General features: G+C 69.0%; 115 protein-coding genes (2 of these 115 running past the window's edge). 26 read left to right on the top strand and 89 right to left on the bottom strand.

The annotated features are described in order from the left end of the window. Nucleotides 1-257: the end of an oxygenase MpaB family protein gene (locus ACFPJ4_RS11420; RefSeq protein WP_386740550.1), read on the top strand. 502 nt of this gene lie to the left of the window's left edge; 257 of the gene's 759 nt are visible here — the last part of the coding sequence; its start codon lies off the left edge, out of view; its stop codon occupies nucleotides 255-257. Here ACFPJ4_RS11420 and ACFPJ4_RS11415 read toward each other — a convergent pair. Beyond that, nucleotides 254-898: a PadR family transcriptional regulator gene (locus tag ACFPJ4_RS11415; protein WP_386740549.1), complete on the bottom strand. Its 645-nt coding sequence runs from the start codon at nucleotides 896-898 to the stop codon at nucleotides 254-256. The genes ACFPJ4_RS11420 and ACFPJ4_RS11415 overlap by 4 nt on opposite strands. Before the next feature lie 138 nt (nucleotides 899-1036). Here ACFPJ4_RS11415 and ACFPJ4_RS11410 point away from each other — a divergent pair, with 138 nt between their 5' ends. Beyond that, the gene (locus ACFPJ4_RS11410) at nucleotides 1037-2296 is read left to right on the top strand and encodes an MFS transporter (RefSeq protein ID WP_386740548.1); all 1260 of its coding nucleotides are present in this window, start codon (nucleotides 1037-1039) and stop codon (nucleotides 2294-2296) included. Nucleotides 2297-2327: 31 nt separating this feature from the next. Here the strand turns inward: ACFPJ4_RS11410 and ACFPJ4_RS11405 are convergent, their stop codons facing one another. Further along, entirely contained in the window at nucleotides 2328-4739 is a 2412-nt protein-coding gene (locus tag ACFPJ4_RS11405; RefSeq protein ID WP_386740547.1) for an ATP-dependent helicase, read from the bottom strand. 239 nt (nucleotides 4740-4978) lie between these two features. On the opposite strand from ACFPJ4_RS11405, the gene ACFPJ4_RS11400 reads away from it, so the two are divergent. Then, nucleotides 4979-5848, top strand: a complete 870-nt coding sequence (locus ACFPJ4_RS11400) for an endonuclease domain-containing protein (RefSeq protein WP_386740546.1) — start codon at nucleotides 4979-4981, stop codon at nucleotides 5846-5848. A 180-nt stretch (nucleotides 5849-6028) separates the two neighbouring features. On the opposite strand, the gene ACFPJ4_RS11395 is transcribed toward ACFPJ4_RS11400, so the two are convergent. Continuing rightward, nucleotides 6029-7066: a glycerophosphodiester phosphodiesterase family protein gene (locus ACFPJ4_RS11395; protein WP_386740545.1), complete on the bottom strand. Its 1038-nt coding sequence runs from the start codon at nucleotides 7064-7066 to the stop codon at nucleotides 6029-6031. 25 nt (nucleotides 7067-7091) lie between these two features. On the opposite strand from ACFPJ4_RS11395, the gene ACFPJ4_RS11390 reads away from it, so the two are divergent. The 3 genes from ACFPJ4_RS11390 to ACFPJ4_RS11380 are packed head-to-tail and all read left to right on the top strand — an operon-like array spanning nucleotide 7092 to nucleotide 8820. Next, the gene (locus ACFPJ4_RS11390; RefSeq protein WP_386740544.1) at nucleotides 7092-7460 is read left to right on the top strand and encodes a DUF4190 domain-containing protein; all 369 of its coding nucleotides are present in this window, start codon (nucleotides 7092-7094) and stop codon (nucleotides 7458-7460) included. A gap of 11 nt (nucleotides 7461-7471) precedes the next feature. Then, nucleotides 7472-7960: a hypothetical protein gene (locus ACFPJ4_RS11385; protein WP_386740543.1), complete on the top strand. Its 489-nt coding sequence runs from the start codon at nucleotides 7472-7474 to the stop codon at nucleotides 7958-7960. Nucleotides 7961-7992: 32 nt separating this feature from the next. Continuing rightward, nucleotides 7993-8820 carry a Bax inhibitor-1/YccA family protein gene (locus ACFPJ4_RS11380; protein WP_386740542.1) on the top strand — a complete coding sequence of 276 codons (828 nt, stop codon included), beginning with the start codon at nucleotides 7993-7995 and terminating at the stop codon, nucleotides 8818-8820. Between the two features lie 291 nt (nucleotides 8821-9111). Here the strand turns inward: ACFPJ4_RS11380 and guaA are convergent, their stop codons facing one another. The 6 genes from guaA to ACFPJ4_RS11350 all read right to left on the bottom strand — a co-directional run bounded on the left by guaA (nucleotide 9112) and on the right by ACFPJ4_RS11350 (nucleotide 15210). After that, a complete protein-coding gene (gene guaA / locus ACFPJ4_RS11375; protein ID WP_386740541.1) occupies nucleotides 9112-10713 on the bottom strand; it encodes a glutamine-hydrolyzing GMP synthase in 1602 nt (533 codons plus the stop codon). After that, on the bottom strand, nucleotides 10710-11153 hold the full coding sequence (locus tag ACFPJ4_RS11370; RefSeq protein WP_386740540.1) for a DUF3817 domain-containing protein: 444 nt from the start codon (nucleotides 11151-11153) through the stop codon (nucleotides 10710-10712). Before ACFPJ4_RS11370 ends, guaA begins: the two co-directional genes overlap by 4 nt. A gap of 9 nt (nucleotides 11154-11162) precedes the next feature. Then, nucleotides 11163-11957 carry an SURF1 family cytochrome oxidase biogenesis protein gene (locus ACFPJ4_RS11365; RefSeq protein WP_386740539.1) on the bottom strand — a complete coding sequence of 265 codons (795 nt, stop codon included), beginning with the start codon at nucleotides 11955-11957 and terminating at the stop codon, nucleotides 11163-11165. After that, nucleotides 11957-13489, bottom strand: a complete 1533-nt coding sequence (locus ACFPJ4_RS11360) for a cation:proton antiporter (protein WP_386740538.1) — start codon at nucleotides 13487-13489, stop codon at nucleotides 11957-11959. Before ACFPJ4_RS11360 ends, ACFPJ4_RS11365 begins: the two co-directional genes overlap by 1 nt. A 3-nt stretch (nucleotides 13490-13492) precedes the next feature. Then, nucleotides 13493-14023, bottom strand: coding sequence for a cation:proton antiporter regulatory subunit (locus tag ACFPJ4_RS11355; protein WP_386740537.1), 531 nt, complete (start codon nucleotides 14021-14023; stop codon nucleotides 13493-13495). 62 nt (nucleotides 14024-14085) lie between these two features. Beyond that, nucleotides 14086-15210, bottom strand: a complete 1125-nt coding sequence (locus ACFPJ4_RS11350; protein WP_386740629.1) for a GuaB3 family IMP dehydrogenase-related protein — start codon at nucleotides 15208-15210, stop codon at nucleotides 14086-14088. An 83-nt stretch (nucleotides 15211-15293) separates the two neighbouring features. Between ACFPJ4_RS11350 and ACFPJ4_RS11345 the strand changes: the two genes are divergently transcribed. Continuing rightward, on the top strand, nucleotides 15294-16454 hold the full coding sequence (locus ACFPJ4_RS11345) for a MalY/PatB family protein (protein ID WP_386740536.1): 1161 nt from the start codon (nucleotides 15294-15296) through the stop codon (nucleotides 16452-16454). A 6-nt stretch (nucleotides 16455-16460) separates the two neighbouring features. Here ACFPJ4_RS11345 and guaB read toward each other — a convergent pair whose 3' ends face one another. Next, nucleotides 16461-17963, bottom strand: a complete 1503-nt coding sequence (guaB, locus tag ACFPJ4_RS11340) for an IMP dehydrogenase (RefSeq protein ID WP_386740535.1) — start codon at nucleotides 17961-17963, stop codon at nucleotides 16461-16463. Nucleotides 17964-18302: 339 nt separating this feature from the next. On the opposite strand from guaB, the gene ACFPJ4_RS11335 reads away from it, so the two are divergent. Genes ACFPJ4_RS11335 through ACFPJ4_RS11320 form a run of 4 tightly spaced genes read left to right on the top strand, consistent with a single transcriptional unit; the run spans nucleotide 18303 to nucleotide 22370 of the window. Continuing rightward, nucleotides 18303-19643, top strand: coding sequence for a branched-chain amino acid ABC transporter permease (locus ACFPJ4_RS11335; protein ID WP_386740534.1), 1341 nt, complete (start codon nucleotides 18303-18305; stop codon nucleotides 19641-19643). Nucleotides 19644-19661: 18 nt separating this feature from the next. Then, on the top strand, nucleotides 19662-20636 hold the full coding sequence (locus tag ACFPJ4_RS11330; protein ID WP_386740533.1) for a branched-chain amino acid ABC transporter permease: 975 nt from the start codon (nucleotides 19662-19664) through the stop codon (nucleotides 20634-20636). Further along, a complete protein-coding gene (locus ACFPJ4_RS11325) occupies nucleotides 20629-21570 on the top strand; it encodes an ABC transporter ATP-binding protein (RefSeq protein ID WP_386740532.1) in 942 nt (313 codons plus the stop codon). The genes ACFPJ4_RS11330 and ACFPJ4_RS11325 overlap by 8 nt, the downstream gene beginning before the upstream one ends. After that, complete coding sequence (locus tag ACFPJ4_RS11320; RefSeq protein ID WP_386740531.1) at nucleotides 21567-22370, top strand: ABC transporter ATP-binding protein; 804 nt, start codon at nucleotides 21567-21569, stop codon at nucleotides 22368-22370. The genes ACFPJ4_RS11325 and ACFPJ4_RS11320 overlap by 4 nt, the downstream gene beginning before the upstream one ends. 173 nt (nucleotides 22371-22543) lie before the next feature. Here ACFPJ4_RS11320 and ACFPJ4_RS11315 read toward each other — a convergent pair whose 3' ends face one another. The 4 genes from ACFPJ4_RS11315 to groES all read right to left on the bottom strand — a co-directional run bounded on the left by ACFPJ4_RS11315 (nucleotide 22544) and on the right by groES (nucleotide 26692). Beyond that, nucleotides 22544-23821 (bottom strand): ABC transporter substrate-binding protein, encoded by a 1278-nt coding sequence (locus tag ACFPJ4_RS11315; RefSeq protein WP_386740530.1) that lies wholly within the window; start codon nucleotides 23819-23821, stop codon nucleotides 22544-22546. Between the two features lie 158 nt (nucleotides 23822-23979). After that, nucleotides 23980-25230: an ABC transporter substrate-binding protein gene (locus ACFPJ4_RS11310; protein WP_386740529.1), complete on the bottom strand. Its 1251-nt coding sequence runs from the start codon at nucleotides 25228-25230 to the stop codon at nucleotides 23980-23982. 40 nt (nucleotides 25231-25270) lie between these two features. Continuing rightward, nucleotides 25271-26290, bottom strand: a complete 1020-nt coding sequence (rarD, locus tag ACFPJ4_RS11305) for an EamA family transporter RarD (protein WP_386740528.1) — start codon at nucleotides 26288-26290, stop codon at nucleotides 25271-25273. Between the two features lie 105 nt (nucleotides 26291-26395). After that, on the bottom strand, nucleotides 26396-26692 hold the full coding sequence (gene groES, locus ACFPJ4_RS11300) for a co-chaperone GroES (RefSeq protein ID WP_386740527.1): 297 nt from the start codon (nucleotides 26690-26692) through the stop codon (nucleotides 26396-26398). Between the two features lie 242 nt (nucleotides 26693-26934). Between groES and ACFPJ4_RS11295 the strand changes: the two genes are divergently transcribed. Continuing rightward, on the top strand, nucleotides 26935-28110 hold the full coding sequence (locus tag ACFPJ4_RS11295) for a THUMP-like domain-containing protein (protein ID WP_386740526.1): 1176 nt from the start codon (nucleotides 26935-26937) through the stop codon (nucleotides 28108-28110). A gap of 75 nt (nucleotides 28111-28185) precedes the next feature. On the opposite strand, the gene ACFPJ4_RS11290 is transcribed toward ACFPJ4_RS11295, so the two are convergent. The 8 genes from ACFPJ4_RS11290 to glmS all read right to left on the bottom strand — a co-directional run bounded on the left by ACFPJ4_RS11290 (nucleotide 28186) and on the right by glmS (nucleotide 35265). After that, nucleotides 28186-28557, bottom strand: coding sequence for a hypothetical protein (locus ACFPJ4_RS11290; protein ID WP_386740525.1), 372 nt, complete (start codon nucleotides 28555-28557; stop codon nucleotides 28186-28188). Nucleotides 28558-28657: 100 nt separating this feature from the next. Further along, entirely contained in the window at nucleotides 28658-29104 is a 447-nt protein-coding gene (locus ACFPJ4_RS11285) for a DUF4190 domain-containing protein (protein WP_386740524.1), read from the bottom strand. 74 nt (nucleotides 29105-29178) lie between these two features. Beyond that, nucleotides 29179-30702, bottom strand: coding sequence for a tRNA (adenosine(37)-N6)-threonylcarbamoyltransferase complex transferase subunit TsaD (gene tsaD / locus ACFPJ4_RS11280; RefSeq protein WP_386740523.1), 1524 nt, complete (start codon nucleotides 30700-30702; stop codon nucleotides 29179-29181). Continuing rightward, nucleotides 30699-31316: a tRNA (adenosine(37)-N6)-threonylcarbamoyltransferase complex dimerization subunit type 1 TsaB gene (tsaB, locus tag ACFPJ4_RS11275; RefSeq protein WP_386740522.1), complete on the bottom strand. Its 618-nt coding sequence runs from the start codon at nucleotides 31314-31316 to the stop codon at nucleotides 30699-30701. Before tsaB ends, tsaD begins: the two co-directional genes overlap by 4 nt. Nucleotides 31317-31386: 70 nt before the next feature. Further along, the gene (gene tsaE / locus ACFPJ4_RS11270; protein ID WP_386740521.1) at nucleotides 31387-31896 is read right to left on the bottom strand and encodes a tRNA (adenosine(37)-N6)-threonylcarbamoyltransferase complex ATPase subunit type 1 TsaE; all 510 of its coding nucleotides are present in this window, start codon (nucleotides 31894-31896) and stop codon (nucleotides 31387-31389) included. Continuing rightward, nucleotides 31893-33005 (bottom strand): alanine racemase, encoded by a 1113-nt coding sequence (gene alr, locus ACFPJ4_RS11265; RefSeq protein WP_386740520.1) that lies wholly within the window; start codon nucleotides 33003-33005, stop codon nucleotides 31893-31895. Before alr ends, tsaE begins: the two co-directional genes overlap by 4 nt. Further along, nucleotides 33002-33358 carry a holo-ACP synthase gene (locus tag ACFPJ4_RS11260; RefSeq protein ID WP_386740519.1) on the bottom strand — a complete coding sequence of 119 codons (357 nt, stop codon included), beginning with the start codon at nucleotides 33356-33358 and terminating at the stop codon, nucleotides 33002-33004. The genes alr and ACFPJ4_RS11260 overlap by 4 nt, the downstream gene beginning before the upstream one ends. Before the next feature lie 56 nt (nucleotides 33359-33414). Continuing rightward, nucleotides 33415-35265, bottom strand: coding sequence for a glutamine--fructose-6-phosphate transaminase (isomerizing) (glmS, locus tag ACFPJ4_RS11255; RefSeq protein ID WP_386740518.1), 1851 nt, complete (start codon nucleotides 35263-35265; stop codon nucleotides 33415-33417). A gap of 86 nt (nucleotides 35266-35351) precedes the next feature. Here glmS and coaA point away from each other — a divergent pair, with 86 nt between their 5' ends. After that, on the top strand, nucleotides 35352-36296 hold the full coding sequence (gene coaA / locus ACFPJ4_RS11250; RefSeq protein WP_386740517.1) for a type I pantothenate kinase: 945 nt from the start codon (nucleotides 35352-35354) through the stop codon (nucleotides 36294-36296). Here the strand turns inward: coaA and ACFPJ4_RS11245 are convergent. From ACFPJ4_RS11245 to ACFPJ4_RS11225, 5 genes are all read right to left on the bottom strand, one after another. Beyond that, on the bottom strand, nucleotides 36293-36745 hold the full coding sequence (locus ACFPJ4_RS11245) for a nitroreductase family deazaflavin-dependent oxidoreductase (protein ID WP_386740516.1): 453 nt from the start codon (nucleotides 36743-36745) through the stop codon (nucleotides 36293-36295). The genes coaA and ACFPJ4_RS11245 overlap by 4 nt on opposite strands. Before the next feature lies 1 nt (nucleotide 36746). Further along, entirely contained in the window at nucleotides 36747-38117 is a 1371-nt protein-coding gene (gene glmM, locus ACFPJ4_RS11240; RefSeq protein ID WP_386740515.1) for a phosphoglucosamine mutase, read from the bottom strand. A gap of 24 nt (nucleotides 38118-38141) precedes the next feature. Beyond that, nucleotides 38142-38630 carry a 30S ribosomal protein S9 gene (gene rpsI / locus ACFPJ4_RS11235; protein ID WP_386740514.1) on the bottom strand — a complete coding sequence of 163 codons (489 nt, stop codon included), beginning with the start codon at nucleotides 38628-38630 and terminating at the stop codon, nucleotides 38142-38144. Nucleotides 38631-38691: 61 nt separating this feature from the next. Next, nucleotides 38692-39138, bottom strand: a complete 447-nt coding sequence (gene rplM / locus ACFPJ4_RS11230; protein ID WP_386740513.1) for a 50S ribosomal protein L13 — start codon at nucleotides 39136-39138, stop codon at nucleotides 38692-38694. 126 nt (nucleotides 39139-39264) lie between these two features. After that, nucleotides 39265-40188, bottom strand: coding sequence for a tRNA pseudouridine synthase A (locus ACFPJ4_RS11225; protein WP_386740512.1), 924 nt, complete (start codon nucleotides 40186-40188; stop codon nucleotides 39265-39267). Between the two features lie 51 nt (nucleotides 40189-40239). Here ACFPJ4_RS11225 and ACFPJ4_RS11220 point away from each other — a divergent pair, with 51 nt between their 5' ends. Next, the gene (locus ACFPJ4_RS11220; protein WP_386740511.1) at nucleotides 40240-42210 is read left to right on the top strand and encodes an acyltransferase family protein; all 1971 of its coding nucleotides are present in this window, start codon (nucleotides 40240-40242) and stop codon (nucleotides 42208-42210) included. 13 nt (nucleotides 42211-42223) lie between these two features. Here the strand turns inward: ACFPJ4_RS11220 and ACFPJ4_RS11215 are convergent, their stop codons facing one another. From ACFPJ4_RS11215 to ACFPJ4_RS11060, 32 genes are all read right to left on the bottom strand, one after another. Then, nucleotides 42224-43240, bottom strand: a complete 1017-nt coding sequence (locus ACFPJ4_RS11215) for a GNAT family N-acetyltransferase (protein WP_386740510.1) — start codon at nucleotides 43238-43240, stop codon at nucleotides 42224-42226. A gap of 89 nt (nucleotides 43241-43329) precedes the next feature. Beyond that, nucleotides 43330-43923, bottom strand: coding sequence for a 50S ribosomal protein L17 (gene rplQ / locus ACFPJ4_RS11210; RefSeq protein WP_386740509.1), 594 nt, complete (start codon nucleotides 43921-43923; stop codon nucleotides 43330-43332). Between the two features lie 66 nt (nucleotides 43924-43989). After that, on the bottom strand, nucleotides 43990-44982 hold the full coding sequence (locus tag ACFPJ4_RS11205) for a DNA-directed RNA polymerase subunit alpha (protein WP_386740508.1): 993 nt from the start codon (nucleotides 44980-44982) through the stop codon (nucleotides 43990-43992). 189 nt (nucleotides 44983-45171) lie between these two features. Further along, nucleotides 45172-45573 carry a 30S ribosomal protein S11 gene (rpsK, locus tag ACFPJ4_RS11200; RefSeq protein WP_386740507.1) on the bottom strand — a complete coding sequence of 134 codons (402 nt, stop codon included), beginning with the start codon at nucleotides 45571-45573 and terminating at the stop codon, nucleotides 45172-45174. Continuing rightward, a complete protein-coding gene (gene rpsM / locus ACFPJ4_RS11195; protein ID WP_386740506.1) occupies nucleotides 45573-45953 on the bottom strand; it encodes a 30S ribosomal protein S13 in 381 nt (126 codons plus the stop codon). Before rpsM ends, rpsK begins: the two co-directional genes overlap by 1 nt. Nucleotides 45954-46149: 196 nt before the next feature. Next, nucleotides 46150-46266: a 50S ribosomal protein L36 gene (gene rpmJ / locus ACFPJ4_RS11190; RefSeq protein ID WP_055821300.1), complete on the bottom strand. Its 117-nt coding sequence runs from the start codon at nucleotides 46264-46266 to the stop codon at nucleotides 46150-46152. A gap of 77 nt (nucleotides 46267-46343) precedes the next feature. Further along, nucleotides 46344-46565 (bottom strand): translation initiation factor IF-1, encoded by a 222-nt coding sequence (infA, locus tag ACFPJ4_RS11185; protein ID WP_386740505.1) that lies wholly within the window; start codon nucleotides 46563-46565, stop codon nucleotides 46344-46346. A 210-nt stretch (nucleotides 46566-46775) separates the two neighbouring features. Then, nucleotides 46776-47384 carry an adenylate kinase gene (locus tag ACFPJ4_RS11180; protein WP_386740504.1) on the bottom strand — a complete coding sequence of 203 codons (609 nt, stop codon included), beginning with the start codon at nucleotides 47382-47384 and terminating at the stop codon, nucleotides 46776-46778. Next, the gene (secY, locus tag ACFPJ4_RS11175) at nucleotides 47381-48709 is read right to left on the bottom strand and encodes a preprotein translocase subunit SecY (RefSeq protein WP_386740503.1); all 1329 of its coding nucleotides are present in this window, start codon (nucleotides 48707-48709) and stop codon (nucleotides 47381-47383) included. The genes ACFPJ4_RS11180 and secY overlap by 4 nt, the downstream gene beginning before the upstream one ends. A gap of 107 nt (nucleotides 48710-48816) precedes the next feature. After that, nucleotides 48817-49599 carry a 50S ribosomal protein L15 gene (gene rplO / locus ACFPJ4_RS11170; protein WP_386740502.1) on the bottom strand — a complete coding sequence of 261 codons (783 nt, stop codon included), beginning with the start codon at nucleotides 49597-49599 and terminating at the stop codon, nucleotides 48817-48819. Further along, nucleotides 49599-49784, bottom strand: coding sequence for a 50S ribosomal protein L30 (gene rpmD / locus ACFPJ4_RS11165; protein WP_386740501.1), 186 nt, complete (start codon nucleotides 49782-49784; stop codon nucleotides 49599-49601). Before rpmD ends, rplO begins: the two co-directional genes overlap by 1 nt. Continuing rightward, a complete protein-coding gene (gene rpsE / locus ACFPJ4_RS11160; RefSeq protein ID WP_386740628.1) occupies nucleotides 49784-50485 on the bottom strand; it encodes a 30S ribosomal protein S5 in 702 nt (233 codons plus the stop codon). The genes rpmD and rpsE overlap by 1 nt, the downstream gene beginning before the upstream one ends. Before the next feature lie 38 nt (nucleotides 50486-50523). Then, complete coding sequence (rplR, locus tag ACFPJ4_RS11155) at nucleotides 50524-50898, bottom strand: 50S ribosomal protein L18 (protein WP_386740500.1); 375 nt, start codon at nucleotides 50896-50898, stop codon at nucleotides 50524-50526. Next, a complete protein-coding gene (gene rplF / locus ACFPJ4_RS11150; protein WP_386740499.1) occupies nucleotides 50898-51434 on the bottom strand; it encodes a 50S ribosomal protein L6 in 537 nt (178 codons plus the stop codon). Before rplF ends, rplR begins: the two co-directional genes overlap by 1 nt. Nucleotides 51435-51440: 6 nt before the next feature. Then, complete coding sequence (gene rpsH, locus ACFPJ4_RS11145; RefSeq protein ID WP_386740498.1) at nucleotides 51441-51839, bottom strand: 30S ribosomal protein S8; 399 nt, start codon at nucleotides 51837-51839, stop codon at nucleotides 51441-51443. A 69-nt stretch (nucleotides 51840-51908) separates the two neighbouring features. Continuing rightward, nucleotides 51909-52502 (bottom strand): 50S ribosomal protein L5, encoded by a 594-nt coding sequence (gene rplE, locus ACFPJ4_RS11140; protein ID WP_386740497.1) that lies wholly within the window; start codon nucleotides 52500-52502, stop codon nucleotides 51909-51911. Continuing rightward, the gene (gene rplX / locus ACFPJ4_RS11135; protein WP_386740496.1) at nucleotides 52503-52862 is read right to left on the bottom strand and encodes a 50S ribosomal protein L24; all 360 of its coding nucleotides are present in this window, start codon (nucleotides 52860-52862) and stop codon (nucleotides 52503-52505) included. It lies immediately after the preceding gene. Nucleotides 52863-52864: 2 nt separating this feature from the next. Beyond that, nucleotides 52865-53233, bottom strand: coding sequence for a 50S ribosomal protein L14 (gene rplN / locus ACFPJ4_RS11130; protein ID WP_386740495.1), 369 nt, complete (start codon nucleotides 53231-53233; stop codon nucleotides 52865-52867). A gap of 3 nt (nucleotides 53234-53236) precedes the next feature. Further along, nucleotides 53237-53560 (bottom strand): 30S ribosomal protein S17, encoded by a 324-nt coding sequence (gene rpsQ, locus ACFPJ4_RS11125; protein ID WP_386740494.1) that lies wholly within the window; start codon nucleotides 53558-53560, stop codon nucleotides 53237-53239. Next, a complete protein-coding gene (gene rpmC, locus ACFPJ4_RS11120; protein WP_386740493.1) occupies nucleotides 53560-53934 on the bottom strand; it encodes a 50S ribosomal protein L29 in 375 nt (124 codons plus the stop codon). Before rpmC ends, rpsQ begins: the two co-directional genes overlap by 1 nt. Continuing rightward, entirely contained in the window at nucleotides 53934-54353 is a 420-nt protein-coding gene (gene rplP, locus ACFPJ4_RS11115) for a 50S ribosomal protein L16 (protein WP_386740492.1), read from the bottom strand. The genes rpmC and rplP overlap by 1 nt, the downstream gene beginning before the upstream one ends. Before the next feature lie 2 nt (nucleotides 54354-54355). Further along, entirely contained in the window at nucleotides 54356-55105 is a 750-nt protein-coding gene (gene rpsC, locus ACFPJ4_RS11110; protein WP_386740491.1) for a 30S ribosomal protein S3, read from the bottom strand. Beyond that, entirely contained in the window at nucleotides 55105-55521 is a 417-nt protein-coding gene (gene rplV / locus ACFPJ4_RS11105; RefSeq protein WP_386740490.1) for a 50S ribosomal protein L22, read from the bottom strand. The genes rpsC and rplV overlap by 1 nt, the downstream gene beginning before the upstream one ends. A 27-nt stretch (nucleotides 55522-55548) precedes the next feature. Then, on the bottom strand, nucleotides 55549-55830 hold the full coding sequence (gene rpsS, locus ACFPJ4_RS11100) for a 30S ribosomal protein S19 (protein ID WP_386740489.1): 282 nt from the start codon (nucleotides 55828-55830) through the stop codon (nucleotides 55549-55551). A gap of 12 nt (nucleotides 55831-55842) precedes the next feature. After that, nucleotides 55843-56682, bottom strand: a complete 840-nt coding sequence (gene rplB, locus ACFPJ4_RS11095; RefSeq protein WP_386740488.1) for a 50S ribosomal protein L2 — start codon at nucleotides 56680-56682, stop codon at nucleotides 55843-55845. Between the two features lie 20 nt (nucleotides 56683-56702). After that, complete coding sequence (gene rplW / locus ACFPJ4_RS11090; RefSeq protein ID WP_386740487.1) at nucleotides 56703-57002, bottom strand: 50S ribosomal protein L23; 300 nt, start codon at nucleotides 57000-57002, stop codon at nucleotides 56703-56705. Beyond that, nucleotides 56999-57667, bottom strand: coding sequence for a 50S ribosomal protein L4 (rplD, locus tag ACFPJ4_RS11085; RefSeq protein WP_386740486.1), 669 nt, complete (start codon nucleotides 57665-57667; stop codon nucleotides 56999-57001). The genes rplW and rplD overlap by 4 nt, the downstream gene beginning before the upstream one ends. 2 nt (nucleotides 57668-57669) lie before the next feature. Further along, on the bottom strand, nucleotides 57670-58320 hold the full coding sequence (gene rplC, locus ACFPJ4_RS11080; RefSeq protein ID WP_386740485.1) for a 50S ribosomal protein L3: 651 nt from the start codon (nucleotides 58318-58320) through the stop codon (nucleotides 57670-57672). Between the two features lie 18 nt (nucleotides 58321-58338). Then, on the bottom strand, nucleotides 58339-58647 hold the full coding sequence (rpsJ, locus tag ACFPJ4_RS11075) for a 30S ribosomal protein S10 (RefSeq protein ID WP_386740484.1): 309 nt from the start codon (nucleotides 58645-58647) through the stop codon (nucleotides 58339-58341). Between the two features lie 396 nt (nucleotides 58648-59043). Continuing rightward, nucleotides 59044-60015 carry a carbohydrate ABC transporter permease gene (locus tag ACFPJ4_RS11070; RefSeq protein WP_386740483.1) on the bottom strand — a complete coding sequence of 324 codons (972 nt, stop codon included), beginning with the start codon at nucleotides 60013-60015 and terminating at the stop codon, nucleotides 59044-59046. Further along, a complete protein-coding gene (locus ACFPJ4_RS11065) occupies nucleotides 60015-61325 on the bottom strand; it encodes a carbohydrate ABC transporter permease (RefSeq protein WP_386740482.1) in 1311 nt (436 codons plus the stop codon). Before ACFPJ4_RS11065 ends, ACFPJ4_RS11070 begins: the two co-directional genes overlap by 1 nt. A gap of 114 nt (nucleotides 61326-61439) precedes the next feature. Next, on the bottom strand, nucleotides 61440-62765 hold the full coding sequence (locus tag ACFPJ4_RS11060; RefSeq protein WP_386740481.1) for an ABC transporter substrate-binding protein: 1326 nt from the start codon (nucleotides 62763-62765) through the stop codon (nucleotides 61440-61442). 281 nt (nucleotides 62766-63046) lie between these two features. Here ACFPJ4_RS11060 and ACFPJ4_RS11055 point away from each other — a divergent pair, with 281 nt between their 5' ends. Beyond that, on the top strand, nucleotides 63047-64105 hold the full coding sequence (locus tag ACFPJ4_RS11055; protein WP_386740480.1) for a LacI family DNA-binding transcriptional regulator: 1059 nt from the start codon (nucleotides 63047-63049) through the stop codon (nucleotides 64103-64105). Between the two features lie 53 nt (nucleotides 64106-64158). On the opposite strand, the gene ACFPJ4_RS11050 is transcribed toward ACFPJ4_RS11055, so the two are convergent. From ACFPJ4_RS11050 to ACFPJ4_RS10935, 24 genes are all read right to left on the bottom strand, one after another. Further along, nucleotides 64159-64398, bottom strand: coding sequence for a hypothetical protein (locus ACFPJ4_RS11050; RefSeq protein WP_386740479.1), 240 nt, complete (start codon nucleotides 64396-64398; stop codon nucleotides 64159-64161). Between the two features lie 91 nt (nucleotides 64399-64489). Beyond that, a complete protein-coding gene (locus ACFPJ4_RS11045) occupies nucleotides 64490-65434 on the bottom strand; it encodes a 1-phosphofructokinase family hexose kinase (RefSeq protein ID WP_386740478.1) in 945 nt (314 codons plus the stop codon). A 132-nt stretch (nucleotides 65435-65566) separates the two neighbouring features. Beyond that, a complete protein-coding gene (tuf, locus tag ACFPJ4_RS11040; protein ID WP_386740477.1) occupies nucleotides 65567-66760 on the bottom strand; it encodes an elongation factor Tu in 1194 nt (397 codons plus the stop codon). 117 nt (nucleotides 66761-66877) lie between these two features. Continuing rightward, nucleotides 66878-68992 carry an elongation factor G gene (gene fusA, locus ACFPJ4_RS11035; RefSeq protein WP_386740476.1) on the bottom strand — a complete coding sequence of 705 codons (2115 nt, stop codon included), beginning with the start codon at nucleotides 68990-68992 and terminating at the stop codon, nucleotides 66878-66880. An 86-nt stretch (nucleotides 68993-69078) separates the two neighbouring features. Continuing rightward, nucleotides 69079-69549, bottom strand: coding sequence for a 30S ribosomal protein S7 (gene rpsG, locus ACFPJ4_RS11030; protein WP_386740474.1), 471 nt, complete (start codon nucleotides 69547-69549; stop codon nucleotides 69079-69081). Continuing rightward, on the bottom strand, nucleotides 69549-69923 hold the full coding sequence (gene rpsL, locus ACFPJ4_RS11025; protein WP_386740472.1) for a 30S ribosomal protein S12: 375 nt from the start codon (nucleotides 69921-69923) through the stop codon (nucleotides 69549-69551). Before rpsL ends, rpsG begins: the two co-directional genes overlap by 1 nt. Nucleotides 69924-70228: 305 nt before the next feature. Then, complete coding sequence (locus tag ACFPJ4_RS11020; protein ID WP_386740470.1) at nucleotides 70229-71044, bottom strand: hypothetical protein; 816 nt, start codon at nucleotides 71042-71044, stop codon at nucleotides 70229-70231. Nucleotide 71045: 1 nt separating this feature from the next. Next, nucleotides 71046-71858 carry a hypothetical protein gene (locus tag ACFPJ4_RS11015; RefSeq protein WP_386740468.1) on the bottom strand — a complete coding sequence of 271 codons (813 nt, stop codon included), beginning with the start codon at nucleotides 71856-71858 and terminating at the stop codon, nucleotides 71046-71048. Then, nucleotides 71855-72904 carry a type IV pilus assembly protein PilM gene (pilM, locus tag ACFPJ4_RS11010; RefSeq protein WP_386740467.1) on the bottom strand — a complete coding sequence of 350 codons (1050 nt, stop codon included), beginning with the start codon at nucleotides 72902-72904 and terminating at the stop codon, nucleotides 71855-71857. Before pilM ends, ACFPJ4_RS11015 begins: the two co-directional genes overlap by 4 nt. Before the next feature lie 18 nt (nucleotides 72905-72922). Further along, entirely contained in the window at nucleotides 72923-73762 is an 840-nt protein-coding gene (locus ACFPJ4_RS11005; protein WP_386740465.1) for a prepilin peptidase, read from the bottom strand. Further along, entirely contained in the window at nucleotides 73759-75573 is a 1815-nt protein-coding gene (locus ACFPJ4_RS11000) for a hypothetical protein (protein WP_386740464.1), read from the bottom strand. Before ACFPJ4_RS11000 ends, ACFPJ4_RS11005 begins: the two co-directional genes overlap by 4 nt. Then, a complete protein-coding gene (locus ACFPJ4_RS10995) occupies nucleotides 75573-76259 on the bottom strand; it encodes a PilW family protein (protein ID WP_386740463.1) in 687 nt (228 codons plus the stop codon). Before ACFPJ4_RS10995 ends, ACFPJ4_RS11000 begins: the two co-directional genes overlap by 1 nt. Beyond that, entirely contained in the window at nucleotides 76256-77602 is a 1347-nt protein-coding gene (locus tag ACFPJ4_RS10990; RefSeq protein ID WP_386740462.1) for a hypothetical protein, read from the bottom strand. The genes ACFPJ4_RS10995 and ACFPJ4_RS10990 overlap by 4 nt, the downstream gene beginning before the upstream one ends. Before the next feature lie 123 nt (nucleotides 77603-77725). Next, the gene (locus ACFPJ4_RS10985; protein WP_386740460.1) at nucleotides 77726-78175 is read right to left on the bottom strand and encodes a type II secretion system protein; all 450 of its coding nucleotides are present in this window, start codon (nucleotides 78173-78175) and stop codon (nucleotides 77726-77728) included. A 237-nt stretch (nucleotides 78176-78412) separates the two neighbouring features. Beyond that, nucleotides 78413-79561, bottom strand: a complete 1149-nt coding sequence (locus ACFPJ4_RS10980; RefSeq protein ID WP_386740459.1) for a type II secretion system F family protein — start codon at nucleotides 79559-79561, stop codon at nucleotides 78413-78415. A 92-nt stretch (nucleotides 79562-79653) separates the two neighbouring features. Next, nucleotides 79654-81345 (bottom strand): type IV pilus twitching motility protein PilT, encoded by a 1692-nt coding sequence (locus ACFPJ4_RS10975; RefSeq protein ID WP_386740458.1) that lies wholly within the window; start codon nucleotides 81343-81345, stop codon nucleotides 79654-79656. A gap of 37 nt (nucleotides 81346-81382) precedes the next feature. Further along, nucleotides 81383-83053 carry a GspE/PulE family protein gene (locus ACFPJ4_RS10970; protein ID WP_386740457.1) on the bottom strand — a complete coding sequence of 557 codons (1671 nt, stop codon included), beginning with the start codon at nucleotides 83051-83053 and terminating at the stop codon, nucleotides 81383-81385. Between the two features lie 178 nt (nucleotides 83054-83231). Beyond that, nucleotides 83232-83621 (bottom strand): hypothetical protein, encoded by a 390-nt coding sequence (locus tag ACFPJ4_RS10965; RefSeq protein ID WP_386740456.1) that lies wholly within the window; start codon nucleotides 83619-83621, stop codon nucleotides 83232-83234. A gap of 49 nt (nucleotides 83622-83670) precedes the next feature. Beyond that, on the bottom strand, nucleotides 83671-84456 hold the full coding sequence (locus ACFPJ4_RS10960; protein WP_386740455.1) for a hypothetical protein: 786 nt from the start codon (nucleotides 84454-84456) through the stop codon (nucleotides 83671-83673). A gap of 263 nt (nucleotides 84457-84719) precedes the next feature. Further along, complete coding sequence (locus ACFPJ4_RS10955) at nucleotides 84720-88601, bottom strand: DNA-directed RNA polymerase subunit beta' (RefSeq protein WP_386740454.1); 3882 nt, start codon at nucleotides 88599-88601, stop codon at nucleotides 84720-84722. Nucleotides 88602-88651: 50 nt separating this feature from the next. Further along, complete coding sequence (gene rpoB / locus ACFPJ4_RS10950) at nucleotides 88652-92146, bottom strand: DNA-directed RNA polymerase subunit beta (RefSeq protein ID WP_386740453.1); 3495 nt, start codon at nucleotides 92144-92146, stop codon at nucleotides 88652-88654. Between the two features lie 334 nt (nucleotides 92147-92480). Further along, nucleotides 92481-93227 (bottom strand): response regulator transcription factor, encoded by a 747-nt coding sequence (locus ACFPJ4_RS10945; protein ID WP_386740452.1) that lies wholly within the window; start codon nucleotides 93225-93227, stop codon nucleotides 92481-92483. Next, complete coding sequence (locus ACFPJ4_RS10940) at nucleotides 93224-94390, bottom strand: sensor histidine kinase (RefSeq protein WP_386740451.1); 1167 nt, start codon at nucleotides 94388-94390, stop codon at nucleotides 93224-93226. Before ACFPJ4_RS10940 ends, ACFPJ4_RS10945 begins: the two co-directional genes overlap by 4 nt. 7 nt (nucleotides 94391-94397) lie before the next feature. Beyond that, nucleotides 94398-94970, bottom strand: a complete 573-nt coding sequence (locus tag ACFPJ4_RS10935) for a hypothetical protein (protein ID WP_386740450.1) — start codon at nucleotides 94968-94970, stop codon at nucleotides 94398-94400. A 79-nt stretch (nucleotides 94971-95049) separates the two neighbouring features. Here ACFPJ4_RS10935 and ACFPJ4_RS10930 point away from each other — a divergent pair, with 79 nt between their 5' ends. Genes ACFPJ4_RS10930 through ACFPJ4_RS10920 form a run of 3 tightly spaced genes read left to right on the top strand, consistent with a single transcriptional unit; the run spans nucleotide 95050 to nucleotide 97085 of the window. Then, the gene (locus ACFPJ4_RS10930) at nucleotides 95050-95979 is read left to right on the top strand and encodes a spermidine synthase (protein WP_386740627.1); all 930 of its coding nucleotides are present in this window, start codon (nucleotides 95050-95052) and stop codon (nucleotides 95977-95979) included. 10 nt (nucleotides 95980-95989) lie between these two features. Beyond that, complete coding sequence (locus ACFPJ4_RS10925; RefSeq protein WP_386740449.1) at nucleotides 95990-96478, top strand: SprT-like domain-containing protein; 489 nt, start codon at nucleotides 95990-95992, stop codon at nucleotides 96476-96478. 46 nt (nucleotides 96479-96524) lie between these two features. Further along, complete coding sequence (locus ACFPJ4_RS10920; protein ID WP_386740447.1) at nucleotides 96525-97085, top strand: CGNR zinc finger domain-containing protein; 561 nt, start codon at nucleotides 96525-96527, stop codon at nucleotides 97083-97085. 106 nt (nucleotides 97086-97191) lie between these two features. Here ACFPJ4_RS10920 and ACFPJ4_RS10915 read toward each other — a convergent pair whose 3' ends face one another. From ACFPJ4_RS10915 to ACFPJ4_RS10905, 3 genes are read right to left on the bottom strand one after another with little or no spacing between them, the layout of a single operon-like run. Beyond that, the gene (locus tag ACFPJ4_RS10915) at nucleotides 97192-97500 is read right to left on the bottom strand and encodes a DUF427 domain-containing protein (RefSeq protein ID WP_386740446.1); all 309 of its coding nucleotides are present in this window, start codon (nucleotides 97498-97500) and stop codon (nucleotides 97192-97194) included. A 38-nt stretch (nucleotides 97501-97538) separates the two neighbouring features. Further along, nucleotides 97539-98009: a hypothetical protein gene (locus tag ACFPJ4_RS10910; protein WP_386740445.1), complete on the bottom strand. Its 471-nt coding sequence runs from the start codon at nucleotides 98007-98009 to the stop codon at nucleotides 97539-97541. Nucleotides 98010-98013: 4 nt separating this feature from the next. Beyond that, complete coding sequence (locus ACFPJ4_RS10905) at nucleotides 98014-98493, bottom strand: EVE domain-containing protein (protein ID WP_386740444.1); 480 nt, start codon at nucleotides 98491-98493, stop codon at nucleotides 98014-98016. 27 nt (nucleotides 98494-98520) lie between these two features. On the opposite strand from ACFPJ4_RS10905, the gene ACFPJ4_RS10900 reads away from it, so the two are divergent. After that, nucleotides 98521-99006, top strand: a complete 486-nt coding sequence (locus ACFPJ4_RS10900) for a hypothetical protein (protein WP_386740443.1) — start codon at nucleotides 98521-98523, stop codon at nucleotides 99004-99006. A gap of 5 nt (nucleotides 99007-99011) precedes the next feature. On the opposite strand, the gene ACFPJ4_RS10895 is transcribed toward ACFPJ4_RS10900, so the two are convergent. Next, complete coding sequence (locus ACFPJ4_RS10895) at nucleotides 99012-99626, bottom strand: GyrI-like domain-containing protein (protein ID WP_386740441.1); 615 nt, start codon at nucleotides 99624-99626, stop codon at nucleotides 99012-99014. A 67-nt stretch (nucleotides 99627-99693) separates the two neighbouring features. Here ACFPJ4_RS10895 and ACFPJ4_RS10890 point away from each other — a divergent pair, with 67 nt between their 5' ends. Both ACFPJ4_RS10890 and ACFPJ4_RS10885 read left to right on the top strand, forming a co-directional pair. Continuing rightward, nucleotides 99694-100308: a DUF1684 domain-containing protein gene (locus ACFPJ4_RS10890; RefSeq protein ID WP_386740440.1), complete on the top strand. Its 615-nt coding sequence runs from the start codon at nucleotides 99694-99696 to the stop codon at nucleotides 100306-100308. 264 nt (nucleotides 100309-100572) lie between these two features. Then, nucleotides 100573-102108: a DEAD/DEAH box helicase gene (locus tag ACFPJ4_RS10885; protein WP_386740438.1), complete on the top strand. Its 1536-nt coding sequence runs from the start codon at nucleotides 100573-100575 to the stop codon at nucleotides 102106-102108. 11 nt (nucleotides 102109-102119) lie between these two features. Here the strand turns inward: ACFPJ4_RS10885 and ACFPJ4_RS10880 are convergent, their stop codons facing one another. After that, nucleotides 102120-102662, bottom strand: a complete 543-nt coding sequence (locus tag ACFPJ4_RS10880) for an NUDIX hydrolase family protein (RefSeq protein ID WP_386740437.1) — start codon at nucleotides 102660-102662, stop codon at nucleotides 102120-102122. 107 nt (nucleotides 102663-102769) lie between these two features. On the opposite strand from ACFPJ4_RS10880, the gene ACFPJ4_RS10875 reads away from it, so the two are divergent. Genes ACFPJ4_RS10875 through ACFPJ4_RS10865 form a run of 3 tightly spaced genes read left to right on the top strand, consistent with a single transcriptional unit; the run spans nucleotide 102770 to nucleotide 105018 of the window. Beyond that, complete coding sequence (locus ACFPJ4_RS10875) at nucleotides 102770-103696, top strand: NADP-dependent oxidoreductase (protein ID WP_386740436.1); 927 nt, start codon at nucleotides 102770-102772, stop codon at nucleotides 103694-103696. Nucleotides 103697-103726: 30 nt separating this feature from the next. After that, entirely contained in the window at nucleotides 103727-104389 is a 663-nt protein-coding gene (locus ACFPJ4_RS10870) for an alpha/beta hydrolase (RefSeq protein WP_386740435.1), read from the top strand. After that, entirely contained in the window at nucleotides 104386-105018 is a 633-nt protein-coding gene (locus ACFPJ4_RS10865) for an alpha/beta hydrolase (RefSeq protein WP_386740434.1), read from the top strand. The genes ACFPJ4_RS10870 and ACFPJ4_RS10865 overlap by 4 nt, the downstream gene beginning before the upstream one ends. Here ACFPJ4_RS10865 and ACFPJ4_RS10860 read toward each other — a convergent pair. Further along, complete coding sequence (locus tag ACFPJ4_RS10860) at nucleotides 105015-105584, bottom strand: TetR/AcrR family transcriptional regulator (protein ID WP_386740433.1); 570 nt, start codon at nucleotides 105582-105584, stop codon at nucleotides 105015-105017. The two genes, ACFPJ4_RS10865 and ACFPJ4_RS10860, sit on opposite strands and share 4 nt — an antisense overlap. Before the next feature lie 101 nt (nucleotides 105585-105685). Here ACFPJ4_RS10860 and ACFPJ4_RS10855 point away from each other — a divergent pair, with 101 nt between their 5' ends. Beyond that, nucleotides 105686-106528: an alpha/beta fold hydrolase gene (locus tag ACFPJ4_RS10855; protein ID WP_386740432.1), complete on the top strand. Its 843-nt coding sequence runs from the start codon at nucleotides 105686-105688 to the stop codon at nucleotides 106526-106528. Between the two features lie 70 nt (nucleotides 106529-106598). Further along, nucleotides 106599-111015: the 5' portion of an ATP-dependent helicase gene (locus ACFPJ4_RS10850; RefSeq protein WP_386740431.1), read on the top strand. 179 nt of this gene lie beyond the right edge of the window; 4417 of the gene's 4596 nt are visible here — the first part of the coding sequence; its start codon is at nucleotides 106599-106601; its stop codon lies beyond the right edge, outside the window.

Raw genomic sequence — 111015 nt, 5'->3', positions numbered from 1 at the left:
CCCGCGAACTGCTGCACAGCCGGGCCGCGCCCTGGTGGATCCGCGCGGGTCTGCCGCTCGCGCGCGTCGTCACGGCGGGGCTGCTGCCGCCGACCGTGCGCGATGCCTACGGCCTTGCGCATCATCCGGCTCGCTACCGCACCGCGATCCGGTTCGTGCGGGTGCTGGTGCGCGTGACGCCGCGACGGCTGCGTGAGCTGCCGTCGCGGCGTCTGCTGGCGCGGCTCGATGAGCCGCACCGCGGGAGCTACAGCTAGTCGGCCAGAATGCGGTAGAGCTCACGACGGAGCTCGTCGATCTTGGCCGTCGCCGCGGCCCGCTGCTCGGCGGTCGCCGAGCGGGGGAACTGCTTGACCGCGTCGAACAGGCGGCCGATGCTGGCCATGAACTCCTGGTCGACACCGCCGCGCGGACCGGCGGTCTGCCACGCGGCATCCAGCTGCTCCTTGTGCTCCGCCACATATGCGGTGCCCTCCTCGGTCAGCTCGTAGTCGGTGCGGCCGCCGTCGCCCTGCTGGCGCACGAGGCCCTCGTCGACGAGCTGCTGCAGCGTCGGGTAGACCGAGCCGGGGCTGGGGCGCCACGTCTGGTCGGTGCGCTCGGCGATGCCCTTGATCAGGGCGTACCCGGTCGCGGGCGCCTCGGCGAGCAGCGAGAGGATCGCGGCGCGGACGTCGCCCTTGCGGGCACGCCCGTGCCCGCCCCAGGCCTGCGCGAAGTCGCGCATCATCTCGGGGCCGAAGCCGCCGGGAAAGCCGCCGAAGCCGGGGCCGAAGCCCCCGCGCCCGCCGCGCCCCCGACCGGTGTGCTCGTCATGACCGTGCTCGCCGGGCATGCCGTGGTGAAAACGTGCGGCTGCCAGTGCGGCCGCTCGGGGATCGAAGTTGTTGTATCGCATGAGTGTCTCCTTGACCGGTCACGCCGCGGAGATGGAGTCCACGAGTGGTCGTGACCGTTACCGACACTATACCGATATATCGGAATAGAACGCAAGGGGATCGCGGCAACCCCGCCTGCGCCCTCTAGGCTGGCCGGGATGAGATTCGCCGCCCTCCGCGCCCCCTGGTACAAGGGATACCTGGCCGGCAGCGTGCTCATGATGGGCGGCGACAACCTCGAGCACGCGATCACCTACTGGGTGATGTGGCAGACCTTCCACTCGCCGCTCCTCGCGGGGCTCGCCGTGCTCACCCACTGGCTGCCGCACCTGTTCTTCGCGATCCCCCTCGGCGGCCTCGCCGACCGCTTCGACTGCCGGCGTCTCATCCAGCTCTCCGCCCTGCTGTTCATCGCGGTCTCGATCGCCTGGGGCATCCTCTTCGCGACCGGCGGCCTGCAGCCCTGGGAGTGCGTTGCGCTCCTGCTCGTGCACGGCTTCGCCAGCGCGATCTGGAAGGCGCCCGACCAGCTCATGCTCTACGACATGGTCGGTCCGACCGACCTGCCGAGCGCGGTGCGGCTGACGGCGACCGGCATCACGCTCGGCCAGCTGGTCGGCCCGGCGCTCGGCGCGCTGCTGCTGTTCACGGTCGGACCGACCGTCGGGATGTTCCTCAACGTAGCGATGTACCTGCCGTTCCTCGGCTACCTCTTCGCCGTGCCCATCACCGGCCACGTGCGTGACGCTGCCCGGCGGGCCGCCCCGCACCTGCGCGACATCGTGAGCGTGCTGCGGGAGGTGCCGAAGTACCCGTCGATCCTCGTCGTGATGATCCTGCAGGGCGCCATCGCGCTCTTCATCGGCGTCGCGCTCATGCCGCTGCTGCCCGAGTTCGGCGGCATCCTCGGTCAGGACGCGAACGGGGCCGGATACGCGGTGCTGGTCTCGTCGATGGCGGCCGGGGCCACCGCCGCCGGGATCACGCTCGAGGCGATCGGCCGCACCCGGGCCAGCACCCGCCTGGCCATCGTGGCCGGGATCGCCTTCGCGGCCAGCATCCTGGTGTTCGCGCTCTCGCGCAGCTACCCGCTCTCGATCGCCGCCCTGATCGTCGCGGGGGCGAGCAGCCTCGTCGCGGCATCCACGTCGCAGACGATCGTGCAACTCGAGGCCCCGCCGGAACGTCGCGGGCGGTTCGTGGGCGCCGCCGGCATGACGGGGCAGGGCTTCCAGGCCGGCAGCGGCATCCTGATCAGCGTGCTCGCCGGCGCGCTCGGGGTCGCCGGCGGGGTCGCGACCGCCGCGACAGCCCTGCTGCTGTGCGCCGCCGCGCTGCTCGTCGTGGTCGTGGTGCGCCGACCCACGCTGCCGGCGATCGAGCCGGACGCCGAGGCGCCGGTCGAGCTCGAGGCCTGACGCTCGGCGCCTGGGCCCGAGCCCTGAGTCGCTACAGCTTCTCGATGGGCGCGATCTTGATCAGCAGCCGCTTGCGACCCGCCTGATCGAACAGCACCTCGGCGATGCTCTTCGAGCCCTCGCCGGTCACGCCCGTCACCCGGCCCTCGCCGAAATCGCTGTGCCGGATGCGGTCCCCCACCGCGAGCGTGAGGTCGCCATTGTCGCGCACCTTGTTGGTGACCGTGTTGGTCCACTCCGTCTTGACCCTGGGCGGCGCGGCAGGCAGGGCGGTTCCGTAGCCGAACCGCTCGGACGAACCGGTGCCGCGCCCGTTGAGTGCACGCGAGCGCGTACCACCCCGCGAGGTGGCCATGCCCGGGCTCTGTCGCCACTCGATCAGCTCGGCGGGGATCTCTTGCAGGTAGCGGCTCGGCATCGCGACACTCGTATCGCCGAAGGTCGAGCGGGTCATCGCCAGCGAGAGGTACAGGCGCTTTCTCGCGCGGGTGATCCCCACATAGAACAGCCGCCGCTCCTCGGCCAGCCCGCCCGGCTCGCCGCTCGAGATACGGTGCGGCAGCAGGTCCTCCTCGACGCCGGTGAGGAACACCGCATCGAACTCCAGGCCCTTCGCCGTGTGCAGGGTCATGAGCGACACCGTGCCGCTCGAGTCGTCGAGCTCGTCGGCGGCCGCGACGAGCGAGACCTCGGTGAGGAAATCGACGAGTGTGCCCTCGGGGTTGTTGCGGGCGAACTCCTTGGTCACCGCCACGAGCTCTTCGACATTCTCGATGCGGGCCTCGTCCTGCGGGTCGCGGGTCGCCCGCAGCGCGTCGATGTATCCGGTGCGCTCGAGGATCTTGACCAGGATGTCGGCGGGCTTGGTGGTCGGAGCCGAGTCGGTCGCCTCGTCGAGGATCGCCGCGAACTCGAGGATCGCCGCCGTGACCTTGGGTCCGAGGCCGAGCTGGGCGGCATCAGGCAGGGCGTCGCGCAGCGTCACCCCGACGCGGTCGGCGTAGCCCTGCAGCGCGGCCTCCGTGGCGGGCCCGATGCCGCGCTTGGGCACGTTCATGATGCGGCGCAGGGCCAGGTCGTCGGCGGGGTTGGCGACCTGGATGAGGTAGGCCATCGCATCCTTGATCTCGGCCCGCTCGTAGAACTTCGTACCGCCGAGCACCCGGTAGGGAATGGCCGAGCGGATGAAGATCTCCTCCAGCGCGCGGGTCTGCGAGTTGGTGCGGTAGAACACCGCGATGTCGCTGTAGCGCTCGCCCTGCTCGTGGAGGGTAGCGATCTCGTCGGCGACGAACTGGGCCTCGTCGTGCCCCGTGTAGCCCGTGTAGCCGATGATCTTGTCGCCCGAGCCGACCGTGGTGAAGAGGTTCTTGGCCTTGCGGTCGAAGTTGTTCGAGATCACGGCGTTGGCGGCGTCGAGGATGTTCTGCGTCGAGCGGTAGTTCTGCTCCAGCAGGATGACCTTCGAGTTGGGGAAGTCGCGTTCGAACTCGACGATGTTGCGGATGTCCGCACCGCGGAACGCGTAGATCGACTGGTCCGAGTCGCCCACGACGGTCAGCGACGCGCCCGGGATGCCGCCGTTGGCATCCACGCTCATCCGGGTGTCTTCGGGCACGTGCTGCGGCTTGATCGGACGCACCAGCTCGCGGATGAGCGAGTACTGGGCGTGGTTGGTGTCCTGGTACTCGTCGACGAGCACGTGCCGGAAGCGCCGCTGGTAGAGGGCGGCGACCTCGGGGAAGGCCCGGAACAGGTGAACGGTCTCGGCGATCAGATCGTCGAAGTCGAGGGCGTTCGCCCGGCGCAGCCCCGCCGTGTACCGGCGGAAGATCTCGAGGAACGCGACCTCCTGCGGATCGTCGGCGTTCACGTTGCGCGAGTAGCTCTCGGCGTCGGTCAGCTCGTTCTTGAGCTTCGAGATCTTGCCGCTCACGTTGCCGGGCGTGAAACCGAGGGTGTCGGCGTCCAGCTCCTTGAGGATGCGCTTGATGAGGGCGCGGCTGTCGGCCGAGTCGTAGATGGTGAACGACTGCGTCATCCCCATCGACTCGGCCTGACGGCGCAGGATGCGCACGCACGCGGAGTGGAAGGTCGAGATCCACATCCCCTCGGCGGCCCCGCCGACCAGGGCCTGCACGCGCTCGCGCATCTCGGCCGCGGCCTTGTTGGTGAAGGTGATCGCGAGGATCTGGCTCGGCCACGCCTCGCGGGTCTGGATCAGCCCGGCGACCCGCCGCGTGAGCACGCTGGTCTTGCCGGATCCCGCGCCCGCCACGATGAGCAGCGACGGCCCCCGGTAGAGCACGGCCTCGCGCTGCTGCGGATTGAGCCCCTCGAGCAGCGCGTCGTCGGGAACGGGTGCGGAGCCGGGCGCCGTGCCGTGCGATCCCGGTTGCCTCGTCCCCGGATCCGCGTCGAAGGCGTCCAGAACGAAGGTCATGATCCCCCGATTCTAGGTGCGGCCGCCGACGCCGGCCGGGGCCCCGCCCCCGCCGCCCCGCCCCACCGCCCCGCCCCGCCTCGCCGAATGAAGGAGACGGCGAGCAAGTGACCGAACGAAGCGCTTGCGGTGGGGCGGAGAGCGCGTCGCTTCCTTCATTCGTACCAGTCGGGAACCGGCATCCACCGATTCCGTGAGGTCAGGCCACGCTGAGCACGCGGGGCCCGATGCTCTGAGCCATGAGCAACGCCCTCCAAACCATCGACGCCCATGGCGGGCTCGCTGCCGCGCACGAACTCCAGCTCAATGGGGTCCGCCGTGTCGACATCGACCGCGACCTGACGCGCGGACGCATCCAGCGGGTGCGGCAGGGTTGGTACGCGCGTGTGTCGCTCGATCCCGTTCTCGCCCGTGCGGCACGAGTCGGGGGCCGCCTCACCTGCTCCTCGGCACTCGCGCGTCGTGGCGTGTGGGTTCACGATGACCAGCACCTCCACGTCGCTGTGGCAGGAAACGCGTGCCGACTCCGCTCCCCCGACGCGGCGGGTCGCCGCCTGCAGCACACCGACCCCGTCACGGTGCACTGGAACGACTCCGGCGGCCGGTCCCGACTGCTCGCCGATGACCTCTCCGCCCTCGCGGCTCTCTGCGGTTGTGCCGCGCCGGACCTGGTCACGGCGACAGCGGATTCCCTCCTCAGAGCGGTCCCCCATCAAGCCGTCCCCGAAATGCGCTCGGAGCTGGAAGCCCTCGCCGACCGACAATCCCCTCGCTACGGTCGCGCGCTGCGCGCAGCCGACGGGATCTGCGAGTCCGGCATCGAGACGCTCTTCTGGTTGCGGATGCAGGCGCTCCGCCCACGCCGGCAGGTTCGGATTCCCGGAGTCGGTCGCGTCGACTTCCTTCTCGGAGACCGCCTCGTGATCGAAGTGGATGGGCGCGAGTTCCACTCCTCCCCCGACTCCTTCGAGGCCGATCGCCGTCGCGACGCGGCATTGAGTTCACTCGGCTACCGGGTACTCCGCTTCAGCTACCGCCAGATCATGCACGACTGGGAGGCCGTCGCGTCCGCCGTCTGGGCCGCGGTGGCTCGAGGCGACCGCTACTGACCGTCACGGACCGCGCCGCGATCCCTCCCCGACCTCTGGCGAAATGAAGGAAGAGGCATGCGTCACAACGCATCCGGCGCGAGGTCACGGCGGGCATCCGCCGGTGTTCCTTCATTTTGAGCAGGGACACGTCCGTCCTGCGCAACCGGCGGGGGCGTCTGCCCGGCGCCGCCGCCGCGGTCAGAGGCCGTCGCGGGCGGCCAGCCCGAGATCCGGGTGGTCGACGAAGATCCCGTCGACGCCGGTGCCGATGATGAGCTCGAACTCGGCGCGCCAGTCGCCCCAGTCGGCCGCCGCCGATCCGCGCCGGTGGGTGCTCGCGAGGAAGGCGTTCTCGGGCCGCAGCGTCCAGGTGAACACCTTCAGCCCGTGATCGTGGGCGCGCGCGACCAGTTCGGAGCCTCCGGCCGTGCCCCCGGGGCCCTCCGGGCCTCCAGGACCGGGGGCGGCATCCAGCAGCAGGCTCGCGTTCACGCTCACCCCGTCGACCTCGCGCGCGAGCCGGGCGAGGCCCGCATCCGTCAGCTGTTCGGCGTAGGGCGTCGCGGCTTCGCCGTCGCGGGCCACGAGATCGGGGGCCGCGCCCGCCTCCTCGAGCAGGTAGACGTAGTCGGCGTCGAGGCCGCGCTCCGCGAGCTGACCGAGCACGGTCTGCTCGAAGCATTCGACCGTCAGGCGATCGCGGCCTCCCCACGGCGCCAGCTGCTCCGCGACCCGACCGTCGAGCGGCATCCCGATCGACGCGAAGTAACTCGGATGCTTCACCTCCGCCACCAGCCGCACCTCGCGTCCCCGCCGCTCGGCCGCATCGTCGAGCAGCTCGAGCAGCTCGCTCAGCCGCAGCATCGGCTGGCTGCCGTCGAAGGTGCTCGAGTGCTGTCGCAGCTGCGGCAGCCGCTCGACGGCGCGCAGCGTCGCCAGCTCGTCCCAGCTGAAGTCCTCCGTGAACCAGCCCGTCAGCTCGACTCCGTCGACCGTCTTGGTCACGCGTCGATCCGCGAACTCCGGATGCCGCGCCACGTCGGTCGTGCCCGAGATCTCGTTCTCGTGCCGGACGACGAGCACCCCGTCCCGCGTGACCACGAGGTCGGGTTCGACCGCATCCGCACCGAGCGCCATCGCCAGCTCGTACGACGCCCGGGTGTGCTCGGGGCGGTACCCGGGAGCCCCGCGGTGGCCGATCACGAGCGGCGCGATCGGGGGGTGCGAGGGGCTCATCCGCCCACGATAATCTGGCGAGACCATGACCGTCTGCGCGAACTGCTCTCGCGAGCTGCAACCGCAGTGGAAGTACTGCATCTTCTGCGGCACGTCGACGGCCGTGATCCGGGCCGAGGACATTCCGGCCGACGAACCGCCCGCAACGCCGTCGGCGATCCGCCCGTCGACCACGACCATGCCGCAGAGGGTCAACGTGCTGGCCGTCCTCGCCCTGATCCTGGGATGCCTCGCGAGCCCGCTCGCCGCCCTCTTCGGCCACCTCGCGCTCTCGCAGATCTCCCACTCCGGCGAACGGGGAACGGCGATCGCCTGGGTCGCCGTCGTGCTCGGCTACCTCTCGCTCGCCGCGCTGCTCGTGTTCGTCATCGCCGTCATCGTCGTGAACCGCTGAGTCGGCCCGGCATGACAACGCGACGACCGCTGCGCTGGGGCGGATCCCGTTCTCGCGCGATCGGCGGGGTCGCGCTGATCGTGAGTGGCGGGGTCGCCATCGCCGGATCCGACACCTACGTGCTGCTTCTGCTGCTGGCCGGAACCGTTGCGCATGTCACGGGATGGTGCGTGATGCCGGCGGACGGCTGGCGCCGGGTCACCGCGGCCGCCCTCTCGACCCCCGCCGTCTGGCTGCTGCTCACGGGGCCGAGATTCATCGCGGTGCTCGTGCTGCCCTACATCGGCTGGTTGCTGGTGCGACATCGCCCCCTGCGCAGCTACCCGACGATCACCTTCGTGCTGGCGGGGGCCGTGATCCTGCCCAGCCTGTTCTCGAACTACAGCCAGATGCTCCCCGCCGTCGCGATCGAGTTCGCCGTGATCGTCGCCTCGGCCTGGGCCGCCTGGGCCGTGGCGACCACGCGCGACTCCCGGCATCTTCCCGAGCAATATCCGTAGAGTTGAGCCAACACCGACCCTCGGAGGCCGTCATGTCGAATCCCGTCTTCTCGAACTCGCCCGCCTTCTCGGCGAAAGCCGCGAAGCGTCAGGCAGCCAAAGAGGCCGCCATCGCCGTGCCGACGCCGTCGGCCGAGCAGCTGAACGAGCACTTCGGGCTGCCGGATGCGACCCCCGCCCAGATGGATCGCATGAGCTATGAAGACACCATCGTCAAGACGGGCGTGAGCTTCCTCATCCTGGTCGCGGGTGCCGCGATCGGCTGGTTCGTGCCGGCCCTGCTGCTGCCCGCCCTGGTGGTCGGGCTCGTGCTCGGCCTCGTCAACACCTTCAAGAAGAACCCGTCGCCGACCCTGATCCTGCTCTACGCGGCGGCCGAGGGGGTTCTGGTCGGCGCGGTCTCGGCCTGGTACAACCGGACGTTCTCGTCGGGGCTCGTTCCGATGGCGGTGTTCGGCACGCTCGCCGTCGTCGGCATCACGCTCGCCCTGTTCGCCAGTGGCAAGGTGCGGGCGTCGGCGCGCGCCACCAAGATCTTCCTGGTCGCGATGGTCGGCTACCTGGTCTTCTCGCTCGTCAACGTCGGACTCATGATGTTCGGCGTCACGAACTCGATGTTCGGGATGCGCGACGCAGTGATCCCGGGCACGAGCATCCCACTCGGCGTGCCGCTCGGCATCCTCGTCGTGCTGATGGCGGCCTACTCGCTCGTGATCGACTTCGACTTCGTCAAGCGCGGGGTCGAATCCGGACAACCGCGCCGCTACGGCTGGACCGCGGCCTTCGGGATCATGGTCACGGTCGTGTGGCTCTACCTCGAGATCCTGCGCCTGCTGTCGTACTTCATGCCGCGCAACTGAACGAACGCTGGAGCTGAAAGCGACGGCCATTTCTGGCCGTCGCCGCGACGCCAGTTCCGAGGGCCGTCTCGGCCCTCGGCTGTCGGCTCGTTGAGGCAGGGACGGGCGCCGGAGTGAAGCTGAAAGAGCGCAGAAATGGGCCAGCCTCACCCGCTTCCCGACGCCCGAGACGGGCGCCGGAGTGAAGCTGAAAGAGCCCAGAAATGGGCTAGCCTCACCCGCTTCCCGACGCCCGGGACGGGCGCCGGAGTGAAGCTGAAAGAGCCCAGAAATGGGCTCTTTCTTAACGCTTCACTCCCACTCGATGGTTCCGGGGGGCTTCGAGGTGACGTCGAGCACGACCCGGTTCACACCCGCGACCTCGTTCGTGATGCGCGTCGAGATCTTGGCGAGCGTGTCGTAGGGCAGGCGCGTCCAATCGGCGGTCATCGCGTCTTCGGATGACACCGGCCGCAGCACGATCGGGTGGCCGTAGCTGCGTCCGTCGCCCTGCACGCCGACCGAACGCACGTCGGCCAGCAGCACGACCGGGCACTGCCAGATCTCGCCGTCGAGGCCCGCTGCGGTCAGCTCGGCGCGCGCGATGGCATCCGCGTGACGCAGCAGCTCGAGACGATCGAAGGTCACCTCGCCCACGATCCGGATGCCGAGCCCGGGCCCGGGGAACGGCTGACGCCCCACGATGACCTCGGGCAGTCCCAGCTCGCGGCCGATCGCCCGCACCTCGTCCTTGAACAGGGTGCGCAGCGGCTCGACGAGCTCGAACTGCAGGTCCTCCGGCAGGCCGCCGACGTTGTGATGGCTCTTGATGTTCGCGGTGCCCGTGCCGCCGCCCGACTCGACGACATCCGGATACAGCGTGCCCTGCACGAGGAACGCGATCGGGTCGCCGTCGGCGGCCGACTCGGCGACGAGTTCGGCCTGCGCCGTCTCGAAGGTGCGGATGAACTCGCGCCCGATGATCTTGCGCTTCTGCTCCGGGTCGGTCACGCCGGCGAGGGCACCGAGGAACTGCTCGGCCGCGTCGATCGTGACGAGCCGCACGCCCGTGGCGGCCACGTAATCCTGCTCGACCTGCTCGCGTTCCCCCGCGCGCAGCAGCCCGTGGTCGACGAAGACGCAGACCAGCTGATCGCCGACCGCCTTGTGCACGAGGGCCGCGGCGACGGCCGAATCGACACCGCCCGAGAGGCCGCAGATGACCTTGCCGCCGCCCACCTGGGCGCGGATCTTCTCCACCTGCTCGGCGATGACGTTGCCGCTGTTCCAGTCGGCCGCGATGCCCGCCGCGTCGTGCAGGAAGTTCTCGATGACGCGCTGGCCGAACTGCGAGTGCTTCACCTCGGGATGCCACTGCACCCCGTAGAGCTTGCGGGCGTCGCTGGCGAAGGCGGCGACCGGCGTCGACTCGCTCGCAGCGAGCACGTCGAAACCCTCGGGGGCCTTGACCACCGAGTCGCCGTGGCTCATCCAGGCGGTCTGCTCCTCCGGCTGCCCGCTCAGCAGCACCCCGCCGGGGGCCGTCAGCCGCACCCCGGTCGAGCCGTACTCCCGGGCGCCGGTCTTGGCGACCTCGCCGCCGAGCTGACGGGCCATGACCTGGAATCCGTAGCAGATGCCGAGCGTGGGGATGCCGAGCTGCAGCACCCCGTGATCGAGATCGGGTGACCCCGGCTCGTAGACGCTCGACGGACCGCCGCTGAGTACGATGCCCGCGGGGTTCTTCGCGGCGACTTCTGCGGCCGAGATGGTGTGCGGAACGATCTCGCTGTAGACGCCGGCCTCGCGCACACGACGGGCGATCAGCTGGGCGTACTGCGCACCGAAGTCGACGACCAGGACGGGATGGGCCTCGCTGCCGGCGGCGGCCGCTGCGGCACCCGCTGCCGTCACGCCGTCGCTCCGGCCTCGGCCGGCACGGCCGTCGCGTGCGCCTCGGCCAGACGCTCCTCGACGTACCGGGGCACCCGGAACTCGAAGTAGAACGAGAGCCCGGGAACGATGCCGCCGAGCGCGATCAGCAGGAAGCGCCGGAAGCTGAAGCGCAGCATCCGCCACATCAGGAAGTCGCATCCGAGGTAGAGCACGTACAGCCAGCCGTGCGCGATCAGGATGCCGGTCGAGAGGTCGACGGCCCGGATGAGCTCCCGCGGCTGCAGCGCGAGGAAGCCGAATGCTCCCCCCAGCTCGATGTCGACGCCGAGCCCGTAGCGGAGCACCATCATGGCGCACAGCAGCAGGAGGAAGACACCGGTCACGATGGCGGAGACGCGGTAGACCGCGAGGACCTTGCGGATGCGGGGGACGTCAGACGGACGGGGTCCGGAGGGCATACCCCTATCCTACGTTTCGCGCACGGGCGGCTCGGACCGCCCGTCGGTCTCCAGCTCCTTCTCGACCTCGTCCTTCACCAGCCGATACCAGAGGTAGACCGCGAAGCCGGCGAAGATCGCCCACTCCGCGGCGTAGAACACGTTCAGCCAGTTGAGCGTCAGGTCCTGGCTCGGGGCCGGCGAGTCGATCTTCGCGAGCCCCGCCGACGGGGTCGCCGCGACGAGGTAGCCGCCGTACACCGAGCCGTCGAAGGACGCCCACTGATTGATCAGGGCGGCGACGGATGCGGCGCTCTGGCCGCCCTTCTCGACATCCGGCTGGTCGGGCGACTCGCTCGGCAGGTAGCGGCCGATCAGCGGGCTCGCGATCGACGCCGAGCCTTCAGCCGCGAGTGCCGCCGCCCGTGTCGGCGCCCAGCCGAGCGCCACCGCGAGCTCGGCACCCTCTCCGGTGGTCACGTGGCCGATCAGCCAGTAGCCGGTCTTGCCGCCGTTCACCCGGTCGCTCAGTATGACGTCGTCACCCGGGACGAGAGTGCCGACGGTCGTGACCATCCGGCCCAGCTGCGGATCGGTGACCGCGGTGTCGGGCTTCGCGATCGAGCCGAGCGCCACGGGCGTCTCGGTGGCGATCGGGGCGACGGTGGCGCTCGCAACGCTGCGAGCGAGCTGCCACTGGCCGAGTGCCGAGAACCCGGCCGCGATCGCCAGGGCGAGCAGCAGGGCGCCGATCCAGCGCGGACGGCGGGCGACCGACCAGAACGACACGTCGACGGCCGGGGACGGGACAACGGGCGCGGTCATCAATACTCCGGGTCGCGGTGGCGGGCGTCGTCGTGGTCGCTCTGCTCGCCGGCCTGGCGAGCGATGCGCGCCTCCGCGTCGGGGTCGGCTCCGGCCGCAAGCAGCTCACCGCGCTGCTCGGCCGGCACCTCGTCGAGCTCGTCGCCCCGACCGGGTCGTCGCGCTGCCCGGGCGTCGTGGGCGTCGACCAGGAACGTGCCGGTGCCGTCGACCGCGTCGACGGGGACGCCGTCGGAGGCCGCGACATCCATGGCCGCGAGGTCGTCGTCGGCCGCACCCGCCATCGCCGCCTCCGCGAGGGCGAACTCGCGGTCCCGATCGTGGTCGCCCGCCGCCGGCGCGGCGAGCGGTGTGCGGCGCCGGCGCCACCACCCCGAGAACAACCAGCCGCCGAAGCGCTCCGAGTTGACGGCGAGCACGGGTCCGACGATCGCCATGATCAGAACGTACAGTCCGGCGAAGGGAGTAAGCCGAGAGTCCAGCCCGGCGGCCGAAGCCAGGGTCGCGAGGATGAGGGCGAACTCGCCGCGGTTCTGCAGCATCCCGCTCACGTTGATGCCCTCTGCGGGGGTGAGCTTGCTGAGCCAGGCGATCAGCTGCCCGCCCGCCGTGTTCAGCACCAGGGTCAGCACGACGGCGACGACCACCGGCACGAGCACGGAGCCGAAGGTCGACGGGTTGAGGGCGAGTCCGAAGTTGAGGAAGAAGAAGGCGCCGAACACGTCCCGCAGCGGCAGCGAGAACTGCTCGATGCGCGCCTTGAAGCGGGTGGCGCCCAGCACGAGGCCGATCAGGAAGGCGCCGATGGCATCCGAGACCCCGAGCATCTCGCCGATGCCGCCGAAGGCGACGGCGAGGCCGAAGAACAGGATCGTGAACAACTCGTCGTCGCGGGTGCCCACCAGGCGCGAGACCAGGCGGCCGCCCCAGCGCGCCAGCGCGAACATCGCCACCAGGAACACGAACGAGACCGTGAGCTGCAGCACGATCGCCCAGATGTCCTTCTGCCCGCCGATGATGACGGTCACGATCGCGAGGTAGACGGCGACGAAGACGTCTTCGACCACCGTGATCCCCAGGATGACGGGGGTCTCGCGGTTCGCCAGGCGACGCAGCTCGATCAGCAGCTTGGTGACGATCGCGCTCGAGGAGGTCGCCGTCATCCCGGCGATGATGAGCGCCTCGCGGGTACCCCAGCCCACCCACATGCCGAAGAGGAGCCCCGCCCCCATGTTGATGATGATGCGGGTGCCGCCGCTCAGCAGCAGCGCCTTGGCGTTGCCGAAGAACTCGTCCTGGTCGAACTCGAGGCCCAGGCTGAACAGCAGGAAGATCAGCCCGAACACGGCGATCAGCTCGACGTCGGCCGATTTGAAGCTGAGCGGGAACCAGGCGAAGTGCGGGCTCGCGACGAGCCCGACGAGCATGTAGATCGGGATCGCGGGCAAGCCGATCAGCTTGCCCAGGCGCCCCAGCAGGTAGGCGATGACGAACAGGACGCCGAGGACGAGGAGTTCGCTACCCAGGTGCATGCGTCAGTTTCCGGGTGGCGCGTCCACGGACTCAGCCTTCGCCTTGAACTCGCCCGTCCGGTAGAAGAGGAATGCCTTCGCGACCTTCTCGGGCGCGCCCGCGACGACGAGCGTGTCGCCGGGGAAGACCTTGAAGTCCTCGTCGGGAGCCGGGTTCGCCGACTCGCCGCGCACGACCGCGACGACCGTCACGCCCGGAAGACCGCGGGCGGTCATGTTGCCGAGCGGCTGACCGGCGATGTGGTCGTCGTAGTCGACGTGGAACCAGTCGATCGAAAGACCGGGGATCTGATCGAGCCCCGACAGGGACTCGGTGATCTTCGTTCCGCCGAGCAGCTCCGCGAGGGTGTGCGCCTCGTCTTCGTCGAGTCGGAGCGAGACCTTGCGGGCGGCACCGTCTTCGGCGTCGGCGAAGGTGATGAGGTCGCTGTGCCCCGAACGGTGGCTGATGACGCCGACCTTGCCGCCGTCGTCGGTGACGAAGGTGTGAAGCACTCCGACTCCCGGAAGCTTCACCCGTCTCACGTCAACCATGAAACCCATTCTACCGACGGCACGGACGGGCATCCGGCGATCCGCCGTGGGCGAAGGGCGCGCTAGCGGCCCTGGTACGGTGCGACGACGACCTCGACGCGCTGGAACTCCTTGAGGTCGGAGTACCCGGTCGTGGCCATCGAGCGCCGCAGGGCGCCGATCAGGTTGACCCGGCCATCCGGGTTCGCCGACGGCCCGAACAGCAGTTGCTCGAGCGGCGCGAGCGTGCCGACCTGAACCCGGCTGCCGCGCGGCAGCTCGGCGTGGTGCGCCTCGGCGCCCCAGTGCCAACCGCCGCCGGGAGCCTCCTCGGCACGGGCGAGCGCCGTGCCGAGCATGACGGCGTCGGCGCCCACCGAGATGGCCTTGACGATGTCGCCGCTCGTGCCCAGGCCGCCGTCGGCGATCACGTGCACGTAGCGGCCGCCGGACTCGTCGAGGTAGTCGCGCCGCGCCCCCGCGACATCCGCCACCGCGGTCGCCATCGGGGCGTGGATGCCGAGGCTGGCACGTGTCGTCGAGGCGGCTCCCCCGCCGAAGCCGACCAGCACCCCGGCCGCGCCCGTGCGCATGAGGTGGAGCGCGGCGGTGTAGGTCGCCGCGCCGCCCACGATGACCGGCACGTCGAGCTCGTAGATGAACTTCTTGAGATTGAGCGGCTCGACCGACTTGCTGACGTGCTCGGCGCTCACGGTAGTGCCGCGGATGACGAACAGGTCGACGCCGGCATCCACGACCGCCTGGGAGTGCTCCTGCGTACGCTGCGGACTGAGGGCGCCGGCCACCGGGACGCCGGCGGCCCGGATCTCGGCCAGCCGCTGCTTGATCAGCTCGGGCTTGATCGGCTCGGCGTACAGCTGCTGCATCCGGGCTGTCGCGAGCTCCGGTGACAGCGCACGGATCTCGGCGAGAACCGGCTCCGGATCGTCGTAGCGGGTCCAGAGCCCCTCGAGGTTGAGCACGCCGAGGCCGCCCAGGCGGCCGATCGCGATCGCCGTGCTGGGGCTCACCACGGAATCCATCGGAGCCGCCAGCACCGGCATGTCGAAGGTGAACGCGTCGATGGACCACTTGACCGAGACGTCCTGCGGGTCACGGGTGCGGCGGCTGGGCACGATCGCGATGTCGTCGAATGCGTACGCGCGACGCGCCCGCTTGGACCGGCCGATCTCGATGTCGCTCACGATGCCCGATCCTACCGGGACCCGCTCCCCCGGCCGCAGAGCGAGTCGGGGTAGCGCTCGGCTCCCCGGCTGCGCAGACTCTGAGGATGAACGTCGACGCCGAGCCCCTCGAGACCCTTCGCACGCGCACGAGCGTCAAATGGACCGCGTACCCGCCCGACGTGCTGCCGTTGTTCGTCGCCGAGATGGACTACCCCCTCGCCCCCGGCATCGTGCGCACCCTGCACGACCGCATCGCCGCCTCCGACTCCGGGTACGTCGGGTCGCCGGGCGAGCTGCCCGCGGCGTTCGCCGACTTCGCCCAGCGCCGTTGGGGCTGGCGGCCCCGGCGGCGCGGAATCCGCACCACGACCGACGTGAGCGTCGCCATCGTCGAGACCCTGCGGCGCGTGATCACCCCCGGTGACGGTGTCGTCATCACGACGCCGGTCTACCCGCCGTTCGCCGAGTTCGTCGCCGAGGCCGACGGCATGGTCGTCGACGTGCCGCTTGCGACGTCCGCGGACCGCCCGAGCGGGTACGGGCTCGACCTCGACGGGATCGAGCGCGCGTTCGCCGCGGGGGCGACGGCCATGCTGCTGTGTCATCCGCACAATCCCCTCGGACTCATCCACCCCCTCAGCGATCTCGAGTTGCTCGCGGCGAGCGCCGCGCGCCACGGCGTGACCGTGATCAGCGACGAGATCCACAGCCCGCTGGTGTTCCCGGGCGAGACCTTCACGCCCTTCCTCAGCGTCTCGGATGCCGCCCGCGATCACGGCCTCACCGTGACCTCGGCGAGCAAGGGCTTCAATCTCGCGGGCATCAAGTGCGCGATGATGATCGCCGAATCGGCGCGCGGAATCGCCGCGCTCGACGGCATGAGCTTCGAGGTCGGCGCACGCACGAGCATCCTCGGCCTGCACGCGAGCGTGGCCGGCTTCCGCGACGACGAGCCGTGGCTCGACGGGGCGATCGCCGCGATCCAGCGATCGAGCGAGCTGTTGGCCTCTTTGCTCGCACGGTACCTGCCCGAGGTCGGCTACCGTCCGCCGCGGGCCGGCTTCCTGGCGTGGCTGGACTTCCGCGAGCTCGGCTGGGGCGACGACCCGGCGGCGCGAATCCTCAAGGAGGCCAGAGTCGCCCTCGTGCCCGGGCCCGACTTCGGGCCGGCCGGCGCCGGATTCGCCCGCCTCAACCTCGCGTGCTCACCGGAGGTGCTCACCGAGGCGATCGAGCGCATCGCCGCGCTGCGCTCCCCCTCCTGAGCGGGCTCAGCGCGAGTAGTTCGGGGCCTCGACGGTCATCTGGATGTCGTGGGGGTGCGACTCCTTGAGCCCGGCCGGCGTGATCCGCACGAACTTCCCGAGCTGCTTGAGCTCCGGGATCGTGCGGGCGCCCACGTAGAACATGCTCTGCCGCAGGCCGCCGACCAGCTGGTAGACGGTGGCACCGAGGGCGCCGCGGTAGGGCACCCGACCCTCGATCCCTTCGGGGATGAGCTGCGCATCCGAGGGCACGTCGGCCTGGAAGTAACGGTCGCGCGAGTACGAGGTCTTCTTGCCGCGGTCGCTGAGCGCACCGAGCGAGCCCATGCCGCGGTAGTTCTTGAACTGCTTGCCGTTGCTGTAGACGAGGTCTCCCGGGCTCTCGTCGGTGCCGGCGAGCAGCGAGCCGAGCATGACGGTGTCGGCGCCCGCGACGAGCGCCTTGGCGATGTCGCCCGAATACTGCAGGCCGCCGTCGGCGATGACCGGGATGCCGGTCTCGCGGGCCGCCAGCGAGGCCTCGTAGACGGCGGTCACCTGCGGGACTCCGACGCCCGCCACGACGCGCGTCGTGCAGATCGAACCCGGACCGACGCCCACCTTGATGGCGTCGGCTCCCGCGTCGACGAGCGCCTGGGCGCCGCTGCGGGTGGCCACGTTGCCGCCGATGACGTCGACCGACGCGAAGGCCGGGTCCGACTTCAGGCGGCGGATGATGTCGAGCACGCCCTTCGAGTCGCCGTTGGCCGTGTCGACGACGATGACGTCGACACCGGCCTCGAGGAGCGCTCCTGCACGCTCCCAGGCGTCACCGAAGAAGCCGATCGCGGCGCCGACGCGCAGCCGGCCCGCGTCGTCCTTCGTGGCGTTCGGGTACTTCTCGGTCTTCTCGAAGTCCTTGACCGTGATGAGGCCGCTGAGCCGGCCCGCGGGGTCGACGAGCGGGAGCTTCTCGATCTTGTGCTGGGCGAAGATCGCGACCGCGTCATCCGGGTCGATGCCCATGGGGGCCGTGATGAGCGGCGCCTTCGTCATGACGTCGCGCACGAGGGTCGTCGCCTTCTCGAACGGCGAGACGAAGCGCATGTCGCGGTTGGTGATGATGCCGACGAGCGTTCCGTCGCCCTCGACGACCGGCAGGCCCGACACCCGGAACTGCCCGCACATCGCGTCGACCTCGGCCACCGTGGCGTCCGGAGTCGTGGTCACCGGGTTGGTGATCATGCCGGACTCGCTGCGCTTGACCTTGTCGACGTGCATCGCCTGATCGGCGATCGAGAGATTGCGGTGCAGCACCCCGAGGCCGCCCTGGCGGGCCATCGCGATGGCCATGCGCGACTCGGTCACGGTGTCCATCGCGCTGGAGACGAGCGGTGCGCTCAGGCTGATCCGGCGGGTGAGCCGCGAGGAGGTGTCCGCCTCGCTCGGGATGACGTCGGTATGCCCCGGCAGGAGCATCACGTCGTCGTAGGTGAGTCCGACGAAACCGAACGGATCGGGCTGGTCCATGCTGTCTGTTCTCCTGGCTGGAAGCACTGCGAAGAGGGGTGGAACCGGCCTGCGACGATGGACCCCGGCTACCTTTCGCAACCGCGATTGCTTGACCGCTATTCCATCACACTCCATCATGGGCGGAGCCCGTCGTCGCACGAAGGAGTGCACGAGTGTTGCGATATCGAAACACGCGGGACACAAACGGCAAGTACGGTGAACACCACGCTCGGATCGTCCTTCGCGGCGGCACCTGCATGACAGTTGCCGCGACCGCTCCATCCACCGGAGGTACCCATGGTGAAGGCGCCACTCCTGTCGCCCCGTGTTGCGAGGCTGATTGTCGGCCTTCTCGCTGTGCTCGTCGCCGTCGGCGCGATGGCCTTCTCGGCGGTTCCGGCGATCGCGGCGACTCGCGCCGATCCGACGGATTCGCCGAGCCCGACCCCCACGGCCACCGCTCCAGCCCAATACGCCGAGATCTGGGTGCGCGTCGCGGCCGACAAGAGCAACGTCCCCGGGGTCGTGGTCAAGGTCACCGGCCCCAAGGGATTCTCGCAATCGTTCACGACCGGCGCCGACGGCAAGGTCGCCGCCGGCGTGCCGCGCTCGGGCGACTACACCTTCGCGCTCGACGCCTCGAGCCTGCCCGACAAGACCCTCGGCCCGGCCATCAATCCGCTCAAGATCACGATCTCGAGCGGCGACCAGGGTGACCCGGCCTACTTCCTGCTCACCCCGAGCGGTGCGTCGCTGAACCCGGGCAACTCGGCGAGCCCCTCCCCTGGCTCAGGTGGCGGGGGCGGCGACTCCACGGACTACTTCTCGCTGGTGACCAACCTCTTCGTCAACGGCGTCATCTTCGGTCTGCTCCTCGCGCTGGCCTCGATCGGCGTCTCTCTGATCTACGGCACGACCGGGCTCAACAACTTCGCGCACGGCGAGCTGGTCACCTTCGGGGCCCTCGCCGGATACGTGCTGAGCGGCATCCTGCACGCGCCCATCGTGGTGGCTCTCATCGGGTCCTTCGTGCTCGGCGGCGTCTTCGGTTACGTGCAGGACCTGGGGCTCTGGAAGCCGCTGCGCAAGCGCGGGGTCGGCCTGATCCCCCTGATGATCGTCAGCATCGGGCTGTCGCTCGCACTCCGCTACTTCTATCAGTTCCTCTTCGGGCCGGACCAGCTGGTGCTGCCCGTGCCGACCGGCACGACGGTCACCTTCGGCCCCGTGCACCTGCGGCAGATCGACCTCATCAGCGTCGTCATCTGCATCGTGATGCTGCTGCTCGTCGCCTTCCTGCTGCTGCGCACCCGCATCGGCAAGGCCACCCGCGCGGTCGCCGACAACAAATCGCTGGCGGCGGCCTCGGGCATCAACGTGGAGCGCATCATCCGCATCGTCTGGACCGGCGCGGGCGCCTTGGCGGGCCTCGCCGGCGTGCTGATCGGATACCACCAGACGCTGCGCTGGGACACCGGCGCCAGCATCCTGCTGCTCATCTTCGCCGCGGTCACGCTCGGCGGATTCGGCACGGCCTTCGGCGCCCTCGTCGGCTCGCTCATCATCGGCCTGCTGGTGAACCTGTCGACCCTCGTGATCCCGGCCAACGTGCAGAACGCGGCGGCCCTCGTCGTCATGATCCTGATCCTGCTCGTCCGACCGCAGGGGATCTTCGGGCGCCGAGAGCGAATCGGTTAGGAAAGGGAGGAGCGGAACATGGACTTCAACTTCGTCATTCTGGCGTTCGGCCAGATCCTGTCGGCGCAGACGATCGCCTACGCGCTCGCGGCCCTCGGCCTCGCGGTCTGCTTCGGATTCACGGGCCTGATCAACTTCGGCCAGGCCGGGTTCATGGCGGTCGGCGGCTACGCCTTCGCGATCACGGCCGTGAAGCTCGGCTGGCCGCTGTGGGCCTCGGTGCTGGCGGCGATCATCGCCGCCGTGATCTTCGCATTCATCCTCGGCATCCCGACGCTGCGCCTGAGAGCCGACTACCTCAGCATCGTGACCATCGCGGCGGCCGAGATCATCCGGTACACCGTGAAGACACCGAGTCTGACGCCGTACACCGGTGGAACGGACGGGATCAACGGGTCGTCGAACTCGTTCGACTCCATCAATCCGATCCCGGCCGGCACGTACGGGTTCGGGATCCTCGCCAAGAACCAGGACGACCTCTGGGTCATCATCGTCGGCTGGGCCCTGGTCATCATCGCCGCACTCTTCGTCTGGCAGCTCATGCGCAGCCCGTGGGGCCGCATCGTCAAGGGCATCCGCGAAGACGAGGATGCCGTGCGCGCCCTGGGCAAGAACGTCTACTGGTACAAGATGCAGGCGCTGATCATCGGCGGCGTGCTCGCCGCGCTCGGCGTCATCATCAACATCGTGCCGACGTCGCTGCAGCCCGACAACTACGGCACGCAGACGACGTTCTTCCTCTTCACGATCATGTTGCTGGGCGGGGCGACCACCGTGCTCGGCCCCATTCTCGGCTCGATCATCTTCTGGATCGTGCTGTCGCTGACCGACGGCGTCCTCAGCCTCCTGGTGACCAACCATCTGCTGCCGATCACCCAGGTGCAGCAGGGACCCGTGCGGTACATCCTCGTGGGCATCGCCCTCATGCTGATCATCGTGTTCCGCCCCCAGGGCATCCTGGGCAAGAAGAGGGAGGCGCATTTCGGTGCCTGAGAAGAGCGCGAGCAAAGCAACCGGACTGCAGATCGGAGAACCGGGCCCCGGGGTCAAGAAGGTCGATCCGATCCTGGTCGCCGACAACGTCACCCGCACCTTCGGGGGCAACACGGCCGTCGACGTCGCGCATGTCGAGATCCCCCGCGGCGTGATCACGGCGCTGATCGGACCCAACGGGGCGGGCAAGACCACCTTCTTCAATCTGCTCACCGGATTCGACAAGCCCAACACCGGCACGTGGTTCTTCGACGGGCAGGACCTCGCGGGCGTCCCGGCGTACAAGGTGTCGCGACGCGGCATGGTCCGCACCTTCCAGCTCACCAAGGCCCTCGGTCTGCTGAGCGTGCTCGAGAACATGCGGCTGGGAGCGACCAAGCAGGGCGGCGAGCGGTTCCTCACCGCGCTCATCAGCCCACTGTGGCGCAAGCGCGAAGCCGACATCACGGCCCGCGCCATGGACCTGCTCGCTCGCTTCAAGCTCGACACCAAGGCCGACGACTACGCCGCGAGCCTGTCCGGCGGTCAGCGCAAGCTTCTCGAGATGGCCCGTGCGCTCATGACCGAGCCCCGGCTGGTGATGCTCGACGAGCCGATGGCCGGTGTCAACCCGGCGCTCACCCAGTCACTGCTCGGCCACATCCTCGACCTGAAGACCACCGGCATGACCGTGCTGTTCGTCGAGCACGACATGCACATGGTGCGCACGATCGCCGACTGGGTGATCGTCATGGCCGAGGGCAAGATCGTCGCCGAGGGCTACCCGGATGCCGTGATGGACGATCCGGCCGTGATCGACGCCTACCTGGGCGCCCACCACGACACCGACCTCGGCAGCCTGACCGGTCAGCTCGAGGTCGCGAAGGACGACAACTCGCCCCTGCTGGCGGTCATCCAGGAGGAGCTCGCCGAAGAGAAGGAGGGCGGCGCATGAGCACCGAGGCCGCACCCAAGGTCACCCCGCGTACCGCGAGCGAAGAGATCGTGCTGACGGCGACCGAACTGGTGGCCGGCTACCTGCCCGGCGTCAACATCCTGAACGGCTGCAACGTCTACGTCGCCAAGGGCGAGCTCGTGGGCATCATCGGGCCGAACGGCGCCGGCAAGTCCACCCTGCTGAAGGCGATCTTCGGCCAGGTCAACATCCGCAGCGGCTCCGTGACCCTGAACGGCGACGACATCACCGGCCTGAAGGCCGACAAGCTCGTCGCCCGCGGCGTCGGCTTCGTGCCCCAGAACAACAACGTCTTCCCGAGCCTGACCATCGAGGAGAACCTCCAGATGGGCCTGTACCTGAAGCCCAAGGTCTACCCCGAGCGCCTCGAGTTCGTCGCGTCGTTGTTCCCCGAGTTGAAGAAACGGCTCGCCCAGCGTGCCGGCTCGCTCTCCGGCGGGGAGCGTCAGATGGTCGCGATGTCGCGCGCCCTGATGACGGACCCCTCGGTCCTGCTGCTCGACGAGCCGAGCGCCGGCCTCTCGCCGGTGCGCCAGGACGAGACCTTCATCAACGTCGCCCAGATCAACCGGGCGGGCGTCTCGGTCATGATCGTCGAGCAGAACGCCCGCCGCGCCCTGCAGATCTGCGACCGCGGCTACGTGCTCGACCAGGGCAAGGATGCCTACACGGGCTCGGGTCGCACGCTCATGAACGACCCCAAGGTCATCGAGCTGTACCTCGGCACGCTCGCCACCGACCACACGGCGACGAGTTCGACGCCGACCGTCGGCGGCTGAGCCCCGCCGCATCCATCGCGTGAGGGCCCCTCCTGGGAACGGGAGGGGCCCTCTCCGGTTGTCGGCAGCGTCGGTCGTGACTCGCGAGCCGCGGAGTCTGGGGCGAACGCCGGCTCCGAGCAACGGCGAAGGGCCCCGATCCGAAGACCGGGGCCCTTCGTTGCGGGCAGCTGTTACTTGCTGAGGTCGCCGAACTCGGCGCTCTCGAACTCGTTCTTGTTGCCGGCGGTGTACTTGTAGATCGAGATGTACGCCTGCTGCGGGTCACCGTTCTTGTCGAAGGTGATCGGGCCCGACAGACCGTCGTAGTTGACGTCCTTGCCGGAGGCGATCAGCTTCGCGCAGTCCGTGAAGGACGTGCACTTCGTGCCGCCCTCGGAGACCGACTGCAGGTTCGCCTTCAGCGTCGCACCGTCGGTCTTGCCACCCTGAAGGGCGGCGAGGGCCAGCAGCACGATGGCGTCGTACGACTCCGGCGCGTACGAGTACGCGGTCAGGGCCTTGTCGCCGGCGGCGGCGGTGAACTTGTCGAGCTTCGACTTGAAGTCACCCGACACGTTGACACCGGGGTTGGTGAACTGGGCACCCGCGATGTCGGCGTTCGTGTAGCTCGGGTCGATGACACCGAAGTTGCCGTCCGAGCCGTAGAACTTCTTGAAGTCGAACTTGTCGGTCGCGAGCTCCTGGGCGATCGTCTTGATCTGATCGAACGAGATCACGACGAGCGCGTCGGGGTTGGTCGAGAGCGCCTGGTTGATCTCCGAGGTGAAGTCGGTCGCGGCGGTGTCGAACGCGACGTTGGCCGAGACGGTCCCGCCGCCGGCGGTGATCGCCTTGGTGACGTTGGTGTCGAGGCCGGTGCCGTAGGAATCGTTCTGGTAGATGACCGCGACCTTGGTCGCGCCGTCCTTCAGGACCTTCTGCCCGAGCACCTTGCCCTGCAGAACGTCGGAGGGCGCGGTACGCCAGTAGTAGCCGTTGTCCGCGTAGGTCGAGAAGGTCGGCGAGGTGTTCGCCGGCGAGATCTGGACGACCCCGGCCTTCGAGATCTGGTCGATGACGGTCAGCGAGACGCTGGAGGACTCGGCTCCGAGGATGGCCGTGACCCCGCTCGCGAGCAGGCTCGTGACCGACTGGGTCGCGATGTTCGTCGAGGTGTCGCCCGAGTCCTTCTGGGTGATGTTGAGCTTGATGCCCTGCTTCGCCGCATTGATGTCGGACACCGCGAGGTTCGAGGCTTCGATGGCGGCCGGCCCGAGGGTCGCAAGCGAACCCGTCTGCGGCAGGATCGTGCCGATGTTCAGCGTGAGCGTCTTGCTCGGGGTGCTCGTGCCGCCGGAGGTGCCGGCACAACCACTGAGAACGAGGGCGGCGGCGCCGAGCACGGCGACACCGCTGACCGCGGCCCTGATGGTCTTCGAGCGTGAAGCTGTGGCTTTCACGGACTGCATGGTGCTCCTTAGTGGACTGTTGACGTGACTCAAAACGAGGACCCGGCATACGGGTCGCTGTGCTGCCACTGTATTGGCCTCGGCGACGCCCAACACTACGAACGCGTTACAGACACGTAACGTGGCTATTCGTTACATTCCGTTACCTGGGGGGCCGCTCAGCCCGTGACGGTCGCGGTGCGGGCGCACTTGTTGTCGGCCGTGTACGCGTAGACCCCGTAGCTGCCGGAGCTCGGGTCTCCCGCGGCGTCGAGGTTGACCGAGCCGCTGATCCCGTCGTAGTCGATGGCCGGCTCGCTCTCGAGCACGTCGAGGCACTCGGCGTAGCTCGTGCACTTGATGCCGCCCACCGAGGCGCTGCGCAGATGAGCGGCCACCCCGATGCCGTTGTCGTCGTGGGCGAGCGTCGCGGCCAGCGCCACCAGGATCGTCGCGTCGTAGGCCTCCGGTGCGTACTGGAACGACGACACCCCGGGGTCGACGGCCTTGAGCCTCGCCTGGAAGGCGGCCGACGCATCCGCCCCCTCCAGGATTCCGTTCACGCCGGTGAGCGCACCGGCGGGAAGCGCCTGCGAGTAGTCGGCGAGGTTCTGCGCCGTGAGCCAGAGCTTCGCTCCGCCGAAGCCCGCCGCGCTGAGCTGGGTGATGACGGCCTTGGTCTGCGCGCCGTTGTCGAGGGTGTCGAGGACCACGGCATCCGGCGCCGCCGCCTTCACCTGCGCGGCGAGCTGACCGGCATCCGACGACGCGGTCAGTGCGATGTTGGCCACCAGACTGCCCCCGTGCTGCGACAGGGTGTCGCCGAGGGGGGCGACGATCGACTGGCCGACGGCGTCACTCGAGGCGATGACCGCGACCTTGAGCTGCTTCCTCGACGGGAGCAGCGTCCCCAAGGCGACCCCTTGGTGGGCGCTCGAGGCGATCGTGCGGAAGAAGATGCCCTCGATGTCGAGGGTCGACAGCTGCGGGTAGGTCGCCGCGGGCGACACCAGCGGGATGCGGGCCGCCTGTGCCGCGGTCAGAAGTCGCTGAGAGAGCACCGACGAGCTCGGCCCGATGACGACGTCCACGCCCTTCTTGGCGAGGTCGGCGAGCGAGGCCTCGGCGGTCTGCGTGCTCGCGTCGCCCGAGTCGTCGCTGACGAGCTCCACCGGTTTGCCGTTGACGCCTCCGGCCGCGTTGATGTCGGCGACCGCCACCTTGACGGCGTCCAACTGCGATGCGCCCAGGAACGCGGTGGCGCCCGTCGAGGGGAACAGCGTCCCGATGCGCAGGATGCCGTCGCCGAGCGGGGTCGCCGACGGAGTGGGCGTGGGGGTCGGCATCGGCTGCGTCGTGCAGGCGGTCAGCAGGGCGGCCGACGCCAGCAGCGCGATGATTGCTCCGACTCGGGTGACGGCGCGCGGCATCCTGAGTCCTTTCGGGTTTCGAACCGACCCTAACCGCAGCTCAGGCGGCCGAGCGGAAGGCGCGTCGCTGCGAACGCGCGGCGCGCACCAGATCGACGGTCAGCACGATCAGCGCGACCCAGACCAGCACGAAGCCGATCCAGCGGGTCGTCGACATCGCCTCGCCGAGGATCAGCACCCCGAGCAGGAACTGCAGAACCGGCGTCAGGTACTGGGTGAGCCCGATCGCGATGAGCGGCAGCCGGGATGCCGCCGCGGCGAACAGCAGCAGGGGAATCCCGGTCGCGGCGCCGACCAGCACCACGAGCACGATGTGCACCGGTCCGTGGCCCGCGAGGGTGAGCCCGCTGCTCGTCGCGACCACGATCAGCTGCACGACCGCGACGGGAGTCAGCCATGCCGTCTCGAGGGCGAGCCCGCTGAGGGCGTCGACACGACCTCCGACGCGCTTCTTGATGAAGCCGTAGAGACCGAACGACAGGGTCAGAGCGAGGGCGATCCACGGGAAGCTGCCGTAGCCGACGGCGATGATCACGATCGCCACCGCCGAGATGCCGACGGCGACCCACTGCGCGGGACGAAGCCGCTCGCGCAGCAGCACGACGCCCAGGAGCACGGTGAACAGAGGGTTGATGAAGTATCCGAGCGCACCCTCGACGACCCGGTTGCTCGTGACCGCGAGCACGAACACCTGCCAGTTGACGTAGATGAAGACGCCCGCGACCGCCAGGGTGAGCAGGATGCGCGGCTGGCGCGCGATCGCGATCAGGCGTCCCCAGCCGCGCGTGACCGTCAGCAGGATCGCGCAGAAGGCCAGCGAGAACAGGATGCGGTAGGCGACGATCTCGAACGCCCCGGTGGGGGCCAGCACGAGGAAGTAGACCGGCAGAAAGCCCCACAGCACGTAGGAGCCGAGGGAGAAGGCGAGGCCGGCGGCGAGTCGGGTCGGCGTGGCCGTGACGGGCGGGCCGGCCGGGGCTGGTGCGGTGCGCGGTGCCGGGGAGCCGGTGGCCGCCCCGACGGACGCCTCCCCCGCCGCGCGAGGCTCGGGGTTCGACACCCCCCGAGCGTAGCCCCGCCCGAGCACGCGAAAGGCCCCGACGGCATCGCCGCGGGGCCTTTCGGCAGGATCTCGCCAGACGATGGCGGGATCGGTGATGCGGAGTTAGCTCAGCACGACCGCGAGCACGTCGCGCGCCGACAGCACGAGCAGGTCCTCGCCACCGACCTTGACCTCGGTGCCGCCGTACTTGGAGTAGATGACCTTGTCGCCGACGCTGACGTCGAGCGGAACGCGGTTGCCGTTGTCGTCGATGCGACCCGGTCCGACCGCGACGACCTCACCCTCCTGGGGCTTCTCTTTCGCAGTGTCCGGGATGACGAGTCCGGACGCAGTGACCTGCTCGGCGTCGACCTGACGGATCACGATGCGATCTTCGAGCGGCTTGATGGAGACCGACACGCTTGACCTCTTTCTGAAACTCTGGGGTTGGCACACTCCCTTCGAGAGTGCCAGGACAACTATAGGCCCTTCGTTAGCAGTCGATCAATGCGAGTGCCAATCCCCGCACCTCGCAGCGCCTCCCGAGCGCCCCGCCCCGTGCCAAATGAAGGAGATGCGCGCCGGCATCGCCAAGGTTCCTCGGGAATCGGTCGCTGTCCGCTCGCATCTCCTTCATTTGGCAGGCAGGCTAGCGTGAGCAGATGGATGTCGCCGAGCTGCGCGCGCTGCTCTCGTCGGAGGGGCTCCGCCTGCTCGACGAGGTCGGCACGATCGAGGCGTCCGCCGATGTCGTGCGCATCGTCTCCCGGCTGCGCGCGGAGGGGCACCCGGCCGAGTTGGTCTCGGCCGTGCTCACGCAGGCCCGGTTGCGGGCCAAGGCCCGCGCGAAGTTCGGCGACTTCGCGAGCAGGATGCTGTTCACCGCCGACGGCCTCGAACAGGCCACCCGGCTCAGCGTCGCCTCCCTGCACGCCGGCCGGTTCGCCGGGGCGGGCATCGACGTCGTCGCCGATCTCGGCTGCGGGATCGGCGCCGACGCCCTCGCCATGGCGGCGCTCGATCTCGGCGTGCTCGCGGTCGAACGCGACGAGGTCACCGCCGCGATCGCGAGCTTCAATCTCGCCCCCTTCGCCGCGGCGCGCGTGGAGCTGGGCGACGCGACCGAGATCGACCTCACCGGCGTGGGCGGGGTCTGGCTCGACCCGGCCCGTCGTGCCGGCGGGCGCCGCCTCGACGATCCCGCCGACTGGTCGCCCCCACTCGACTGGGCGTTCGCGCTCGCCGAGAGACTGCCGACCGGCATCAAACTCGGCCCGGGACTCGACCGCGAGCTGATCCCGGACGGCGTCGAGGCGCAGTGGGTCTCGGTCGACGGCGAGGTGGTCGAGCTCGCGGTGTGGTCGGGGGTGCTCGCCCGGCCGGAGGTGGGACGTGCCGCCCTGGTGCTGCGATCCGGGTCGGCGGCGGAGCTGTCCGCCCCGCAGGACAGCCCGGACGCGGCGGTCGGCGCGCTCGGCGGCTACCTGCTCGAACCGGATGGCGCGGTCATCCGGGCGCGCCTGATCGGCGACCTCGCCCGCCGCGTCGACGGGCGGATGCTCGACCCGACGATCGCGTGGATCACGAGCGACACGCCTCCCGCCACCCCGTTCGGCGCCGGCTTCCGCGTGCTGGAGCGGTTCCCGCTCGATGTGAAGATCCTCAAGAAGCAGCTCGCGGCTCGCGGTATCGGCGCCCTCGAGATCAAGAAGCGGGGCGTCGACGTCGATCCCGCCGCGTTCCGCGCCCGACTGGCTCTGCGCGGCGACGCGAGCGCGACCCTCGTGCTGACCCGGATCGCGGGCGCACGGGTCGCCCTGCTGGCCGAGCGGCTCTGACGCGCTCGACGGGATCCGCCTCGCTCAACAACAGTGGGGCCGGGCGCATGCGCCCGGCCCCACTGCTCACGTTGCTCAGTAGTTGCTGACCACGCCACCGTACGAGGCGAGGAAGATCAGCGGAAGGATGTAGATCACGAGGCCGAGGATGATGCTGAGCACAATGCCCACGATTCCCGTGATGATGCCGACCGTTGCCATCCACTTCGGGGCACCCGGCTCCGACTTGCGGGCCTTGACGCCGAGGATGATCGCGGCGATTCCGGCGGCGAGCGGCAGCAGCGGCGCGGCGCTGAACACGACACTCGCGATGCCGAAGATGAACGAGAGCAGGCTCAGGGTCTGCTTCGGCGCGGCCGCGGCAGGAGCGGCGGCGTAAGCCGGCGCCGGAGCGGGCGCTGCCGCCGGCTGCTCAGGGGTCGGTGGTGTCGGCGTTGCATCGGTCATGTCCGATTGCTCCTTCAGTCGTTGATGTAGTGGCGGTGCCATCGTCCCAGCCTGAGAGAAAGCTGTCAACGCGGTGCCGAGCTCGAACGATGAGCGTGCCTCAGTAGGTCGAGGACGAATACCCTCCGGTCGAGGCCGCCAGCACGACGATGACGATGAAGAAGATGAAGTACAGCACCCAGAACCCGGTGACGACGTAGCCGACGATGACCCCCGCCAACGCCAGCCCGCGACCGGATTCCCCGGTGCGCTTGATCTGGCTCAGGGCGATGTGGCCGCAGATGATTGCGGCGACCGACACGAAAAGGGCGAGACACAGGGACACGATCGCCAGGGTGTTGGTCTTGGGCGCCACGACCCCGGGGGCGTAGGGCTGTCCGGCGGCGCCGTACGGGTTCGGCTGGGCATACGGATTCTGGGCGTACGGATTCGGCTGCGGATACGGGTTCGGCTGGGCGTACGGGTTGGGTGCCGGCGGCGTCACGGCCGTGGCATCCGACGCCGGCGGGACGGGCGGAACCGGGGAAGCCGGGGGATTCTCAGACATGACCGCCATGCTCGCAGCGGTCGCACGCGGTGTCAACGCGGGTCCCGCGCCCGACCGGCCGAGAGCAGTCGCGATCAGGCCTGGATCGTCGTGACCGGCAGCGTCGAGTCTGCGCCGAAGTCGAGCGCCGACGGCTCGTGCCCCTCGGCGATGAGCCGCGCTCCGAGCGCCGCGATCATCGCCCCGTTGTCGGTGCAGAGCGACAGCGGCGGGATGCGCAGGGTGATGCCCGCGGCATCCGCTCGCTCCTGCGCCAGCTCGCGCACTCGCGCGTTGGCCACCACGCCGCCGCCGAGCAGCAGACGCGGCACCCCGAGTCGCTGGCACGCGGCGATCGCCTTGGCGGTGAGCACGTCCGCGACGGACTCGCGGAAGCTCGCCGCCACATCCGGGACGGAGACCCCCTCGCCGCGGTCGCGCGCGGCCTCGACCCAGCGGGCGACCGCGGTCTTGAGGCCCGAGAACGAGAAGTCGTCGCGATGCCGGACGAGATCCTTGGGGGCGGTCAGCCCGCGCGGGAAGCGGATCGCGGTCGGGTCTCCTGATGCCGCCGCGCGGTCGATCTGCGGCCCTCCCGGATACGGCAGTCCGAGCAGCCGCGCGACCTTGTCGAAGGCCTCCCCCGCCGCATCGTCGATGGTCTCGCCGAGCAGCTCGACGTCGTTGGCGAGGTCGCGCACGAGCAGCAGCGAGGTGTGACCGCCCGAGACGAGCAGCGCGACCGTCGGAAGGGCAAGCGGCTCGGCCGGCTCATCGGGGGCGTGCAGCAGGTCGGCGCCGACGTGCCCGACCAGATGGTTGACGGCATAGAGCGGGATGCCGAGGGCGAGCGCAAGCGCCTTGGCGGCTCCGACTCCGACCATGAGGGCCCCGGCGAGCCCCGGCCCGCTCGTGACCGCGATGGCGTCGAGCTCGGCGAGGGTGACGCCGGCCTCGGCGAGCGCGGCGTCCAGGGTGGGGCGCAACGCCTCCAGGTGGGCCCGCGCGGCCACTTCGGGCACGACGCCGCCGTAGCGGGCGTGCTGCTCCATCGAACTCGCGATCGTGTTCGCCAGCAGGGTCGTTCCACGCACGATGCCGATGCCGGTCTCGTCGCAGCTGGTCTCGATGCCGAGCACCAGGGGTTCCCCGAGCTTCAGCCTCATGATCTGGGCGTCGACGCCGTCCGGCTGGTAGTACTTCGGCCGCACCGCGATCTGCCGGAAGCCGAGCGAGCGGTACAGCTCGCGGGCGTGCGGGTTGTCGGCACGCACCTCGAGGAAGACCTCGCTCGCCTCGCGTCGGCGCGCCTCGTCGAGCAGGGCGCGCATGAGCACGCGTCCGAGGCCGCGCCGACGCACCATCGGCGCCACCGCGATCGTCTGGATGTCGCCCTGCCCCGCCCCTGCCGGTGCGAGCAGCCCGGCGTAGCCCTCGAGCCGGGGCGCGCCGGAGCCCGAGCTCTCGACGATCAGGTAGTACCCGTGCGGGCTCTCGAGCTCGGCCCGCATCATGTCGCGCGACCACGCGTCGCGCTCGAAGGTCGCGGTCTCGAGCTCCATGATCGCGTCGAGATCGTCGGGCGTGGCGCGGCGCAGGGACCGCGATTCGTCGGTCATCCGGTGACCCGTTTCGGTGCCGAGAGGGTCACGTCGGGCGGACGCAGGTAGAGCGGCTCGCTCGGCCCGAAATCCCGTCCGGCCGCATACAGGCGCTCGCCGAGCAGCCCGAGGGCGCCGGCCGGGATCGCGGCCGCGTCGAGGCGGCGGAAGGCTCCGTAGCCGTCCACCTCGGCTCCCAGACCATCGGGGGTCGCGAGCGCCGGCCCGCCGATCCGCACCGGCAGGCCGAGTCCGTCGGATGCCGCGTAGCTCGACCAGGCCACCTCGCGGCGGCGGGCGTCCGTGACCACGAGGAGCGGCTCATCCAGGTCGAGCGCGAAGGCGTCGTGCGAGATCAATGGCACGACGGGCTTGCCGATCCCGGCCGCGAAGGCCCGCGCCGCGGCGATCCCGACGCGCAGTCCGGTGAACGGACCGGGGCCCATGCCGGCGACCACTCCGCTGAGTTCGGCGGGGCCGATCCCCGCTCGCTCGAGGGCCCGTGCGATCAGCGTGCCGATGACCTCCGCGTGACGGCGGGTGTCGGCCTCGTCCAACTGCGAGAGGATGCCGCGGTCGCGGTCGACCACGGCGACGCTGGTCCCCGCCGAGGTATCGATTGCGAGCAGCACGCCCCGAGCCTAATCGTGCGCGGGCGGCGGGGTTGGCGGGGCGGGCCCGTGGGCGGCGGGGCGCGGGGGCTCAGCCGGTCGCCAGTAGTCGAGCTTCGAGCTCCTGCCCTCGCCCCCCGACGCCCTCGATCGTCAGCCGGCGCGGCTCCTCGGCGGCGAGCTGCTCGGCCGTCGGCTCGGTCGTCGAGCCGATCGGGGTGCCCTGCGGGCGTTGGATGTCGATCGAGAGCCACGAATCGACGAGGCCCTCGACCTTGCCCGCCCCCCACTCGACGACGACGATCGCGTGATCCCAGTCGAGGTCGAGGTCGTCCAGTTCGATCGCGGTGCCCAGCCGATAGGCGTCGACGTGAACGAGCGGGACCCCGAGAGCCGTCGGGTGCTCGCGTGCGAGCACGAAGGTCGGGCTCGTGATGGCGCCGCGGGCACCGAGCGCGGCGCCCAGACCGCGGGTCATGGTGGTCTTGCCCGCGCCGAGTTCTCCGTTTAGCAGCACCACGTCGCCGGCGCGCAGCAGCGGCGCGAGACGGGCGCCGAACGCCTCCATCGCGTCGGAGTCGGGGATCGTGAGCTCGATCACGACCGCGCGACCCGCGGCACGCGCGGCCCCACGCGGGTCACGATCTCGTAGCCGATCGTGCCCGCGGCGGTGGCCCAGTCCTCGGCGCTCGGAACGCCCGTCGCCGGGTCGCCCCAGAGCACCACGCGATCCCCCACCCGCACCGCCTGGTCACCGACGTCCACCACGAACTGGTCCATCGCGATGCGGCCGACGACCGGATGGGTCACACCGTCGATCGACACCGATGCCCGCCCCGACGCGGCGCGGGGCACGCCGTCGGCGTAGCCGAGGGGCACCAGCGCGAGGGTGGTCTCACGATCTGCACGGTGGGTGAATCCGTACGAGACGCCCGTTCCCGCGGGGATGCGGCGCACGGCCGCCACCGTGGCGGCGAGCTGCATGACGGGGCGCAGACCGAGAGCCGCGGCATCCACCGAGGCGTCGGCCGGCAGCCCGTAGAGCCCGATGCCGACGCGCACGAGGTCGAAGCGGCTCGCGGGCTGCTGCAGAGCGGCCTGAGTGGCGGCGAGATGCCGCAGCTCGGGGTCGAGTCCGGCCGCGCGGGCCTCGGCGAGCGCTCGCTCGAACTCGACCAGCTGCCGTTCGTCGTCGACCGGCGAGGCGTTCGAGAGGTGGCTGAAGACCCCGCGGACCCGGATGCGGCCGCTCGCCTCGAGCGCGGCCGCCCGGGCGAACACCACCGCCCGGTCGACCGGGGCGATCCCGTTGCGGCTCAACCCCGAGTCGACCTTCAGCTGCACGACCGCCGGCCCCGCCGCCGCCGCATGCTCGAGCTGCGCCAGCGAGCTGAGGCCCAGGTCGATGCCGGCCCGGATGGCGGGCGCGAAGTCGACCTCGGCGCCGTGCAGCCACGCGAGCATCGGCGTCGCGACGCCGGCCCCGCGCAGCGCGAGCCCCTCGGCGAGGTCGGCGACACCGAGCCAGTCGACCCCCTCGTCCGCGAGGGCGCGTGCGACGAGGGTCGCGCCGTGACCGTAGGCATCGGCCTTCACGACCCCCATGACCAGGGCGGGCGAGACCAGTCGGCGCATGATCGCGAGATTGGAGCGCAGGGCGTCGAGATCGATGCGGGCCTCGCGAAGACCGCCGACGGACTCGGTGTTCATGCCGTCTCGCAGACCACCGTCGCAACCGCGACTCCGGCGTCGTGGGTCATCGAGACGTGGATGCCGACGATCCCCCTCGCGGCGACCAGCTCGGCCGCGGCCCCCGAGACCAGGATCGTGGGAGCTCCACGGCCATCCTGAACGACCTCCATGTCGTGCCATCGCACGCCGGTCGACTCCCCGAGCGCCTTCATGAACGCCTCCTTCGCGGCGAACCGGCCGGCGAGGGACTGCAACGGCTTGTCGCGTTCCCCTGCCACGAACAGGCGCTCGCGCAGGGCCGGCGTGCGCGAGATGGCCCGGTCGAAGCGCGCCAGGTCGACCACGTCGACGCCGATCCCTGCGATGCTCATGCGCCCATTGTGTCGCGCCTCGCCGATCCCGCGCTTCACGCCCTCGGGCGCAGGCGCTACTCGACCGTGACGGACTTGGCCAGGTTGCGCGGCTGATCCACGTCCAGGCCCTTCGCCATCGCGAGTTCCATGCCGAAGATGTGCAGCGGGACCACCGCCAGCAGCGGCTCGAACAGCGGCGCGGCGAACGGGATGCGGATCACCTCGTCGGCGAACGGCACGACCGCGACGTCGCCGATCTCGGCGATCGCGATGACCCGGGCCCCGCGCGCGCGGATCTCCTGGATGTTCGAGACGACCTTCGGATGCAGCGACGACGGATCCCGCGGGCTCGGCACGATCACGAAGACGATCTGACCGGGCTCGATGAGCGCGATCGGGCCGTGCTTGAGCTCTCCCGCGGCGAAGCCCTCGGCGTGGATGTACGCGAGCTCCTTGAGCTTGAGCGCCCCCTCCAGCGCCACCGGGTAGCCGACGTGGCGGCCGAGGAAGAGCACCGACTGGGTGTCGCTCATCCAGTGCGCGAGCTCGGCGATCCGGGAGGACGCCGATTCGACCACCTGATCGAGCTTGTCCGGCAGGTTCTGCAGCTCGGTCAGCTGGGCGGCGACGTGCGCCCCGTCGAGGGTGCCGCGCCGCTGGGCCAGGTGCAGGCCCAACAGATAGAGCGCGGTGACCTGGGCGACGAAGGCCTTCGTCGATGCGACGGCGACCTCGGGGCCGGCGTGGGTGTAGAGCACGGCGTCGGATTCGCGAGGGATGGTCGAGCCCTGGGTGTTGCAGATCGACAGGGTGCGGGCGCCGTGCTGCGCGGCGTACTTGACGGCCATCAGGGTGTCCATCGTCTCGCCCGACTGGCTGACCGAGACGACGAGCGTGCGCCCGTCGAGCACGGGGTCGCGGTAGCGGAACTCGTGCGAGAGCTCGACGTCGACCGGAATGCGCGCCCAGGCCTCGATCGCGTACTTGCCCAGCATCCCGGCGTAGGCGGCCGTTCCGCAGGCGATCACGACGACCCGGTTGATCTCGCCGAGCACGTCGTGCAGGGAATCGAGTTCCGGAAGGGTCACCGCACCGTCGTGGCTGCGGCCGAGCAGGGTCTTCGCGACGGCTTCGGGCTCCTCGCTGATCTCCTTCTTCATGAAGCTCGGCCAGCCGCCCTTCTCGGCGGCCGACGCGTCCCAAGCGACCTCGAAGGCGTTCGGAGTGACCGGGACGCCGGCGAAGTCGATGACCTCGACCGAGTCCGGCCGGATCGTGACGATCTGGTCCTGACCGATCTCGAGCGCGTAGCGGGTGTGCTCGACGAAGGCCGCGACATCCGATCCCAGGAAGTTCTCGCCGTCGCCCAGGCCGATCACGAGCGGCGAGTTGCGGCGCGCGCCCACGACGACGCCGGGCACGTCCTGATGCAGGACGAGCAGGGTGAATGCGCCCTCGAGCCGGGCGACCACGCGGCGCAGCGCCTCGGTCAGGTCGCCGCACTCGCGGAACGCCGCGCCGACGAGCAGCGCTGCGACCTCGGTGTCGGTCTCGCTCGTGAACACGCCGCCCGCGTCGAGCACCTCCTGCTTGAGCTCGGAGAAGTTCTCGATGATCCCGTTGTGGATCAGGGCGAGCTTGCCGTCGTCCCCGAGGTGGGGATGCGCGTTCTCGTCAGTCGGGCCGCCGTGCGTCGCCCAGCGGGTGTGGCCGATGCCGGTGTGACCGTCGTGCAGGGCGGATGCCGCGAGATCCTCGGCGAGCACGTTCAGCTTGCCCGCCCGCTTGCGCGTTTCAAGCCGGCCGGCGTCGTCGATGACCGCGACCCCCGCCGAGTCGTAACCGCGGTACTCGAGGCGCTTCAAGCCACCGAGCAGCACGTCGACGCTGCTTCCCGGTCCGACATATCCGACGATCCCACACATGGGAATCATCCTAGGTGGGGCGGTCGGCAGCCCGCCGCATGCCCGCGACGCCGGCCTCGGGCCGGGCGCCCGCTACGCTGGCCTTGATGTCCGACCCCGGAAACCACGGCGGCGAGACCCCGTTCCTCGAGATCGATCGCGCCGACTGGGCCGACCTCGCCCCCAGCGTGCCCCTGCCACTGACCGAGCACGAGATCGTGCGGCTGCGCGGTTTGGGCGAGGTGCTCAACCTGCAGGAGGTCTCCGACGTCTACGTGCCGTTGAGCCGGCTGCTGAACCTGTACGCGGTGGGCGTGCGCGCGACCGCGAAGGCCACCTCCGAGTTCCTTCGCCAGCCCCCGCAGACGACGCCGTTCGTGATCGGCGTCGCCGGCTCCGTCGCGGTCGGCAAGTCGACGACCGCGCGTCTGCTGCGCACCCTGCTGAGCCGATGGGAGGACACCCCACGGGTCGAGCTCGTCACGACCGACGGATTCCTCTTTCCCAACGCCGAACTCGAACGGCGCGGGCTCATGCAGCGCAAGGGCTTCCCCGAGAGCTACGACCGTCGGGCCCTGCTCCGCTTCGTCAGCCGGGTCAAGAGCGGCGCTCCCGAGGTGCGCGCGCCGTTCTACTCGCACCTCAGCTACGACATCGTGCCGAGGGCCGAGGTCGTGGTGCACCAGCCCGACGTCCTCATCGTCGAGGGTCTCAACGTGCTGCAGCCGCCGTCACCGGGCACGCGTCTCGCCGTCAGCGACCTGTTCGACTTCACCATCTACGTGGATGCCCGCACCAGCGACATCGAACGCTGGTACGTCGAGCGCTTCCTGCGCCTGCAGCGCGGAGCGTTCGCCGATCCGAAGTCGTACTTCCACCGCTATGCGTCGCTGAGCGAACCGGAAGCGGTCGAGCGGGCGACGACCATCTGGCGCGAGATCAACGGCCCGAACCTCCAGCAGAACGTGCTGCCCACCCGGGCGCGGGCGTCCCTGGTACTGCGCAAAGACGCCGATCACGCGGTCTCGAGCGTGCTGCTGCGCAAGCTCTAGGCGGGGTCGGACTCCGACATGCGCTCGAGCACGAACACCGGGATCTGCCGCTCGGTCTTCTGCTGGTACGCCGCGTAGTCGGGCCAGGCCTCCACGGCGCGGTCCCACCAGATCGCCTTCTCGGCCCCGGTGACCTCGCGAGCCAGGTAGTCGTGCTTCTCCGAGCCGTCCTGCAGTTCGACGTGCGGGTTCTTCACGAGATTCCAGTACCAGACCGGGTGCGTCGGCGCGCCGCCCCGCGAGGCGACCACGGCGTAGACCCCGTCGTGCTCGACCCGCATGAGCGCGGTCTTGCGCAGCATCCCCGACTTCGCGCCGACCGAGGTCAGCACGATGACCGGCTTGCCGCGGAGTGTCGTCGCCTCCGCTCCCCCGCTCGCCTCGTAGCTCTCGGCCTGCGCGCGGGCCCAGTCCGAGACGCTCGGCGCGTAGTCACCTTGAAGCGGCATGTCAGCTCCTCACCGCGAGACGGTCGCGGACCACATCTGCGAGGTGTGCCGCGATGCTGGCCGCCACCTCGTATTCCACGGCCTCGACCATAACCCGGACAAGGGGTTCCGTGCCGGAGGGGCGCAGCAGCACGCGTCCGCTGTCCCCCAGCCGCTCCTGGGCGACCCGCACGGCCTCGGTGACGCCGGCGTCGGTGCTGAGCGCCTGCCCGTCGACCCCCGGCACGTTGAGCAGCACCTGGGGGTACACCGTCATGACGCTCGCGAGCTCCGCCAGGGTCTTGCCGGTCCGGACCATCTCGGCCGCCAGCTGCAGTCCGGTCAGGATGCCGTCGCCGGTCGTCGCGTGATCGCGGAAGATGATGTGCCCGGACTGCTCGCCGCCGAGGCTCAGCTCTTTGGCGTCCAGCTCTTCGAGCACGTAGCGGTCGCCGACCTTGGTCTCGAGCAGCCGGATGCCGTGCTCGGCCATCGCCATCCGCAGCCCGAGATTGCTCATCACGGTCGCGACCAGGGTGTCGCGGGCCAGCAGACCGCGCTCCTTGAGCGAGACGGCGAGGATCGCCATCATCCGGTCGCCGTCGATCGTCTCGCCGTTGGCATCCACCGCGAGGCAGCGGTCGGCGTCGCCGTCGTGGGCGATGCCGAGGTCGGCGCCCTGCTCGAGCACCATGGCGCGCAGTCCCTCGAGATGCGTCGAGCCGACCCCGTCGTTGATGTTGAGCCCATCCGGGTCGGCGCCGATCACGGTGACCTTGGCACCGGCCAGCGCGAAGACCTCGGGAGAGACGCCCGCCGCGGCGCCGTGCGCGGCATCGATCACGACGTGCAGGCCGTCGAGGCGCACGTCCAGGGTGCTGATGAGGTGCACCACGTAGCGGTCCTCGGCATCGGCGAAGCGGCGGATGCGGCCGACGCCTCCCCCGGTCGGGGTCATCTTCGGCTGACCCAGGGCCTGCTCGATGCGGTCCTCGACCTCGTCGGGCAGCTTGGTGCCCCCGATCGCGAAGAACTTGATGCCGTTGTCGGCAGCCGGGTTGTGCGACGCCGACACCATGACGCCGAAGTCGGCCTCGACATCCGCCACCAGGAAGGCGGCCGCGGGGGTCGGGATGACCCCGGCGTCGAGTACGTCGATCCCCGAACTGGCCAGGCCCGCCGCGACCGCGGCCGAGATGAACTCGCCCGAGACCCGGGGGTCGCGCGCGAGCACCGCGCGCGGGCGCTTGCCCTCGGTGCGCAGCTGGTCGGCGTGGCGTCCGCGGGTCAGAACGCGCGCGGCCGCCTGCGCCAACCCGAGGGCGAGGTCGGCGGTGATGACCTCACCGTTGGCCAGGCCACGGACACCATCGGTTCCGAAGAGACGGGGCATCGAAGGCTCTCGAGCCGCGCCGACCTAGCGCTTCGAGAACTGGGAGGCCTTGCGGGCCTTCTTGAGACCGGCCTTCTTGCGCTCGATGACGCGGGCGTCACGAGTCAGGAAGCCCGCCTTCTTGAGCGCGGGGCGGTTGTTCTCGCGGTCGATCTCGTTGAGCGCCCGCGCAATGGCGAGACGCAGGGCGCCGGCCTGGCCGGAGGGGCCGCCACCCGTGATCTTGGCGATCACGTCGTAGCTGCCGATCAGGTCGAGCACCTTGAACGGGTCGTTGATGAGCTGCTGGTGCAGCTTGTTGGGGAAGTACTCCTCGAGCGTGCGGCCGTTGACCGCGAAGGTGCCGGTGCCGGGCGTGAGGCGCGCCCGCGCGATGGCCTCCTTGCGGCGTCCGACGGCCGAGCCGGGAACGCTCAGGGCCGGACGCGGGGCCTTCGGGGCCTCTTCGCTCGGGGTCTCGGTCGTGAAGCTCTGCACGAGCTCCTCGGGGAGGGCTTCTTCGATCTTCGCCATGATGTTCTGTCCTTGAAAAGTCTGTAGTTGAAGCGCTGGGTTCGCGGAGGGGATCGGCGCGCTACTGCGCGACCTGGCCCAGGGTGTAGGTCTTCGGCTGCTGGGCGGCGTGCGGGTGCTCGGCCCCCGCATAGACCTTCAGCTTCTTGATCTGGGCACGACCCAGCGAGTTCTTCGGAAGCATGCCGCGCACAGCCTTCTCGACCGCGCGGGTCGGGTGCTTCTCGAGCATCTCGATGTAGGTCTCGCTCGAGAGACCGCCCGGGTAGCCCGAGTGGCGGTAGGCCAGCTTCTTCTCGAGCTTCTGGCCGGTCAGCGCGATCTTCTCGGCGTTGACGATGATGACGAAGTCGCCCATGTCCATGTGGGGGGCGAAGGTCGGCTTGTGCTTGCCGCGCAGGATGGCGGCGGTGTGGCTGGCGAGACGGCCGAGCACGACGTCGGTGGCGTCGATGACGATCCACTCGCGCTGGATGTCCGCCGGCTTGGGGCTGAACGTACGCGTCACGGAAGGACTGCTTTCTGTCGAGGTGTTCGTGAATCCCACTCCGGTGTGCGTTCCTTCGCGAAGCGAGGGAACCCGACGGTGGAGGGCTCAACGTGCGCCGCAGAGTGCGGACACAACCTCGCTAGGCTAGTCGATCCCCGCGTCATGGTCAAACCGTCTGGCCCGGGTGAGCGCGGCCCGCGCCGCCATCTCGTCGTCGTCCGGGTATCCGACCTCGACGAGCGTGAGGCCCTTCGCCGGCAGGACGATGAACTCCGACCCCCGCACCGCCTCGTCCCGGATCCCCGCCGGCCGGGTCGTCGGCAGCTTCGCCTCGCCGACCGCGACGCACGCGCCGACGAGCGCGCGCACCATGCTGTGGCAGAAGGCGTCGGCGCGAACCGTCGCGACGAGCACGCCGTGCGCGTCCCGCATCCAGCCGAAATCCTGCAGGGTACGGATCGTGGTGGCCCCTGGGCGCGGCCGACAGAAGGCGGCGAAGTCGTGCAGGCCGAGCAGGGAACGGGCCGCGGCATCCATCGCCTCGACATCGAGATCGGCCGGATGCCAGAGCGTGTGCCCGCGCCGACGCGGGTCGCGCAGCGCGGCCGGGTCGGCGATGCGGTACTCGTAGCGCCGCCAGAGCGCCGAGAAGCGCGCGTCGAAGCCCGGCGGCGCGAGCGTGGCGTGTGTCACCACCACATCCGATTGCAGCCCCGCGATCCCGTTGAGCCGACGCGCCAGCGCCGCCGGCCCGAATGACTTCGGTGCCGGGCCGCCGCGATGCGGGCGATCGAGGCTGGAGAGCTGCGCCGGGGTCAGATCGAGGTGGGCGACCTGGCCGAGCGCGTGCACCCCGACGTCCGTGCGACCGGCGACGGTCAGCGTCGGTGGCGGTCCGTGCTTCGCCAGGACGGTGGCCAGCGCGATCTCGAGTTCGCCTTGCACGGTCCTCAGCCCCGGTTGCCGCGCCCAGCCCGAGAAGGCCGTGCCGTCGTAGGCGAGGTCGAGTCGGAGCCGGATGCGGGGATCACGTGCGGGCTCGCCCTCGGCGTGCGGCAGTCCTTCCACCCTGGCGAGTCTAGAGCGACGGGTACGCTGGATCGCGGAGTCCCCTTTTCTATGACAGCACGACCCCGCGCCTCGACCGTGAGCGCTCCGGCCGCGAATCCGGAGCGCACGTCCCGAGCACCCGGCATCCGGTCATCCGCCTCGACCGCCGCCTGGCGTGCGGCGCCCGAGGTGTCGACGCCGTTCCACGTCGGCGGACTCGACGGGGTCCGCGCGATCGCCGTGACCCTGGTGATCCTGTTTCATCTCAGCCCCGGCGCGATGATCGGCGGCTACCTCGGCGTCGACATGTTCTTCGTGGTCAGCGGCTTTCTCATCACGAGCCTGTTGCTGCGCGAGCACGCCGATACCGGAAGAGTCGCGCTCGGCGCCTTCTGGGCCCGTCGTGCGCGCCGCCTGCTGCCGGCCCTCGTCATCCTGCTGCTGCTGTGCTGCAGCGCGGCCGCCCTGATCGGCGGCGATCTGCTCGTCGGGCTCGGCATGCAGGTGCTCGGGGCCGGGACCTTCAGCAGCAACTGGCTGTTCCTCGCCGACGGTTCGAGCTACTTCGGCGAGGCGATGCCCGAGCTGTTCCGCAACCTGTGGTCGCTCGCGGTGGAGGAGCAGTTCTATCTGGTGTGGCCGCTGCTGCTCGCGCTCGTGTTGCTGCGCATTTCCCGTCCTGTCCGGATCGCACTGGTCGCCGCACTCGCCGTCGCGTCGGCGGTCGCGATGGCAGTGTTCTGGTCGGCCGCGGACAGTACCCGGGTGTACTACGGCACCGACACGCACGCGTTCGGGTTGGCTCTCGGCGCGGTGCTCGCGCTGCTCGCCGCCTCGTGGCCGAAGCGGGCACTCGAGTGGCCGCGAGCGGTGCGCCTCGTGCTCGGGTTCGTCGGGCCGGCGGCGCTCCTCGGACTCCTCGCCCTCGCCGCCCTCATGCCGGGGGATGCCGAGTTCGTGTTCCGCGGCGGGCTCGCGCTCGTCGCCGTTCTCTCCGTCGTGGTCATCGCGAGCCTGCTCGTCCCGGGCGGCGCACTCGCCCGCGTGCTCGAGCTGGGCGCCTTCCGCTGGGTCGGTCGACGCAGCTACGGCCTGTACCTGTGGCATTGGCCGGTCTTCCTGCTCGTCACGAACGCCCTGCCGGGGTGGGCGCGCGAGGGCGTCTCCGGCTGGGCGATCGGTGGGATCGCCCTCGCCATCACCGTCCCGCTCGCCACCCTGTCGTATCGGCTCGTCGAGCAGCCGATCCGTCGGCTCGGTTTTCGCGAGGTAGCACGCCGTATCCGGGCCGGATGGCGCGCCACAGCGCCACGCGTGGCCGGCGCGCTCGCCACCGTCATCCTGCTGTCGGCGGGCACGGCCGGCACCGCCGTCGCCCTCAGCTCGGACCCCGGAATCGGCTCGACGCAGGCCGAGGTCGAGGCGGGTCAGCACGCGATCCGCGACGCCACCGTTCCCTCGACCCCGGCGCCCTCGTCGAACGGGACCCGCCCGACCCCGCCTCCGGCGCCGGCCGGCGATCAGATCACCGCGATCGGCGACTCGGTCATGCTGGCGGCGGCGCCGCAACTGCAGACGTCGCTGCCCGGGATCGCGATCGATGCCGTCGTCTCCCGTCATCTCGGCGCGGCTCCCGGCATCCTGCAGGCCGACCTCGGTGCGGGCACGCTGCGGCCGATCGTCGTGATCGGGCTCGCCACCAACGGGCCGATCGAGCGCACCACACTCGATCAGGTCCGCGCGATCGTCGGCCCCCGGCGCGAGCTCGTCGTCGTCAACGTGCAGGCGCCGCGCGGTTGGACCGACGGCAACAACCGCATCCTGTCGGATTTCGCGCAGAGCTACCGCAACGTCGAACTCGCGAACTGGCACGACGCCGCGCAGCCCATCCTCGGCGACCTGAACCGGGACCAGATCCACTTCGGACCGACCGGTGCGCGGGTCTTCACCGAGTCGATCCAAGCCGCCCTGCAGCGTCTCGCGGAGCTGCCCCCGTTGCGGGACCCGAGCTCGGACCTGTCGCTGCCGACGCCGTTCTAGCGCCGCGGACGGGTCAGAACGACTTCACGTGGGCTCGCGACGTCGCCGCCGCCTCGAAACCCATTCCGGTGTAGAGCCCGAGGGCACCCGTCGGGCTCTCGCTGTCGACATCGAGCACCGCCCGCTCGAGCCCGGCGTCCCGGGCCGCACGCAGGCTCGCCGCCAACAGGGCGGGGGCGACCCCGCGACGGCGCCATGGCGCCACGACGCCGACCAGCGAGATGTAGCTGCCGGCGAAGCCCTGCAGCTCGAAGTCCGCCTCGTTGACGTTGACGATCACGAACCCGACGACCTCCCCGCCCTCCATCGCCAGGAACGACAGCTCCGGTCGCAGGCTGGGGAGGGACAGCTGTCCGTTCCACCCCTCGACCGACGTCGGTTGACTGCCCCAGTGGTCGCGGAACGCCGCGTTCTTCGCTACGCGCGTCGCCTCGGAGAGTTCGGGTGACAGAGTCGCCAGGCGCAGCGGCGCCGGCAGCTCGAGCTCGGGGATCGGCGCGGACAGCTCGCGTTGCAGTTGGCTGAAGTACCGCTCGGTCGCGAACCCTTCGCGTTCGAGCAGTCGTGCCGCACTCGGGTCGCGATCGTAGGAGTAGCAGAGGATCCAGCCGGGCAGCGCGAGGGTGGATGCCGCGAGCTGCTGCCGTGCGCGCCCCTCCTGCCAACCGAGCAGCGCCCGACCGATCCCGCGACCCCGATGCTGCGGGTGCACGCCCCCGAACAGCACGGAGCGCACGATGGTCTCGGGTGCGGGCGGAGCGATCACCAAGCCGTGGGCGACGATCGCGCCGTCGGCTTCCGCCACCAGGCTGTCGCGCCGCAGCTCGACCCAGGAGTGCTGGAACTCCTGCTCGATCTCGTCGCGAGTCTCGGCCCACTCGGGGTGGTCGACACGCGACATCGCCGCGTACAGCTCGACGACGGCGTCGACGACGTCGAGGGTCGCATTGCGCCACGACACCCCCGCGACGGGCGCGGGCTGCACCTGCGCGGGTGCCTCGACCCGCGCACTCAAGGGGACTTCGGTCATCCCTTCAGAGTAGCCAGGCTCGGCTTCCGCCCGGAAACGCCGAACGGACCCCCGCCATACGGCAGGGGTCCGTTCGAAGCAAACGTGCGCTACGCCTTGTCGGCCTCAGCCTCGGGCGCGTCGGCCTCGGCCGGCTCGGCCTCAGGGGCGTCAGCCTCGGTGCCGGCCTGGGCATCGAGTTCGGCGTCGTCCTCGGCGATGGCCTCGGCCTGCTCGGGAGTCTCGACGAGCTCCTCAGCGGGGGCGGCCTCAGCCGGGGCGGCCGCGGCCGGCTTGACCTCGGCGCGAGCAGCGGACTTCTTCGAGCTGGCCGGCTTCTTGGTGACGGGCTCGAGCACGAGCTCGATCACGGCCATCGGCGCGTTGTCGCCTTTGCGGTACCCGGTCTTGATGATGCGGGTGTATCCGCCTTCGCGCTCCGCCATGAGGGGCGCGATCTCGGTGAAGAGCTCGTGCACGACCCCCTTGTCGGTGATGATGCCGAGCACGCGACGACGCGCGTGCAGGTCACCGCGCTTGGCGAAGGTGATGAGCCGCTCGGCCAGCGGACGCAGGCGCTTGGCCTTGGTCTCGGTGGTCTGGATGCTCTTGTGCGTGAAGAGGGCGGCCGCGAGGTTCGCGAGCAGCAGCCGCTCGTGCGCCGGACCGCCGCCGAGGCGGGGACCCTTGGTGGGCTGAGGCATGGTCTAGTTCTCCAGTGTTTCGGCAGTGAATAGGTCGGGCGGCGTCAGATCGCGGAGGCCGCGGTCTCAGACACTCTCGTCGTCGTCGTATCCGCCGTAGAAGTGCGCGCCGTCGAAGCCGGGCACGCTGTCCTTGAGCGAGAGGCCGAGCTCGACGAGCTTGTCCTTGACCTCGTCCACCGACTTCTGACCGAAGTTGCGGATGTTCATGAGCTGGGTCTCCGACAGGCCGACGAGCTCGCTGACCGTGTTGATGCCCTCGCGCTTGAGGCAGTTGTAGCTGCGCACCGAGAGGTCGAGGTCTTCGATCGGCATGCTGAGCTCGCTCGAGAGCACCGCGTCGACCGGGGCGGGCCCGATCTCGATGCCCTCGGCGGCGGCGTTCAGCTCGCGGGCGAGTCCGAACAGCTCGACCAGGGTGCGGCCGGCCGAGGCGATCGCGTCACGCGGGGTGATCGCGCTCTTGGTCTCGACATCCACGACCAGGCGGTCGAAGTCGGTGCGCTCACCGGCGCGGGTGGCCTCGACGCGGTAGGTGACCTTGAGCACGGGCGAGTAGATCGAGTCGATCGGGATCTGACCCGCTTCGCTGAACTCGCTGCGGTTCTGGGTCGCCGAGACGTAGCCGCGGCCGCGCTCGATGGTCAGCTCGAGTTCGAACTTCGCCTTGTCGTTGAGGGTGGCGATGACGAGCTCGGGGTTGTGGATCTCGACCCCGGCCGGCGCCGAGATGTCGGCGGCGGTCACCTGACCGGCACCCTGCTTGCGCAGGTAGGCGGTGATGGGCTCGTCGTGCTCGCTCGACACCGTGAGGTTCTTGATGTTGAGGACGATCTCGACGACGTCCTCCTTCACCCCGGGGATGGTGTCGAACTCGTGCTGGATCCCGTCGATGCGAATGCTCGTCACGGCCGCGCCCGGGATGGACGACAGCAGGGTGCGACGGAGCGAGTTGCCGAGGGTGTAGCCGAAGCCGGGCTCCAGGGGTTCGATCACGAACCGCGAACGGAACTCGGAGATGCTCTCCTCAGACAGGGTGGGTCGCTGTGCAATGAGCACGGATGTTTTCCTTTCGGCGAGAGTGCCCGCCATATGGCACTCACGGAAGATCAGCGGGTGGCTGGACCGCCGGGTTGTTGAGTTGTGAAGTCTGGTGCTACCTGACGCACGCCACTCAGGTGGCCGGGCCCGAGACGGGCCCGGGGCGTCCGGCGCGAGAGGCCAGAAATGGCCTCTCGCGGTTCGGGGCTAGACGCGCCTTCTCTTTGGCGGCCGGACGCCGTTGTGGGCCTGGGGCGTGACGTCGTTGATCGATCCGACCTCGAGACCGGCCGACTGCAGCGAACGGATCGCGGTCTCGCGACCCGACCCCGGTCCCTTGACGAAGACGTCGACCTTCTTCATGCCGTTCTCCTGCGCCTTGCGGGCCGCGGACTCCGCAGCCATTCCGGCCGCGTACGGGGTCGACTTGCGCGAGCCCTTGAATCCGACGTCGCCGCCGGAGGCCCAGGCGATGACCGCACCCGAGGGGTCGGTGATCGAGACGATGGTGTTGTTGAACGTCGACTTGATGTGGGCCTGGCCCACGGCGATGTTCTTCTTCTCCTTGCGGCGCGGCTTGCGGCCGGCGGCTGCCTTGGGAGTGGCCATTACTTCTTGCCTGCCTTCTTCTTGCCGGCGACGGTGCGCTTCGGGCCCTTGCGGGTACGGGCGTTGGTCTTGGTGCGCTGACCGCGCACGGGCAGGCCGCGACGGTGGCGGATGCCCTCGTACGAACCGATCTCGACCTTGCGGCGGATGTCGGCCTGCACTTCGCGGCGGAGGTCGCCCTCCACCTTGTAGTTGCCCTCGATGTAGTCGCGGAGCGCGACGAGCTGGTCGTCGCTGAGGTCCTTCACGCGGATGTCACCGGAGATCCCGGTGTCTTTCAGCGTGGCGAGCGCACGGGTGCGCCCCACTCCGTAGATGTATGTCAGTGCGACTTCCACGCGCTTTTCGCGCGGGATGTCCACTCCGGCAAGACGTGCCATGGTGGTGTCTCCTTGAGAGAGTCGGGAGGTTGGGGCATCACCGGTGCTCGAGCCTCCCGACCCGGGGTGTCACCGCCGAGGCGGATCCTGGTGATGCTGAATGTCTGTTCAGTTGTGGAACTCCGCTGCTCCGTTCGGATCGCTTGCGATCCGAACCAGAAAGCACCGCCGCTCCGGCGCAATGAGCGCCTGGGCTTCAGCCCTGGCGCTGCTTGTGCCGCGGGTTGCTCTTGCAGATGACCATGACGCGGCCGTTGCGACGGATCACCTTGCAGTGATCGCAGATCGGCTTGACGCTGGGGTTGACCTTCATTGTTCTTCTCTTCTCGCTGTCATCGTGAACCCCGCCCTTCTCGTTGATCGAGGCGGGGAGCCGTTACTTTCCAGCGACTACTTGTAGCGGTAGACGATGCGGCCGCGGGTCAGGTCGTAGGGGCTCAACTCCACGATCACGCGGTCCTCGGGGAGGATGCGGATGTAGTGCTGGCGCATCTTTCCCGAGATATGGGCGAGAACCCTGTGTCCGTTGGTCAACTCGACGCGAAACATCGCGTTCGGAAGAGCCTCGAGCACTGAGCCCTCGATCTCGATGACGCCGTCCTTTTTGGCCATACCTTCTTTAATCGCTCACGTAGTCGTACTGGTCGTGCGGGGATGGGATTGGTGTGGCGGCACGCAGAAAGCGTGCCCAAAGCACCAAAGATCGAGCTTACGCCATGAAGCAGCTTTTGGCCAAGTCAGCCCGTCGAGCTGTCGGCGAACACGCCGACGCCGCGCGGTCGCTCGCCGCATCGACGAGATACGCTCGTCGGTTCGGGGCGCTCAGCGCGTTCCGGATTCGGCCGTGACGGCGTCGCCGAAACCGCGCTCGGCGAGCGCCGCGAAGATGCGCACGGTGACGTCGTCGATCTCACCGAGACCGTCGACCTCGATGAGCAGACCCCGCGCGCGGTAGGCGTCGACAAGGGGCTCCGTCTCGCTGCGGTACACCTCTTGCCGATGCCGGATCGCCTCTTCGGAATCGTCGGCGCGACCCTGCTCGAGCGCGCGCTTACGCAGCCGGCGCACGATCTCGTCCTGGTCGGCGACGAGCTGCACGACGGCATCCAGCGTGTGGCCGTTGCTCGCGAGCAGCTCATCGAGATAGCGCACCTGATCGGTCGTGCGCGGGTAGCCGTCAAGCAGGAAGCCGTTCGCGGCATCCGCCTCGAGCAGGCGACCCTGCACGAGCGCGTTGGTGAGCGAGTCCGGCACGTAGTCCCCGGCGTCGAGGATCGCCTTCACCTGTTGACCGAGGACCGTTCCCTGGGCGATGTTCGAACGGAACATGTCGCCGGTCGAGATCGTGGGGATGTCGAAGGCCTCCGAGATGCGAGCAGCCTGAGTCCCCTTCCCCGCCCCCGGGGGACCGACGATGAGGAACCTGCTCACCGGAGGAGGCCCTCGTAGTGCCGCTGCTGCAGCTGCGAATCGATCTGCTTCACCGTCTCGAGGCCGACGCCGACCATGATCAGGATGCTGGTGCCGCCGAACGGGAAGTTCTGGTCGGCGTTCACGAGCGCGAGCGCGATGAGCGGCACGAGCGCGATCAGACCGAGGTAGATCGAGCCCGGCAGGGTGACCCGGGTGAGCACGTAGTCGAGGTACTCGGCGGTCGGCCGACCGGCACGGATGCCGGGGATGAAGCCGCCGTACTTCTTCATGTTGTCGGCCACCTCATCCGGATTGAAGGTGATGGCCACGTAGAAGTAGGTGAACCCGACGATCAGCAGGAAGTAGAGCGCCATGTAGAGCGGGTTGTCGCCGCGGGTCAGGTAGCTCTGGATCCAGCTCACCCAGGGCGCCGCGACCTTGCCTGCACCCGGCTGGTTGAACTGGGCGACCAGGGCGGGCAGGTAGAGCAGCGACGAGGCGAAGATGACCGGCACGACGCCCGCCATGTTCACCTTGATCGGGATGTACGTGTTGTTGCCGCCGTAGGTGCGCCGCCCGACCATCCGTTTGGCGTACTGAACCGGGATGCGCCGCTGCGACTGCTCGACGAAGATGACGGCCACCATGATCAGCACCCCGATCGCGATGACCCCGACCAGGATCTCCCAGCCTTTCTGGGTCGCGATGGAGCCGAGCGAGTTGGGGAAGCGCGCCGCGATCGAGGTGAAGATCAGCAGCGACATGCCGTTGCCGATGCCGCGCTCGGTGATGAGCTCGCCCATCCACATGATCACGCCGGTGCCGGCCGTCATGGTGATGACCATCAGCAGGATCGCGTACCAGGCGTCGTTCGAGATCAGATCCGAGCACGACGCGGCGGAGTTGCTCGAGCCGAACAGAGCCCCGCTGCGGGCGACCGTGATGAGCGTGGTCGACTGCAGCACGCCGAGGGCGATCGTGAGGTAGCGGGTGTACTGCGTCAGACGGGCCTGACCCGACTGCCCCTCTTTGTAGAGGTTGTCGAAGTGGGGAATGACCACGCGCAGCAGCTGCACGATGATCGACGCCGTGATGTACGGCATGATGCCGAGCGCGAAGATCGACAGCTTCAGCAGAGCACCACCGCTGAAGAGGTTCACCAGGTCGTAGAGGCTGCCCGCCGAACCGGAGTTCGCGGCGAGACAGGACTGCACGTTGTCGAACTTGACGAACGGTGCGGGAATGAACGAACCGAGCCGGAAGATCGCGATGATCGCGAGCGTGAAGCCGATCTTCTTGCGCAGGTCGGGCGTGCGGAAGATCCGCGCGACGGCACTGAACACGACGCCTCCCGGGGAAGTGGTTGGGCTTGGAGTCCTCACGGACCCCGGACGGTGACCTCGGCGTGGCGGCCCCCGAGGGGACCGCCATGCCGATGGTTACACGGGTTCTACTTGATGGACCCGCCGGCCGCGACGATCTTCTGCTCGGCAGAGCTGGAGACCTTATCGACCGCAACGTTCAGCTTAACCGCAATCTCGCCGTCACCGAGAACCTTGACCTTCTCGTTCTTGCGCACCGCGCCCTTGGCCACGAGGTCACCGATGGTGACGTCGCCGCCCTTGGGGTACAGTTCCGCGAGGCGGTCCAGGTTGACGACCTGGTACTCGACCCGGAACGGGTTCTTGAAGCCGCGCAGTTTAGGCGCGCGCATCACCGAGTTCAGGTTGCCGCCCTCGAGGCCGACGCGCACCTGGTAGCGGGCCTTGGTGCCCTTGGTACCGCGACCGGCGGTCTTGCCCTTCGAGCCCTCACCGCGACCGACGCGGGTCTTGGCCTTCTTGGCACCCGCGGCGGGCCGCAGGTGGTGCGCCTTGAGGATCTGCGGGCGCGCCTCGACCGGAGCGGCGGCCTTCTTGGCGGCGGCCTTGGCCGGCGCCTTCTCGGCAGCCGGCGCCTTGGCGGCCGGCGCCTTCTCGGCAGCCGGCTTCGCCGCGGCGGGCTTCTCGGCCGCAGCCGTGGTCGCCGACTTCGCGGCCGCGGCCTTCGGGGCCGACGCCTTCTCAGCAGCCGGCTTCGCCGCATCCGCCTTCTTGGGCGCAGCGGCCTTCGCCGCCGTCGTCTTCTCGGCGGCGGCCTTGGGCGCTGCGGCCTTCGCCGTCGTCGCCTTCTTCTCGGCAGGAGCCTTCTCGGTGGCGGCCTTGGGGGCCGCGGCCTTCTTCTCTTCAGCCATTAGTCAATCTCCTCGACCTTCACGAGGTGAGCCACCGTGCGCACGTACCCGCGGTTGGCCGGGCTGTCTTCGCGGACGACACTGTCGCCGATCCGCTTGAGGCCGAGGCTCCGCAGCGTGTCGCGCTGGTTCTGCTTCTCGCTGATAACGGACTTGATCTGGGTCACCTTGAGCCGCGCGGCCATCAGGCACCTGCCTTCGCGGTCGCCGCGGCGCGGTCGTCGGCCTCGGCGCGGATCAGACGCTCCGGTGCGACGTCCTCGAACTCGAGGCCGCGGCGCGCGGCGACCGCACGGGGCTCCTCGAGCTGCTTGAGGGCAGCGACCGTCGCGTGGACGATGTTGATCGTGTTCGACGAGCCGAGCGACTTGCTCAGCACGTCGTGGATCCCGGCGCACTCGAGCACGGCGCGCACCGGACCACCGGCGATGACACCGGTACCGGCCGCGGCCGGACGCAGCAGAACGACGCCGGCAGCGGCCTCGCCCTGCACCGGGTGCGGGATGGTCTTCGCGGAACGCGGAACGCGGAAGAAGTTCTTCTTCGCCTCTTCGACGCCCTTCGAGATCGCGAGCGGAACCTCGCGCGCCTTGCCGTAGCCGACGCCGACGAGACCGTTGCCGTCACCCACGACGACAAGCGCCGTGAAGCTGAAGCGACGGCCGCCCTTGACGACCTTCGAGACGCGGTTGATCGTCACGACGCGCTCCAGGAACTGGCTGTCGGAACGGTCGCGCGAGTTGCGGTCGTTGCGCGGGCTGCGCTCGCGGCTGCCACGACGGGCCTCGCGGGGCTCATTCGCGTTCGGTGCGGTTCCGGCGGCCGTCTCGACGACGGCACCCTCGATGACCGGCACCTCCACGACGGGGGTCTCTTCGGACGTCACGCCCTGCTCCTTGTTGTCTGCGGTGTTCGCGATGTCGCTCACAGGTCCAGCCCTCCTTCGCGGGCGCCTTCGGCGATCGCGGCGACCCGACCGGCGAAGCGGTTGCCGCCGCGGTCGAACACCACCGCCTCGACTCCGGCCTTCTTGGCGCGCTCGGCGACGAGCTCGCCGACCTTGCGGGCCTTGGCGGTCTTGTCACCGTCGAAGGTGCGCAGCTCGGCCTCGAGGGTCGACGCGGATGCCACGGTGTGGCCCTTGCTGTCGTCGACGACCTGCACGAACACGTGACGGGCCGAGCGGGTCACGACGAGGCGCGGACGCTCCGTGGAGCCCGAGATGCGCTTGCGCAGCCGAGTGTGACGGCGTTCGCGTTGCGCCGACTTGCTCGCGGCGATCTTGACTTTGGCAGCCATTACTTCCCACTCTTTCCGGCCTTGCGGCGGACGACCTCGCCCGAGTACCGCACGCCCTTGCCCTTGTAGGGCTCCGGCTTCCGCAGTTTGCGGATGTTGGCGGCGACCTCACCGACGGCCTGCTTGTCGATGCCCTTGACGGTCAGCTTGTTGTTGCCCTCGACCTCGAAGCTGATCCCAGCCGGGGGGTCGACGGTGATGGAGTGCGAGAAGCCCAGGGCGAACTCGACTGCGCTCCCCTTGGACTGCACCCGGTATCCGGTGCCGACGACCTCGAGGGTCTTCGCGTACCCCTCGGTGACGCCGGTGATCTGGTTCGCGATGAGCGTGCGGGTCAGGCCGTGCAGCGACCGCGAGGCGCGCTCGTCGTCGGGACGGGTGACGAGCACCTGACCCTCCTCGAGCGAGACCTCGATGGGGTTCGCGACGGTGAGCGACAGCTCGCCCTTGGGCCCCTTGACGCTGACGGCCTGGCCGTCGATGGTCACGGTGACGCCACTGGGAACGTCGATGGGCATACGTCCGATTCGAGACATCTCAGGTCACCACACGAAGGCGAGGACTTCCCCGCCGACGCCCTTCTTGCTCGCCTCGCGGTCGGTCAGCAGACCGGAGGAAGTGGACAGGATGGCCACGCCGAGGCCGCCGAGAACGCGCGGGATCTCGGTCGACTTCGCGTAGACGCGCAGGCCGGGCTTCGAGACGCGCTTGATGCCGGCGATGCTGCGCTCGCGGTTCGGGCCGTACTTGAGGTCGATGGTGAGCGTCGAGCCGACGCGCGCCTCTTCGACCTTCCAGCCGGCGATGTAGCCCTCCTTCTGGAGGATCTCGGCGATGTGGCCCTTGAGCTTGCTGTTGGGCAGCGACACCGTGTCGTGGTACGCACGGTTGGCGTTGCGCAGACGAGTCAGCATGTCGGCGACCGGGTCTGTCATGGTCATGTGGTTGGTTTCCTTGTCTCAACTGGTTTCGGCACACTTTTCAAGGTGGCCGACCTGGATGGGTGGGTGTTACGCGGGGGCGTCGGCCTGCTTGAACGGGAAGCCGAACTCGCGCAGGAGAGCGCGACCCTCGTCATCCGTCTTGGCGGTGGTGACGACCGTGATGTCGAAGCCGCGGACGCGGTCGATCTGGTCCTGGTTGATCTCGTGGAAGATGCTCTGCTCCGCGACACCGAAGGTGTAGTTGCCGTTGCCGTCGAACTGCTTGTCGCTCAGGCCGCGGAAGTCGCGGATGCGCGGGAGCGCGAGCGACAGCAGGCGGTCGAGGAACTCCCAGGCGCGATCGCCGCGCAGCGTGACGTGCGCACCGATCGGCATGCCCTCGCGCAGCTTGAACTGTGCGATGGACTTGCGGGCCTTGGTGACCTGCGGCTTCTGTCCGGTGATCAGCGTGAGGTCCTTGACGGCCCCGTCGATCACCTTGGAGTCGCGCGCGGCCTCACCGACACCGGTGTTGACGACGATCTTGACGAGTCCGGGCACCTGGTGCGGGTTCGTGTAACCGAACTCCTTGGTCAGGTTCGCGGCGATCTCGCTGCGGTACTTCTGCTTCAGGCGAGGCTGGGTCTTGCCAGACTCGACAGCAGTCGTTGCGGTAGCCATTTAGAGCTTCTCTCCGGACTTCTTCGCGTAGCGAACGCGAACCGTCTTCTTGACGCCGTCCTTCTCGATGACCTCTTCGCGGAATCCCACGCGGGTGGGCTTCTTGGTCTTCGGGTCGATGACGGCCACGTTCGAAATGTGGATGGGGGCCTCGTGGGTCTCGATGCCACCCGTCTTGGTGCCGCGCTGGGTCTGTCCGACCTTCACGTGCTTGGTGACGAAGTTGACGCCCTCGACGAGCACCTTGTTCTTCTCCACCAGGACCTCGATGACGCGCCCCTGCTTGCCGCGGTCTCCGCCGCGCTCCTGCGTCGGGCCGCTGATCACCTGGACGATGTCGCCCTTCTTGATGTTCGCCATGACTAAATGACCTCCGGGGCGAGCGAGATGATCTTCATGAACTTCTTGTCGCGAAGCTCACGGCCGACCGGTCCGAAGATGCGGGTGCCGCGGGGGTCACCGTCGCCCTTCAGGATGACGGCGGCGTTCTCGTCGAACTTGATGTACGAGCCGTCCGCACGACGGGTCTGCTTGACGACGCGCACGACGACCGCCTTGACGACGTCGCCCTTCTTGACGTTGCCGCCCGGGATCGCATCCTTGACCGTCGCGACGATGACGTCGCCGATGCCGGCGTAACGCCGGCCGGAGCCGCCGAGCACGCGGATGGTGAGCAGCTCCTTGGCGCCGGTGTTGTCGGCGACCTTGAGTCGTGATTCCTGTTGCAGCATGAGCTACTTCGCCTTCTCTACGATTTCGACGAGACGCCAGCGCTTGGAGGCGCTCAACGGACGGGTCTCGCTGATGAGCACGAAGTCGCCGACGCCGGCGGTGTTCGCCTCGTCGTGCGCCTTGACCTTCGATGTGCGGCGGATGACCTTGCCGTACAGCGGGTGCTTCACGCGGTCTTCGACCTCGACGACGATGGTCTTGTCCATCTTGTCGCTCGTGACGTAGCCGCGGCGCACCTTGCGGTATCCGCGCGCACCCACGTCCTTGACGTCGTGCGCGGAGTGCTCGTGCCCGGTGGGCGTGGCCTCAGCCTTGACCTGTGCCATTACTTGGCCTCTTCCTCGGTGCTCGAGGCGTCGTCCGACGCCTCGGCGACGACCTCGGCCTCATCGGCCTCGGTCTTCACGGTTTCTGACTTCTTGGGCGCCTTCGACGCCGCCTTCTTGACCGGCTTGGCCGGGACCTCGGTCGCGACGGGCGTGGCACGGATGCCCAGCTCGCGCTCGCGGATGACGGTGTAGATGCGGGCGATGTCGCGCTTCACGGCGCGCAGGCGGCCGTGGCTCTCGAGCTGACCGGTGGCCGACTGGAAGCGCAGGTTGAACAGCTCCTCCTTGGCCTTCTTCAGCTCGTCGATCAGACGATCGTTCTCGAAGGTGTCGAGCTCGAGCGTGACGAGCTCCTTGGATCCGACGGCCATTATGCGTCGCCCTCCTCGCGCTTGATGATGCGTGCCTTGAGCGGCAGTTTGTGGATGGCGCGCATGAGCGCCTCGCGGGCGAGCGTCTCGTCGACGCCGGCGACCTCGAAGAGCACGCGGCCCGGCTTGACGTTGGCGACCCACCACTCGGGTGAACCCTTACCGGAACCCATGCGGGTTTCGGCCGGCTTCTTGGTGATCGGGCGGTCGGGGTAGATGTTGATCCACACCTTTCCACCGCGCTTGATGTGACGGGTCATCGCGATACGCGCGGACTCGATCTGACGGTTGGTCACGTAGGCCGGCGTCAGCGCCTGGATGCCGAACTCGCCGAACGACACCTTGGTGCCGCCCGTCGCCTGTCCGGAGCGTCCGGGGTGGTGCTGCTTACGGTGCTTGACCTTGCGGGGGATGAGCATGACTAGCCTTCCGCTCCTGCCGCGACGGGCGCGTCGGTGCGACGGCCACGAGGCGCGTCACGACGCTCGGGGCGGGTCGACTTCTGCGACGCCTGCTCACGAGCCAGTTCCTTGTTGGTGATGTCGCCCTTGTAGATCCAGACCTTCACGCCGATGCGGCCGAAGGTGGTCCTGGCCTCGTAGAACCCGTAGTCGATGTTCGCGCGCAGGGTGTGCAGCGGCACGCGCCCCTCGCGGTAGAACTCCGACCGGCTCATCTCGGCGCCGCCGAGGCGTCCGGAGACCTGGATGCGGACACCCTTCGCACCGGCGCGCTGTGCACCCTGCAGACCCTTGCGCATCGCGCGGCGGAAAGCCACACGGGCGCTGAGCTGCTCGGCGATGCCCTGGGCGACCAGTTGAGCCTCGGCCTCGGGGTTCTTCACCTCGAGGATGTTGAGCTGGATCTGCTTCTTGGTGAGCTTCTCGAGGTCGGCGCGGATGCGCTCGGCCTCGGCTCCACGGCGGCCGATCACGATGCCGGGGCGCGCGGTGTGGATGTCCACACGCACGCGGTCACGGGTCCGCTCGATCTCGATCTTCGCCACGCCGGCGCGGTCGAGGCTCGTCTTGAGCAGGTTGCGGATCTTGATGTCTTCGGCGACGTAGTCGGCGTAGCGCTGACCGGGCTTCGTCGAGTCGGAGAACCAGCGCGACACGTGGTCGGTGGTGATCCCGAGTCGGAACCCGTACGGGTTGACCTTCTGGCCCATTACTTCTTCCCTGCCTTGGCGGTGTTGGGGCGGCGCTGGCTTCCGGCGCTGGCCGCGACCAGCTCATCCGGAGTCGCGAGCACGACCGTGATGTGGCTGGTGCGCTTGAGGATCTTGAACGCACGGCCCTGGGCGCGCGGCTGGAACCGCTTCAGGGTCGTTCCCTCATCGACGAATGCCTTCGACACGAACAGGTCCTGCTCGTCGAGGTAGCTGTTGCTGGCATCCGCCTTCACGCGGGCGTTGGCCATCGCCGAGGCGACGAGCTTGTAGATCGGCTCGCTCGCGCTCTGCGGGGCGAACTTCAGGATCGCGAGGGCCTCAGCGGCCTGCTTGCCCCGGATCAGGTCGACGACACGTCGGGCCTTCTGAGGGGTCACGCGGATGTGTCGCACGCGGGCGATCGACTCCACCATTTCTCTTCCTCCTCTTTCGTCACCGCGTTAGCGGCGACGACCCTTCTTGTCGTCCTTCTCGTGGCCGCGGAAGGTGCGCGTCGGCGCGAACTCGCCGAGCTTGTGACCGACCATCGTCTCGGTGACGAACACCGGGATGTGCTTGCGGCCGTCGTGCACGGCGATGGTGTGGCCGAGCATGGCCGGCACGATCATCGAGCGGCGCGACCAGGTCTTGATCACGTTCTTGGTGTTGGCCTCGTTCTGCGTCGCCACCTTGCGGAACAGGTGGTCATCGACGAACGGACCCTTTTTGAGACTGCGCGGCATTGTTGTCGATCCCTACTTGCGCTTCTTGCCGACGGTGCGGCGACGAACGATGAGCTTGTCGCTCTCTTTGTTGGCGTGCCGCGTACGGCCTTCCTTCTGGCCCCACGGGCTGACCGGGTGGCGACCACCGGAGGTCTTGCCCTCACCACCACCGTGCGGGTGGTCGATCGGGTTCATCGCGACACCGCGGACGGTCGGGCGGACGCCCTTCCAGCGCATGCGGCCGGCCTTGCCCCAGTTGATGTTCGACTGCTCGGCGTTGCCGACCTCGCCGATCGTCGCGCGGCAGCGCACGTCGACGTTGCGGATCTCGCCCGAGGGCAGACGCAGCTGGGCGTACGGGCCGTCCTTGGCGACGAGTCGAACCGAGGCTCCGGCGGAACGCGCCATCTTGGCGCCCCCGCCCGGCTTCAGCTCGATCGCGTGGATGACCGTACCGACCGGGATGTTCTTGAGCGGCAGGTTGTTGCCGGGCTTGATGTCGGCGGCGGGACCCGACTCGACCACGTCGCCCTGACTCAACTTGTTCGGCGCGATGATGTAGCGCTTCGTGCCGTCCACGAAATGCAGCAGCGCGATGCGCGCGGTGCGGTTCGGGTCGTACTCGATGTGCGCGACCTTGGCGTCGACGCCGTCCTTGTCGTTGCGCTTGAAGTCGATGACGCGGTACTGGCGCTTGTGCCCTCCACCGATGTGGCGGGTCGTGATGCGACCGGTGTTGTTGCGTCCACCCGACTTCGAGAGCGGCTTGAGCAGCGACTTCTCGGGGGTCGAGCGCGTGATCTCGACGAAGTCGGCGACCGACGAACCGCGACGACCCGGAGTCGTGGGCTTGTACTTGCGAATGGCCATGAGTGTGTTCCTCCCCGGACCTAGCCGACAGCCGTGAAGATGTCGATGGAGCCGGACTTGAGCGTGACGATCGCGCGCTTGGTGTCCTTGCGCTTGCCGATGCCGAACTTGGTGCGCTGCTTCTTGCCCGTGCGGTTGAGCGTGTTGACCGAGGCGACCTTGACGTTGAAGATCTTCTCGATGGCGAGCTTGATCTCGGTCTTGTTCGACCGCGGGTCCACCACGAAGGTGTACTTGCCGTCGTCGATCAGGCCGTAGCTCTTCTCGCTCACGACCGGCGACAGGATGACGTCGCGCGGGTCCTTGTTGTAGCCGCTCACTTCGCAGCCTCCTCGGTAGTCGCCGAACCGGCGCCGGACTTGGCAGCGACGAACGACTCGAACGCGGCCTTGGTGAAGACGATGTCGTCGCTGACGACGACATCGTAGGCGTTGAGCTGATCGGCGAACAGCACGTGGACGTGCTTGAGGTTGCGCACGCTCTTGAAGGCGTCGTCATCCCCCCGCTCGAGAACGATCAGAACGTTCTTGCTCGTGGCGACATCCGCCAGAAGCGCCGACGCGTTCTTCGTGCTCGGTCCGTTGGTGCCGAAGTTCTCGATCACGTGAAGGCGTTCGCCGCGAGCCCGGTCCGACAACACACCGAGCAGAGCCGCGGCGATCATCTTCTTGGGGGTGCGCTGCGAGTAGTCGCGCGGGTGGGGTCCGTGGACGATGCCACCGCCGGTGTGCTGGGGGGCGCGGATCGAGCCCTGACGAGCGCGACCGGTTCCCTTCTGCTTGAACGGCTTGCGACCGGCACCCGAGACCTCGCCGCGACGCAGCGTGTTGTGCGTGCCCTGGCGTGCCGCGGCGAGCTGCGCCGTGACGACCTGGTGGATCAGCGGGACGTTGGTCTGGACGTCGAAGATCGCGCCGGGAAGCTCGACCGAACCGGTCGCCTTGCCCTTGGCGTCGAGGACGCTCAGCGTGGTGGAGTCAGCCATGATCAGGCTCCCTTCACGGCGTTGCGGACGAAGACGATGCGGCCGCGGGCGCCGGGAACGGCGCCCTTGACGAGGATGAGGCCCTTCTCGAGGTCGACCGAGTGCACCTTGAGACCCTGCACGGTGACGCGCTCGCCACCCATGCGGCCGGCCATCCGCATGCCCTTGAAGACACGGCTGGGCGTCGAGGACGCACCGATCGAGCCCGGCTTGCGGTGGTTGCGGTGCGAACCGTGCGACGACGAGACGCCCTTGAAGTTGTGGCGCTTCATGACACCGGCGAAGCCCTTGCCCTTGCTCGTGCCGACCACGTCGACGAGCTGACCCGCCTCGAAGATGTCGACCGCGAGCTCCTGACCGAGCGTGTACTCGGCGGCGTCGGCGGTGCGTACTTCGGTGAGGTGACGGCGCGGCGTGACGCCGGCCTTCTCGAAGTGGCCGCTTGCGGGCTTGTTGACCTTGCGCGGGTCGATCGCGCCGTACGCGATCTGAACCGCGGAGTAGCCGTCCTTCTCCTCCGAGCGGACCTGGGTCACGACATTCGGAGTGATCTGGACGACGGTGACGGGAACGAGCTTGTTGTTCTCGTCCCAGACCTGGGTCATGCCGAGCTTGGTGCCCAGCAGACCCTTGGTCGTCTTGATGGCAGTCATGCGGATTCCTTCTCGGGCCTAAAGCTTGATCTCGATGTTGACGTCAGCAGGCAGGTCGAGACGCATGAGCGAATCGACGGCCTTCGGCGTCGGATCGATGATGTCGATGAGACGTTTGTGGGTGCGCTTCTCGAAGTGCTCGCGGCTGTCCTTGTACTTGTGGGGAGAACGGATCACGACGATCACGTTCTTCTCCGTGGGCAGGGGCACCGGGCCGACGACGGTAGCGCCCGCGCGGGTCACCGTGTCGACGATCTTGCGCGCCGACGCGTCGAGGCCGGCGTGATCGTACGACTTCAGCCGGATGCGGATCTTCTGTCCCGCCATGTCTTCTCTCTCTCGTTTCCGCACGGCACTCTGCTCGAGCCCGTACCCGCGCGACACATGAACTGCTCGCGCACCGCTGTTCTTCTGTCAATCCGTCCGACCCACGCGGTCGGGCGTGTCGCATGCCCTTGCGGGCACGACACACCTCTCCCCGTGGGGATTCGGGATTCGATTGAAGCTGTGCTCTTCTGCCCGCCGCCCAACCTCGAATAAGGACCGGTCCCTCACCCGAGCTTCAGAAGCTCAGCGAGGCACAGTTCTTTGGTTGTGCACTGCTCTGACAGTGATCCGCACGCGAACGCACGGAATGTTGAACTAGACGAGTTTGCCACACGCCTGCATTTGCTGCAAGCCGGGCGTGTCGCGAGATCTCGAGGCGGGCCTCGGGGGCGTGGCTCAGCCCTTCGTCGCGCCCGCCAGCAGGCCCCGCACGAAGAACCTCTGCAGCGAGAAGAACACGACGAGCGGCACCAGGATCGAGATGAACGCACCCGCCGACTGCAGGTACCACCGGTCGCCCCAGGAGCCGGAGAGGGAGTTCAGGGTCTGGGTGAGGGGCAGTGAGGACGACGGCGCGAAGATCGTCGCGACCAGCAGGTCGTTCCACACCCAGATGAACTGGAAGATCGCGAACGAGGCGATCGCCGGAGTCGCCAGCGGGATGATGATCCGGAAGAAGATCTGCCCGTGCCCCGCCCCGTCGACCCGCGCGGCCTCGATGAGCTCGTTCGGGATCTCGGAGATGAAGTTGTGCAGCAGGAAGATCGCCAGCGGCATTGCGAAGATGGCGTGCGCGATCCACACCGTCGCGAAGCTGTGATCGACGTCGCGGAGCGTGAACCCGGGGAAGACGCCGACACCGTTGATCGTGAGGCCGCGCGAGAACAGGCTCAGCAGCGGCACGAGCGCCATCTGGATCGGCACGATCTGCAGAGCGAACACGAAGACGAAGAGCAGGCCGCGCCCCTTGAACGGGATCCAGGCGAACGCATACGCCGCCAGGGTCGCGATGGCGATGGGTACGACCGTCGCGGGGATCGCGATCGCCAACGAGTTCAGGAACGAGGCACCGAGCGTCAGGGCCGTTCCCCCGGAGGTGAGTGCCTGGTAGTAGTTGTCGAGGGTGAAGCCGGGGTTGACGAACACGGTCCACCAACCGGACGTCGCCGAATCGGCGCCGGGCCGGAACGAGGTGACGAAGAGGCCGAAGGTCGGGATCGTCCAGATGATCGCGATGATGATCGCGGCGAGCGTCGCGCCCTTCGAGGTGAGCCGCTTCTGCGCCTCCGCCTCGCTCTTGCGCATCCTCCGCGCGAACTCCCGGGCCGTCTCGGCGTCGAGTCTCGGGTGGACATCGGTGACGGCCATCAGCGGATCTCCTTCTGCTTGCGCATCTGCCGCACGTTGTAGATGATCAACGGCAGCACGAACAGGAACAGCACGAACGCCAGGGCCGCGGAGTGCCCGTAGCTCTGGAAGCGCTGCTGCTGGTTCACCATCTCGAAGGCGACGACCGTCGAGTTGGACCGTCCGCCGGTGAGCACCGCGACGATGTCGTAGACCTTCAGCGAGGCGATCGTGATCGTGGTCAGCACGACGATGAGCGAGGACCGGATGCCCGGAACCGTGACGTTCGTGAAGAGCTGCCACGCGCTCGCCCCGTCGAGCGATGCCGCCTCGTTCTGTTCGGCGGGAACCGCCTTGATCGCCGCGGAGAGGAAGACCATGGCGAAGCCGGTCTGGGTCCAGATGAAGACCGCCAGCAGGCAGAAGGTGTTGATGAAGGGTTGCGCGTCGAGCCATCCGACGGGCTGGCCGCCGAATGCCGTGATGACGGCGTTGAGCAGTCCGATCTGCTGGCCCTGGCGGTAGTCGTAGACGAACTTGAAGATGATGCCGGCGCCGACGAACGAGATGGCCACCGGCATGAACACCAGCACCTTGAGGAACCGCTCGCCGCGCGCCCGGTCGATGAAGACCGCGTAGGCCAGTCCCAGGATGATCGAGATGGTCGGCGCGAGCGCCGCCCAGATCAGGGTGTTGATCACCGACCAGAAGCCGTCGGGGTTGGTGAAGACCCACACGTAGTTCTCGAGCCCGACGAACTGCTTGCCCGTCTTGTCGAAGAACGACTGGCCGATCGTGGCGAGCGCGGGGTAGATCAGGCCGACCAGGATCAGCACGGCGGCCGGCGCCATGAAGATGATGAGCTGGAAGACGTAGCCCGTGCCCGCGCGAGCGCGGTAGTCGGCGAAGAACAGCAGCGCGCCCGCGAGCAGGGCGATCGCCACGACGTAGACGACCGCGTTCTGATACGGCCGCAGCAGCATGAACGCGATCACCGGGATCACGAAGCAGGCCGCCGCCCGCAGCCAGAAGTAGCCGGCGCCGCTTCGCGGGGCGAACTCGACGAGCACCAGGATGATCGTGACGACGACCGCGAACACGGCGACGACGATCGGGATCTGAAGCAGCGGGGTGAGGTTGCCGATCCAGATGAAGAAGCTGTTCAGCGAGAACCCGAGCGAAACCGGGAGCGCCGAGTCATCGGGGCCTCGCGTCACCATGAAGATGGCGAGGGCCACGATCAGCACGGCGGCGATCGCGACGATGATGCCGGTCGCGCGCCGCGAGATCCTGTTCTTCGACTCGCGGCCGGCCGTGAGCGATGCGGTCATGATGCTGCCTTTCTGAGCACGTCGTCGGGCTCGGGAAGCGGACGAGCGGGGCGACGAACGGAACCGCCCGCGAATGCGAGCGGCCCCGTCCGTGTGCCCGAACCCGTGGGATCGCTAGTTCTGGTATCCCGCCTGGATGGCGCTCAGCACCTGGTCGGTGGGCGTCCCGTCGATCCAGTTGACCATGCCCTTCCAGAACGATCCGGACCCGACCGTGGCCGGCATGAGGTCGGACGCGTCGAACCTGACCACCGTGCTCTTGTTCTGCAGCGTCTTCATCGCGTCGGTGAGGAACTGGCTCGACGCGAGCGACGGGTCGGCACCGTTGTTCGCCGAGATCACGCCGCCGAGCTTGACCCGCGCGTTGGCGAAGTCGGGCGTGGACATGTACTCCTGAACCTTCTGGACCGCCGCCGACTTGGAGAACGCCGCGACGAACTCGCCACCGGCCTCGACCGAGCTGGCGCCCTCCTTGATGCCGGGGAGGATGAAGGCGTAGACGTCACCGTCGGGGGCGACGGTCGGCGCCTTGCCGGCCTTCGTCTGCACCGTGAGGAAGTTGGACGACAGGAACGACGCCTGGTGGGTCATCGGGCAGGTGCCGTCGGCCACCTTTGCCGCGACATCCGCGAAGGCCGTCGAGTTGATGCTCTTCACGTCGCCGAAGCCGGCGTTGACGTAGCTCGGGTTGAGCAGGATCTGACCCACCGCGGTGAACGCGTCCTTGATGGGCTGGTCGGTGAACTTGACCGAGCCGCTGACCCACTTGTCGTAGACCTCGGGGCCGGACTGGCGCAGCACGAGGTCTTCGATCCAGTCGGTGCCCGGCCAGCCTGAGGCGTCACCGGACGAGAAGCCCGCGCACCACGGAGCCGCCCCGGTCTTCGCCTGGATCGTCTTGGTCAGGGTGAGCAGCTCGTCCCAGGTCTTCGGAATCGAGACGCCCCACTCCTTGAACTTCGCCGGCGAGTACCAGATGTACCCCTTCACGTTGGCGAGCATGGGGGCGGCGTAGAACTTGCCGTCGATGGTGCCATACGCCTTCCAGTCCTTCGACCAGTACTTGCCGACGTTGTCGGTCACCGTCTGGTCGGGCGCGACGACCTGGCCGGTCCCCACCAGGGTCTTCAGCAGGCCCGGCTGGGGCACGATCGCGATGTCGGGGGCGGAGCCGCCGTTGACCTTCGTGACGATGTTGCCTTCGAAGCTCTTGTCACCGGTGTACTCGACCTTGATTCCGGTGTCCTTGGTGAACTTGTCGAAGGTCTTGTTGAGCGCGTCTGCCTCGGATCCGGTGATTCCCCCCGAGATCTTGACCGTCTGGCCCTTGACGCTGCTTCCGCCGCCCGTGCTGCTTTCGGCGCAGCCGGCGAGCGCAAGGGCCGCCACTCCGACGAGCGCGAGTGGGGCCAGAAGGCGGCGTCGAGATGACTTGCCCATGTATTCCTCCTCATTGAGAACGCGGGTCTGTCCACGCGATTCGCGGCCCTTTCTCGGGAACCGCTCCCGCACACGGTATTCATGAATCCGGGTCGAGCGCAACCGGCGCGCATCACAACTCGGTAACCGGGGCGGAATCACCCGTCCGCAGCCCCCGATTGCGCTCGTTCAAGGGCCCGATCGCGTCTCGCTTTCTCTGGAAGCGGTTCCAGTTTTGCCGCAGCTCCTTTAGGATGGGGCCGCCCGCGAGTCGGCTCGCGGCGGAGAGGCGGCAGGCGCAGGTGAGCGGAATCGCCGAGGTCGCACGTCTTGCGGGCGTCTCGAAGTCGACCGCGAGCCGTGCGCTGACGGGCACCGGCTATGTGTCCGAATCCACGCGGCTGCGCGTGATCGAGGCCGCCGACTCACTCCGCTACGTGGCATCGACGAGTGCCGTCAGCCTCGCGACCGGCCGCACCCAGAACATCGGCGTGCTCATGCCCTACGTGACGCGCTGGTTCTTCGCCGAGGTGCTGGAGGGGATCCAGGATGCGCTCCTGGCCCGGGACCTCGACCTCACCCTCTACGACGCCCGGCACGGCACCGAGGGGCGACACCGCATCTTCGAGCAGTTCCTGGCGCGCAAGAGATTCGACGGGCTCGTCGCCGTCGGTCTGGAGCCGGGCGACGACGAACTGGAGCGCCTCGTGGCGCTGAACCGGCCCATGGTGAGCGTCGTCGGAGCCGGCGACGGCACGAGCGTCATCGAGATCGACGACGACGACGCGGCGCGGCGCGCGACCGATCACCTCATCGCCCTCGGGCATCGCCACATCGCCTTCGTGGGTGGCACGGCCGACGGCCACTGGGCGCAGGTGGACCGTCGGCGGTGGGCAGGCTACCGCGGGTCGATGAGCGATGCCGGTCTCAGCGCCGAGACGCTGCACGTGCCCTCCGACGTGAGCCTTCCCGGCGGCTACGCGGCCGCCGTCGACCTGCTCGGCGACGCCAGGACCCGGCCGACCGCGGTCGTCGCCACCTGCGACGAGGTGGCGATCGGGACGATGATCGCCGCACGGCGGCTCGGCATCCGGGTTCCCACCGACCTCAGCGTCGTCGGGATCGACGACCACGAGTATGCCGAGATGTTCGGACTCACCACGCTCGAGCAGGTGCCTCGCGAGCAGGGCGCCACAGCGGTCGATCTGCTGCTCCGCCACATCGATGACCCCGAGCTGCCGCCGAGCGTCGTGCGGCTGCACGCCCGTCTCATCATGCGCACCTCGACCGCTCCCCCGTCGGGCACCGGCAGTGCGACCTTCCTGGACTCGCCGATGGGCGATACGGGGATGCCGGCGTGAGGATTCCGTCGTGACGTGACCCGCTGCGGCGGCATCCCGTGCCACCTCCGCGGTTACGGCGCCGGCGGGCTGGTCGGCGGGGCCTCGTCGCCTCCGTGGATCACGTCGTGGGCGCGTTCCGAGACGTCGCCGGCGACGTCCTTCGCGTCATCCGCGACTCCCCCTGCGGCGGCCTTGGCCTTCTCCGCCACGTGACCCGCGACGTCTTTCACGTCGCCCGCGGCCTCCTTGACGGTCTCCGCGGCTTCGTGTGCGACGCCCTTGGACTTGTCCACAATGTCGTCGGATCCCATGGTGTTCCTTCCTCTGCGTTGAGACTGCTTCCGACCCGAGCCATTCTGCTCGCGTTGGGTGTCTTTGTGAACGCCGCGAGGCGCAACGCCCTCACCCCTCGCGCTCGAGACGCTCGACGAGCTCGCGGTGCGGGGCGGTGGTGCCGACCGATGCCGCGACGGCGGAGCCGGCCGCGAGAGCTGCCCTGAGCGCCTCTCCCGTGGAACGACCCTGTACTGTGCGCAGCACGAACGCACCCAGGAAGGCATCGCCCGCGCCGACCGTGCTGCGTTCGGCCACCGGGAAGGCGGGGGCGCGCAGCACCTGCGCCTCGCCCCGGATCGCGAGCGCGGCCCCCGCCGCCCCGAGCGAAAGGGCGATCGCCCCGACGCTGCTGCCGTCGAGCAGCTCGTGCAGGGCGGCGTCCTGCAGCTCGATGGTCGACAGCTCACGACCGGTCAGCTCGCCCAGCTCGCGCACGCTCTGCTTCACGAGATCGGGTCCCGCGGCGAGAGCGAGTGTCAGCGCGGAACCGTAGGCGTCGATGGCGCAGCGCGCGCCGCGCTGCTTCGCGAGCCGCACCGCGTCGGCGTAGAAGCTCTCGGGGGCGCCGGGGGGCAGGCTGCCGCTCGCCACCAGGTAGCCGCCGGGACGCAGCAGCTCGACGGCGGCATCGAGGCACCGCCGACACTCCTCGGCGGTCACGGTGGGTCCGGGGAAGACGAAGCGGTACTGGTCGCCCTGGCTGCGGTCGCCCACGCTGATGCTCTCGCGGGTCTCACCGCCGATCGGGATCGGCACGCCCGGCAGGCCCTCCTGGTGCAGCAGCAAGCGGTAGCGCTCGCCGGTCAGGCCGCCGACGGTGTACACCGGCGTCGCCGCACCCCCGAGGGCGACGATCGTGCGCGCCACGTTGACCCCGCCGCCGCCGGCCTCGACCCGCGGGGCATCGCAGCGCAGCTTGTGCCGGCTCACGACCCGGTCGACCGAGGTGCTGACGTCGAGCGCCGGGTTGAGCGTCACGGTCACGATCGGCGGAAGGGACGACGTGCTCATGAAGCGCAAGAGTACGGCCTGGCGGGCCGTCGCATCCGGGTCGGAAGTCCCGGCATGCAGAAGGGGCCGGACCTTTCGGCCCGGCCCCTTCGTGTGCAGTGCAAATGCCCTCCGCTCATAGCGGAGCGCGCGCTACTTGAGGATCTTCGTGACCTTGCCGGCGCCCACGGTGCGGCCACCCTCGCGGATGGCGAAGCCGAGGCCCTCCTCCATGGCGATGGGCTGGATCAGCTCGACCGTCATGTCGGTGGTGTCGCCGGGCATGACCATCTCGGTGCCCTCGGGCAGCGTGATGACGCCGGTGACGTCGGTGGTGCGGAAGTAGAACTGCGGGCGGTAGTTCGCGTAGAACGGGTTGTGACGCCCACCCTCATCCTTGGACAGGATGTACGCGGTGCCCTCGAACTGGGTGTGCGGCGTGACCGAACCCGGCTTGACGACGACCTGGCCGCGCTCGACATCCTCGCGCTTGGTGCCGCGGAGCAGCAGACCACAGTTCTCGCCGGCCCAGGCCTCGTCGAGCTGCTTGTGGAACATCTCGATACCCGTGACCGTGGTCTTCTGCGTCGGGCGGATGCCGACGATCTCGACCTCGGAGTTGATGGCGAGGGTTCCGCGCTCGGCGCGGCCGGTGACGACGGTTCCACGACCGGTGATCGTGAAGACGTCCTCGATCGGCATCAGGAACGGCTTGTCCTTGTCGCGCACCGGGTCGGGAACGGACTCGTCGATGGCCTCCATGAGGTCGAGCACCGACTGGGCCCACTTCTCGTCACCCTCGAGAGCCTTGAGGCCCGAGACGCGCACGACCGGAGCGTTGTCGCCGTCGAAGCCCTGGCTGCTGAGCAGCTCACGGACCTCGAGCTCGACGAGCTCGAGGATCTCTTCGTCGTCGACCATGTCGGACTTGTTGAGCGCGACCAGCAGGTACGGCACGCCGACCTGCTTGGCGAGCAGCACGTGCTCACGGGTCTGCGCCATCGGGCCGTCGGTCGCCGCGACCACGAGGATCGCGCCGTCCATCTGGGCGGCACCGGTGATCATGTTCTTGATGTAGTCGGCGTGACCCGGGGCGTCGACGTGCGCGTAGTGGCGCTTCGGCGTCTCGTACTCGACGTGCGAGATGTTGATCGTGATGCCGCGCTGACGCTCCTCGGGAGCCGAGTCGATCGACGCGAAGTCGCGGGGCTGGTTGACCGCCGAGGGGTACTTGTCGGCAAGCACCTTCGAGATCGCCGCGGTGAGCGTGGTCTTACCGTGGTCGACGTGACCGATCGTTCCGATGTTCACGTGCGGCTTGGTCCGCTCGAACTTGGCCTTAGCCACTGGGTCCTCCTCAGGACTCGTTTGCAGGCATCCGGATGGATTCCGGATGCGATGCGATTTGGTGTGTATCTACTTTAGTTGGTCCGGGCATGGGCCCGATGGGCGAGCGAACGGCAGTTAGTCGCCCTTGCTCTTCTGGACGATCTCCTCGGCAACAGCCTTGGGGACCTCCGAGTAGCTGTCGAACGTCATCGAGTAGACCGCGCGACCCGAAGTCTTCGAGCGCAGGTCACCGACGTATCCGAACATCTCTGACAACGGAACGAGCGCGCGGACGACCTTCACGCCCGTCGCGTCCTCCATCGACTGGATCTGACCGCGCCGCGAGTTGAGGTCGCCGATGACGTCGCCCATGTACTCCTCGGGCGTGCGCACCTCGACGGCCATCAGCGGCTCGAGCAGCACGGGGCTCGCCTTGCGGGCGGCCTCCTTGTAGGCCATCGATCCGGCGATCTTGAACGCCATCTCCGAGGAGTCGACGTCGTGCGACGCGCCATCGACGAGGATCGCCTTGACACCCACGGTCGGGTAGCCGGCGAGCACGCCGACCTGCATCGCATCCTGGATGCCGTGGTCGACCGAGCCGATGTACTCGCGCGGAACGCGACCACCGGTCACGGCGTTCACGAACTCGTAGCTCGTCTCGGGGGTGACCTCGAGCGGCTCGATCGTGATCTGCACCTTGGCGAACTGACCGGAGCCACCCGTCTGCTTCTTGTGCGTGTAGTCGTACTTCTCGACGACCTTGCGGATCGTCTCGCGGTACGCCACCTGCGGCTTGCCGACGTTGGCCTCGACGTTGAACTCGCGCTTCATGCGGTCGACGAGGATGTCGAGGTGGAGCTCGCCCATGCCCTTGATGATGGTCTGGCCGGTCTCCTGGTTCTGCTCGGTGCGGAACGTCGGGTCCTCTTCGGCCAGCTTCTGGATCGCGGTGCCCAGCTTCTCCTGGTCGGCCTTGGTCTTCGGCTCGATGGCGACCTCGATGACCGGCTCGGGGAACGTCATCGACTCGAGGATGACCTGCGCGTTCGGGTCGCTCAAGGTGTCACCGGTCGTGGTGTCCTTGAGGCCGATGACCGCGTAGATGTGTCCGGCGGTGACGCCGTCGACGGGGTTCTCCTTGTTGGCGTGCATCTGGAAGATCTTTCCGATGCGCTCCTTCTTGCCCTTGGTCGAGTTGATGACCTGAGCGCCGGAGTCGAGCTTGCCGGAGTAGACGCGGATGTAGGTCAGACGCCCGAAGAACGGGTGGGTCATGATCTTGAACGCGAGGGCCGAGAAGGGCTCGCTCGAGTCGGCGTGCCGCTCGATGACCTTCTCTTCGTCACGGACGTCGTGGCCCTCGATCGCCGGCATGTCCAGCGGCGACGGCAGGTAGTCCACGACCGCGTCGAGCATCGGCTGCACGCCGCGGTTCTTGAAGGCCGAGCCGCAGAGCACCGGGTAGAGCTCGCTGGCGATCGTCATCTTGCGGATCGCGCCCTTGATCTCGGCGACCGTGAGCTCTTCGCCGCTGAAGTACTTCTCGAGCAGCGCGTCGTCGCTCTCGGCGACGGTCTCGAGCAGGATGTGGCGGTACTCGTTGGCCTTCTCGACCAGGTCGGCCGGGATCTCTTCGATCGCGTACTTGGCGCCGAGCTCGACGTCACCCTTGGAGTCGCCGCGCCAGGTCAGTGCCCGCATCTCGACCAGGTCGACGACACCCTCGAAGGTGTTCTCGAATCCGATCGGAAGCTGGATGACAAGCGGCTTGGCGCCGAGGCGCTTGATGATCGTGTCGACCGTGTAGTAGAAGTCGGCACCGAGCTTGTCCATCTTGTTGACGAAGCAGATGCGCGGCACGTCGTACTTGTCGGCCTGGCGCCAGACGGTCTCGGACTGGGGCTCGACGCCCTCCTTGCCGTCGAACACCGCGACCGCGCCGTCGAGCACGCGCAGGTTGCGCTCCACCTCGACGGTGAAGTCGACATGGCCCGGGGTGTCGATGATGTTGAGCTGGGTGTTGTTCCAGAAACAGGTGGTCGCGGCCGAGGTGATCGTGATGCCGCGCTCCTGCTCCTGCGCCATCCAGTCCATGGTCGCGGCGCCGTCGTGCACCTCGCCGATCTTGTGCGTGATGCCCGTGTAGAACAAGATGCGCTCGGTCGTCGTCGTCTTGCCGGCATCGATGTGGGCCATGATGCCGAAGTTGCGGACCTTGGTGAGGTCGGTGAGCACGTCCTGTGCCAACTTGTACTACTTCCTCTTGATGTTGCGTGAAACGGTGGTCGAGCCTGTCGAGACCGGTTGATCTCGACAGGCTCGATCAACGAGAACTACCAGCGGTAATGCGCAAAAGCCTTGTTCGACTCGGCCATCTTGTGGGTGTCTTCGCGGCGCTTGACCGCGGCACCCAGGCCGTTCGAGGCATCCAGGATTTCGTTGGTCAGGCGCTCGGTCATGGTCTTCTCACGACGCGACTTGGCGTAGCTCGTCAGCCAGCGCAGCGCGAGCGTGTTGGCGCGGTGCGGCTTGACCTCGACGGGCACCTGGTAGGTCGAGCCACCGACGCGGCGGCTCTTGACCTCGAGAGTGGGGCGCACGTTGTCGAGCGCCTTCTTGAGCACGACGACCGCGTCCTGACCGGACTTGGTGCCGACACCGGCGAGCGCGTCGTAGACGATGCGCTCGGCGAGGCCCTTCTTGCCATCCACGAGGATCTTGTTGACGAGTTGGCTCACGACGGGGGCGCCGTACACCGGATCGGCGACGACGGGGCGCTTCGGAGCGGGTCCTTTACGAGGCATTACTTCTTATCCATCTTCGCGCCGTAGCGGCTGCGAGCCTGCTTGCGGTTCTTGACCGCCTGGGTGTCGAGGGCGCCGCGGATGATCTTGTAGCGCACGCCGGGGAGGTCCTTCACACGGCCGCCGCGCACGAGCACCATCGAGTGCTCCTGAAGGTTGTGGCCCTCGCCGGGGATGTAGGCGGTGACCTCGGTGCCGTTGGAGAGCTTGACGCGGGCGACCTTGCGCAGAGCCGAGTTCGGCTTCTTCGGGGTCGTCGTGTAGACGCGCGTGCAGACGCCGCGCTGCTGCGGGTTGGCCTTGAGGGCCGGTGCCTTGGTCTTGACGACCTTCGGCGTGCGGCCCTTGCGGACCAACTGCTGAATGGTGGGCAAAATTGCTCCTTGTTGTCGCTGCACGGTGACAGCGGTTGATGGACTTCCATCGCAATCCGTCACCCGGACCGGAATCGTTCCGGGACTGCTGGCGGATATGCCGTGGGGGCCGCTCGGCCCTTCCCGCGCACGGAACAGACCCGACCATTTCGAGTCGGTTCGGTTTCGAGGCAGGGGAAGCGTGCGTGACGCGCACACACCCGGTCGAGTGTAGTCGCCCGCGTAACTTGCCGCAACGTGAGCAGGGGCCGCCCGTTCCGCTGTGCGCGGACGGACGGCCCCTCTCGTAGCCGGATGCTGCGGGGCTACTTGGTAGGCGTCGGGCTCGGCGTCGGAGTGGGCGTCGCAGAGCCCGACGGGTTCGGGGACGACGACGCGGTGGGCGTCGGCGTCGGGGTGGGTGTGGGTGTCGACGTTGCCGTCTCGACCTTCGCCGACTTCGGGTCGAGCAGCACGTAGATGTAGCCCTTGACGGTCGCGCTGATCAGATTGGGCTTGTCAGCACTGTGCGTCGTCGAGATGCCCGTGACCAGGAACAGGCGTTGCCCGCTCTGAAGCCCCTTGACGAAGCTCAGCGTGCTCGGCCAGTCGCCCTCCGTCGTCACCGAGACCGGGATCGCGATGAAGTTCGTCCCCGTGATGCGTGGATCGGTGGGGGCGACCCACGCCGTGGGCGACTTCGGGGTCGTCGGGGCCGTCGCAGCCGCGGTCGGCGTCGCCGTCGGCGCGGGCGTCGCGCCGGTCGGCGGCGTCGTGGACGCCGCGGGAGCAGGCGGGGAGTAGGCGACCGCATCCTCCACCTGAAGGCCCGTCACCGTGACCCCCGACGCCGCGGCCAGGGCGTCGATGCCGTCGATGTACGCCGAGCTGTTCGCCTCCTGCGGGATCGAGAGGCGCAGCGCCTCCAGCTTCTTGGTGAGCTCCGGCAGGTTCTTCTGCTCGCTCTTCAAGCGCACGATCGTGCTCTGAGCGGTCTGAATCTGGGCTTGAACGCCCGTGAGACTGCTGTTCGCCGAGGACGCGGACGCGAGTTGCGGCTGCGCGACGAGGAACCACCCGGCGGCGACCAAGACGACCATCAGGAAGATGGTGAACGCGCTGAGAATGCGATGGGACTGCATGTCAGTTCCCTCCTGTGGTCGAGGTGCCCGACGTGCCAGGCGTGGCGGCGCTGGTCGGTGTCTTTGTCGCCGGCGTGAAGCGGTTGGCGAACGCGGCCGGACCGATGTGCATCGTGACATCGGCGGTGTAGACGCCGCTGCTCAGCGACACCTGCCCGGGAGTCGCGTCGACGAAGCCGGGAAGGGTCTCGAGCCCGTTGAGCCACACCGGGATGGACGGCAGCGAAGCGCTCGTCGCGGTGAACGCCAGGGTCGCGATGCGGCCACCTTGCAGCGGAACCGAGGTCTGGGCATAGGTCTTGAGCGGATCGGCCGTGTCGATCGTCACGGTCGAGAGTGTCACGCCCGCCGGGAGCGTGGCCTGGAGCTTCGTCAGATAGGCCTGCCAGTCGATCTCGGTCGAGTCCCCCACCACCTGGCCGGCCTGGATCAAGGCGATTCCATCTTTGACCGCGGTGACCTTCGAGTACTGGGTCTGCTGCACGACCAGCGCCTGTTGCTCGGCCTGCGCCGCGACCAGGGAGGTCTGCGCGACCGTGTTCCAAGCCCATGCACCACCACACGCGACGACGACGACGAGAAGCACGCCGAGGAGCGCGAGCCGCAGTGATCGGCGCGTGCGCAGCTGGGAACGCTTGAGGCGTACCTCGGGAGGCATCAGGTCGACCCGGGGGGCTCCCCCGACGGCGACATGCGACGAAGCGGCGGGGCTGCGGACCGGACCGGCCGGCTTGCCCCGGCCAGGCTTGTCGGGCTCGTCGGCGGCATCCTTCTTGGATCCGCCGATCGGCTTGGTCAGGAATGCGAGGCTCATGCGAGGCTCCCTACGGCGAGGCCGATCGCGACCGGCGCTTTGCTCCGGGCGGTCCGCAGGCCCTCGGAGGCGATGGATTTGGCGATCGCGATGTGACCGAACGGGTCGGCCTCCACGACGGGCAGGCGGGTCAGCTCGGCGAATGCCTCGCGGATCCCGGGCATGTCCGCCCCGCCGCCGCTCAGCATCAACTGGGTGACCGGCAGGGTGGGGCGGCTGTTGACGAAGTAGCTGATCGTGTTGCGCACGCTGCCGAGCAGCTCCCCCGTCGCGGCGTGGATCGTGTCGATCACAGGTCGCTGCTCCGGGGTGACGACGTTCGGCGCGACGCCGAACTGGCGCTTGATCCGGTCGGCGTCGTCGAAGGCGATGCCGTGCTTGGCGACGATCGCGTCGCTGATGTCGCGGCTTCCCGACGGGAGGACGCGCACGAAGTGCGGCACCCCGCCCACCGCCATGACGACGTTGGTCGTCGAGGCTCCGATATCGACGAGCGCCGTGACGCCGGTCGTGCTCGCCGATCCGAGCAGCAGCCGGGTGAGGGCGAACGGGATCAGGTCGACCTCGGCCACGTGCAGTCCGGCCGCCTCGACGGCCTCGACGTTGCCGAGCACGGCATCCTTGATCGCGGCGACGAGCAGGCCGTTGATCATCGGGCCCTGATCGGTCATCTCACGCGAGATCGGGTAGAAGTCGAGCAGGGCGTCCGCCACCGGGACCGGCAGCAGATCCTGCACCTGGAAGGGCAACGACTCGCGGATGCGGTTGAGCGGCTGTGCTCGCACGCTGTAGTCGCGCGAGAGCACGCGCTGATTGCCCATGCCGAGCACGACGTCCTTGGTGCCGAACTTCGCCCGCGACCACATGACCTTGAGCGCCTGTGCGACGAGGGCGGGATCGGTGACCTCGCCTCGGTTGACTGCCTCGATGGGCACCGACATCTCGTGGTAGCGCAGCAGCGTGGGGCGGGGCTTGGCCGGATTGGCCACCTCCGCCGCGCGCAGCACTCCATGCCCGATGTCGAGCCCGACGACTGATCTAGCCATACCCTTCTTCTCCCCCACTCAGAGCAGACCGACGAGCGCGAGGTAACCCCCCGCGATCGCCTGACCCGCGAAAACCCCGATCCAGGCCCCCAGCAACATCCAGGGACCGAACGGGATGCCGCTCTTGCGACCGGCACGCTTCATGACCATCAGAACGACGCCGAACAGCCCGCCGAGCACGAACGCCGCGCCCGCCCCGACCGCCAGCTGACCCCAGCCCAGAGAGCCGAGGAAGAGTCCGAGCACTCCGGCGAGCTTGACGTCGCCCATGCCCATGCCGCGCGGCGAGATGATCGCCAGAAGCAGATAGAACGCGAACAGGATGGCGGCACCCGCCGCCATGCGGATCAACCCGGCGATGTCGCCCTGCAGAAGCGCGGCCACTCCCAGCAGCACGATGCCGACGCCGTAGCCGGGCAGCACGATCACGTTCGGGAGCCGATGCGTCTCGATGTCGATGATCGCGAGCGCGACCGAGATCGCCGCGAGATAGAGGAAGGCCACCAGGCGGAGCACGGCCGCGATCGCGGTGGTCACATCCGTGGCGGTCGACAGCGTGGGCGCGGCCCAGATCGCGACGAGCACGAAGGCGGCGGCACCCGCCAACTCGACCAGCGGATAGCGCTTCGAGATCCGCTCGGCGCACGAGCGGCACTTGCCGCCGAGCAGCAGCCACGACAGCACCGGGACGTTGTCGCGCGCCGTGATCTCATGCCCGCAGTTCGGGCACGCCGAACGCGGCCGCACGACCGACATGCCGGCGGGCACGCGGTAGACCACCACGTTGAGGAACGAGCCGATCGCGAGACCGGTGATGCCCACGAAGGCGATGAGCAGCGATGCGGCGAGGATCATCATGGGGCTGGGCTCCCGTCGGCGTTGTAGGCCGCCTTCACTCCCGAGTACTGCGTCACTCCGTAAGTGGTCGAGACCGGGGTGAGGAACTTGGGTGGAGCCGTATAACGCAGGCGAGTGTCGTACTGGTAGTCCTTCGCATAGCCTGTCGCCACTCCCCCGCTGCCGTTGCTCGTCGCCACGGTCCCTCGGTACTTCTGCGCAATCGCGCCCAGAATCGTCAAGGTACCCCGATTGCCCAACCCGGTTCCGTTGGCGTCGTAGTTCTGCACCTGGAGGGTGTGGGCGACCGAGAGCATGGCGGCGTCGATGGTGCGGTTCGGTCCGGGAGCCCCATACGCATAGCTCGTGCTCCAGCCCGAACCCGACTTCGTGATGGGGTTCCACACCCAGATCGCATTCTGACCGACGATTCCGAGGATGTCGTTGCTCGGGTCGGCATAGGTGATGTTCCCCGTGACATAGACGTAGTTGTAGGCGGCGATCGTCGTGCGCCCGTGTTCGGTGCCGCTGACGAAGAGGTCGCCGTTACGGCATCCATATGCCGGCGTGTCGGTGGTCGACGTCGACGGCGTGACCTCGTTGGCCAGCGGGTAGCGGGTCGTCCCGAACGACCAGCCGGCGTTGGACACTCCGCCGAAGGAGAGGCAGCTGAAGCCCGTCGGGGTCTTGTTCGACGCCCAGTAGTTGGGATCGGTGCTGACACTCGGCACGTTCTGCACGAACACCAGGTTGAGGTCGAGCACCGGGATCACGGCACCTGCCGTGCTCTGCAGGTCCGAGATCTTGCCGCACTTCGCGGGCGTCGTGCCGCTGATGTCCGCACCGGCGGCGTTCGCGGTGGTCTGCGTCACCTTCGTGTACGGCGAGACGACCCTCATGTTGCCGTCGCTGGTGAAGGTGATGCTCGTGGGTCCCGTGTACAGGCAGCCCGGGTTCGGGACGTCGGCGGGCAGGTCGTTGCGCGTCTCCTTCTTCATCTGCGAGTTGGTTGGCGGCATGTCGAGCGACTTCTCGTAGACCGGCTTGCTGACCTTGAAGGTCGCGGCGGGGCATCCGTTGGGCACGTCATACGCGGCGGTCGGGTTCGAGGTCGTGACCGTTCCGTCGAACGTCGCTCCGCAGATATCGAGGGTGTCGTTGCTGTGCACCGGGCCGTGGAGCTCGTCGAACTGCCCGAACTGGATGCGCTGGCTGCAGTCGCTGGGGCGGGTCGGCGATGCCCACAGGAAAGCGTCGCAGGGCTGCGGCAGCGTGGTGCGGTACTTGGCGTTGAAGGCGGGATCGAGTTCTTCGTAGCTGGTGAAGTAGAGGAAGTCGATGAAGCCGCTCTGGCGCAGGTCGGCCACCAGAGAGACCACGCTCGACCCCACCTTGCCGGTCGAGCGAAGCCGCACGATGCCCTTGTTGCCGTAGTCCGAGATGTCCACCTCGTAGCGATACGAGGCATCGGTGGAACCCGGGATCTTCGCCCACGGCTGCGAGGCCGAGATGTTGAAGGCCGGGTTGGCGTTGGTCCCGGTCGGGAGGCTGAGCAGGGCCTTCGAGCTCGCGCTGAAGGCCGCATTCGGGTTGCCGAACTTGTAGTAGGTGCTGTCGTTCGCGAGACGGCTCTGGTACTCCTCGACGCCCGCATACGCGGCACTTCGGGCGCCGGCCATGTCTTCGTCGGTGCTGGTCTTGCGCACCCCGCCGGTCACCGACTCGAGCGCCGCCGAGACGAGCAGAAGCATGACGAGCCCCAGGCCGAGCACGACGGGCAGCGCGATGCCCCGCTCGTCGGCGTCGAGGCGTCGGATCAGGCTGCGGATCATCAGGAGCTCCCCTGCTGAAGGCCGATGTTGGGCATTCCGACATTCGACGAGAAGTACACCGGTGCGGTCTTCGAGCCGGGGGCCTGCACCTTGACCGAAACCGTGATGGAGGCGACAAGCGGGAGCGACGCGCTGGAAAGCGACCCCGCCGCGAGCGCAAGGGCGCCACCAGTACCGTTGACGTAGGTGAAGAGCGGCAGTTGCGAGGGCGTCGGGGCGGTGATGACGCCACCGAGGTTCCGGGTCGAGCTGGACGCGCAACTGGAGAAGGTCCAGAAGCCCGAAACCGACTTGCCGACACAGCGGCTTTCGATCAGGCTCCCCGTGCTGCTGTCGAAGGTGACCCGCGTCGGGGCCGGGTTGCTCGGGTCGGTCACGTCGACGAGGGAGTAGATCACGAGGACGCTGTCACTGCCCGAACTGACGGCCGGAAGCGGGGTGGTCGAGCCCGAGACCGGAACCTGAACCGCGAGCCCGATGACCGTGCGCAGTTCGTTGGCGATGTTCGAGGCGACCGTGTTCGAGTTCCGATTCTGCGTCGCGTTCGAGGTCAGTTGCGCGGTGTTCGCGAACATCGTTCCCACCATCACGATGATCAGCAGGGTCAGCATCGAGGCGACGAGCAACTCGGTCAGGCTCAGCCCATGATCTTCGTGCGCGAGTCGCACCTTCATGCGGTGGATCATGACGGCATCCGCGGGTCGAGCGTCACGGTGGTTCCGGTCATCTCTCCGGTGGTTGCCGGGGCGACGTTGGATGACATCGCTGCCCCGGTCAGTGAGGTCGAGACGATCCACGAGCCGAACGGCGCCGCGAGGTACGCGGTCGTACCGATCGTGAGCCCCGAGAAGGTGTAGTTGGTCAGCTCGACGCAACCGGGGTCACCGGTTCCGGCGGGCGCCGCGACTCCGCGGACGTAGATCGTGGTCGCGGTCAACGACGAGACCTGAATGACCCCCATCGGGATCGGGAGGGTCCCCGCTCCGCCGGCCGCCACGCCGACGGCCGGTCGCTGCCCGTCGGCCATGCTCACGCCATTGACGGCGCCCGCGGCCCAGGTGGCGGGATCGACCGAGAGGCATCCCGAGGTGATCGTGGAGGTCGAGACGTAGTGTCCGGCGACGGCCGCGTAGCCCTGTGTCGACGGATAGAGGCTCAGCGGGCTCGTCTTGGTGGTCAGCACGAGCGTTCCGTCGGAACTGATGAAGTTGGTCGTCAGCGAGTCTGGCAATTTCGCCGTCCCCGCATAGTTCGAGGCGTAAGCGAGCGAGTACTTCGCAGCGAGGTCGTAGCTGAACGAGGCGGTCTGCGATGAGCCGGCCGCCACGGTCACGCTGGTGCTCGGGGCCGTCGATTGCGTGATGTCGACGTAGCCGGACTTGTTGGCGCTGACCTTGTACGTTCCCGGGGTGACCTTCAGAGCGTAGGTGCAGCCGTCGCTGTCCGTGGACGGGATCGATCCGACCGCGGCGCCGCCGCTGGTCGCGGTCGCGGTCACCGCGACGCCCGCCCGACCGGTCCCGTCGGCTCCGGTCACCGAGACGAGGATCGTGCCGTAGCTGGGGTCGTTGATCCGCGTGGCCGGTGCGAGGATCGTGTCACTGCGCACCGCGGTCTTGAGGGTCAGCATGCTCGCCCAAGTCACCTCGACGCTGACGCGCTTGTACTGCAGATTGCCGCCGGCGCCACCGCAGGTGGCCGACGAGCCGTCGGTGTTGACCCAGGCGGTCGTGCGGGAGATCGTGTACGTCGTCGACCCGATGGTCTGAGTCTGGTTGGGCGCGGCCTGCACCTTGAAGGCGTCACCGACGGCGCGCACCTCGTCGATTTCTTGGGATGCCAGGCCCGCGGCGACCTCGCGGTTGCGGTCGTCGGCGACCAGCTTGGTCATGGTCACGAGGGAATACGCGAGGCCGAGGATCACGAGAGTGAAGACCATGAGGGCGACGATCACCTCGGTGATGCCGAGGCCTGCGTCGTCGACATCGCGTCCCAGGTCGAGACGTTCGCGGAAACGCTTGATCGACATTGTGACCTCCCCCCGGAGTCTCGACAGAATGAGAGGCTTCCCCCTCAACGGTGGACGGCGCGGTTTCCCTCCACCGGGAGAGCGGGGCGCCGACACACGGCGCCCCGCTCTGTGCAGCTAGGCTCAGCCGATCGTGCACGCCGTGGATGTCACACCGCTCGAGTCGGTGGCGTAGAACTTCGCGGTGGAGCTGGTGTCGCTCTGACCGATGATGCAGAAGCCGGTACCCGACGGGCCATAGGTGAGGCTGGTCGTGTCAGCACCGTAGGTCGCGCCAGCCTGCGAGAGAGCAGTGCCAAGCCCGGCAAAGCTCGTCACCGTGGTGGAGGAGGTCGGCAACGCGGTCCCTCCGGTCTGGATCGAGACCAGTGCGGTCTTCAGGTTGGAGACATCGGACTTGACCGACGAGTCCTTCGCGTTGTTCTGGACCCCGATGTACACCGGGATGGCGATGGCGGCGAGGATGCCGATGATGATGACGACGACGAGCAGCTCGATGAGCGTGAAGCCCTTGTCGCCATCCTTGACCTCTTCGCGGCGAGCCGCGAGAGCCTTCTGAATGCGGGTGATCATGGTGGATTCCATTTCGTTGGAGTGATTCGTGTGAATGGGAATCGAGCCGTCCCCCCCTACGGCGGTGACCCGACACGCTCACGTTAGGGTGCATGCACCGGGGCGTGAATCCCGCATCCGGGGGGTAAAACCCCAGTTCAGGACCCCAATGCGGGGGTGGACAGAAAGGGGGACATTAGCCACGCAGCACACCGAAGCTGGCCACGTCGCCGGGGCCCCTGGATCTAACCGTCGTTCCTAATGAGCGCCCTGCACCGCCGTCGCAATGCTGAAGATGGGCATGTACAGGGCGACCACCATTCCACCGATCACGACGCCGAGGAAGGCGATCAGCAGGGGCTCGATCAGCGAGGTCAATGCCTCGGTCATGGCCTGCACCTCATCGTCGTAGAAGTCGGCGATCTTAGTCAGCATGATCTCGAGAGACCCCGAATCCTCACCAACGGCCATCATCTGAACGACCATCGGTGGGAAGACGGGTTCGTTGGCAAGGGGCTTGGATAGGGACTGACCGCTCCGGACCGAGTCCGCCACCCGTTTGGTCGCCTGCTCAATCACGTAGTTGCCCGAGGTCGCACCGATCACACTCAATGCCTGCAGAATCGGCACTCCTGCGCCGATCATGTTCGCAAAGTTTCGGGTGAAGCGGGCCACGGCGATCTTTCGGACAAGGCTGCCAAAGACCGGAGCCTTCAACTTCAGCGGGTCGAGCACCTTCCGCACAGCTTCGGTGTTCTTGTTGCGTTTCCACCAGACGAGGCCGACAATGATCAGCACGACCAGAGTCGGGACCACCCAGAACATGTTCTGCGAGATGGAGACGAGCATCTGAGTCGGAGCAGGCAGCGAGCTGCCCAACCCCTCGAACATCTTCTTGAAGATCGGCACGATGAAGGTCAGCATGACGATCACGGCGACGAGCGACAGGCAGAGCACCATGACTGGATAGGTCATCGCCGACTTGATCGTCGACCGCAGTTTGGCATCCTTCTCGAAGTTCACGGCGAGGGCATCCAGCGCCCCTTCCAGGAATCCGCCGGTCTCCCCCGCCCGGATCATGCTGATCATGATCGGCGGGAAGTCCATCGGATGCTTCGCCAGCGAATCCGAGAACGATCCCCCCACCTCGACGTCGTTCGCCACCTGGGCGAGGATCGTCTTGAGCTTCTTGTTCTCGGTCTGTTCGGCGAGAATGTGCAGAGCGCGGAGCAGAGCAAGGCCCGAGCTGATCATGGTCGACAACTGGCGGCTCATGACCGCGAGCGACTTGAGGTCGACCCCCTTCTCGAAGCCGGCCAGGCTGATCTCCATGTTGAGGCCGGTGCCGGCCTTGCCCTCTTGAACCGAGAGCGGCGACAAGCCCATGCTCTGCAGCTTGCCGAGCACTGCCGACTCGCTGGGCGCCTCGAGCTTGCCCTTGACGACCTTGCCCGACTGATTGCGGCTGGTGTAGTTCCAACTCTTGACGGCCATCGACATCAGTGGCGTCCCCTCTCTGCCGGGGCGTACAGCCCCTCGTCGTTGAACGTGACCTGCTGCGGCACGGCGGCCGAGCGCTGGATGAGGCGCATGAGCGTCTCGGGGTCGTGTGCCTTCTCGAAGGCGGCATCCCGGGTGATCTGGCCTTCGTCGACCAGGGCGGCCAGGTGCTGATCCATGGTGTGCATCCCGAGCTCGCGACCGGCCTGCATCGAGGAGGTGATCTGGTATCCCTTGCCCTCGCGGATGAGGTTGGCGATGGCCGGGGTCGTGACCAGCACCTCGGTGGCGACCACGCGTCCGTTGCCCTGCGCCTTCTTGACCAGGGTCTGGCTGACGACGCCCTGCAGCGTGGCGCTGAGCTGGGTGCGCACCTGGTCCTGCTGGTGCGGCGGGTAGACGTCGATGACACGGTCGACGGTGGATGCCGCGCTCTGCGTGTGCAGCGTGGCGAACACCAGGTGGCCTGTCTCGGCTGCGGTCAGCGCGACCGAGATCGTCTCGAGGTCTCGCATCTCGCCGACCAGGATGACGTCGGGGTCCTGTCGCAGAACGTGCTTGAGCGCCGCCGCGAAGCTGTGCGTGTCGTGGCCGACCTCGCGCTGGTTGACCAGCGAGCGCTTGTTGCCGTGCATGAACTCGATCGGGTCTTCGACCGTGACGATGTGGTCGGCGCGCGTGCGGTTCACGAGGTCGATCAGCGCGGCCAGGGTCGTCGACTTGCCCGAACCGGTTGGGCCGGTGACGAGCACGAGTCCGCGCGGCAGGGTCGCGAAGCGCGCCACCGAGTCGGGCACCCCGAGCTGGTCGAGGGTCTTGATCGTGGTCGGGATGAGTCGGAAGGCCGCGCCGATCGCGCCGCGCTGCTGGTACATGTTGACGCGGAAACGGGCGCTCGCCGACAGCGAGTAGGCGAAGTCGAGCTCCAGCTCGCGCTCGAAGATCTCGCTCTGCTGGTTGGTCAGCAGCGAGCGCAGTGCGCCGCGCACCCGCTCGGCGTTCCACACCGTGGCGCCGGCGACCGGGCTGAGTCCGCCGTCGACGCGCAGCATCGGAGCGGCGTTGGCGGTGACGTGCAGGTCGGATGCACCCGTGAACAGCACCTGCTGCAGGGCCGCGATGATGTCGGGATCGGCGTTGTCGGTCTGAGGAGCGATCGCGCCGAAGTCGTTGACCTCCGTGATCGGAGGCGCGATCGTGGTCGCCCCGGGCTGCGGAACGGCCGGCAGGGTCGGGAACGCGGCCGGCGCGGGCGCGGGCGCGGGCGCGGGCGGCGCAGGTTGGACGACAGGAGCGGGCTGGGCAACCGGCGCGGGCTGGGCAACCGGCGCGGGCTGCGCGACAGGAGCCGGCTGCGCGGGCGGCATGGCCGCCGACGGGGCGGGAGCCGCGATCGGAGCAGCAGGCGCCGCCACCGGTGTCGCGACCGAGGCGACCGCGGCCACCTCCACCACGGGAGGGGCGGGCGGCAACGGCGCTGCCGGAACGGACGCCTGCGCCGGCGGCACCGGCGGCTGACCGGGGGGCGGCCAGGCCTCGTGGCCCCGCGGCGCCGGTGCCTCGACGGGCGTCGCGGCGTCGGGCACGAACGCGGGGCCCGCCTGCATCCCCGCGGCGGCGGCTGCCGCGACCCGCGCGAGTTCGTCGTCGGAGGAGATGGGGATCTCCCAGACCGGCTTGTTGGCGCTCATCGTTCCCCCAGCTGCTTTCTGTCGGTGTGACTGCCCGTCATGCGACGACACGCAGGACTTCTTCGATCGAGGTGTATCCGAGGGCGACCTTCGCCCAGCCGTCCTGACGAAGGGTGAGCATGCCGCCGGCGATGGCGGCGCGGGTGATCTCGGCGCTCGAGGCTCGGGCGACGGCGAGCCGCTCGATCTCCTCGTTGACGACCATGACCTCGTGCAGTGCGATGCGCCCCCGGTAGCCCGTGTTGCTGCAGGCCACGCAGCCGACCGGACGGAACAGCAGAGGCGAGCCGCCATCCGGAGCCATCGGGAACGCCAGCCGCTGCAGGTCGCCCGCATCGTGCTGGTAGCCCTCCTTGCAGCGGTCGCAGAGCCGTCGCGCGAGCCGCTGGGCGACCACCGACTCGAGCGCCGAGCCCACCAGGAAGGGCTCGATATCCATTTCGATCAGACGGGTGATCGCGGCCGGGGCGCTGTTGGTGTGGAGGGTCGAGAGCACGAGGTGGCCCGTGAGCGAGGCCTCGATGGCGATCTGCGCCGTCTCCTGGTCGCGGATCTCGCCGATCAGCACGACATCCGGGTCCGATCGCAGAATGGATCGCAGCGCGCTCGCGAAGGTCAGCCCCGCCTTGGGGTTGACCTGCACCTGGTTGATGCCCTTCATGCGCATCTCGACCGGGTCCTCGACCGTGATGACGTTGATCTCGCGCTTGGCGACGGCGTGCAGCGTGGTGTACAGCGTCGTCGACTTGCCGGAACCGGTCGGGCCGGTGACCAGGATCATGCCGTGCGGCTTGCGGTACGAGGCCTGGAACGCGGCGAAGTTGTGCTCGAGCATGTGCAGGTCGCTGACGTTGCGCGACGACGCCGTGTTGTCGAGGATTCGCATGACGACCTTCTCGCCGTGCACCGTCGGCAGGGTCGCGACGCGCAGGTCGATGCGGCTACCGCCGTGCACGACCGACATGCGGCCGTCCTGCGGCTTGCGACGCTCGGCGATGTCGATGTCGCTCATGATCTTGAGGCGCGAGATCACGCCGTTCTGGATGCTCTTGGGCGCGCTCTGCATCTCGTGCAGCACCCCGTCGATGCGGTACCGCACATCGAGCTGATGCTCGCCCGGCTCGATGTGGATGTCGGAGGCGTGGTCCTGGATCGCCTGGCTGATCAGCAGGTTCACGAAGCGCACGATGGGTGCGTCATCCTCGGTCTGCTCGGCGACCGGGACCAGATCGTTGCTGGTCGGGGCGTTCTCCTCGACCATCGCGACGGTGAGCTCGCTGAGTTCGCCGTCGGATCGCACGAAGCGGTCGAGCGCCGCCATCAGATCGCCGCGCTCGGCCACGACGGGGCGCGCCTGCATCTTCACGGCAGCGCGGATGTCGTCGAGCGCGAGTACGTCGCGCGGGTCGGCCATGGCCAGCAGCAGGCGATCGCCGTCCCGGCCGATCGGCAGGACCTCGTGGCGCCGCAGCAGTGCGACGGGCACGAGAGCGACCGCGGCCCGGTCGACGGGGTAGTCGGTGAGATCGACGAAGGGAAGTCCCAGCTGGGCGGCTCGCGCCGACGCCACCTGACTCTCGGTGACGACGCCGCCCTCGACGAGTTCGCGCACGTGGGCGTCGTCGCGTGCCGGGTCGCCCGTGACCTGGTCCAGGCTCGTGATCGGCATCAGGCCGCGAATGATCAGGATCTCGGATAGGGAGGCCATGGGCACCCCCTCGGTGTCATGACGCGGCTGAGTTCCCCCCGGTTCTCAGCGCGATAGGGAGTCGTCGGCTGATGCACGAATCCCTGAGAGTGCCAGGCTAGGTGGCCGGCCGCGGCACCGGCAGTCCCGCATTGGGGGGTAAGCGCCGAGGGGGCGCGGATCCGCTCGGTCCGGGGCGCTAGCTGCGCGCGGAGGGGCCCCAGCGCTTGGCGAGCGTCCAGGTGAGCACGACCGTGAGCCCCGCGAGCAGCGCGGCGGCGATCACGAAGGGGCTGAGGGCCTGCTGCCCCACGAGCACCAGACTGACCGGCAGGGCGGATGCCACGAGCACGAGATACACGCCGGCGACCGCGCCGAGCGTGCCGAACCACGGGGTGACGCTGCGGGCGGTGCCGATCAACACGAGCCAGAGCAGGACCGCGGCGAGCAGCAGCGCCAGGATCCCGTAATACGGACTGATGTCGCCCCCGATCGGATCGCGGTTCAGCATGACCGAGATCAGCCCGTCCAGCGCGAAGATCACCGCCGCCCAGAGCACCGTGACGAACATCGCGACCACGAGGTCCACCCGGCGGGGCCGGGTCGACGAGTGAGTCGAGGGAGACCCGTCGGCCGGATCAGGATGACGCGGCCCCATACTGCGCCTTCTTCTCCGCCTGCTCGCGATCGAAGGCCGCGCGCGCCTCGACGTTACGGGCCTTGACGCGTCGCCCGCGGGCGGCGATCGCGAGCCCCATCCAGATCGACACCTCGCGCGCGACCAGGGCCGCCGCGATCAGGAGCGGGTTCGTCGCGAGCGCGCCGAAGGCGGATGCCGCCTGGCTCGGGGTCATCGCGACGACGTTGCGCACGAGCAGCAGTAGTCCGATGGACACGAAATAGACGAAGAGAGCGACGACGACGCTGCCGATCACGTGCGCCCACCATCCGGCGCGGTTGAGGATCACCGTGACCACGACGAAGCCGAGGGCGAACATCATGATCGGGATCCAGAAGATGGCGTCCTGCAGGAATGCCGAGAAGGCGGGACTGAACCCGCTGCCGCTGTAGCGCAGGGAGATCGGGATGGCCGCTGCTGCCGCGTAGACGGCGGCGAAGATCACGGCACCGAGCAGGGCCAGCAGGACGCCGACCACCCGGTTGCCGCGCACCTTCGGCGGAACGGGGGCCTGGACATAGACCACCTGCTGCGGGGACGGTTCCGCGGCCGCGGGGGTTGCCGCAGCGACCGGTTCGACCGGGGTTGCGGCCGGCTCCGCCTCGCCGGCGGATGCCGGTTCGTCGGCGGGCTCGGGCGTCGGGGTCGAGGCGGCGGCGGTCGTGTCGGTCTCGTTCGGGTCAACCGACTCGGCGGCGGTCACGTCGGCCTCGTCGGGTTTCGAGGTGGGTGTCTGCTCGCTCATCTGCGGCTCCTTTGCGTGGTGGCTGTCAGCCTAGCGAAAGCCGGGGCGTCCCCGACCGGTCGCGTCGGCATCCGCCTCGCCCTCCGGGGTGGTGCCGAATGAAGGAGATCGTGCCCGGATGCCGCGCTCTTCCCCGCTGTCGGCCCTCGCGAGCACACCATCTCCTTCATTTGGCAGGTGCCGCGTGTCTGCCGGGCGGAGGCGGAGGCCGGGGACGACGAAGGGCCCCGCCGGTGAACCGACGGGGCCCTTCGAGCGGACTGCTAGCTGTAGGTACCGGGCGTGAAGTCGTCCGAACTGAAGCTGTCGAAGTCGACGAAGCTCAGGTCCGACTCGCTGAACACCGAGTCATCCGTGAAGATGCGGTTCGGGTAGCGCTCGGCCTTCGCCTCCTCCGTGGCCTCGACGGTCACGTTGCGGTACTTCGTGAGCCCGGTTCCGGCCGGGATCAGCTGACCGATGATGACGTTCTCCTTGAGGCCGACCAGCGGGTCGGACTTGCCCTCCATGGCGGCCTGCGTGAGCACGCGGGTCGTCTCCTGGAAGGACGCGGCCGACAACCACGACTCGGTCGCGAGCGAGGCCTTGGTGATTCCCATGACCTCCTGGCGAGCCGATGCGGTCTTCTTGCCCTCGGTGAGCGTCGCACGGTTGATCTCGTTGTACTTCGAGCGGTCGACCAGCTCACCCGGGAGCAGGTCGGTGTCACCGTGCTCCACGACGGTCACCTTGCGCAGCATCTGCCGCACGATGACCTCGATGTGCTTGTCGTGGATCGGCACGCCCTGCGAGCGGTACACGCCCTGCACGCCGTCGACGAGGTGCAGCTGCACGGCGCGGACGCCCTGCACGCGCAGCACCTCCTTCGGGTCGAGGTTGCCGATCACGAACTGCTGGCCGAGCTCGACGTGCTGCCCGTCCTCGATGAGGAGGGTCGCGCGCTTGAGCACCGGGTAGATGTGCGGCTCGTCGCCGTTGTCGGGCGTCAGGATGACGCGACGCGAACGGTCGGTGTCCTCGATCGTCACGCGGCCGGCGGCCTCGGCGATCGGGCTCGCGCCCTTCGGGGTGCGGGCCTCGAACAACTCGGTCACACGCGGAAGACCCTGCGTGATGTCGTCGGCCGACGCCGATCCACCGAAGTGGAAGGTGCGCATCGTGAGCTGCGTTCCGGGCTCGCCGATCGACTGGGCGGCGATGATGCCGACCGCCTCGCCGATGTCCACGAGCTTGCCGGTCGCGAGCGACCGTCCGTAGCAGGCGGCGCAGACGCCGACCGCCGACTCGCAGGTGAGCACGGAGCGGACCTTGACGACCTCGACCCCCGCGACCATCAGCTTGTCGATGAGCACGTCACCGACGTCGCTTCCGGCCTCGGCCACGACCTTGCCCTTGGCGTCGACCGCGTCCTCGGCGAGGCTGCGGGCGTACACCGAGTTCTCGACGTTCTCGTCGCGAACCAGGGTGCCGTCATCGAGCTTGACCGCGATGCGGAGCTCGAGGCCCTTGCTGGTGCCGCAGTCGTCCTCGCGGATGATGACGTCCTGAGAGACGTCGACGAGTCGACGGGTCAGGTAGCCCGAGTCGGCCGTACGGAGCGCCGTGTCGGCCAGACCCTTGCGAGCGCCGTGGGTGGCGATGAAGTACTCCGCCACCGACAGGCCCTCGCGGTACGAGGAGATGATCGGACGCGGGATGGTCTCACCCTTCGGGTTCGACACCAGACCACGGATACCGGCGATGTTGCGCACCTGCAGCCAGTTGCCTCGAGCGCCGGAGGACACCATCCGGAAGATGTTGTTGTCCTTCGGGAACGCGGCCTGCATCGAGGCGGCGACCTCGTTGGTGGCCTCCGTCCAGATGTCGATCAGCTCACGACGACGCGAGGCGTCGTCGATCAGACCCTTGTCGAACTCGCCCTGCACCTTGGCGGCGCGCTTCTCGTGGCGGGCCACGATCTCGGGCTTGTCCTTCGGGGTGATGACGTCCGACAGGGCGACCGTCACACCGGAACGCGTGGCCCAGTAGAAGCCCGCGTCCTTGATCCGGTCGAGCGCCGCGGCGACCTCCACCTTGGGGTAGCGCTCGGCGAGGTCGTTGACGATCGAGCTCATCTTGCCCTTGTCGGCGACGGCCTCCACATAGGGGTAGTCGACGGGGAGCGTCTCGTTGAACAGCGCACGGCCGAGCGAGGTGGTGAGCAGAACCGTCGAGCCCTGCACGAAGCCCTCGGGCGCGACGTCCTCCGGCAGGTAGACCCCTTCGAGGCGGATGCGCACGACCGCGTTGAGGTCGAGCGAGCCCTGATCCTTCGCGAGGATCGCCTCGGCGATCGACGAGAACGCACGGCCTTCGCCGGCGGCGCCCTCCTTGATCGTCGTCAGGTGGTGCAGACCGATGATCATGTCCTGGGTGGGCAGGGTCACCGGGCGGCCGTCCGACGGCTTGAGGATGTTGTTCGAGGCGAGCATCAGGATGCGGGCCTCGGCCTGAGCCTCGACCGACAGCGGCAGGTGCACGGCCATCTGGTCGCCGTCGAAGTCCGCGTTGAACGCGGCGCAGACGAGCGGGTGCAGCTGGATGGCCTTGCCCTCCACGAGCTGAGGCTCGAAGGCCTGGATGCCGAGGCGGTGCAGCGTGGGCGCGCGGTTCAGCAGAACCGGGCGCTCGCGGATGATCTCCTCGAGCACGTCCCACACCTGCGGACGCGAACGCTCGACCATGCGCTTGGCGCTCTTGATGTTCTGCGCGTGGCTCAGGTCGATGAGGCGCTTGATCACGAACGGCTTGAACAGCTCGAGCGCCATCTGCTTGGGCAGACCGCACTGGTGCAGCTTGAGCTGGGGGCCGACGATGATGACCGAACGACCGGAGTAGTCGACGCGCTTGCCGAGCAGGTTCTGGCGGAACCGGCCCTGCTTGCCCTTGAGCATGTCGCTCAGGGACTTGAGCGCGCGGTTGCCGGTGCCCGTGACGGGACGGCCGCGACGGCCGTTGTCGAACAGTGCGTCGACGGCCTCCTGCAGCATCCGCTTCTCGTTGTTGACGATGATCTCGGGAGCCCCGAGGTCGAGCAGACGACGCAGACGGTTGTTGCGGTTGATCACGCGGCGGTACAGGTCGTTCAGGTCGGAGGTCGCGAAGCGGCCACCGTCGAGCTGCACCATCGGGCGCAGCTCCGGCGGGATGACCGGCACGACGTCGAGCACCATCGCGGCCGGCGAGTTGCCGGTCTGCAGGAAGGAGTTCACGACGCGCAGGCGCTTGATCGCACGGATCTTCTTCTGGCCCTTGCCTGTGGCGATCTGCTCGTGGAGCAGCTCGCTCTCGGCGGCCAGGTCGAAGGCCTCGAGACGCTTCTGGATGCTCTCGGCACCCATGTAGGCCTCGAAGTACAGGCCGTAGCGGTCCTGCAGCTCGTGGAACACCGAGTCCTCGGGCTTGAGGTCGCCGACCTTGAGCGTGCGGAAGTCCTCCCACACGCGCTGGAGCTGGGCGATCTGCTCGTCGAACGACTTGCGGACCTGCCCCATCTCCTTCTCGGCGGAGTCCTTGACCTTGCGCTTCTGGTCGGCCTTGGCGCCCTCGTCCTCCAGAGCGGCGAGGTCGGTCTCGAGCGCCACCAGGCGCGTCGCGATCGCATCGTCGCGCTGCTGCTCGAGCTGCTTGATCTCGAGGTTCATCTCGTTCTCGAGGCCGGGCAGGTCGGCGTGACGGCCGTCCTCGTCGACCGAGATGACCATGTAGGCGGCGAAGTAGATGACCTTCTCGAGGTCCTTCGGCGCCATGTCGAGCAGGTAGCCGAGCCGCGACGGAACACCCTTGAAGTACCAGATGTGCGTGACGGGCGCGGCGAGCTCGATGTGGCCCATGCGCTCGCGACGGACGGAGCTCTTGGTGACCTCCACGCCGCAGCGCTCGCAGACGATGCCCTTGAAGCGCACCCGCTTGTACTTGCCGCAGGAGCACTCCCAGTCGCGCGAGGGTCCGAAGATCTGCTCGCCGAACAGGCCGTCCTTCTCGGGCTTGAGGGTGCGGTAGTTGATGGTCTCGGGCTTCTTGACCTCGCCGTAGCTCCAGGCGCGGATGTCCGCGCTCGTGGCCAGGCCGATCCGAAGCTGGTCGAAAGTTGTTGCGTCGATCACTTTTTAGTGTCTTCTTTCGCTAGTTCTCGAAGTTGTAGGGATGGCCCGGCTCAGATGTCGTCGATGGACGACGACTCGAAGCGGGTGGAGATGTTGATGCCCAGCTCCTCCGCGGCACGGAAGACCTCGTCGTCCGTGTCCTTCAGGCTGATGACGGATCCATCGGCCGCGAGCACCTCGACGTTCAGGCACAGCGACTGCATCTCCTTGATGAGCACCTTGAAGCTCTCGGGAATACCCGGCTCCTGGATGTTCTCGCCCTTGACGATGGCCTCGTACACCTTCACGCGACCCAGGATGTCGTCCGACTTGATCGTCAGAAGCTCCTGCAGCGCGTAGGCGGCACCGTAGGCCTCGAGGGCCCAGACCTCCATCTCGCCGAAGCGCTGGCCGCCGAACTGCGCCTTACCACCCAGCGGCTGCTGCGTGATCATCGAGTACGGGCCGGTGCTGCGGGCGTGGATCTTGTCGTCCACGAGGTGGTGCAGCTTGAGGATGTACATGTAGCCGACCGAGATCGGCTCCGGGAACGGCTCGCCGCTTCGGCCGTCGAACAGCCGCGTCTTGCCGGTGGAGTCGATCAGGCGCTCGCCGTCGCGGTTCTTGGTCGTCGAGTCGAGCAGACCTGCGATCTCCTCCTCCAACGCACCGTCGAACACGGGGGTCGCGACCTTGGTGCCGGGGGCGGCGGAGTGCGCCTCCTTGGGCAGGCGTCCTGCCCACTTGGGGTTGCCCTCGACCTCCCAGCCCTGCTTGGCGACCCATCCGAGGTGGGTCTCGAGCACCTGGCCGAAGTTCATGCGACCGGGGATGCCGAGCGGGTTGAGGATGATGTCGACCGGAGTCCCATCGGCGAGGAACGGCATGTCCTCGACCGGCAGGATCTTCGAGATGACGCCCTTGTTGCCGTGGCGGCCGGCGAGCTTGTCGCCCTCGGTGATCTTGCGCTTCTGGGCGATGAACACCACGACGCGCTGGTTGACGCCCGAGCCGAGCTCGTCGTCGCCGTCGAGGGCGTCGAACACCTTGACGCCGATGATGGTGCCCTCTTCACCGTGGGGAACCTTGAGCGAGGTGTCGCGCACCTCGCGGCTCTTCTCGTTGAAGATCGCGCGCAGCAGGCGCTCCTCGGCGCTCAGCTCGGTCTCGCCCTTCGGCGTGACCTTGCCGACGAGGATGTCGCCGGGGCGCACCTCGGCACCGATCCGGATGATGCCGCGCTCGTCGAGGTCGGCGAGCAGCTCGGGGCTGACGTTGGGGAGGTCACGCGTGATCTCCTCCTTGCCCAGCTTGGTGTCGCGGGCATCCACCTCGTACTCCTCGATGTGGATGCTCGACAGCACGTCGTCCTTCACCAGGTTCTGGCTCAGGATGATCGCGTCCTCGAAGTTGTGACCCTCCCACGGCATGAACGCCACGAGCAGGTTCTTGCCGAGCGCGAGCTCGCCGTTCTCGGTCGCGGGACCATCGGCGATGACCTGGCCGACCTCGATGCGGTCGCCCTGGTCGACGATCACGCGGTTGTTGTACGAGGTGCCCTGGTTGGAGCGGTCGAACTTGCGCAGGAAGTACTCCTGCGTTCCCCCCTCGTCGAGCTGGACTGTCACCTGGTCGGCGCTTACCTCGAGCACCACACCGGCCTTGTCGGCGGTGATCACGTCGCCCGCGTCGATGGCCGCGTAGCCCTCCATACCGGTGCCGACGAACGGCGACTCGCTGCGCAGCAGCGGGACGGCCTGACGCTGCATGTTCGCACCCATGAGGGCGCGGTTCGCGTCGTCGTGCTCGAGGAACGGGATGAGCGAGGTGGCGACCGAGACCATCTGGCGCGGGGAGACATCCATGTAGTTGATGTCCTCGGCGTGGAAGAGGTCGACCTCGCCGCCCTTGCGGCGGGCCAGAACGCGGTCCTCGGCGAAGCGGGAGTCGCTCGTCAGGGGCGCGTTGGCCTGAGCGACGATGAACTCGTCCTCTTCGCTCGCGGTCAGGTAGTCGATCTTCTCGCTGACCTTGCCGTTCGCGACCCGGCGGTACGGGGTCTCGATGAAGCCGAAGGAGTTGATGCGCGCGAACGAGGCGAGCGAGCCGATGAGGCCGATGTTCGGGCCTTCCGGGGTCTCGATCGGACACATACGGCCGTAGTGGCTGGGGTGCACGTCGCGCACCTCGACACCGGCGCGCTCACGCGACAGACCGCCGGGCCCGAGGGCGCTGAGGCGGCGCTTGTGGGTCAGGCCCGCGAGCGGGTTGTTCTGGTCCATGAACTGCGACAGCTGCGAGGTTCCGAAGAACTCCTTGATCGCGGCGACGACGGGGCGCACGTTGATCAGGGTCTGCGGGGTGATCGCCTCGATGTCCTGCGTGGTCATGCGCTCGCGGACGACGCGCTCCATGCGGGACAGGCCGGTGCGCACCTGGTTCTGGATGAGCTCGCCGACGGCGCGGATGCGGCGGTTGCCGAAGTGGTCGATGTCGTCGACGTCGAGACGCAGCTCGATCTTCTTGCCGTCGCGGATGCCCGGAAGCGTGGTCTGGCGCGCGTGCAGCGCGACCAGGTACTTGATCGTGCCGATGATGTCGTCGATCGAGAGCACCGAGTCCTTGAGACCGGCGTCGAGACCGAGCTTGCGGTTGATCTTGTAGCGACCCACCTTGGCGAGGTCGTAGCGCTTCGGGTTGAAGTAGAAGTTGTCGAGCAGCGCACGCGCGGCCTCGGCGGCGACCTGCTCGCCCGGACGCAGCTTGCGGTAGATGTCCTTGAGCGCGTCCTCCTTGCTGAGGATGGCATCCTTCTCGAGCGTGCCCGCGATCGACTCGTAGCCGGCGAACTTCTCGAGGATCTCCTCGCTCGTCAGCCCGAGGGCCTTGAGGAACACGGTGACCGACTGCTTGCGCTTGCGGTCGATGCGCACGCCGACCTGGTCGCGCTTGTCGATCTCGAACTCGAGCCAGGCACCGCGGCTCGGGATGATGCGCGCCGAGTAGATGTCGGTGTCGGAGGTCTTCTCCTGCTGGCGCTCGAAGTAGACACCGGGCGAACGGACCAGCTGCGACACGACGACGCGCTCGGTTCCGTTGATGATGAAGGTGCCCTTCTCGGTCATGAGCGGGAAGTCGCCCATGAAGACCGTCTGGGTCTTGATCTCACCCGTCATGTGGTTCATGAACTCGGCGTTGACGTACAGCGGGGCGGCGAAGGTCTTGCCGCGCTCCTTGCACTCCTCGATGGAGTACTTCGGCTCTTCGAGCTCGGGAGCCGTGAAGCTCAGCTGCATGGTCTCGCCGAGGTCTTCGATCGGCGAGATCTCTTCGAAGATCTCGTCGAGGCCGGTGGTCTCGGGCACCGAGTCGTTGCCGGCGGCCTTGGCCTCGGCGACCCGCGCCTTCCACGCGTCGTTGCCGACGAGCCAGTCGAAGCTCTCGGTCTGCAGAGCGAGCAGATCCGGAACCGTCAGGGTGTCGGTGATTTTGGCGAACGACAACCGCGATGCGGTACGACCGTTCTTGGCGGAATTCTTGTTGGATGCGGAACGCGCAGCGGCCAAGGTAGGAAACAACCTCCGTGAGACCCGTCGGTCTCGTTGTGTCGGTAGTGGAGAAGACGCCTCACGGCCTCAGAAACGGGGTCCCGCCGCTATACTCGGGAACTTTGTCTGGGCGCAGCCGTCGTCCGCAATATGACGACAGGGGAAGTGTGGGAGCGCAAGGATCAATCATATGTCGCAACTGGATGACGTGTCTAGTTATTCCTTGACTTGATTCCGGATTAGGGCTATAAAGCCCGTCCGGCATCCTGCCCCCTGCCCGCGAAATGCCACTTGGTGCGCAATTCTGGACCGGATGCCGCACCAAGTGGCATTTCGCCGGCCGACGGCGGGGTCAGGCGGGGGCGGCGCCGAGGGCGAGGGCCACGGCGTGAGCCCGGTCGCGGGCGCCGAGCTTGGCGAAGAGGGCGTTGACGTGGCTCTTGACGGTCGAGACGCCGAGGAACAGCTCCGCCGCGATCTCGGAGTTGCTGCGCCCGGAGGCGATGAGCGCGAGCACCTCGGACTCCCGGGCGGTGAGGGCGGGGAAGCGGGAGCGCAGCGCCGTGGGGTCCGGGGAGGTCGGCACCGCGGCATCCGGGATCCCCGCTGGCGCACCGGGGCCGACGGCGACACCGGCGGCGAAGCCCTGCACCAGGCGGTCGCCGACTTCGCGCGCGAAGGTCGACTGCCCCCGGGCGGCTGAACGTACCGCGGCGGCCAGTTCGGCGCGACCGGCGTCCTTCGTCAGGTAGCCGCGCGCGCCGGCCCGTAGCGCTCCCGCGATCGAGGCGTCGTCGGCGAAGGTGGTCAGCACGACGACCGCCGTCTCGGGCAGGGCCTCGAGGATGCGCGCGGTCGCCCCCGCGCCGTCGAGCGTCGGCATCCTGAGATCCATGAGCACGACCTGCGGCCGGGTCGCGAGCGCGAGTCGGACGGCCTGCTCGCCGTCGGAGGCCTCCCCCACGATCTCGAGGTCGTCGAGCAGTCCGAGCAGGGTCACCAGTCCGTCGCGCACGATCGCCTGATCGTCGGCGACGAGCACCCGGATGCGGGCCGCCGCGCCCGCCGCCCCCGCAGCCGCGCCGTCGGCGGCCGTCATCGCGGCACCTCCGCCCGCACGACGAAGACCCCGCCCTCGGCGCCCCAGTCCGCGACGCCGCCCAGCGCCTGCACCCGCTCGCGGAGTCCGAGCAGTCCGTGACCGCCGCCGCCCGGCAACGCTCCCGACCCCGACCCCGACGCGGGCGTGCTCCGCAGGAGAGGCGTCGACGCGGTGAGGCTCGCGGCATCCGGCCCCCAGGCGAGCGCGAGGGTCGTCGGCTGACCGGGCGAGTGACGCCGGGCGTTGCTCAGCAGCTCCTGCGCCGCCCGCCGCAGCGCCCCCGCCGCGGCGTCGTCGAGGGGGCCCGGCTCGCCGCTCTCGCGCAGCTCGGCAACGCCTCCGAGCGAACGATGCGTGGCGACGAGGGCGGCGATCGACCCGGCCAGATCGGCGGAGGCCTCGGGATCCCGGAGCGCGTCGACCGCCCGCCGCGCCTCCTCGAGACCGGACGCCGCGAGCGCCCGCGCCGCCACCACCCGTCGGTGCGCGTCGGCCGCCCGACCCGACTCGAGCAGTGCGTCGATCGCGTCCAGCTGGATCACCAGACCGCCCAGGCTGTGCGCGAGCACATCGTGGATGTCGCGGGCGATCCGCGAGCGCTCGGCGAGTGCGGCGGTGTGGGCGCGTTCCTCCCCCAGGCGGGCTCGCTCGGCGAGGAGCTCGCGATCCCGCGCCGCCGCGACCCGGAACTGGCGTCGGCTGATCCCCGCGAGCACCGCGACCACGAGACTCGCGGACACGCCGATCAGCACTCCGGGCCCGGCATCGAGAACCGCGGCGACGGCCAGGAACAGGAGGAAGGCGGCGGCCGCGGCGGCGATCCCGAGCCAGAGCGGCCGCGACTCGGACGCGATGAGCCCCGCGAGGCAGACGACGCCCGGCACCACCCCGAGCACATTGGTCGGCACGGCGATCGTGGCCGCGGCCGCGACGGCGACCAGGAGCGGGATCGCGCTCCACCACGGACGGAACGGCAGCAGTTCGCGCAGCAGCCAACCGAACAGGGCCACTCCGGTGACGATCACGATCCAGAGCGGAAGAGCGAGCAGCCCCTGGCGCACCAGCAGCGAGCCGACGAGCACGACGCCCGCGATGTTCAGCAGCCGACTGAGCCGACCCCGCCCCGGCTCGGCCGGGAGGGTCGGCTCGCGATCGGTCACCGGTCCATCATGCTGCGGCACCGGTCCCGGTCGCGACCGTCGACGCCACGGGCGCGACGTGCGTGGCGCGATTCAGGATGACCGCGATCCGGACCAGCCGGTTGAGGGCGACGGTCAGCAGGATCACACCGGTCGACATCAGCAGCTGCGAATGCGTCTCGTGCGCCCAGACCTCGCCGCCGATGCGGACGGCGATGAGCACGAGCCACAGCGCCATACCGAACCAGCCGTTGCGGGTCTCGAGCGTCGGGGGGATGCCGGGACGGCGGCGGCCGGAGTCGCGGGCCAGGTAGGCGGTCACCGCCGCCGGGGACATCGGCCGGAAGTGCGCGAGCAGGCCCATGACGGCCCCGATCGCCCCCGAGATGACGGCCTCGACCCCGAGGACGGCCAGATCCGTTCCGCTCACCTGGATGCCCGAGGCGTTCTGCACCAGCAGCCCGACCCCGATGATGGCGAGGATCGCCGGCAGGCGCAGCATGCGGTCCGGCGCCACGGCCGTCCAGTTCAGTTGCCGGTAGCCGATCCAGACCAGAATCGCCAGTCCGATCAGGATGTTGACGAGAGTGCTTGCGTTCATGCCTCGAGCCTGTCCGGCGGGCGCCGACGCGACCACCACCGTGGGGTGGAGCCGGGCGGGAGCCCGGGTGGAGATCCGGATGCCGCCGCGGTCGCCCAGGAGGAACTGCGATGATCGAACCGTGGACCACGACCCGTCGGCGACTCTCGCGAGCGGATTCCATGCCGAGATCCGCGCCGATCGCTGGGTGCCCGGCGCCTACGAACTGGTGGTCGACGGCACCCCGCAATCGCACGTCAACCTCGGCGACCCGAGCGAGCTGTTCTTCGAGTACGTGCGCCGCATGGGCCACGTGATCGATCAGCTCGGTGCGCCGGGCGAGCCGATCACGGCCCTGCACCTGGGGGCGGGCGCCCTGACCCTGCCGCGCTACATCGAGGCGACCCGCCCGGGATCGCGCCAGCAGGTGCTCGAGCTCGAGCCGCAGCTGGTCGAGCTGGTGCGGCGCGAGCTTCCGCTCCCCCGCGGCGCGTCGATCCGGGTGCGCTACGGCGACGCACGCGAGACCCTCGCCAAACTGCCCGCGGGGCTGAAGGGCACCGTCGACGTGCTGATCGTCGATGTGTTCGGCGGGGCGCGCATACCGGCCCACGTCACGAGCGTCGAGTTCTATCGCGAGTGCGCGGCGTTCCTCGCGCCCGACGGCGTGCTGCTGGTGAACGTGGCCGACGGCTCGGGGGCGGCCTTCGCCCGCGGCCAGGGGGCGACACTCGAGCTGGTCTTCGACGACGTCGCGGTGCTGGCCGAACCGCAGGTGCTGCGCGGGCGGCGGTTCGGCAACTTCGTGCTCGTCGCGTCGCGCAGCCCTCTTCCTCTGGAATGGATGCCGCGGCTGCTCGCCCGCGGGCCGCATCCGTCGACGCTCGTCCACGGCCGTGAGCTGCGCGACTGGATCGCGGGCGCCCCGGTCGTCACCGACCAGACCGCCCTCCCCTCCCCACCCCCGAACCGCGGCGTGTTCCAACTGCGCCCCGGCGATTCCCGGTCGAGCGACGGCGGGCGCGAGTAGCGTCGAAATCATGGCGGATCTGGATCGCGTGCGACGTTGGGCGGATGCCCTGATCGCCCTGCACCTCGACCCGACGGTCTGGTCGTTCGGCTTCGATCGCGCCACGACGCGGGCCGGGCTGTGCTCGTACGCGACCCACCGCATCACCGTCTCGCGTCACCTGGCCGCGCGCTACGACGACGACGAGATCCACCAGGTGCTGCTGCACGAGGTCGCGCACGCCATCGCCGGCCCGAGGGCCGGGCACGGGCCGAAGTGGAAGGCCGTCGCCGCCGAGCTCGGCTACGAGGGCAAGCGGCTGCACGGCGGCGCGATCGCCGACGAGCTCGCGCCCTGGGTCGGCACCTGCCCCAACGGGCATGTGCACTTCCGCTACCGCAAGCCCACCCGCGCCCTGTCCTGCGCGAGATGCTCCCGTCGATTCGATCCGCTCTACCGGGTCGCCTGGGAGTACCGCGAGGTGCGGTCCGCGGCGAGTCGCCCCGCGACCGATCGGTAACCGGTCAGACTAGTTACATGACCGCGGAGTCGAGCGGAGCCCTCCGGTGAGCGCCGGGCGTTGGCTCGAGACCGATGGCACGCGATGGCTCTTCGACGCCGGCGCCGACTGCCTCGACTTCACGACCGGACCGGATGCCGACCTCGCGGGCTGGCTGTGCACCCGCTTTCCGCGGCTCGACCCGGCCGAGGTCGGGGAACGCGAACTCGTCGACGCGCGCTCCCTGCGCGACGCGATCGGCCGCATGGCCGTGGCAGCCGCCGATGGCGATCGGGCCGACCCCGACGACGTCGACACGGTCAACCTGTTCGCCGCGACCCCCGACGTCCCGCCCGCGCTCCCGGGTGGTCGTCGGCACGCGGGCGCCGCCCGAATCCGGGTCGCCCAAGCGCTCTCCTCGCTGGCTCGGGATGCGGTCGCCGTATTCGCCGACACCGGCTCGGGGCGCCTGCGCCGCTGCGCCGCCGCGGACTGCCGTCGCGTGTTCCACGACGAGTCCCGCACCATCAACCGGCGTTGGTGCTCGATGCAGCGCTGCGGCAACCGCGCCAAGGTACGGGCCTATCGCGAGCGCGCCGGCCTTGCTGAGAGGGACGGTCATTTCTGACCGTCCCGCAGGCCGGCGCCGACGCCGTCCCGGCGTCGGTCTCAACCGTCCCGCGGACCGGCGCCGACGCCGTCCCGGCGCCGGTTCCCGACCGTCCCGAGCTCGCCTAGCTGACCTGCACGTCCTTCCAGAACGCCACGTAGTTGCTGAAGTCGGCGCCGACCCGCTCGAACGCGGTCGGATACGGGGTCGGGTAGCTCCAGGCGCGATCCTGCAGCAGGTCGCCCGAGGTCGGGTCCTTCACCGAGAAGTACTGGCACTCGCCCTTCCACGGGCAGGTGTAAGGGGTCGGGCTCTCCTGCAGGTATTCGCTCTTCACGCTCGACGGCGGGAAGTAGACGTTGCCTTCGATGTGGAGCACCTCCGACTCGGGCGCATCGGCGATGACGGTTCCGTTGAGCACTGCCTGGGGCATGACATCCTCCTGAATGTGGTCCTGCGGGGGTAACCGGATCAGGCCGGCGAGGATTCCCGGGCCTCCCGGGAACTCGCGGACGCCGAGATCAGGTGGCGGGTCGCGTTCTTGAGACCGGAGTACGCGGATGCCGCGGCGGCGGCCTCGGGGGACTGGTGATCGATGCCGACCGCGGCCAGGGCCTCGATGATCGCGCCGGCCGCCAGCAGGTCTTCGACGGCGAACCGGAGCGTGCCATCGGGTCGGGTCGCTCCGGCGGCCACCACCGCGATCGTGAAGCGACCGCCGAGTTCGGTCTGGCGCGCGAGGGCGTGTGCCGCGACATCCGGAGCCGTCTCGAGGGTCGCCGTCATCACGTGCTCCCCACCGGGCCGGGGCTCGGGGCTGCCGGAGCCCGTCAATTGATCCACCCAGACCACGGCGTGCGCGCCCGGACCGATCGTCGCGGCGCCGGCCGCCCCCCAGTCGAATCGCACCTGGTAGCTGCTCTGGCCGTGCGGATCGCTCACCCCGTCAGGCTACCGACCCGCGTGAACTGCCGGACTCGCGCGCGCTGCCGTGCCGCGTCGACAGCACCGCCTCCGCGTTCATCTCGTGCGCGATCAGCCAGAAGTCGTGCTCGGACAGCGACAGGTGGCCCTTCTGCAACTGCAGCCCCCAGTTGCGGACGCCACGGGTCAACTCGAGCACGTCGAGCAGCGGCGTGATGGGGGTCGGCGTCGCCGACTCGTCCCAGTCGACCTTGCGACGCCATGGCCGGAACTCACCCTGCTCGGCCTGCCAGACCTCGCCCGGTGCGACGACACCGATCGCGGTGAACTCGCGCAGCGAGTGCCCGTCGGGGTAGACGTCTTTCGGCGAGTAGTAGACGAAGCCGTCGCCCGGCTGCATTCGCGCGACGCCGAACCTCGCCCCGTGGTTGGTCTGCGCGATCCCCTGCGCGACGCCCCGCAGGGCATGGTCGCGGTGCACGACCCCCATCCAGTAGTCCATGCCAGCAGGATGCCGCAGACTGGGGACATGCACGTCCAACTCAAGCTCGTGCTCGATTGCCCGCCCGATGCGGCCTGGGCGGCGATCCGCTCGCCCGAGGTGTTCCGCGACGTGGCGTATCCCCTGGTCGAGTTCGAGCCGCTCGGGGTGACGCCGTTCCCGGAGCGCTGGGACGAGGCGGAGTTCGAGGTCGTGGCGCACGCCCTGTACGGCATCTTCCCGCTCGGCACGCAGCGGATCGCGCTGAACTTCCGCACCACGGGTGCCGTGCGCATCTTCGAGGACAGCGGCGGCGCGACCGCCGGCCCGCTCGCCGTCGTCACCCGCTGGCGGCACCGCATGGCGGTCGCGCCGGCGGCCGGGGGTGGCACGCTGTTGCGGGACCGCGTGGACTTCTCGGCCGGCGCGGCGACGCCGCTGGTCTGGGTCGGCGTGTGGCTGTTCTGGCAGTGGCGCGCCGCCCGGTTGCGGCGCTTCGCCCCGGGCTTCGCGCGCCGGTTCTCGACGGACTGACCCGCTCAGGCCGGACGCACGGGCTGCCGGAGCACGGTGCGCAGGCGCTCGGGGGCCGAGTGGCGCGGATCCCCGAGGTAGATCTCGTGGTGATGCCCGTTCTCGACGAGACCGTGCTGCGGCAGGTATTCCTGGTGCAGTCGCGCGATCGTCGGGGCCTCATCCGCATAGCTGCCGAGGTGCAGGATCTGCACGCTGCGTCCCTCGGTCCAGCGCTCGAACCGCACCTCGGCCGCGAGCGGCGACTTGGCGACCGCCTCGGCCCGGCACTGCTCGACGAAGGCCTCGTCGATCCAGTCCGGCAGCCGGATCATGGCCGTCCACCGCCATTGCTCCGGCGAGGTGCGGGCGAAGTCCTGCGGGTCGTCGGTCCACCAGAGGGCTTCGAGCGGCGGCACGACGTAGTCCCGGCCCAAGCGGCTCTTGCTGGCGAACTTGACCCCGTAGCTCATCGAGTACAGCGCGCCGATCGCGGCCTGGAATCCTTCGCCCTCGGGCGATCCCTGCCCGTGGTACATCAGGAACGGCATCTCGGGCACGTCGACCTCGACGAAGCGATCGGCGGGCGGGCGGTACAGCTCGTGGTCGGCCTTGACATCCAGCTTGACCGGTTTCTCCATGCACCGAGTGCAGTCGCCCGCACGGGCGAGCGACAGGGCCGGAGGTCCCTCGGGTTAGCCTGTCGCCATGACCCCGCTCGATGTCGCCGACTGGCGCCGGCGCGTGTTCGCGCTCTACGCCGAAGTGCGTGAGACCCCGGATGCCGCGGCCGCCCACACCCGGTGGCGCACGGTGCGCGACGAGCTGTTCCTGCACCACCCGGCATCCGCGCTGATGGCGGATGACCGCCCCGGCTTCACGGGACTGCCGGTCGCCGCCTACGACCCCGCGTGGCGCTTCGAGCTCGACCTCGAGCCTGCCGAGGAGGGACGCTTCGACTACGAGACCGGCACCGACGGCCTCGTGCCCTTCGAGCGGATCGGGCAGGTGCGCGTCCCGGAGGTCGGCTCGCTCGACGTGTGGCGCCTCACGAGCTATGGCGGCGGCATCTTCGTGCCGGTCAAGGACGCGCTCAAGGGCCGCCCCGGCGGCACCTACGGGGGCGGCCGCTACCTCATCGACACCATCAAGGGCGCCGACCTCGGGTCCGATCCGGAGGCGAACACGCTCGTGCTCGACTTCAACTTCGCGTACAACCCGTCGTGCGCCTACGACCCCGCCTGGGCCTGCCCGCTGGCTCCCGCGGGCAACACGGTCGCCGTCGAGATCCCGGTGGGCGAGCGGTACTTCGGCGTCTCCTGACGCCCCCTGTGCCGGGCTCGCACCGCGGCGTCTGCTAGCCTGGGATGACTTGCAGCGCACCGTGCTCGAAAGGGCACGCGCTTCTTGCGTCGTAGAACGCTTCCCTCGCCGCCCGCTCGTTCCCCCAGGAACGGCACCGGGCCCGGCTGACAATCTTCTCCGGCGAACGGATGTGGCCATCGCCACCTTCGCCATTGAGACCCTCGTAGTCCCGCACGCCTGACGTGCGTGCCGGGGGTCGAATCCCGAAAGACACAGACACCCATGCCTGACATCACCTTCCGCACGCTCGGCGTGCCGTACCCGCTCGTCGAGGCCCTGGCCGCCGACGGCAAGACCGACGCATTCCCGATCCAGGTCGACACCCTGCCCGACACCCTCGCCGGGCGCGACGTGCTCGGCCGCGGCAAGACCGGATCCGGCAAGACGCTCGCCTTCGCCATCCCGATGGTCTCGCGGCTCGGCACGCGCCTCGCCGGCGGCGGCCGTCGCCCCGGGCGCCCGCTCGGCCTCGTGCTCGCCCCGACCCGCGAACTCGCCACCCAGATCAACGCGGTGCTCGAGCCGCTCGCCGCGGCCTACGGGCTGCGCACCACCACGATCTTCGGCGGCGTCTCGCAGAACCGCCAGGTCACGGCCCTCAAGGCCGGCGTCGACATCATCGTCGCCTGCCCCGGGCGGCTCGAAGACCTCATGAAGCAGAAGTTCGTGACCCTCGACGCCGTCGAGATCACCGTGCTCGACGAGGCCGACCACATGGCCGACCTCGGCTTCCTGCCCGGCGTGACCCGCATCATGAACGCGACCCCGGCCGACGGCCAGCGCCTGCTGTTCAGCGCGACGCTCGACAACGGCGTGGACAAGCTGGTCACCCGCTTCCTGCACTCGCCGAAGCTGCACGAGGTCGACGAGGCCAACTCGCCGGTCGCCGCGATGACGCACCACGTGTTCGGCACCGCCGACGCCGAGACCAAGAAGCAGCTGATCGAGACGCTCGCGTCGGGAACCGGCCGCCGCATCCTGTTCATGCGCACCAAGCACCACGCCAAGAAGCTGGCCCTGCAGTTGACGGCGGCGGGGATCCCCGCCGTCGACCTGCACGGCAACCTCAGCCAGCCGCAACGCGACCGCAACCTCGCCGCGTTCGGCGCGGGCGACGTGCGCGTTCTGGTGGCGACCGACGTCGCGGCCCGCGGCGTGCACGTCGACGACGTCGAACTCGTCGTGCACGTCGACCCGCCCATGGAGCACAAGGCCTACCTGCACCGCAGCGGCCGCACGGCCCGGGCCGGCTCGGAGGGCGACGTCGTCACGCTCGTGCTGCCGAGCCAGGAGAAGGACCTCGCGCAGCTGATGCGCAAGGCCGGCATCCAGGCGGCGACCCAGCGCGTCACGCCGAACTCGGATGCCGTGGTCGCCCTGGTCGGCGAGCGCGCCCAGTACGTGACCCCGGCCCCGCGCGACGCGCAGCGTCAGCAGCAGGGCGGCGGCGGACGCAGCACCGGCGCGAACGCGCAGCGCAAGAGGGCGAACCGCGACGGGCAGGGCGTCGGCAGCGGTGCTCCGGTGCGGTCGGGCCAGCGCTCGGACCGCTCGGGTCGCCCGGCGCGCTCCTCCTCGGCTCGCTCCGGCTCCGCCTCCGGGCGCTCGGGAGCGGCCCAGGTCACGCGCGGCGGCTCGTCGAGTTTCTACAGCACCTCGACCGGCGGCTCGTCGCAGGCGAGCGGTGCCTCGGCCCCGTCGGGCAACCCCCGCACGGGTGGCCGTCGCGCCGGTCGCCCGGCCGGCGCCGGCCGCTAGGCGCGCTCGGCTCAGCCGAGCACGCCCACCGATGCCAGGGCGGCGCGCAGCAGCGTGCCGCGCCCGCCCTCCATCTCGGCGTGCACCTCGGGCGACGACGCCTCGGCGGGGGTCATCCAGGTCAGTTCCAGCGCGTCCGATCGCGGCTCGAGCGTGCCCGTGACGGGAACGACGTAGGCCAGCGCGACCGCGTGCTGGCGCTCATCCACGTAGGCGCTCAGCCCGGGGATGGGGAAGTACTCGGCGACCGAGAACGGCACGGGACTCGGCGGCAGCTGCGGGAACGCGAGCGCGCCGAGATCCTTCTCGAGGTGCCGGAACAGCGCATCGCGCAGCGTCTCGCCGAACATGACGCGGCCGCTGACCAGGGTGCGGGTGATCGCGCCCTGCGCATTCGCGCGCAGCAGGATGCCGACGCTCGTCACGACGCCCATCCCGTCGACGCGCACGGGCACGGCCTCGACGTACAGCAGCGGGATGCGGCGGCGCACGTCGGCGAGCTCCTCATCAGAGAGCCACGACGAGTTCGGGTCGGGGGTGCCAACGGAGCTCATGCTCCATTGTGGCCCAGCGGCGGCCCGGAGCGACCCAGCACCGACCCGGCGTTCCGTCATACGCTCGATCCGCATCGCCTCGACGCCCGCCTCGACAGGGAGCCTCCATGATCGCCGTCACCGTCACCACCCCGGCCGGACCCGACTCGATCGAGGTGCGCGAGCTGCCAGATCCGAGCCCGGCGGCCGGCGAGCTGCTCATCGCCACCGAGGCGGCGACCCTCAACCCGGCCGACAACGCCGTGGTCAGCGGCGCGGCGACGTCGCGCTTCCCGACCGGCGCCCGGCCGCCGTACGTGCCGGGCTGGGACCTGGCCGGCACCGTCACCGCGGTCGGCGAGGGTGTGGATGCCGCGCTCGTCGGCCGCCGGGTGCTCGGCTTCTCGCCGTGGTTCCGAACCGCACGCGGAACCCAGGCCGGACTGGTCGCGCTGCCGCTCGACCAGGTGGCCGTCGCGTCGGGCACGATCCCCGCGAGCGAGCTGACGACCTTCGGCCTCATCGGGCTGACCGCCCTGCACCTGCTGCGCGCCGCGGGCGATGCGCGGAGCGTCCTCGTGACGGCGGCCGCCGGGGGCGTTGGCCGGCTCACGGTCGAGCTGGCGGTCCATGCCGGGCTCGACGTCATCGCGACGGCGGCGGAGAAGGATCGCGCCGAGCTGACCGCCCTCGGCGTCCGGTTCATCCCTCGCGAGGTCGACGACCTGGCGGCCGCGGTGCGCGAGCTCGTCCCGGGCGGGGTCGACGCCGTGCTGAACACCGCGCCCGGAACGGCACCCGGGATCGCGGCCGTGCGCGACGGCGGCCGCTACCGTTCGGTGACGGTCCTCCCCGACGCGGAGCGCGGCATCGACGTCGCCCGCGTCGGCGTCACGGTCGACGGGCCCGGCCTGATCGAGATCGTGCGGCTGGCCGAGAGCGGCGAGATCACGACCCGAGTCGCGCAGACCTTCCCGGTCGCACGGGCCGCGGACGCCTACCGCGCCCTGAACGACCGTTCGAGCGGCCGCGGCAAGATCGTGCTGACCTGGTAGCGACGCTCGGCGCTCGCGTAGCGTGAGGGGATGTCGTCGATCGATCCGGCCCATGTGATCTGGAGCACCCCGGTCGCCGAGCGCGCCGGCAAGCCGCTGCTCGTGCTGCTGCACGGGCTCGGCAGCGACGAGGGCGGCCTGTTCAGGCTCTCGCCCTACCTGCCGCTCGACCACGTGATCGCCTCTCCGCGCGGCCCGATCGCCTCCGGCGAGGGGTGGTCGTGGTTCGACGTCGCCGCTCCCCGGCCCGCCCCGCTCAACGCCGCGGCGGACGCCCTGGCCGAGTGGATCGCGACCGCGCGCGGCGACGCCTCGTCGGTGGCCGTGCTCGGGTTCTCGCAGGGCGGCGTGCTGGGACTGCAGGCGCTGCGGCGGCATCCGGAGACCATCGACGCCCTCGTGCTGCTCTCGGCCATCGCCGACGAGACCGTGGACCCGGGCGACCCCGAACTCGAGGTGCTGCGACCGCCGGTGTTCTGGGGGCGCGGCACGAGCGACAGGGTCGTTCCCGCCGATCAGGTGATGGCCACCCGGGCCTGGCTCGAGGAGCACAGCACCCTGACCGAGCGCATCTACGAGGATGTCGGCCACTGGATCACCGACGCCGAGCTCGGCGAGGTGCACACCTTCTTGCGCGGCGTCTTCCCGATCGAGCCGACCGAGCCGACCGAGCCGGATAGCGTGGCCGGATGAGCGACTTCCCCCCGATCGACCCGAGCGTCGTCATCTGGAACCTGCCCGAGCCCGAGCGGGCCGGCAAGCCCCTGCTCGTGTTGTTGCACGGCAAGGGCAGCAACGAACGCGACCTGCCCGGCCTCGCCGACCGGCTTCCGGCCGGCTTCGCGATCGCATCGCTGCGCGCGCCGCTGCGCGACGGCCCCGGATTCTCGTGGTTCCTCGTGACCGCCTCCGGCAGCGCAGACTCCGCGACCGCCGATCCGCCCGCCGACACGGTGCTGGCCTGGATCGACTCGCTGCCGTGGACCCCGCCGAGCATCGGCATCCTCGGTTTCTCGCAGGGCGGCGTGATGGCCCTGCAGGCGCTGCGGCGGGAGCCCGAGCGGATCGCCTTCGCGCTCAACCTGTCGGGGTTCGCGGTGGCGGGCGAGGAGCCCGGCGACGACGCGATCGCGCGGCATCCGGTGTTCTGGGGGCGCGGCGATCAGGATGTCGTCATCCCCGACTGGGCGATCGATCGCACGCAGGCCTGGCTGCCCGAGCACGTCGCGTTGACGCAGCGGGTCTATCCCGGGCTGGGCCACTCGATCTCGCTCGAGGAGCTTGACGACATCGCGGCGTTCCTGCGGAGTCGGCTGGCCTAGGGGACGAGGGCCGGCAGTGCGGCGTCGATGAGCGTCTCGGCCGCGGCCCGGGCGTGGGTGGCGGCGGACGGGTCTCCCGAGATGGCCGCCGTGGTCTGAGCGCCCTCGGCGAGCAGCGCGAGCTGGGGCGCCAGGGACTCCGGCCCACCGGCCTCGGCGACGAGGTCGGCCACGTAACGCTGGAACGAGGCCTTCTGCTCGCGCACGATGCGCGCGATCGAGGGCGAGGTGGCCCCGAGCTCGCCGAAGGAGTTGATGAACACGCAGCCGCGGAAGTCGCTCGTCTCGAACCACCTGTCCAGGAAGTCGTAGACGGCGAGCAGCTTGCCGCGCGTGTCGGCGGCGCGGTCGGTCGCATCCTGCACACCCTCCGCCCAGATACGGGTGCGATGCCGCAGCACCGCCTCGACGATCGCCTCCTTGGAGGGGAACTCGGCGTAGATGCGCTTGAGGGGGATGCCGGCCTCGGCCCGCAACTGGTCCATCGACACCGCCTGGATGCCGCGCAGATAGAACAGCCGGTCGGCGGCGGCGATCACGCGATCCCGGGTCTCGATGTCGTTCATGCGGGCTCCTGATGTCGACTTGCATTGAGAACGTTCGTTCTCTAGTGTAGTCGATACCGGCGAGAACGCACGTTCTCGTCGTTCGGACAAAGGAGAGAACTGTGGCGCACATCAAGGTCGGTCACGAGAACAGCACCGACATCGAGCTCTACTACGAGGACCACGGCTCGGGTCAGCCGGTCGTGCTGATCCACGGCTACCCGCTCGACGGCCGTTCCTGGGAGCGCCAGACGGCGGCCCTGCTGTCGGCCGGATACCGGGTCATCGCCTACGACCGCCGCGGCTTCGGCAAGTCCAGCCAGCCGACCGTCGGTTACGACTACGACACCTTCGCGGCCGACCTCAACGAACTGCTGACCGCGCTCGACCTGCGCGAGGTGGTCCTCGTCGGGTTCTCGATGGGCACCGGCGAGATCGCCCGCTACATCGCGCGCTTCGGCGGCGAGCGCATCGCCAAGGCGGCGTTCCTCGGCTCGCTCGAGCCGTATCTGGTGCAGGGCGACGACAACCCGACGGGCGTGCCGCAGTCGGTCTTCGACGGCATCCTGGCCGCCGCGACGGCCGACCGCTTCGCCTGGTTCGGCGACTTCCTGCAGAACTTCTACAACCTCGACGAGAACCTCGGCAGCCGCATCAGCCAGCAGGCCGTGAACGCCAGCTGGAACGTCGCGGCGGGCAGCTCGCCGCACGCGGCCTCGGCCGTGGTGCCCTCCTGGCTCGAGGACTTCCGCGGCGACGTGCAGCAGGTGAAGACGGCGGGCACCCCGGTGCTCATCGTGCACGGAACCGGTGACCGCATCCTGCCGATCGACGCCACAGGGCGCCCGTTCTCGAAGCTGCTGCCCGAGGCGAAGTACCTCGAGATCGAGGGCGCTCCGCACGGGATGCTGTGGACGCACGCCGAGGAGGTCAACTCGGCACTGCTGGGCTTCCTCAAGAGCTGAGCGGAACGAGGGCGGGGCCCGCTCCCGTCGTCCCCGGCGCGCTGACACCGGTCGCGACGACAATGGGGGCATGGATCCCGCCCTCGAGCGCTTCTCGCCGGCAACGCGCGAGTGGTTCTCGGGCGCGTTCCCGGCACCGACCCGCGCGCAGGCCGGGGCCTGGCAGGCGATCAGCTCCGGGCGGCACGCTCTCGTGGTGGCGCCGACCGGATCCGGCAAGACACTCTCGGCGTTCCTCTGGTCGCTCGATCGGCTGGCCACCACCCCGCGACCCGACAACCCGCGGCATCGCACCCGGGTGCTCTACATCTCGCCGCTCAAGGCCCTCGGCGTCGACGTCGAGCGCAACCTGCGTTCGCCGCTCGTCGGGATCACGCAGACCGCCCGGCGGCTCGGCACCTCGGTGCCCGCGATCACGGTGGGGGTGCGATCGGGCGATACCGCCTCGGCAGACCGGCGGCTGCTGCTGCGGGAGCCGCCCGACATCCTGATCACGACCCCCGAATCGCTGTTCCTCATGCTGACGAGCGCGGCGCGCGAGACGCTCGCCGGGGTCGACACCGTGATCGTGGACGAGATCCACGCGGTCGCCGCCACCAAACGGGGCGCCCACCTCGCCGTCTCCCTCGAGCGGCTCGACGCGCTGCTGTCGGCGCCCGCGCAGCGCATCGGCCTGTCGGCAACGGTGCGTCCGATGGAAGAGGTCGCGCGCTTCCTCGGCGGGCGCACCCCGGCCGAGATCGTCTCGCCGCCGACCGAGAAGACCTTCGACCTGCGCGTCGTGGTTCCGGTGGAGGACATGACGGAACTGGGAGCGAGAGCCACGTCCGAAACGCTGGATGCCGACGACGGCGCCCTGCAGAGTGCCGGATCGATCTGGCCACACGTGGACGCCGCGATCATGGACGAGGTGCTGCGGCACCGCTCGACGATCGTGTTCGCGAACTCGCGACGGCTGGCCGAGCGGCTGACCGCGTCACTCAACGAGCTGTACGAAGAGAAGCTGACGGGCGCGCCCATCGTCGGGTTCCCGGCCCAGGCGGTGGGTGGATCGGGAATCACCAAGGCGGGACAGCTCGCCACCGCGGTCTCGGACGCACCACTGCTCGCACGCGCGCACCACGGGAGCGTCTCCAAGGAGCAACGCGCCCTCATCGAAGACGACCTCAAGTCGGGCCGCCTGCGCTGCGTCGTCGCGACCAGCTCGCTCGAGCTCGGCATCGACATGGGCGCCGTCGACCTCGTGATCCAGGTCGAGTCGCCGCCGAGCGTCGCGAGCGGCCTGCAGCGGGTCGGTCGCGCGGGCCATCAGGTGGGCGAGATCTCCAAGGGGATCCTGTTCCCGAAGCACCGCGCCGACCTGCTTCACACGACGGTCGTGAGCGAGCGGATGCGCACCGGTCTCATCGAGGAGCTGGCCGTGCCGACCAACCCGCTCGACATCCTCGCGCAGCAGACCGTCGCGGCCGTCGCCCTCGACACGCTCGACGTCGAGGACTGGTGGGAGACGGTGCGTCGCTCCGCCCCCTTCGCGACCCTGCCGCGCTCGGCGTTCGAGGCGACGCTCGATCTGCTCAGCGGGCGGTATCCGAGCGACGAGTTCGCCGAGCTTCGCCCGCGCATCGTCTGGGATCGCGTCGCCGGCACGATCACCGGGCGGCCCGGAGCCCAACGGCTGGCCGTCACGAGCGGCGGCACGATTCCCGACCGCGGTCTGTTCGGAGTGTTCATCGTCGGCGGCCAGGAGGGCGCGCGCCGGGTCGGCGAGCTCGACGAGGAGATGGTCTACGAGTCGCGGGTCGGCGACGTCTTCGCGCTCGGCGCCACCAGCTGGCGCATCGAAGAGATCACCTCCGACCGGGTGCTGGTCTCACCCGCGTTCGGCCAGCCCGGGCGCGTGCCGTTCTGGAAGGGCGACGGGCTTGGCCGCCCGGCCGAGCTCGGCAAGGCGATCGGGGCATTCACGGCCGAGCTCGCCTCGGCCGCCGACGACCGGCTCCAGCGCGCGGGACTCGATCCGTGGGCGATCACCAACCTGCGCAACTTCGTCAGCGAGCAGACGCAGGCGACCGGGACCGTTCCGACCGACACCACGCTGCTGGTCGAACGATTCCGCGACGAGCTGGGCGACTGGCGGCTCGTACTGCATTCCCCGTACGGCATGCCCGTGCACGCGCCGTGGGCGCTCGCCGTGACGGCACGCATCCGGGAGCGGCTCGGGGTCGACGGCTCGGCGATGGCCGGCGACGACGGCATCGTGGTGCGCCTTCCCGAGACGGATGCCGAACCGCCCGGTGCCGAACTGTTCCTGTTCGAGCCGGCCGAGCTCGACGAGCTCGTGACGAGCGAAGTCGGCGGCTCGGCCCTGTTCGCCTCCCGATTCCGCGAGTGCGCGGCCCGCGCCCTGCTGCTGCCGCGCTACAACCCCGGCCGCCGCTCGCCGCTCTGGCAGCAGCGGCAGCGCAGCGCCCAGCTGCTCGAGGTGGCGCGCAAGTACCCGAGCTTCCCGATCATCCTCGAGACCGTGCGCGAGGTGCTGCAGGACGTCTACGACCTCCCCGCCCTCGCCGCGCTCACCCACGACATCGCGGCACGCAAGGTGCGTCTCGTCGAGGTCGAGACCGAGGTGCCGTCGCCGTTCGCCCGCACATTGCTGTTCGGATATGTCGCTGCGTTCATGTACGAGGGCGACTCGCCCCTGGCCGAGCGGCGGGCCGCCGCGCTGTCGCTCGACCCGACTCTGCTGGCCGAGCTGCTGGGTCGCGCCGAGCTGCGCGAGCTGCTCGATCCGCAGGTCATCGAGCAGACCGAACGGGAGCTGCAGCGCCTCGACCCGGAACGGCACGCCAAAGACGCGGAGGGGCTCGTCGATCTGCTGCGCCTGCTCGGCCCGCTCTCGACCGCCGAGCTGCAGGCCCGATCCCTGCCGCGGGTCGCCGACGACACCGTGCTCGCCGAGCTCGCCCGCGCCAACCGGGTGCTGAGGGCGACGATCGCGGGCGAGCAGCGTTGGGCCGTCATCGAGGACGCCAGCCGCCTGCGCGACGCTCTCGGCGTTCCCCTGCCGATCGGCGTGCCCAACGCGTTCCTCGACCCGGTCGGCGATCCGGTCGGCGACCTCGTCAGTCGCTACACCCGCACCCACACGCCGTTCCCCGCCGCGGATGCCGCCGTGCGCCTCGGTCTCGGCGTCGCCGTCGTCATCGACGCGCTGCGCCGGCTCGCCACCGACCGTCGCGCGGTCGAGGGCGAGTTCCGCCCCGGCGCGACCGGCTCGGAGTGGGTCGACGCCGAGGTGCTGCGCCGGCTGCGCACCCGCTCGCTTGCCGCCCTGCGCTCCGAGGTCGAGCCCGTGCCGCAGCGCGCGCTCGCGCGCTTCCTGGCCGACTGGCAGCACGTCGGCGCCCTGGCGCCGATTGCGGCGGCACCTGCACCGGGTCTGCGCGGCATCGACGGCCTCGTCACCGCGATCGACCAGCTCGCCGGGGTGGCGGTGCCGGCATCCGCCTGGGAGAGCCTCATCCTGCCGAGCCGGGTGCGCGACTACTCGCCCGCCATGCTCGACGAGCTCATGTCGACCGGCGAGGTGCTCTGGTCGGGGCACGGCGAGCTGAGCGGAGGCGACGGCTGGCTGAGTCTGCACCTCGCCGACAGCGCACCGCTGACGCTGGCCGAGCCCACGCTGCTCGACGCGAACGAGCTGCACGACCGCATCCTGCTCGCGCTGACCGGCGGCGGCGCCTACTTCTTCCGCCAGCTGGCGGCCGCCCTCGCGCCGGCCGGACCCGTCGACGACACCGTGCTGGCGACCGCCCTCTGGGATCTGGTCTGGGCCGGACTCGTCGGCAACGACACCCTCGCGCCGATCCGGGCGCGGCTCGGTGCCACGCCCCGGGCACGAGCGGTGACCCGACGACCGAGACGGTCGTCGGCGCTGGCGTCGCGGCGAAGGCCAGAAATGGGCTTCGCCTCCAGCTCCAGCGCGGCTTCCGTCGCCGGCCGCTGGAGCCTGCTGCCCGAGACCGAGCCCGTCACGACCGCCCGGGCGACGGCGCTGGCCGAGCAGCTGCTCGAGCGGCACGGCGTCGTCACCCGCGGCGCGGTCGTCAACGAGGGGGTCGTCGGCGGCTTCGCCCTGGCCTACAAGGTGCTCAGCGGGCTGGAAGAGACCGGGCGCACCCGCCGCGGCTACTTCGTCGAGGGGCTCGGCGCCGCGCAGTTCGCCACCCCGGCCACGGTCGATCGGCTGCGCGCCTTCGCGCCCGACCAGCTCGCGACCGAGGTGAACAGCGACGAACCGCGGATGGCCCTGACGCTCGCCGCCTGCGACCCCGCCAACGCCTACGGCGCCGCCCTCGGCTGGCCCGACCCGCCCACCGGCCATCGCCCCGGACGCAAGGCCGGCGCCCTCGTGGTGCTCGTCGACGGCGCGCTGGCGCTCTACGTCGAGCGCGGCGGCAAGACCGTGCTCGATTTCCTCGAGGCCG

It is taken from the genome of Lysinimonas soli (assembly GCF_042655435.1).
GTDB lineage: Bacteria > Actinomycetota > Actinomycetes > Actinomycetales > Microbacteriaceae > Lysinimonas > Lysinimonas soli.
The sequence above is the reverse complement of the archived record's forward strand: the minus strand, read 5'-3'. Positions and strand labels throughout refer to the sequence as shown.

Excerpts from the sequence above, each read along its gene's own strand:
- ACFPJ4_RS11415 (WP_386740549.1), bottom strand. The coding sequence starts at position 898 with ATGCGATACAACAACTTCGATCCCCGAGCGGCCGCACTGGCAGCCGCA.
- ACFPJ4_RS11410 (WP_386740548.1), top strand. The coding sequence starts at position 1,037 with ATGAGATTCGCCGCCCTCCGCGCCCCCTGGTACAAGGGATACCTGGCC.
- ACFPJ4_RS11405 (WP_386740547.1), bottom strand. The coding sequence starts at position 4,739 with ATGACCTTCGTTCTGGACGCCTTCGACGCGGATCCGGGGACGAGGCAA.
- ACFPJ4_RS11400 (WP_386740546.1), top strand. The coding sequence starts at position 4,979 with ATGAGCAACGCCCTCCAAACCATCGACGCCCATGGCGGGCTCGCTGCC.
- ACFPJ4_RS11395 (WP_386740545.1), bottom strand. The coding sequence starts at position 7,066 with ATGAGCCCCTCGCACCCCCCGATCGCGCCGCTCGTGATCGGCCACCGC.
- ACFPJ4_RS11390 (WP_386740544.1), top strand. The coding sequence starts at position 7,092 with ATGACCGTCTGCGCGAACTGCTCTCGCGAGCTGCAACCGCAGTGGAAG.
- ACFPJ4_RS11385 (WP_386740543.1), top strand. The coding sequence starts at position 7,472 with ATGACAACGCGACGACCGCTGCGCTGGGGCGGATCCCGTTCTCGCGCG.
- ACFPJ4_RS11380 (WP_386740542.1), top strand. The coding sequence starts at position 7,993 with ATGTCGAATCCCGTCTTCTCGAACTCGCCCGCCTTCTCGGCGAAAGCC.
- ACFPJ4_RS11370 (WP_386740540.1), bottom strand. The coding sequence starts at position 11,153 with ATGCCCTCCGGACCCCGTCCGTCTGACGTCCCCCGCATCCGCAAGGTC.
- ACFPJ4_RS11365 (WP_386740539.1), bottom strand. The coding sequence starts at position 11,957 with ATGACCGCGCCCGTTGTCCCGTCCCCGGCCGTCGACGTGTCGTTCTGG.
- ACFPJ4_RS11360 (WP_386740538.1), bottom strand. The coding sequence starts at position 13,489 with ATGCACCTGGGTAGCGAACTCCTCGTCCTCGGCGTCCTGTTCGTCATC.
- ACFPJ4_RS11355 (WP_386740537.1), bottom strand. The coding sequence starts at position 14,023 with ATGGTTGACGTGAGACGGGTGAAGCTTCCGGGAGTCGGAGTGCTTCAC.
- ACFPJ4_RS11345 (WP_386740536.1), top strand. The coding sequence starts at position 15,294 with ATGAACGTCGACGCCGAGCCCCTCGAGACCCTTCGCACGCGCACGAGC.
- guaB (WP_386740535.1), bottom strand. The coding sequence starts at position 17,963 with ATGGACCAGCCCGATCCGTTCGGTTTCGTCGGACTCACCTACGACGAC.
- ACFPJ4_RS11330 (WP_386740533.1), top strand. The coding sequence starts at position 19,662 with ATGGACTTCAACTTCGTCATTCTGGCGTTCGGCCAGATCCTGTCGGCG.
- ACFPJ4_RS11320 (WP_386740531.1), top strand. The coding sequence starts at position 21,567 with ATGAGCACCGAGGCCGCACCCAAGGTCACCCCGCGTACCGCGAGCGAA.
- ACFPJ4_RS11315 (WP_386740530.1), bottom strand. The coding sequence starts at position 23,821 with ATGCAGTCCGTGAAAGCCACAGCTTCACGCTCGAAGACCATCAGGGCC.
- ACFPJ4_RS11310 (WP_386740529.1), bottom strand. The coding sequence starts at position 25,230 with ATGCCGCGCGCCGTCACCCGAGTCGGAGCAATCATCGCGCTGCTGGCG.
- ACFPJ4_RS11295 (WP_386740526.1), top strand. The coding sequence starts at position 26,935 with ATGGATGTCGCCGAGCTGCGCGCGCTGCTCTCGTCGGAGGGGCTCCGC.
- ACFPJ4_RS11290 (WP_386740525.1), bottom strand. The coding sequence starts at position 28,557 with ATGACCGATGCAACGCCGACACCACCGACCCCTGAGCAGCCGGCGGCA.
- ACFPJ4_RS11285 (WP_386740524.1), bottom strand. The coding sequence starts at position 29,104 with ATGTCTGAGAATCCCCCGGCTTCCCCGGTTCCGCCCGTCCCGCCGGCG.
- tsaD (WP_386740523.1), bottom strand. The coding sequence starts at position 30,702 with ATGACCGACGAATCGCGGTCCCTGCGCCGCGCCACGCCCGACGATCTC.
- alr (WP_386740520.1), bottom strand. The coding sequence starts at position 33,005 with ATGAACACCGAGTCCGTCGGCGGTCTTCGCGAGGCCCGCATCGATCTC.
- ACFPJ4_RS11260 (WP_386740519.1), bottom strand. The coding sequence starts at position 33,358 with ATGAGCATCGCAGGGATCGGCGTCGACGTGGTCGACCTGGCGCGCTTC.
- glmS (WP_386740518.1), bottom strand. The coding sequence starts at position 35,265 with ATGTGTGGGATCGTCGGATATGTCGGACCGGGAAGCAGCGTCGACGTG.
- coaA (WP_386740517.1), top strand. The coding sequence starts at position 35,352 with ATGTCCGACCCCGGAAACCACGGCGGCGAGACCCCGTTCCTCGAGATC.
- ACFPJ4_RS11245 (WP_386740516.1), bottom strand. The coding sequence starts at position 36,745 with ATGCCGCTTCAAGGTGACTACGCGCCGAGCGTCTCGGACTGGGCCCGC.
- glmM (WP_386740515.1), bottom strand. The coding sequence starts at position 38,117 with ATGCCCCGTCTCTTCGGAACCGATGGTGTCCGTGGCCTGGCCAACGGT.
- rpsI (WP_386740514.1), bottom strand. The coding sequence starts at position 38,630 with ATGGCGAAGATCGAAGAAGCCCTCCCCGAGGAGCTCGTGCAGAGCTTC.
- ACFPJ4_RS11220 (WP_386740511.1), top strand. The coding sequence starts at position 40,240 with ATGACAGCACGACCCCGCGCCTCGACCGTGAGCGCTCCGGCCGCGAAT.
- ACFPJ4_RS11215 (WP_386740510.1), bottom strand. The coding sequence starts at position 43,240 with ATGACCGAAGTCCCCTTGAGTGCGCGGGTCGAGGCACCCGCGCAGGTG.
- rplQ (WP_386740509.1), bottom strand. The coding sequence starts at position 43,923 with ATGCCTCAGCCCACCAAGGGTCCCCGCCTCGGCGGCGGTCCGGCGCAC.
- rpsK (WP_386740507.1), bottom strand. The coding sequence starts at position 45,573 with ATGGCCACTCCCAAGGCAGCCGCCGGCCGCAAGCCGCGCCGCAAGGAG.
- rpsM (WP_386740506.1), bottom strand. The coding sequence starts at position 45,953 with ATGGCACGTCTTGCCGGAGTGGACATCCCGCGCGAAAAGCGCGTGGAA.
- rpmJ (WP_055821300.1), bottom strand. The coding sequence starts at position 46,266 with ATGAAGGTCAACCCCAGCGTCAAGCCGATCTGCGATCACTGCAAGGTG.
- infA (WP_386740505.1), bottom strand. The coding sequence starts at position 46,565 with ATGGCCAAAAAGGACGGCGTCATCGAGATCGAGGGCTCAGTGCTCGAG.
- rplO (WP_386740502.1), bottom strand. The coding sequence starts at position 49,599 with ATGGCTGAAGAGAAGAAGGCCGCGGCCCCCAAGGCCGCCACCGAGAAG.
- rpmD (WP_386740501.1), bottom strand. The coding sequence starts at position 49,784 with ATGGCCGCGCGGCTCAAGGTGACCCAGATCAAGTCCGTTATCAGCGAG.
- rplR (WP_386740500.1), bottom strand. The coding sequence starts at position 50,898 with ATGGCTGCCAAAGTCAAGATCGCCGCGAGCAAGTCGGCGCAACGCGAA.
- rplF (WP_386740499.1), bottom strand. The coding sequence starts at position 51,434 with ATGTCTCGAATCGGACGTATGCCCATCGACGTTCCCAGTGGCGTCACC.
- rpsH (WP_386740498.1), bottom strand. The coding sequence starts at position 51,839 with ATGACCATGACAGACCCGGTCGCCGACATGCTGACTCGTCTGCGCAAC.
- rplE (WP_386740497.1), bottom strand. The coding sequence starts at position 52,502 with ATGGCTACCGCAACGACTGCTGTCGAGTCTGGCAAGACCCAGCCTCGC.
- rplX (WP_386740496.1), bottom strand. The coding sequence starts at position 52,862 with ATGGCGAACATCAAGAAGGGCGACATCGTCCAGGTGATCAGCGGCCCG.
- rplN (WP_386740495.1), bottom strand. The coding sequence starts at position 53,233 with ATGCTGCAACAGGAATCACGACTCAAGGTCGCCGACAACACCGGCGCC.
- rpsQ (WP_386740494.1), bottom strand. The coding sequence starts at position 53,560 with ATGGCACAGGTCAAGGCTGAGGCCACGCCCACCGGGCACGAGCACTCC.
- rpmC (WP_386740493.1), bottom strand. The coding sequence starts at position 53,934 with ATGGCCGTCGGATCCAAGGAGCTCGTCACGCTCGAGCTCGACACCTTC.
- rplP (WP_386740492.1), bottom strand. The coding sequence starts at position 54,353 with ATGCTCATCCCCCGCAAGGTCAAGCACCGTAAGCAGCACCACCCCGGA.
- rpsC (WP_386740491.1), bottom strand. The coding sequence starts at position 55,105 with ATGGGCCAGAAGGTCAACCCGTACGGGTTCCGACTCGGGATCACCACC.
- rplV (WP_386740490.1), bottom strand. The coding sequence starts at position 55,521 with ATGGTGGAGTCGATCGCCCGCGTGCGACACATCCGCGTGACCCCTCAG.
- rpsS (WP_386740489.1), bottom strand. The coding sequence starts at position 55,830 with ATGCCGCGCAGTCTCAAAAAGGGTCCGTTCGTCGATGACCACCTGTTC.
- rplB (WP_386740488.1), bottom strand. The coding sequence starts at position 56,682 with ATGGCCATTCGCAAGTACAAGCCCACGACTCCGGGTCGTCGCGGTTCG.
- rplD (WP_386740486.1), bottom strand. The coding sequence starts at position 57,667 with ATGGCTGACTCCACCACGCTGAGCGTCCTCGACGCCAAGGGCAAGGCG.
- rplC (WP_386740485.1), bottom strand. The coding sequence starts at position 58,320 with ATGACTGCCATCAAGACGACCAAGGGTCTGCTGGGCACCAAGCTCGGC.
- rpsJ (WP_386740484.1), bottom strand. The coding sequence starts at position 58,647 with ATGGCGGGACAGAAGATCCGCATCCGGCTGAAGTCGTACGATCACGCC.
- ACFPJ4_RS11070 (WP_386740483.1), bottom strand. The coding sequence starts at position 60,015 with ATGGCCGTCACCGATGTCCACCCGAGACTCGACGCCGAGACGGCCCGG.
- ACFPJ4_RS11065 (WP_386740482.1), bottom strand. The coding sequence starts at position 61,325 with ATGACCGCATCGCTCACGGCCGGCCGCGAGTCGAAGAACAGGATCTCG.
- ACFPJ4_RS11060 (WP_386740481.1), bottom strand. The coding sequence starts at position 62,765 with ATGGGCAAGTCATCTCGACGCCGCCTTCTGGCCCCACTCGCGCTCGTC.
- ACFPJ4_RS11050 (WP_386740479.1), bottom strand. The coding sequence starts at position 64,398 with ATGGGATCCGACGACATTGTGGACAAGTCCAAGGGCGTCGCACACGAA.
- ACFPJ4_RS11045 (WP_386740478.1), bottom strand. The coding sequence starts at position 65,434 with ATGAGCACGTCGTCCCTTCCGCCGATCGTGACCGTGACGCTCAACCCG.
- rpsG (WP_386740474.1), bottom strand. The coding sequence starts at position 69,549 with ATGCCTCGTAAAGGACCCGCTCCGAAGCGCCCCGTCGTCGCCGATCCG.
- ACFPJ4_RS11020 (WP_386740470.1), bottom strand. The coding sequence starts at position 71,044 with ATGCAGTCCCATCGCATTCTCAGCGCGTTCACCATCTTCCTGATGGTC.
- ACFPJ4_RS11015 (WP_386740468.1), bottom strand. The coding sequence starts at position 71,858 with ATGAGCCTCGCATTCCTGACCAAGCCGATCGGCGGATCCAAGAAGGAT.
- pilM (WP_386740467.1), bottom strand. The coding sequence starts at position 72,904 with ATGGCTAGATCAGTCGTCGGGCTCGACATCGGGCATGGAGTGCTGCGC.
- ACFPJ4_RS11005 (WP_386740465.1), bottom strand. The coding sequence starts at position 73,762 with ATGATGATCCTCGCCGCATCGCTGCTCATCGCCTTCGTGGGCATCACC.
- ACFPJ4_RS11000 (WP_386740464.1), bottom strand. The coding sequence starts at position 75,573 with ATGATCCGCAGCCTGATCCGACGCCTCGACGCCGACGAGCGGGGCATC.
- ACFPJ4_RS10995 (WP_386740463.1), bottom strand. The coding sequence starts at position 76,259 with ATGATCCACCGCATGAAGGTGCGACTCGCGCACGAAGATCATGGGCTG.
- ACFPJ4_RS10990 (WP_386740462.1), bottom strand. The coding sequence starts at position 77,602 with ATGTCGATCAAGCGTTTCCGCGAACGTCTCGACCTGGGACGCGATGTC.
- ACFPJ4_RS10985 (WP_386740460.1), bottom strand. The coding sequence starts at position 78,175 with ATGATCACCCGCATTCAGAAGGCTCTCGCGGCTCGCCGCGAAGAGGTC.
- ACFPJ4_RS10975 (WP_386740458.1), bottom strand. The coding sequence starts at position 81,345 with ATGAGCGCCAACAAGCCGGTCTGGGAGATCCCCATCTCCTCCGACGAC.
- ACFPJ4_RS10970 (WP_386740457.1), bottom strand. The coding sequence starts at position 83,053 with ATGGCCTCCCTATCCGAGATCCTGATCATTCGCGGCCTGATGCCGATC.
- ACFPJ4_RS10960 (WP_386740455.1), bottom strand. The coding sequence starts at position 84,456 with ATGAGCGAGCAGACACCCACCTCGAAACCCGACGAGGCCGACGTGACC.
- ACFPJ4_RS10945 (WP_386740452.1), bottom strand. The coding sequence starts at position 93,227 with ATGACGGCCGCCGACGGCGCGGCTGCGGGGGCGGCGGGCGCGGCGGCC.
- ACFPJ4_RS10935 (WP_386740450.1), bottom strand. The coding sequence starts at position 94,970 with ATGAACGCAAGCACTCTCGTCAACATCCTGATCGGACTGGCGATTCTG.
- ACFPJ4_RS10930 (WP_386740627.1), top strand. The coding sequence starts at position 95,050 with ATGCCGCCGCGGTCGCCCAGGAGGAACTGCGATGATCGAACCGTGGAC.
- ACFPJ4_RS10925 (WP_386740449.1), top strand. The coding sequence starts at position 95,990 with ATGGCGGATCTGGATCGCGTGCGACGTTGGGCGGATGCCCTGATCGCC.
- ACFPJ4_RS10915 (WP_386740446.1), bottom strand. The coding sequence starts at position 97,500 with ATGCCCCAGGCAGTGCTCAACGGAACCGTCATCGCCGATGCGCCCGAG.
- ACFPJ4_RS10905 (WP_386740444.1), bottom strand. The coding sequence starts at position 98,493 with ATGGACTACTGGATGGGGGTCGTGCACCGCGACCATGCCCTGCGGGGC.
- ACFPJ4_RS10900 (WP_386740443.1), top strand. The coding sequence starts at position 98,521 with ATGCACGTCCAACTCAAGCTCGTGCTCGATTGCCCGCCCGATGCGGCC.
- ACFPJ4_RS10895 (WP_386740441.1), bottom strand. The coding sequence starts at position 99,626 with ATGGAGAAACCGGTCAAGCTGGATGTCAAGGCCGACCACGAGCTGTAC.
- ACFPJ4_RS10890 (WP_386740440.1), top strand. The coding sequence starts at position 99,694 with ATGACCCCGCTCGATGTCGCCGACTGGCGCCGGCGCGTGTTCGCGCTC.
- ACFPJ4_RS10885 (WP_386740438.1), top strand. The coding sequence starts at position 100,573 with ATGCCTGACATCACCTTCCGCACGCTCGGCGTGCCGTACCCGCTCGTC.
- ACFPJ4_RS10880 (WP_386740437.1), bottom strand. The coding sequence starts at position 102,662 with ATGAGCTCCGTTGGCACCCCCGACCCGAACTCGTCGTGGCTCTCTGAT.
- ACFPJ4_RS10875 (WP_386740436.1), top strand. The coding sequence starts at position 102,770 with ATGATCGCCGTCACCGTCACCACCCCGGCCGGACCCGACTCGATCGAG.
- ACFPJ4_RS10870 (WP_386740435.1), top strand. The coding sequence starts at position 103,727 with ATGTCGTCGATCGATCCGGCCCATGTGATCTGGAGCACCCCGGTCGCC.
- ACFPJ4_RS10865 (WP_386740434.1), top strand. The coding sequence starts at position 104,386 with ATGAGCGACTTCCCCCCGATCGACCCGAGCGTCGTCATCTGGAACCTG.
- ACFPJ4_RS10860 (WP_386740433.1), bottom strand. The coding sequence starts at position 105,584 with ATGAACGACATCGAGACCCGGGATCGCGTGATCGCCGCCGCCGACCGG.